The 115,343-nt window shown below is 68.0% G+C and carries 96 protein-coding genes and 3 tRNA genes (1 of these 99 running past the window's edge); 44 read left to right on the forward strand and 55 right to left on the reverse strand.

Annotated features, from left to right (window positions below; translation table 11 throughout):
• Positions 1-17: 17 nt before the first annotated feature.
• The 8 genes from DAT37_RS06795 to DAT37_RS06830 all read left to right on the forward strand — a co-directional run bounded on the left by DAT37_RS06795 (position 18) and on the right by DAT37_RS06830 (position 9,734).
• Positions 18-2,183, forward strand: a complete 2,166-nt coding sequence (locus tag DAT37_RS06795; protein ID WP_109523821.1) for a RecQ family ATP-dependent DNA helicase — start codon at positions 18-20, stop codon at positions 2,181-2,183.
• Between the two features lie 94 nt (positions 2,184-2,277).
• On the forward strand, positions 2,278-3,237 hold the full coding sequence (gene ligD / locus DAT37_RS06800) for a non-homologous end-joining DNA ligase (protein WP_109523822.1): 960 nt from the start codon (positions 2,278-2,280) through the stop codon (positions 3,235-3,237).
• 179 nt (positions 3,238-3,416) lie between these two features.
• Entirely contained in the window at positions 3,417-4,364 is a 948-nt protein-coding gene (locus tag DAT37_RS06805; protein ID WP_109523823.1) for a D-isomer specific 2-hydroxyacid dehydrogenase family protein, read from the forward strand.
• 55 nt (positions 4,365-4,419) lie between these two features.
• The gene (locus tag DAT37_RS06810; RefSeq protein WP_109523824.1) at positions 4,420-5,406 is read left to right on the forward strand and encodes an alpha/beta hydrolase; all 987 of its coding nucleotides are present in this window, start codon (positions 4,420-4,422) and stop codon (positions 5,404-5,406) included.
• A gap of 34 nt (positions 5,407-5,440) precedes the next feature.
• The gene (locus DAT37_RS06815; protein ID WP_109523983.1) at positions 5,441-6,358 is read left to right on the forward strand and encodes an SDR family NAD(P)-dependent oxidoreductase; all 918 of its coding nucleotides are present in this window, start codon (positions 5,441-5,443) and stop codon (positions 6,356-6,358) included.
• Positions 6,339-7,259: a reductase gene (locus tag DAT37_RS06820; protein WP_109523984.1), complete on the forward strand. Its 921-nt coding sequence runs from the start codon at positions 6,339-6,341 to the stop codon at positions 7,257-7,259. The genes DAT37_RS06815 and DAT37_RS06820 overlap by 20 nt, the downstream gene beginning before the upstream one ends.
• The gene (locus tag DAT37_RS06825) at positions 7,256-8,824 is read left to right on the forward strand and encodes a flavin-containing monooxygenase (RefSeq protein ID WP_109523825.1); all 1,569 of its coding nucleotides are present in this window, start codon (positions 7,256-7,258) and stop codon (positions 8,822-8,824) included. Before DAT37_RS06820 ends, DAT37_RS06825 begins: the two co-directional genes overlap by 4 nt.
• 127 nt (positions 8,825-8,951) lie before the next feature.
• Complete coding sequence (locus tag DAT37_RS06830) at positions 8,952-9,734, forward strand: MerR family transcriptional regulator (RefSeq protein ID WP_232839546.1); 783 nt, start codon at positions 8,952-8,954, stop codon at positions 9,732-9,734.
• 52 nt (positions 9,735-9,786) lie between these two features.
• Here the strand turns inward: DAT37_RS06830 and DAT37_RS06835 are convergent, their stop codons facing one another.
• The 3 genes from DAT37_RS06835 to DAT37_RS43925 all read right to left on the reverse strand — a co-directional run bounded on the left by DAT37_RS06835 (position 9,787) and on the right by DAT37_RS43925 (position 11,792).
• The gene (locus DAT37_RS06835; protein ID WP_408637375.1) at positions 9,787-10,629 is read right to left on the reverse strand and encodes a ParA family protein; all 843 of its coding nucleotides are present in this window, start codon (positions 10,627-10,629) and stop codon (positions 9,787-9,789) included.
• Between the two features lie 539 nt (positions 10,630-11,168).
• Entirely contained in the window at positions 11,169-11,387 is a 219-nt protein-coding gene (locus tag DAT37_RS06840; protein WP_109523828.1) for a hypothetical protein, read from the reverse strand.
• A 237-nt stretch (positions 11,388-11,624) separates the two neighbouring features.
• Entirely contained in the window at positions 11,625-11,792 is a 168-nt protein-coding gene (locus DAT37_RS43925) for a hypothetical protein (RefSeq protein WP_157978344.1), read from the reverse strand.
• 230 nt (positions 11,793-12,022) lie between these two features.
• On the opposite strand from DAT37_RS43925, the gene DAT37_RS06845 reads away from it, so the two are divergent.
• A complete protein-coding gene (locus DAT37_RS06845; protein WP_109523829.1) occupies positions 12,023-13,111 on the forward strand; it encodes a methyltransferase in 1,089 nt (362 codons plus the stop codon).
• Here DAT37_RS06845 and DAT37_RS06850 read toward each other — a convergent pair.
• From DAT37_RS06850 to DAT37_RS06885, 8 genes are read right to left on the reverse strand one after another with little or no spacing between them, the layout of a single operon-like run.
• Positions 13,108-14,067, reverse strand: coding sequence for a UbiA prenyltransferase family protein (locus DAT37_RS06850; RefSeq protein WP_109523830.1), 960 nt, complete (start codon positions 14,065-14,067; stop codon positions 13,108-13,110). The genes DAT37_RS06845 and DAT37_RS06850 overlap by 4 nt on opposite strands.
• Positions 14,055-14,243, reverse strand: coding sequence for a hypothetical protein (locus tag DAT37_RS06855; RefSeq protein WP_232839547.1), 189 nt, complete (start codon positions 14,241-14,243; stop codon positions 14,055-14,057). The genes DAT37_RS06850 and DAT37_RS06855 overlap by 13 nt, the downstream gene beginning before the upstream one ends.
• Entirely contained in the window at positions 14,240-15,214 is a 975-nt protein-coding gene (locus DAT37_RS06860; protein WP_109523831.1) for a ScbA/BarX family gamma-butyrolactone biosynthesis protein, read from the reverse strand. Before DAT37_RS06860 ends, DAT37_RS06855 begins: the two co-directional genes overlap by 4 nt.
• Positions 15,211-16,110 carry a nucleoside-diphosphate kinase gene (locus tag DAT37_RS06865; protein ID WP_232839548.1) on the reverse strand — a complete coding sequence of 300 codons (900 nt, stop codon included), beginning with the start codon at positions 16,108-16,110 and terminating at the stop codon, positions 15,211-15,213. Before DAT37_RS06865 ends, DAT37_RS06860 begins: the two co-directional genes overlap by 4 nt.
• A complete protein-coding gene (locus DAT37_RS06870; RefSeq protein WP_109523832.1) occupies positions 16,107-17,195 on the reverse strand; it encodes an SDR family oxidoreductase in 1,089 nt (362 codons plus the stop codon). Before DAT37_RS06870 ends, DAT37_RS06865 begins: the two co-directional genes overlap by 4 nt.
• Positions 17,192-17,467, reverse strand: a complete 276-nt coding sequence (locus tag DAT37_RS06875; RefSeq protein WP_109523833.1) for an acyl carrier protein — start codon at positions 17,465-17,467, stop codon at positions 17,192-17,194. The genes DAT37_RS06870 and DAT37_RS06875 overlap by 4 nt, the downstream gene beginning before the upstream one ends.
• On the reverse strand, positions 17,464-20,802 hold the full coding sequence (locus DAT37_RS06880) for an AMP-binding protein (protein WP_232839549.1): 3,339 nt from the start codon (positions 20,800-20,802) through the stop codon (positions 17,464-17,466). The genes DAT37_RS06875 and DAT37_RS06880 overlap by 4 nt, the downstream gene beginning before the upstream one ends.
• A 31-nt stretch (positions 20,803-20,833) precedes the next feature.
• Positions 20,834-23,587 carry a phosphoenolpyruvate synthase gene (locus DAT37_RS06885; protein ID WP_232839550.1) on the reverse strand — a complete coding sequence of 918 codons (2,754 nt, stop codon included), beginning with the start codon at positions 23,585-23,587 and terminating at the stop codon, positions 20,834-20,836.
• 185 nt (positions 23,588-23,772) lie between these two features.
• Between DAT37_RS06885 and DAT37_RS06890 the strand changes: the two genes are divergently transcribed.
• The 5 genes from DAT37_RS06890 to DAT37_RS06910 all read left to right on the forward strand — a co-directional run bounded on the left by DAT37_RS06890 (position 23,773) and on the right by DAT37_RS06910 (position 27,912).
• The gene (locus DAT37_RS06890; protein ID WP_109523835.1) at positions 23,773-24,483 is read left to right on the forward strand and encodes an ESX secretion-associated protein EspG; all 711 of its coding nucleotides are present in this window, start codon (positions 23,773-23,775) and stop codon (positions 24,481-24,483) included.
• 86 nt (positions 24,484-24,569) lie between these two features.
• On the forward strand, positions 24,570-24,944 hold the full coding sequence (locus tag DAT37_RS06895) for a hypothetical protein (protein WP_109523836.1): 375 nt from the start codon (positions 24,570-24,572) through the stop codon (positions 24,942-24,944).
• A gap of 31 nt (positions 24,945-24,975) precedes the next feature.
• Positions 24,976-26,421 carry a hypothetical protein gene (locus tag DAT37_RS06900; RefSeq protein WP_109523837.1) on the forward strand — a complete coding sequence of 482 codons (1,446 nt, stop codon included), beginning with the start codon at positions 24,976-24,978 and terminating at the stop codon, positions 26,419-26,421.
• A gap of 188 nt (positions 26,422-26,609) precedes the next feature.
• Positions 26,610-26,846 (forward strand): hypothetical protein, encoded by a 237-nt coding sequence (locus tag DAT37_RS06905; protein ID WP_232839551.1) that lies wholly within the window; start codon positions 26,610-26,612, stop codon positions 26,844-26,846.
• A 190-nt stretch (positions 26,847-27,036) separates the two neighbouring features.
• Positions 27,037-27,912: an LLM class F420-dependent oxidoreductase gene (locus DAT37_RS06910; protein ID WP_109523838.1), complete on the forward strand. Its 876-nt coding sequence runs from the start codon at positions 27,037-27,039 to the stop codon at positions 27,910-27,912.
• Positions 27,913-28,141: 229 nt separating this feature from the next.
• On the opposite strand, the gene DAT37_RS06915 is transcribed toward DAT37_RS06910, so the two are convergent.
• From DAT37_RS06915 to DAT37_RS06960, 10 genes are all read right to left on the reverse strand, one after another.
• Entirely contained in the window at positions 28,142-29,482 is a 1,341-nt protein-coding gene (locus DAT37_RS06915; protein WP_232839552.1) for a PLP-dependent cysteine synthase family protein, read from the reverse strand.
• Between the two features lie 184 nt (positions 29,483-29,666).
• Positions 29,667-30,812: a glutamate 5-kinase gene (proB, locus tag DAT37_RS06920; protein WP_109523839.1), complete on the reverse strand. Its 1,146-nt coding sequence runs from the start codon at positions 30,810-30,812 to the stop codon at positions 29,667-29,669.
• Between the two features lie 88 nt (positions 30,813-30,900).
• Positions 30,901-32,355 carry a GTPase ObgE gene (gene obgE / locus DAT37_RS06925; protein WP_109523987.1) on the reverse strand — a complete coding sequence of 485 codons (1,455 nt, stop codon included), beginning with the start codon at positions 32,353-32,355 and terminating at the stop codon, positions 30,901-30,903.
• 164 nt (positions 32,356-32,519) lie between these two features.
• Positions 32,520-32,786 carry a 50S ribosomal protein L27 gene (gene rpmA, locus DAT37_RS06930; protein ID WP_109523840.1) on the reverse strand — a complete coding sequence of 89 codons (267 nt, stop codon included), beginning with the start codon at positions 32,784-32,786 and terminating at the stop codon, positions 32,520-32,522.
• A gap of 21 nt (positions 32,787-32,807) precedes the next feature.
• Positions 32,808-33,119 (reverse strand): 50S ribosomal protein L21, encoded by a 312-nt coding sequence (gene rplU / locus DAT37_RS06935; RefSeq protein WP_109523841.1) that lies wholly within the window; start codon positions 33,117-33,119, stop codon positions 32,808-32,810.
• A 423-nt stretch (positions 33,120-33,542) separates the two neighbouring features.
• A complete protein-coding gene (locus DAT37_RS06940) occupies positions 33,543-36,644 on the reverse strand; it encodes a translation initiation factor IF-2 N-terminal domain-containing protein (protein WP_232839553.1) in 3,102 nt (1,033 codons plus the stop codon).
• A 518-nt stretch (positions 36,645-37,162) separates the two neighbouring features.
• Positions 37,163-37,579 (reverse strand): nucleoside-diphosphate kinase, encoded by a 417-nt coding sequence (ndk, locus tag DAT37_RS06945; RefSeq protein WP_109523843.1) that lies wholly within the window; start codon positions 37,577-37,579, stop codon positions 37,163-37,165.
• A 57-nt stretch (positions 37,580-37,636) separates the two neighbouring features.
• Positions 37,637-38,089, reverse strand: coding sequence for a DUF4233 domain-containing protein (locus DAT37_RS06950; protein WP_198654128.1), 453 nt, complete (start codon positions 38,087-38,089; stop codon positions 37,637-37,639).
• Positions 38,086-39,471: a bifunctional tetrahydrofolate synthase/dihydrofolate synthase gene (folC, locus tag DAT37_RS06955; RefSeq protein WP_408637376.1), complete on the reverse strand. Its 1,386-nt coding sequence runs from the start codon at positions 39,469-39,471 to the stop codon at positions 38,086-38,088. Before folC ends, DAT37_RS06950 begins: the two co-directional genes overlap by 4 nt.
• 68 nt (positions 39,472-39,539) lie before the next feature.
• Entirely contained in the window at positions 39,540-42,221 is a 2,682-nt protein-coding gene (locus tag DAT37_RS06960; RefSeq protein WP_109523844.1) for a valine--tRNA ligase, read from the reverse strand.
• A gap of 528 nt (positions 42,222-42,749) precedes the next feature.
• Between DAT37_RS06960 and DAT37_RS06965 the strand changes: the two genes are divergently transcribed.
• On the forward strand, positions 42,750-43,439 hold the full coding sequence (locus DAT37_RS06965; RefSeq protein ID WP_232839554.1) for a hypothetical protein: 690 nt from the start codon (positions 42,750-42,752) through the stop codon (positions 43,437-43,439).
• Positions 43,440-43,451: 12 nt separating this feature from the next.
• Here DAT37_RS06965 and DAT37_RS06970 read toward each other — a convergent pair whose 3' ends face one another.
• On the reverse strand, positions 43,452-44,417 hold the full coding sequence (locus DAT37_RS06970) for a YegS/Rv2252/BmrU family lipid kinase (protein WP_109523845.1): 966 nt from the start codon (positions 44,415-44,417) through the stop codon (positions 43,452-43,454).
• Entirely contained in the window at positions 44,414-46,066 is a 1,653-nt protein-coding gene (locus tag DAT37_RS06975) for an FAD-binding oxidoreductase (protein ID WP_109523846.1), read from the reverse strand. The genes DAT37_RS06970 and DAT37_RS06975 overlap by 4 nt, the downstream gene beginning before the upstream one ends.
• An 87-nt stretch (positions 46,067-46,153) precedes the next feature.
• Between DAT37_RS06975 and DAT37_RS06980 the strand changes: the two genes are divergently transcribed.
• Both DAT37_RS06980 and DAT37_RS06985 read left to right on the forward strand, forming a co-directional pair.
• Positions 46,154-46,768, forward strand: a complete 615-nt coding sequence (locus DAT37_RS06980; protein WP_109523991.1) for a TetR/AcrR family transcriptional regulator — start codon at positions 46,154-46,156, stop codon at positions 46,766-46,768.
• A gap of 40 nt (positions 46,769-46,808) precedes the next feature.
• Positions 46,809-48,392 (forward strand): glycerol-3-phosphate dehydrogenase/oxidase, encoded by a 1,584-nt coding sequence (locus DAT37_RS06985; RefSeq protein ID WP_109523992.1) that lies wholly within the window; start codon positions 46,809-46,811, stop codon positions 48,390-48,392.
• Here DAT37_RS06985 and DAT37_RS06990 read toward each other — a convergent pair whose 3' ends face one another.
• On the reverse strand, positions 48,393-48,914 hold the full coding sequence (locus DAT37_RS06990; RefSeq protein WP_232839555.1) for a GNAT family N-acetyltransferase: 522 nt from the start codon (positions 48,912-48,914) through the stop codon (positions 48,393-48,395).
• Between the two features lie 18 nt (positions 48,915-48,932).
• The gene (locus tag DAT37_RS06995; RefSeq protein WP_232839556.1) at positions 48,933-49,607 is read right to left on the reverse strand and encodes a TetR/AcrR family transcriptional regulator; all 675 of its coding nucleotides are present in this window, start codon (positions 49,605-49,607) and stop codon (positions 48,933-48,935) included.
• Between the two features lie 283 nt (positions 49,608-49,890).
• Between DAT37_RS06995 and DAT37_RS07000 the strand changes: the two genes are divergently transcribed.
• The 4 genes from DAT37_RS07000 (at position 49,891) to DAT37_RS07015 (ending at position 55,141) form a co-directional block, all read left to right on the forward strand.
• Positions 49,891-51,177, forward strand: a complete 1,287-nt coding sequence (locus tag DAT37_RS07000) for an FHA domain-containing protein (RefSeq protein WP_157978345.1) — start codon at positions 49,891-49,893, stop codon at positions 51,175-51,177.
• 124 nt (positions 51,178-51,301) lie between these two features.
• Entirely contained in the window at positions 51,302-53,611 is a 2,310-nt protein-coding gene (locus DAT37_RS07005) for an FdhF/YdeP family oxidoreductase (RefSeq protein ID WP_109523848.1), read from the forward strand.
• Between the two features lie 70 nt (positions 53,612-53,681).
• Positions 53,682-54,521, forward strand: a complete 840-nt coding sequence (fdhD, locus tag DAT37_RS07010) for a formate dehydrogenase accessory sulfurtransferase FdhD (RefSeq protein ID WP_109523849.1) — start codon at positions 53,682-53,684, stop codon at positions 54,519-54,521.
• Positions 54,522-54,613: 92 nt separating this feature from the next.
• On the forward strand, positions 54,614-55,141 hold the full coding sequence (locus DAT37_RS07015) for a hypothetical protein (protein WP_109523850.1): 528 nt from the start codon (positions 54,614-54,616) through the stop codon (positions 55,139-55,141).
• A gap of 5 nt (positions 55,142-55,146) precedes the next feature.
• Here DAT37_RS07015 and DAT37_RS07020 read toward each other — a convergent pair whose 3' ends face one another.
• Together DAT37_RS07020 and mihF are read right to left on the reverse strand one after the other, a co-directional pair.
• Entirely contained in the window at positions 55,147-55,551 is a 405-nt protein-coding gene (locus DAT37_RS07020; protein ID WP_109523851.1) for an NUDIX hydrolase, read from the reverse strand.
• A gap of 23 nt (positions 55,552-55,574) precedes the next feature.
• Positions 55,575-55,889, reverse strand: coding sequence for an integration host factor, actinobacterial type (gene mihF, locus DAT37_RS07025; RefSeq protein WP_109523852.1), 315 nt, complete (start codon positions 55,887-55,889; stop codon positions 55,575-55,577).
• 535 nt (positions 55,890-56,424) lie between these two features.
• Between mihF and DAT37_RS07030 the strand changes: the two genes are divergently transcribed.
• Positions 56,425-56,802: a nuclear transport factor 2 family protein gene (locus DAT37_RS07030; RefSeq protein ID WP_109523853.1), complete on the forward strand. Its 378-nt coding sequence runs from the start codon at positions 56,425-56,427 to the stop codon at positions 56,800-56,802.
• Positions 56,803-56,811: 9 nt separating this feature from the next.
• Here DAT37_RS07030 and DAT37_RS07035 read toward each other — a convergent pair whose 3' ends face one another.
• The 6 genes from DAT37_RS07035 to DAT37_RS07060 all read right to left on the reverse strand — a co-directional run bounded on the left by DAT37_RS07035 (position 56,812) and on the right by DAT37_RS07060 (position 63,020).
• The gene (locus DAT37_RS07035) at positions 56,812-57,138 is read right to left on the reverse strand and encodes an STAS domain-containing protein (RefSeq protein ID WP_232839558.1); all 327 of its coding nucleotides are present in this window, start codon (positions 57,136-57,138) and stop codon (positions 56,812-56,814) included.
• A gap of 299 nt (positions 57,139-57,437) precedes the next feature.
• Complete coding sequence (gene clpX, locus DAT37_RS07040; RefSeq protein WP_109523855.1) at positions 57,438-58,718, reverse strand: ATP-dependent Clp protease ATP-binding subunit ClpX; 1,281 nt, start codon at positions 58,716-58,718, stop codon at positions 57,438-57,440.
• Positions 58,719-59,167: 449 nt separating this feature from the next.
• Complete coding sequence (locus DAT37_RS07045; RefSeq protein ID WP_109523856.1) at positions 59,168-59,836, reverse strand: ATP-dependent Clp protease proteolytic subunit; 669 nt, start codon at positions 59,834-59,836, stop codon at positions 59,168-59,170.
• 84 nt (positions 59,837-59,920) lie between these two features.
• Entirely contained in the window at positions 59,921-60,508 is a 588-nt protein-coding gene (locus tag DAT37_RS07050) for an ATP-dependent Clp protease proteolytic subunit (RefSeq protein ID WP_109523995.1), read from the reverse strand.
• Positions 60,509-60,726: 218 nt separating this feature from the next.
• On the reverse strand, positions 60,727-62,121 hold the full coding sequence (gene tig, locus DAT37_RS07055) for a trigger factor (protein WP_109523996.1): 1,395 nt from the start codon (positions 62,119-62,121) through the stop codon (positions 60,727-60,729).
• A 326-nt stretch (positions 62,122-62,447) separates the two neighbouring features.
• The gene (locus tag DAT37_RS07060) at positions 62,448-63,020 is read right to left on the reverse strand and encodes an FKBP-type peptidyl-prolyl cis-trans isomerase (RefSeq protein ID WP_109523997.1); all 573 of its coding nucleotides are present in this window, start codon (positions 63,018-63,020) and stop codon (positions 62,448-62,450) included.
• A gap of 206 nt (positions 63,021-63,226) precedes the next feature.
• On the opposite strand from DAT37_RS07060, the gene DAT37_RS07065 reads away from it, so the two are divergent.
• The 9 genes from DAT37_RS07065 (at position 63,227) to DAT37_RS07105 (ending at position 76,676) form a co-directional block, all read left to right on the forward strand.
• Positions 63,227-65,692 carry a phosphoketolase family protein gene (locus DAT37_RS07065; RefSeq protein WP_109523857.1) on the forward strand — a complete coding sequence of 822 codons (2,466 nt, stop codon included), beginning with the start codon at positions 63,227-63,229 and terminating at the stop codon, positions 65,690-65,692.
• A 112-nt stretch (positions 65,693-65,804) separates the two neighbouring features.
• On the forward strand, positions 65,805-67,400 hold the full coding sequence (locus tag DAT37_RS07070; RefSeq protein WP_109523858.1) for a 3' terminal RNA ribose 2'-O-methyltransferase Hen1: 1,596 nt from the start codon (positions 65,805-65,807) through the stop codon (positions 67,398-67,400).
• Positions 67,397-70,009 carry a polynucleotide kinase-phosphatase gene (locus DAT37_RS07075; protein WP_109523859.1) on the forward strand — a complete coding sequence of 871 codons (2,613 nt, stop codon included), beginning with the start codon at positions 67,397-67,399 and terminating at the stop codon, positions 70,007-70,009. Before DAT37_RS07070 ends, DAT37_RS07075 begins: the two co-directional genes overlap by 4 nt.
• Before the next feature lie 241 nt (positions 70,010-70,250).
• Positions 70,251-71,504, forward strand: a complete 1,254-nt coding sequence (locus DAT37_RS07080; protein WP_109523860.1) for a serine hydrolase domain-containing protein — start codon at positions 70,251-70,253, stop codon at positions 71,502-71,504.
• A gap of 161 nt (positions 71,505-71,665) precedes the next feature.
• Positions 71,666-72,043: a hypothetical protein gene (locus tag DAT37_RS07085; protein WP_109523861.1), complete on the forward strand. Its 378-nt coding sequence runs from the start codon at positions 71,666-71,668 to the stop codon at positions 72,041-72,043.
• A 38-nt stretch (positions 72,044-72,081) separates the two neighbouring features.
• Positions 72,082-72,615, forward strand: a complete 534-nt coding sequence (locus DAT37_RS07090) for a hypothetical protein (RefSeq protein ID WP_232839559.1) — start codon at positions 72,082-72,084, stop codon at positions 72,613-72,615.
• Positions 72,612-73,328, forward strand: a complete 717-nt coding sequence (locus DAT37_RS07095) for an ESX secretion-associated protein EspG (RefSeq protein WP_109523863.1) — start codon at positions 72,612-72,614, stop codon at positions 73,326-73,328. Before DAT37_RS07090 ends, DAT37_RS07095 begins: the two co-directional genes overlap by 4 nt.
• 387 nt (positions 73,329-73,715) lie before the next feature.
• Positions 73,716-75,368: a hypothetical protein gene (locus DAT37_RS07100; RefSeq protein WP_109523864.1), complete on the forward strand. Its 1,653-nt coding sequence runs from the start codon at positions 73,716-73,718 to the stop codon at positions 75,366-75,368.
• An 18-nt stretch (positions 75,369-75,386) separates the two neighbouring features.
• Complete coding sequence (locus DAT37_RS07105; RefSeq protein WP_269814735.1) at positions 75,387-76,676, forward strand: APC family permease; 1,290 nt, start codon at positions 75,387-75,389, stop codon at positions 76,674-76,676.
• Between the two features lie 280 nt (positions 76,677-76,956).
• Here DAT37_RS07105 and DAT37_RS07110 read toward each other — a convergent pair whose 3' ends face one another.
• Entirely contained in the window at positions 76,957-77,478 is a 522-nt protein-coding gene (locus DAT37_RS07110) for an ArsI/CadI family heavy metal resistance metalloenzyme (protein WP_109523865.1), read from the reverse strand.
• Between the two features lie 99 nt (positions 77,479-77,577).
• On the opposite strand from DAT37_RS07110, the gene DAT37_RS07115 reads away from it, so the two are divergent.
• Together DAT37_RS07115 and DAT37_RS07120 are read left to right on the forward strand one after the other, a co-directional pair.
• The gene (locus DAT37_RS07115) at positions 77,578-77,937 is read left to right on the forward strand and encodes an Rv2640c family ArsR-like transcriptional regulator (protein ID WP_109523866.1); all 360 of its coding nucleotides are present in this window, start codon (positions 77,578-77,580) and stop codon (positions 77,935-77,937) included.
• 248 nt (positions 77,938-78,185) lie between these two features.
• Positions 78,186-79,490: a cytochrome P450 gene (locus tag DAT37_RS07120; protein ID WP_109523867.1), complete on the forward strand. Its 1,305-nt coding sequence runs from the start codon at positions 78,186-78,188 to the stop codon at positions 79,488-79,490.
• A 670-nt stretch (positions 79,491-80,160) separates the two neighbouring features.
• On the opposite strand, the gene DAT37_RS07125 is transcribed toward DAT37_RS07120, so the two are convergent.
• Together DAT37_RS07125 and DAT37_RS07130 are read right to left on the reverse strand one after the other, a co-directional pair.
• Positions 80,161-80,234, reverse strand: a tRNA-Pro gene (locus DAT37_RS07125).
• Between the two features lie 44 nt (positions 80,235-80,278).
• Positions 80,279-80,352 (reverse strand) — tRNA-Gly (locus tag DAT37_RS07130).
• A 548-nt stretch (positions 80,353-80,900) separates the two neighbouring features.
• Here DAT37_RS07130 and DAT37_RS07135 point away from each other — a divergent pair.
• Complete coding sequence (locus DAT37_RS07135) at positions 80,901-81,854, forward strand: GGDEF domain-containing protein (RefSeq protein ID WP_109523868.1); 954 nt, start codon at positions 80,901-80,903, stop codon at positions 81,852-81,854.
• 227 nt (positions 81,855-82,081) lie between these two features.
• Here the strand turns inward: DAT37_RS07135 and DAT37_RS07140 are convergent, their stop codons facing one another.
• Positions 82,082-82,897, reverse strand: coding sequence for an Fpg/Nei family DNA glycosylase (locus DAT37_RS07140; protein ID WP_109523869.1), 816 nt, complete (start codon positions 82,895-82,897; stop codon positions 82,082-82,084).
• Between the two features lie 5 nt (positions 82,898-82,902).
• On the reverse strand, positions 82,903-83,370 hold the full coding sequence (locus tag DAT37_RS07145) for a ribose-5-phosphate isomerase (protein WP_109523870.1): 468 nt from the start codon (positions 83,368-83,370) through the stop codon (positions 82,903-82,905).
• 267 nt (positions 83,371-83,637) lie between these two features.
• On the opposite strand from DAT37_RS07145, the gene DAT37_RS07150 reads away from it, so the two are divergent.
• A complete protein-coding gene (locus DAT37_RS07150; protein WP_109523999.1) occupies positions 83,638-84,582 on the forward strand; it encodes a M48 family metalloprotease in 945 nt (314 codons plus the stop codon).
• 119 nt (positions 84,583-84,701) lie between these two features.
• Here the strand turns inward: DAT37_RS07150 and DAT37_RS07155 are convergent, their stop codons facing one another.
• Entirely contained in the window at positions 84,702-85,346 is a 645-nt protein-coding gene (locus tag DAT37_RS07155) for a mycothiol-dependent nitroreductase Rv2466c family protein (protein ID WP_109523871.1), read from the reverse strand.
• A 211-nt stretch (positions 85,347-85,557) separates the two neighbouring features.
• Between DAT37_RS07155 and DAT37_RS07160 the strand changes: the two genes are divergently transcribed.
• The 4 genes from DAT37_RS07160 to DAT37_RS07175 all read left to right on the forward strand — a co-directional run bounded on the left by DAT37_RS07160 (position 85,558) and on the right by DAT37_RS07175 (position 89,072).
• Entirely contained in the window at positions 85,558-86,790 is a 1,233-nt protein-coding gene (locus DAT37_RS07160) for an NAD(P)/FAD-dependent oxidoreductase (RefSeq protein ID WP_109523872.1), read from the forward strand.
• A 106-nt stretch (positions 86,791-86,896) separates the two neighbouring features.
• The gene (locus DAT37_RS07165) at positions 86,897-87,295 is read left to right on the forward strand and encodes a YciI family protein (protein ID WP_198654130.1); all 399 of its coding nucleotides are present in this window, start codon (positions 86,897-86,899) and stop codon (positions 87,293-87,295) included.
• A gap of 23 nt (positions 87,296-87,318) precedes the next feature.
• The gene (locus DAT37_RS07170; RefSeq protein ID WP_109524001.1) at positions 87,319-88,539 is read left to right on the forward strand and encodes an RNA polymerase sigma factor; all 1,221 of its coding nucleotides are present in this window, start codon (positions 87,319-87,321) and stop codon (positions 88,537-88,539) included.
• Between the two features lie 50 nt (positions 88,540-88,589).
• Positions 88,590-89,072 (forward strand): NUDIX domain-containing protein, encoded by a 483-nt coding sequence (locus tag DAT37_RS07175; RefSeq protein WP_109523873.1) that lies wholly within the window; start codon positions 88,590-88,592, stop codon positions 89,070-89,072.
• A 4-nt stretch (positions 89,073-89,076) separates the two neighbouring features.
• Here DAT37_RS07175 and DAT37_RS07180 read toward each other — a convergent pair whose 3' ends face one another.
• The gene (locus DAT37_RS07180) at positions 89,077-89,901 is read right to left on the reverse strand and encodes a phosphoribosylaminoimidazolesuccinocarboxamide synthase (RefSeq protein WP_109524002.1); all 825 of its coding nucleotides are present in this window, start codon (positions 89,899-89,901) and stop codon (positions 89,077-89,079) included.
• A gap of 191 nt (positions 89,902-90,092) precedes the next feature.
• Between DAT37_RS07180 and pepN the strand changes: the two genes are divergently transcribed.
• A complete protein-coding gene (pepN, locus tag DAT37_RS07185; protein ID WP_109523874.1) occupies positions 90,093-92,681 on the forward strand; it encodes an aminopeptidase N in 2,589 nt (862 codons plus the stop codon).
• 79 nt (positions 92,682-92,760) lie between these two features.
• Here the strand turns inward: pepN and DAT37_RS07190 are convergent, their stop codons facing one another.
• From DAT37_RS07190 to DAT37_RS07205, 4 genes are all read right to left on the reverse strand, one after another.
• Positions 92,761-93,225, reverse strand: coding sequence for a DUF5130 family protein (locus DAT37_RS07190; RefSeq protein ID WP_232839561.1), 465 nt, complete (start codon positions 93,223-93,225; stop codon positions 92,761-92,763).
• Complete coding sequence (gene ctaJ / locus DAT37_RS07195) at positions 93,212-93,487, reverse strand: aa3-type cytochrome oxidase subunit CtaJ (RefSeq protein WP_109523876.1); 276 nt, start codon at positions 93,485-93,487, stop codon at positions 93,212-93,214. The genes DAT37_RS07190 and ctaJ overlap by 14 nt, the downstream gene beginning before the upstream one ends.
• Before the next feature lie 68 nt (positions 93,488-93,555).
• Positions 93,556-95,178 carry a glycoside hydrolase family 13 protein gene (locus DAT37_RS07200; RefSeq protein WP_408637370.1) on the reverse strand — a complete coding sequence of 541 codons (1,623 nt, stop codon included), beginning with the start codon at positions 95,176-95,178 and terminating at the stop codon, positions 93,556-93,558.
• Between the two features lie 237 nt (positions 95,179-95,415).
• Positions 95,416-95,820 (reverse strand): globin, encoded by a 405-nt coding sequence (locus tag DAT37_RS07205; protein ID WP_109524004.1) that lies wholly within the window; start codon positions 95,818-95,820, stop codon positions 95,416-95,418.
• A 404-nt stretch (positions 95,821-96,224) separates the two neighbouring features.
• Between DAT37_RS07205 and DAT37_RS07210 the strand changes: the two genes are divergently transcribed.
• Positions 96,225-96,761: an HNH endonuclease gene (locus DAT37_RS07210; RefSeq protein WP_198654142.1), complete on the forward strand. Its 537-nt coding sequence runs from the start codon at positions 96,225-96,227 to the stop codon at positions 96,759-96,761.
• A gap of 3 nt (positions 96,762-96,764) precedes the next feature.
• Here the strand turns inward: DAT37_RS07210 and DAT37_RS07215 are convergent, their stop codons facing one another.
• Complete coding sequence (locus DAT37_RS07215) at positions 96,765-97,331, reverse strand: helix-turn-helix domain-containing protein (RefSeq protein WP_109523877.1); 567 nt, start codon at positions 97,329-97,331, stop codon at positions 96,765-96,767.
• 79 nt (positions 97,332-97,410) lie between these two features.
• On the opposite strand from DAT37_RS07215, the gene DAT37_RS07220 reads away from it, so the two are divergent.
• Positions 97,411-98,172, forward strand: coding sequence for an AzlC family ABC transporter permease (locus DAT37_RS07220; protein ID WP_109524006.1), 762 nt, complete (start codon positions 97,411-97,413; stop codon positions 98,170-98,172).
• The gene (locus DAT37_RS07225; protein WP_109523878.1) at positions 98,169-98,480 is read left to right on the forward strand and encodes an AzlD domain-containing protein; all 312 of its coding nucleotides are present in this window, start codon (positions 98,169-98,171) and stop codon (positions 98,478-98,480) included. Before DAT37_RS07220 ends, DAT37_RS07225 begins: the two co-directional genes overlap by 4 nt.
• Positions 98,481-98,508: 28 nt before the next feature.
• Here the strand turns inward: DAT37_RS07225 and DAT37_RS07230 are convergent, their stop codons facing one another.
• The 8 genes from DAT37_RS07230 to DAT37_RS07265 all read right to left on the reverse strand — a co-directional run bounded on the left by DAT37_RS07230 (position 98,509) and on the right by DAT37_RS07265 (position 113,733).
• Positions 98,509-99,177: a hypothetical protein gene (locus tag DAT37_RS07230; RefSeq protein ID WP_109523879.1), complete on the reverse strand. Its 669-nt coding sequence runs from the start codon at positions 99,175-99,177 to the stop codon at positions 98,509-98,511.
• A gap of 69 nt (positions 99,178-99,246) precedes the next feature.
• Positions 99,247-99,705, reverse strand: a complete 459-nt coding sequence (locus DAT37_RS07235; RefSeq protein ID WP_408637377.1) for an acyl-CoA thioesterase — start codon at positions 99,703-99,705, stop codon at positions 99,247-99,249.
• 324 nt (positions 99,706-100,029) lie between these two features.
• Entirely contained in the window at positions 100,030-104,961 is a 4,932-nt protein-coding gene (locus DAT37_RS07240; RefSeq protein ID WP_109523881.1) for an NAD-glutamate dehydrogenase, read from the reverse strand.
• Between the two features lie 397 nt (positions 104,962-105,358).
• Positions 105,359-107,035, reverse strand: a complete 1,677-nt coding sequence (ettA, locus tag DAT37_RS07245; protein ID WP_109524007.1) for an energy-dependent translational throttle protein EttA — start codon at positions 107,033-107,035, stop codon at positions 105,359-105,361.
• 133 nt (positions 107,036-107,168) lie between these two features.
• Entirely contained in the window at positions 107,169-107,690 is a 522-nt protein-coding gene (locus DAT37_RS07250) for a single-stranded DNA-binding protein (RefSeq protein ID WP_109523882.1), read from the reverse strand.
• Between the two features lie 158 nt (positions 107,691-107,848).
• On the reverse strand, positions 107,849-110,323 hold the full coding sequence (locus DAT37_RS07255) for a beta-glucosidase family protein (protein ID WP_109523883.1): 2,475 nt from the start codon (positions 110,321-110,323) through the stop codon (positions 107,849-107,851).
• Between the two features lie 234 nt (positions 110,324-110,557).
• Entirely contained in the window at positions 110,558-111,559 is a 1,002-nt protein-coding gene (locus DAT37_RS07260; protein WP_232839562.1) for a serine/threonine dehydratase, read from the reverse strand.
• A gap of 131 nt (positions 111,560-111,690) precedes the next feature.
• The gene (locus DAT37_RS07265) at positions 111,691-113,733 is read right to left on the reverse strand and encodes a cytochrome c oxidase assembly protein (protein WP_109523885.1); all 2,043 of its coding nucleotides are present in this window, start codon (positions 113,731-113,733) and stop codon (positions 111,691-111,693) included.
• Positions 113,734-113,942: 209 nt separating this feature from the next.
• Here DAT37_RS07265 and DAT37_RS07270 point away from each other — a divergent pair.
• Positions 113,943-114,016, forward strand: a tRNA-Arg gene (locus DAT37_RS07270).
• A gap of 59 nt (positions 114,017-114,075) precedes the next feature.
• Here DAT37_RS07270 and DAT37_RS07275 read toward each other — a convergent pair.
• Both DAT37_RS07275 and DAT37_RS07280 read right to left on the reverse strand, forming a co-directional pair.
• Positions 114,076-115,194 (reverse strand): site-specific integrase, encoded by a 1,119-nt coding sequence (locus tag DAT37_RS07275; RefSeq protein ID WP_232839563.1) that lies wholly within the window; start codon positions 115,192-115,194, stop codon positions 114,076-114,078.
• Between the two features lie 64 nt (positions 115,195-115,258).
• Positions 115,259-115,343 carry the 3' portion of a helix-turn-helix domain-containing protein gene (locus tag DAT37_RS07280; protein ID WP_109523887.1) on the reverse strand. 587 nt of this gene lie beyond the right edge of the window, so only the last 85 of its 672 coding nucleotides appear in the window; its start codon lies off the right edge, out of view; its stop codon occupies positions 115,259-115,261.

Consider the following 115,343-nt stretch of genomic DNA (forward strand, 5'->3'; position numbering starts at 1 on the left):
GGGGCACGATGGGGGCCATGACTTCGGCGAGCGAGACAACCGTGATCGACACCGCCGCGCCCGACCTGCGGGAACGGGCGGAAGAACTGCTGCGCGAACTGGCCGGGCCGGGCGCTCGGCTGCGTGAGGATCAGTGGACCGCGATCGAGGCGCTGGTGGTGCAGCGGCGGCGGGCACTTGTCGTGCAGCGGACCGGGTGGGGTAAATCGGCGGTGTACTTCATCGCGGCCAAGTTGCTGCGCGGTGCGGGTCGCGGACCGACGGTGATCGTCTCCCCGCTGTTGGCGCTGATGCGCAACCAGGTGGCGGCGGCCGAACGGGCCGGTGTCGTCGCGGCGACGATCAATTCGGGCAATGTCACCGAATGGGACGATATTCACGCGCGGGTCGCGAGCGGCGAGATCGACGTACTGCTGGTCAGCGCGGAACGGCTCAACAACCCCGATTTCCGGGATCAGGTGCTGCCGAGGCTGGCCGCCGACGCCGGGCTCGTCGTCATCGACGAGGCGCACTGCGTGTCGGACTGGGGCCACGATTTCCGTCCCGACTACCGCAGGATCCGCACCCTCATCGCCGACCTCGGCTCGGATGTGCCGGTGCTTGCCACCACCGCGACCGCCAACGACCGGGTCGTCACCGATGTCGCCACCCAGATCGGCGCGGAATTCGATCCGACCTACGCCGGGTCCACCGGGCCGAGCGACCGGACGCTGGTCCTGCGCGGCACGCTCGACCGGGAATCGCTGCACCTGTCGGTGGTCCGTTTCGGCGACGCGGTGGAGCGCACCGCCTGGCTCGCGGGTCACCTGCGCACTCTCGACGGTTCCGGCATCGTCTACACCCTCACCGTCGCCGCCGCGCACGATCTGGCCGACGTGCTGAACGAGCACGGTCACACGGTCGCCGCCTACACGGGGCAGACCGATCCGGCCGAACGCGAGGCGCTGGAATCGGCCCTGTTGAACAACGAGGTCAAAGCGCTCATCGCGACCTCGGCGCTCGGCATGGGCTTCGACAAACCCGACCTGGGATTCGTGGTGCACGTCGGTGCGCCGTCCTCGCCGATCGCCTACTACCAGCAGGTGGGACGCGCCGGACGCGGTACCGACCGGGCCGAGGTGGTGCTGCTGCCCGGCCCCGAGGACGCGCGGATCTGGAGTTATTTCGCCTCGGTCGCCTTCCCGCGCGAGCACATCGTGCGCTCGGTGCTCGACGCCCTCGAATTCGATCGCCCGCTGTCGACCGCCGCGCTGGAACCCCTGGTCGAATTGAACCGCTCCCGCCTGGAGATGGTGCTCAAGGTGCTCGACGTGGACGGCGCGGTGCGCCGGGTGCGCGGCGGCTGGATCTCGACCGGGCAGCAGTGGACCTACGACGCCGACCGCTACGAACGCCTGGCGGCCGCCCGCGAGGTCGAGCAGCAGGCGATGATCGACTACCAGGCCACCACCGGCTGCCGGATGAACTTTCTGCGCCGCCAACTCGACGATCCCGGGCTGCCCGCCCTCGACGCCGAGACGCCGGGCTGCGGACGGTGCGACAACTGCACCGGTACCCGCCCCGACGCCACGGTCGACGCCGCCTCGCTCGCCTCGACCCGGGCCCGGCTGGATCGTCCCGGCCTCGACCTCGCACCGCGCAAGCAGTGGCCGACCGGTCTCGGCAAACTCGGTATCCCCCTGTCGGGCAAGATCACCGGCGGCGCCGACACCGGCCGCGCCCTGGGCAGACTCACCGATCTCGGCTGGGGCCAGCGGCTGCGCGCCCTGCTCGACGCGCCGGACGACCCGATACCCGATTCCGTCTTCGACGCCTGCGTCACGGTGCTGCGCGAATGGAAATGGGCCGCCCGACCGATCGCCGTCCTCGCCCTGGAGTCCTCCACCCATCCGGTGCTCACCGCCACGCTGGCCGCGCGCCTGGCCGAGGTCGGCCGCCTGCGTGACCTCGGCACCCTCCCGACCCGTCCCGGCCGCCCGCCGGTGTCGGCCGCCAACTCCGCCCACCGCGTCGCCGCGCTGCACGACTCGTGGGAGGTCCCCGACCTGTCCGCGATCGAGGGACCGATCCTGCTGGTCGACGCCCTCACCGACACCGGCTGGACCCTGACCCTCGCCGCGCACGCCCTGCGCGCCGCGGGCGCCGACGCCGTACTCCCCTTCGCCCTCGCCACCGTGACATAGCCTGCGGCGATTCAGCCGCGGTGACACCGCCGGCAGTGACACAGCCCGCGGTGATATCCGGCTCGGCGGGGCCGGAACGACTATCGTCGGTCCGGTGGCAGGGAAGTCGGCGACGCCCGCGATCGAGTTGGATATCGGCGATCGGACGGTGCGGATCTCGAATCCGGATCGGGTGTATTTCCCCGAGAGCGGGGCGACCAAACTCGACCTGGTGCAGTACTACCTGAGCGTGGGCGACGGGATCGTCAACGCGCTGCGGGAGCGGCCGTGCATGCTGCACCGGTTCCCCAAGGGGCTGGCCGGTGCGAAGGTGCATCAGAAGCGGCTGCCCGCCGGTGCGCCGGAATGGGTTCCGACCGTGCGCGTGTACTTTCCGCGCTACGGCAGGCACGCCGACGAACTGTGCGTCGGCGGACTGGCCGAGGTGATCTGGGCCGTGCAGATGTCGACGGTGGAGTTCCATCCGTGGAATTCACGCCGCGCCGATACCGAGCGACCCGACGAGTGGCGTATCGATCTGGACCCGATGCCCGACTGCCCGTGGTCGCGGGTGCGGCGGGTGGCCGGTGTCGCCCACGAGGTGCTCGACGATCTCGGCGCGGTCGGCTGGCCGAAGACCTCCGGCGGCAAAGGCCTGCATATCTACGTCCGGATCGCCCCGGAGTGGGGTTTCGCCGAAGTACGAAGGGCCGCTCTGGCTTTCGCGCACGAGGTGGAGCGGCGCGCTCCCGATGACGTCACCACGACCTGGTGGCGCAAGGATCGTGATCCGAAACTGCTGTTCGTCGACTACAACCAGAACGCGCGTGATCACACCATCGCCGCCGCCTATTCGGTGCGCGGTGTCCCCGAGGCGACGGTCTCGACCCCCGTGACCTGGGACGAGATCCCGAATATTGATCCGCGTGATTTCACGATGAAAACCGTTCCGGCGCGCTACGCGGAGCTGGGTGATCTGCACGCGGGCATGGACGACGCGGTATTCGCGATCGACCCACTGCTGGCCTGGGCCGATCGTGATCGTCTGGAGGATCCGCCCGACGATCAGGAGTGATCGATCACCGGTTCGAGCTCCCCGCGCACGGCGGCGACCGACCCCGCGGACGGGCGACGTGACCGCGTTCGCACGTCCGGTTGGTGCTAGATTTTCGATGGCGGGTATCGGCCCGTCCAGGCCGGCCCGGGGGTGCGCTGACCGGCCGCGATCGGTGTTCGGCGAGGAGGTCCGCAAGTATGAGCGAGCCAGTTGTCCCGGTGGCGATCGGCCCCGACCGACCCGCGCCGACCCTGGTGGAGAAGGCCGTGGTCGAGGGGGGTGCCGTCGTCTCCGATCTCGACGAGGCCAGGGGACTGATCTGGGTGGGCAAACCGGCCGATTTCCCGCCGCTGCCCGAATCGGTCGAATGGGTGCAACTTCCGGCGGCCGGGGTCGAGGACTGGTTCACCGCCGGTGTCTTCGACCGCTACCCGAAGGTTCGATTCACCTCCGCCGCAGGCGCTTTCGCGGCGAGTGTCGCCGAGCACGCGTTGATGCTGCTTCTCGCCGGAGTGCGGTACCTGCCCGAGCACCTGCGGGCGGACAGCTGGCGGCAACAAGATTTCTTCCCGCATGTCGGATCGCTGCGCGGCAAGACCGTCACCATCGTCGGCGCGGGCGGTATCGGCCGCGCGCTCATCCCCATGCTGACACCGCTGGGTGCGCACGTCATCGCGGTGACCCGTTCCGGACATCCGATCACCGGTCCCGATATCCCCGACTCCGTCGAGACGGTTTCCACGGACCAATTGGGCAAGGTCTGGTCCCGCACCGATCACGTCGTGGTCGCCGCGCCCGCCACACCCGAGACCAGGCATCTGATCGACGCCGACGCGCTGTCACGGCTCAAGCCGTCGTCCTGGGTGATCAATATCGCGCGCGGTCCGCTGATCGACACCGACGCGCTGGTGGCCGCGCTGTCCTCGGGCGTCATCGGCGGCGCGGGTCTCGACGTCACCGACCCCGAACCGCTGCCCGACGGTCACCCGCTCTGGACATTGCCGAATGTGATCATCACGCCCCATGATTCGAATCCGCCGCAGCTGCGCCTCGCCGCTTTCGCCGACCATGTCGCCGCGAACGTGAGCCGTTTCGTCGCGGGGCGGGAATTGCTGGCTCCGATCGATCCGAGGCGCGGCTACTAGACCTCTTTCTAATGTGCCATTGACAACTGGCACATTCATCGCTGATTCTTGAGGCATGACAAGGTCAACGAGGACCTCGGTCCCCGCCATCCCCGCGGCGCCCTCGCTGCGCGCCGTCGTCGCGGCCAGGGCGGCCGAGTACGGGCTGCGGCCGCTGAACTGCGCGATTCCGCTCAATACCCCCGGAATCTGGTTCGCTCGCACCCTGATCGCCACCATCATGGCCGCCGCGGGCCCGACCCTGCCGGGAACCACGGTCACCCGGGTCAGGGCCGGAGCGGTGCGCGGCGAATGGGTTCGGGCGCCCGGCGTGCCATTCGGCACGAAAGTCGTCTACTACATCCACGGCAGCGGTTACGTGCTCTGCTCGGCCCGCACCCACCGCGGACTCGCCGCGCGGCTGTCGAAGCGGACGGGTCTGCCGGTATTCCTCACCGACTACCGACTCGCGCCGGAACACCCCTTCCCCGCCGCGGCCGATGACGTCGAAGCGGGCTACCGATGGCTGCTCGACCGCGGCACCGACGCGAAAGATATCGTCATCGCCTGCGATTCGGCGGGCGGACATCTCGCGCTCGACCTGCTCATCGAGAACGGACGCCGTCGCGGCCCACAGCCTGCCGCCGTCACGATGTTCTCACCGCTACTCGATCTCACCCTCGGACTCGCCGCGGAGCAGGAGCGGCGGCAACGAGATCCGGTCATCTCGGCGACCGCGGCGGCGCGGCTGCCCCGGCGCTACACCAGTGGCCTGGCCGACGACGCGCCCCGACTGCGGCTGACCATCCCCGACGGGATCGAACTGCCGCCGATCCTCGTCCAGGCGGGCGGCGCGGAAATGCTCAGCGCCGACGCCCGAGCGCTGCACGCGATGGTCCGCGCCGCGGGCGGGGTGTGCGAACTCGAGATCTGGCCCGGTCAGGTGCACGTCTTCCAGGCGCTGCCGCTGCTGACCCCGGAGGCGGACCAGGCCCTGGCCCGTGCCGCCGACTTCCTGCGCGCCGCCCTCGTCGCGCCGACCGTTTCGGAAAAGGTGAGCTGACGTGTTCGGAGTCGAGAAATTCCTGCCACCGGGACTGCTGCCGTTCGGCATAGGCTCGGCGCGGCGCAGCCATCGGGCGCGCGCCGTGGTGACCGGTGCGGGCAGCGGGATCGGACGCGCCTTCGCCCGGGAGATCGCGGCCCGCGGCGGACAGGTGATCTGCGCGGATATCGACGAGGCGCGCGCCGACGCCACCGTCGCGCTCATCGAACGCGAGCATCCCGGCCGCGCCCACGCCCTGCGCTGCGATGTGGCGCGCCGCGAGGACGTGGTGGGACTCGCGAAATTCGCCGAAGCCGTCTTCGACGGTCCGGTCACCCTCGTCGTCAACAACGCGGGGGTCGGCATCGGCGGAAAGCCGGTGGGCGAGATCGGATTCGCGGACTGGGAGTGGGCGCTGGGCATCAACCTGTGGGGCGTGGTGCACGGATGCGAGGTTTTCGCGCCGGCGCTGCGGGCCGCGGGGAAGGGCGGAATCATCAATGTCGCCTCGGCCGCCGGGTTCGCCGCCGCGCCGTCGATGGCCGTCTACAACACCTCCAAGGCGGCGGTGATGTCGCTGTCGGAGACCATGGCCGCCGAACTCTCCGGAACCGGCGTCGCGGTGACGGTCCTGTGCCCGACCTTCGTCAAGACCAACGTCACCCGCGACGGCCGGATCACCGACGGATCCCAGCGACTCGCGGACGCGCTGATGCGCTGGACCGGTTTCACCCCGGAATACATCGCGAGGACCACGCTCGACGCCAACGACCACGGCAGGCTCTACGTCCTGCCGCAGCTGGACGCGCAGGTGGTGTGGCGACTCAAGCGCTACTTCCCGGCCCAGTACACCTACGCCCTCGGACTCCTCGAACGGTTGCTGCCGCACGACGATTCCACCGAAGACGACCGCGCGACGGTCACCGAGCAGACAGGAGCCCGACATGGCCATCGCGATGGACTTCGATGACATGCTGCGCAAGATCAAGGACCGGCAGTGGGCACTGGCCGATATCGAGTGGGACGCCCCCGGCGTGGAGACCATCTCGCCGGAACTGCACGCCAAACTCAAGCCGTTCATGGCCGATCTGATGTGGATCGAGAATGTCGGCGCGCGCGGATTCGCCGCCATGGCCAAGAAGGCCCCGACCGAGACCCTCCGCGAGATCTATCGCTATTTCCACGCCGAGGAGCAGAAGCACGCCAATGCCGAACTGGCCCTGATGCGCCGGTGGGGCATGCTCGACGGTGACGAGATCCCGCAGCCGAATGTGAACGTCAAACTGGTCATCGACTTCCTCGACAAGTACTCCGACGACATGTCGCTGTCGTTCCTGGGCACCGTGATTCCGATGCTGGAGGTGACCCTGGACGGCGCGCTGGTCAAATTCATCATGGACGAGATCGAGGATCCGGTCTGCCAGGAGGTGTTCAAACGCATCAACGCCGACGAATCCCGGCATCTGGCCGTCGATTTCGCGGTGATGGATGTGCTCGGCCACGCGCAGATGCGCAAACTGCTCGTCGACCTCGTCGGCGGCTGGGTCAAACCGACGTTCCTGATCGGCGTGCTCAGCTACGTGCCGCTGCTGAACAAGATGCGCGACAACATCGTCGCCATGGGCGTCGACGAGGAGAAGCTCTACACCGCGCTCAAGCGCTACGGCAATGTCGGCGAGCGCAGCGAATTCGCCCGCAGGCTGCCGATGTATCAGATCGTGAAGTTGCACGGCAGCTGGGTCATCGATCGCGACCACCCGTACCACCTGCTGGCCGACGCGCTGGTCAAGATCACCGCGCGGGTGCCGAAAGCGCTGCTGCGCAAGGACCCGACCTGGTCCAAGGAACTCACCTACGAGCCCGCGGCATGACGCGCCGCACACCGAAGGAGACCACCGTGGCGAGCGCGGCGGCAGTTCCCCAACCGGCAGTTCCCCCAGCGGAGGCACTCGATGTCGCCGTCATCGGCGGCGGATTCGCGGGGATCGGCACCGCGATCAGGTTGAAGCAGCGCGGCATCGAGAATTTCGCGATCTTCGAACGCGGCACCGCGATCGGCGGAACCTGGCGCGACAACACCTATCCCGGAGCGGCCTGCGATATCCCCTCGCGGCTGTACTCCTACAGTTTCGCGCCCAATCCCGACTGGTCGCACACCTATTCGGGCAGCGAGGAGATCCTCGGCTATATCGAGTCGATGGCCGCGGAATTCGGGCTGCACCGTCATTTCCGGTTCGCGCACAATGTCACCGGGATCGTGTTCGACGAATCGGCCGGGCTGTGGGAGGTCGGCGTCGAAGGTGGCGTCGATCCGGTGCGGGCGCGGACCGTGGTCCTCGCGTCGGGGCCGCTCGCCAACGCGAGTCTGCCGCCGATCCGCGGGATCGAGACGTTCACCGGACACAAGATCCACAGCGCCCGCTGGGATCACGACTACGACTTCACCGGCAAACGCGTCGCCGTCGTCGGCACCGGGGCCAGCGCGGTGCAGATCATCCCGGAACTGGTGAAGAAGGCCGCGTCGGTCACGGTGTTCCAGCGGACGCCGGGTTGGGTGCTGCCTCGGGTCAATCGGCGGACAACTCCGCTTACCAAACAGCTGTACCGGCATGTGCCCGGGGCCGAAACGCTGTCCAGGCAGCTGTGGTTCTACGGGCACGAATCGGTGGCACTGGGCGTGGTGTGGAACACCCCGCTGACCCGGGTCGTCGAAATGGTCGGCAAGGCGCAATTGCGCAGGCAGGTGAAGGACCCGTGGCTGCGCCGACAGCTCACCCCGGATTTCCGGGCGGGCTGTAAACGTCTGCTGATGACCGACGACTACTACCCCGCGCTGCAACGCGACAACTGCAAGTTGATCACCTGGCCCATCGCCCGCATCAGCGAACAGGGCATCCGCACCGCCGAAGGCATCGAACACCGCGCCGACTGCCTGGTCTTCGCCACCGGATTCGACGTGTCCAAGACCGGGACGCCGATTCCGGTGGTCGGGCGCGACGGGCGGGTACTGGCCGATGAATGGTCCGGCGGCGCCTACGCGTACAAGAGCGTCGCGGTCTCGGGCTACCCGAATCTGTATTTCACCTTCGGCCCGAATTCGGGTCCGGGCCACAATTCGGCGCTGGTGTACATGGAAGCCCAGATCGACTACCTGGTCGGTGCGATCGGCACCATCCTCGACCGGAATCTCCGCCTGCTCGACGTGCGCCGCGAGCGTCAGGACCGCTACAACGCCGCGATCCAGCGCAGGCTCACCGGCACCACCTGGAATTCCGGCTGCCGCAGTTGGTATCTCACCGAGGACGGTTTCAACGCGACCATGTACCCGGGTTTCGCGACCCAGTACGTCGGCCAGTTGCGCGCGCTGAACCTGGACGACTACCACGTGGTGCCGTCCGAGACGAGACCGCGGCGACCGATCGCCGCGGTCTCCTGAGCGGCCGTCGTTTCGTGAACGACCACGATTCGCCGTATGCCGGAGGCCCGCGGCCGGGACGATAGACTCGGTTCTTCGAGGATCGAGTCACCCGGCCGCGGGACCGGAGCCGGACAGGTGCGAGGAGGTGAATGCGCCGGTGGAGTACCGGATCGATGATCTGGCTCGTGCCGCGGGTACCACCACGCGCAACGTGCGCGCCTACCAGGAGCGCGGGTTGTTGCCGCCCCCGGTGGGCAAGGACGGTCGCGCGAGCATCTACGGCGACGTCCATCTCGAACGATTGCGGCTGATCGACGCCCTGTTGCAGCGCGGCTTCACCACCGCGCATATCGGCGACTTCATCACCAGCTGGGAGACCGGCAAGGATCTCAGCGAAATCCTCGGCCTCCAGCACGCCGTGACCGCGCCGTGGGCGCCGGAGGAGACCTTCGAGGTCTCCCGCGAACTGATCGGCACCATCCTCGGCACCGATTCCGACGAGTTGGTCCAGCGCCTGTGCGAGATGAAACTGGTTCGGATCGACGGCGACACGGTCACCTTCACCGACACCCAACTACTGGCCTCGTTCGCCGAACTGCACGAATACGGCCTGGAACTGCGCACCCTCATCGAGATCTACGCCAAGGTGGCCGACCGCATCGATGACATCACCGGCATCCTGATCACGGCCGCCAAGGAACATATCGTCGACGAGCACGGTCCTGGCTGGCTCCCCGAGACCAGCACCGAGATCGCCGACACCACGACGATGCTGGAGAAGATGCGCGAACTCGCCGTCGCCTCGGTCCACAGCACCCTGGCCAGATCGCTCGACGTCACGTTGCGGCGCGAACTCGGCGACTACCTCGCCACGGCGGCCGAACGTGAACGTGCCAGGGCGAACGATTCGGTCCGCCCGGGCGAATAGTTCTACGGCACAACGACTCCACGAATGATCGCGGTCCCGGAAAACGCGCCGCTCAGCTGGATTGATCGACCTCGGCCGATTGTCGGATGACCTCGCGTGCCAGCGCCCGATACTGTTCGGCGCCTCGGGATGTGGGGGCCCACGCGGTGATGGGCTCGCCCGCGATGCTGGCGTCGGGGAAGCGAACGGTCCGCGAGATCATCGTGTCGTAGACCCGGTCACCGAAGACCTCGGCGATACGCGCCAGCACCTGACGTGCGTGCAGCAGGCGCGGATCGTACATCGTGATCACGATGCCGAACAGGCTCAGTTGCGGGTTCAGCCGGTCGCGAACCTTGCCCATGGTGTCCGTGAGCAACGCGAGTCCGCGAAGCGCGAAGAACTCGCACTCCGTCGGGATGATCACACCGTCCGCGCAGGCAAGCGCGTTCACGGTGAGCAAACTCAATGCGGGCTGGCAATCGATGAGGATGTAGTCGTAGCGTTCCCGAAGCGGCTCGAGCACCCGCCCCAGCGTCTGCTCCCGCGCAACCTCGTTGACCAGCTGAATCTCCGCCGCGGATAGATCGATATTGCTCGGTAGTAGATCCACATTGTCGACGCAAGTCTTCATCAACACCTCGTCCACCAGTGTCGTCGGCCCGACGAGCAGGTCGTACACTGTCGAAGTCAAAGCATGGTGAACCACACCGAGACCGGCGGACAGCGCGCCTTGCGGATCCAGATCGACCAGCAATACCCGCCAGCCCTGTTCCGCCAGCGCGGCACCGAGATTGACGGTAGAGGTGGTCTTCCCCACGCCGCCTTTCTGATTACACAGAGCAATGATCTGCGCTGCACCGGTTGGCAACTCGGCCATCTCCAGAGGTTTGTCCGCACTGACTACTGTCACGATCTGCCGACTCTCCTGTTCGTCTGTTCCACCGCCGCTGCGACTGCAAGGCAAAACACCAAACTACGGGGAGATTGCTGAAAAGTCGCCAGAACAATCGAGTGTCGGCCGGAAAGATTGCCGACAACGACGAATCCCTGGTGACCGCCAACCACTATGCCGCTTCCTGCGGATCGTCTCCACGGCGAGGTCCAGTCGACCCCCGCCTGACAGTGAACTCCTCGAACTCTCGCCGCCACTGCTCAACGGCTACGCTATCGAGCACGCCCCCGCCAATTCAGTTGTGTCCCACACAAACACAACATGATCACGCGGCGGTCGCTCGCTCCCCAGCGGTCCGACCAGCAGAATCATCCACCACGAAGTACGGCTGGAATATCAGCGTGAACGATGTCGTCGCCGCGATCCCGAACCAGCGCACATGCTGTTGCCCGCCACTCCGAGGCAGACTCCCACCAGGGCTATGAACACGACGATCCTGCTCGCCCGATAACCCTGCTGTCCGATAAGGACCGCGCTTCTCTCGAGTGCTCGTTTCCGGCTCAGGATTCGAGCACCCCGAAATGATCGCTGTCGCGCCGATATTGTTTCCAATCAGCCGGAACAGCTGGTTCGAGCCGATCGAGTCTCGATTCTCGCTTGAACCGTGAGCAATCCATCGGTAAGAGGATCGGCCAGTGGCGGACCGTGTCTTGATTCTCCTGAATTTCCGACAGTGCCGACAACCGCAGATCCGACGTGAATTCCGCGAGACCGGCCATGCCGACTTCGGCCTCCGCGCACTCCGGACAGAACTGCCCGCCACCGCATCCACTCGGAGGCCGGGCCGAACTACCGAGCAGACAGCGACAACCGACGCGCGACAACAGCGCCCGTGGCCCCCGACGGACAGCACCGGGGCGGGCCGTCGTGTTCGTGCTGTCGATCAGCGGAGAACTCTCGACCCGGACTCGATCTCGCCCGCCACCCGGCAGACGACGATCGAGTCCGGTGACAAGCTACGCCGCCGACCTCCCTATTCCCGGATGGCCCAGCAGTTCTGCCTGTAATGCCACGTGTTCGGCACACAGGTATCGGTATCCCGGCCGGATGAATGCCGGGTCCAATCGCTGCTTGAAGGTCAGATTCTCCTGTCGCCAGCAATCGCCGCACACCAACGTGTTCATGGGGCACCTCATTCCGCTCGCATGGCGCGATATCTCTACTTTCCCAATCTTCTGCTCTCCCATCCCGATAGCGGCCCAACCGTTATGTACTTCGTCGTGTGGGCGCGAGCTCGCCGGGTATCGGATCGGGGTGGGCGCGGCTCGCCGACCCGGGTAAAAGCCCTGACCACGGGCTCGGGCGACGTACGCTGCCCGGTGACCGCTGTCTCCGTAGGACGGATGGAGTCACCATGATCCGAATCGGACAACCACCCATGCCGCTCGTGCGCGCCGTCGATTTCGTTCGCCACACGTTGACGGTTCTGCATCGCAAACTCGTGCCGGGCCCGATCGCGCTCATGGAGGTGATCGCGGCGGGCTGGCTCACCCAGGCCCTCTACGCGGCCGCGAATCTGGGGATCGCCGACGCGCTGGCCGACGGCCCGCGCACCGGCAGGCAATTGGCGCGCGCGGTGGGCGCGCACGAGGACGCGCTGCACCGGCTGATGCGGTTGCTGATCAGCCACGGCATCTTCACCAGGGATACGCGCGGCCGCTACGCGTTGACCGCGCTGGCCCGTCCGCTGTGCGCCGACAGCGAGGTCTCGCTGCGGGACGCGGTGCTGTTCTTCGGTTCCGAGTTGCACCGCAGGCACTGGACCCACATCACCGAAGCGGTGCGCACCGGCGAGGCGGTCGGCGCGAAGATCGACGGCAAACCGTTCTTCGAATACGTCGCCGACGATCGCGAAACCGGCGAGATCTTCGATCGTGCGATGACCAGCATCAGCACCCTGACCATGGGACCGTTGCTCGCCTCCTACGATTTCGGTCGTTTCGGCACCGTGGTCGACGTGGGCGGCGGCGAGGGCCTGCTGCTCGGTGAGATCCTGCGTGGCGCACCGCGATCCCGCGGCATCCTGTTCGATCTGCCCGAGGTGGTCGCGAAGGCCCCCGCCACGCTCGCGGAATTGGGTGTGGCCGATCGGTGCGTCGTCGAGAGCGGCTCGTTCTTCGACCGGGTGCCCCCGGGCGGAGACGCCTACCTGCTCAAACACATAGTGCACGACTGGGACGAGGACCGGATCGGCCAGATCCTGCGGGTACTGCGCACGGCAATGACCCGGGATTCCCGGCTGTTGCTCGTCGAACTCGTCCTGCCCGAGAACACCAGGCCGCACCCCGGCAAATACATCGACCTCGAGATGCTCATCAACACCGGCGGCCGCGAACGCACCGAATCCGAATACCGGGATCTGCTCGCCCGCGCGGGTTTCACCCTCGAGCGCTGCGTCCCGACGATCTCCCCCGACAACATCCTCGAGGCCCGCCTGACCTAGTTTCCGGTCAGGACGAGGGCTTGGGCGATCAGGGTGAGGTAGAGGGTGAGGATGAACAAGACGGCGGGGACGACCGGGTGGTCCTGATCGTCCGAGCGGAGGAATTTCGCCGCGGCGACGGTGGGAATCAGTAAGAGCGCGGCGGGGATCCAGGCGAGCGCGGCTTCGGCCGGGGCGTGGTCCCAGGGGCGCACCAGTGCGATGTCGGTGGCCACGGCGACGGCGGCGAACAGTATCGACGCGGCGGTACTGCCCCGTGCGCCGAGGGGGTTGGAATAGAAGAGTTCGTCGGGCCGCTCGGTTCGGGAGGTCTTGCGGGCGAATTCGAATTGCAGGAACGCGCCCGCGAAGATCACGGCGACGGCGGCGGATTGCCAGCGGGCCGCGACCTCGCCGGTGTCGATAGCCGACAGCACGATGTACGCGGTGACGAGTAGTTGGACCGGGTAGGTGACGACGAGGTTCAGCAGGATATTCGTGCGCACCGGGTCCGAAAGCCGTTCCAGCGCCCACAGCAACAGCCCGTAGGCCAGCACGGCGGCGATCATGAGCGCGGACAGCGCCGACAGCGCGGCGCAGGCGGTGACGGAGACGACGGCGATCACGGCCATCCCCGCCCGCAGTTCACCGGCGCTGACGGCCCCGGTGACCAGCGGTCGGTCCGGATTGTGGACGCGGTCGTATTCGAGATCCTTCTGCTCGTCGACCATGCGCAGGTAGAGCAGGACGACGGCGACGATCGCGATACGCAGGACCGTCGCGCCGGTGGGATGCCAGGACCGCTCGGGGCGCGACATCAGCGCCGCGGTACCTTCCAGCGCCAGCACCCACAGGATGCCGTACAGCAGGTAGTGCGGCTTGTACATCACCTTCGTGAACCGGGCCAGGCGCAGCACGGATTCCCAGGGTCCACGGGACGGGGCTGTTCCGGTCGCGGACGGTGTCACAGGGTCCATGTGTCCCAGCTGGTGAGTTCGGCGGCCGAGCCAGGGCGTAGATGGGCGACCGGGAGCATCGCGACCTGGGCGACCTCGTCGAAAGGGATGGCGAGCAGGTCGCCGTTCTCGCGTACGTAGGCCAGATGCGCGGTGGTCATCGTCGCGCCGAGGCCGCGTGCGCGCTGACCGTTCATCCGCCGACCTCGTCGGGCACCAGTTCTTCCTCGGCGAATTCGAGATCGATGCGGGCCGCCACCGTCGCGGCTTGGCGGATCTCGCACCGCACCACGGTCGCTTCCACCCCGGAGTCGGTGACCTCGGCGTGGCAGTGCACGGGCCGGTCCAGTTCGACGAACTGGTCGAACGCGCTCGCCACGCAGACCAGCTTCGGCGTTTCCTCGAGCACCACGCTGAGCGCGGTCTGTCTCGCGGCCTCGATCAGCAGGCTGCCTGGCACGTGGTCGAGCTGGTGGTCGAACAGGAACGGATGGGCGAGGTCGGCGACCACCTGGGCGATCGCCCTGTCACCGTCGATCTCCGGCGGGCCGATGACGACATTGCGCCAGTTCTCGCGGCCCACCAGGGCGGCGGGCGCGCGTTCCCCCAGCGCCGACGCGCCGACGAACGGTCCCAGGCCGAGACTGTCGCGGAAACCGGTGCGCAGGGCCGCCCAGTGGTTCGCAGTGGTCCAGGAGAAGGAACCGTCGACGGTCGCCATCGGTGTGTCACCGCAGGCGATATCGAGCACCATGTCGAGGCCGTGCAGTACCTCGCCGCGACGGTGTTTGCGCGGCACCCGCACCGTCATCACCAGGTCGGCGGGCGCGATGCCGACCTCCCACGCCGCGGTGTCGGAGCCGGTCGCGTTGAAGGTGCGCACCAGGAACGCCGCCTCGGTCGGCACACCGTAGTACTCGTGCGTGAGCGCGATGGCGGCCTGCCTCGCCGCCTCCATCACCAGCAGCGGATCGTGACGCAGGGCGAGCGCGCCGGAATGATCGCCGTAATAGGCGTGCATTCTGGGTAGCTGGGCTCCCACCACGAATTCGTCGTCGGCGACGGCGTGCATCGAGGTGACGAACACCTCGGCGACCGCGCAGCGGTGCGCGAGCACCCGCGAGATGGTGCGGTCATGGGTTGCCGCGACGGCAGCGGTGTACGTCATGGTCGAGCCTCCAACCAGTCGTTCGCGGCCACCGGCCGCAGGGTCTGCGACTGCGCTCCCGAGCGCATGGGCAGTACGTAGGAGCCGAGTACGATCACCGACCACGGATCGAGGTCGGCGCCCGCGTCCCACGCGGAATAGAGCAGCCGCGCGCAGTCCTCGTCGGCGCTCGGCTCCTCGACGCCGAGATCGCGTGCGATCCGCGCCAGCGCCGACGACCGGTCGAAACTTCCCGAGGGGGTGGACGCGTACAGCTCGGCCGCGATCCGTCTCGCCTCGGCGTGGGTGTCGCCGTCGGTGCCGAGTCGTGCCAGCAGTTCGGCGCGGGTGGGCTCGTCGAAGTAGATGGCGAGTTCGCGCAGGACGTCGGCGGGATCGTCGGGGGAATGCACCAGGTTCAGCAGGTAGTTGTGCAGTCCGAGCAGGTGCCGGAGTTCACCGGGGCGACGTTTGCGCGGATCGGTGGCGCCCTTGGCCTCGGTGAGTCGCACCGGCAGCGGCAGTTCGCCGTCGGCGCCGGATACGACGAGTACCAGCGCGTCGGAGATGTCGACCAGCAGGTCGGCCAGACGGCGGCGTTCCGGTGACGCGATATTCCACGCGAAGTACCACAGGGCGCGGGCCAGATGCCGGTCGACCGGAACACGATAGGCCGCGACGACCCCGAAGCCGTTGGCGCTCAACCATTCCAGCGTCGGTTCGACGGCACGGGCGACGATCGCGTCGGGTTTGAGCAGCAGCAGCGAATGTCGTCGGGAGAAGGTCGCGGGGTCGATGCCGAGTCGGCTCAGATGCTCGACCGATTCCAGGACATAGGTGTCGCCGATATAGGCCTCGACCTTGTCCGGCGACGGCGTGAGCTGTGCCAGCTCCGCCCGCAACGATCCCGGCGTCACGCGGCACCGCCGAAGTCGTTGGCTGCCAGCACATCTTCGATGGTAGGCAGCGGCATCCCCAGATAGCCGGTTTCCAGGCAGTAGTCGAGTAGCAGCCGCAGGTATTCCTTGCCGGTGGGCGGTGACGGCCTGCCGAGCATGATTCGCGCGCGGGAGGTGTCGAAGTTCAGGCGCCGCGTGAAATAGCTGGTGTAGAGCGAGCCGATGCGCCGGTAGTACTCGCGTTCGATCTGGTCGAGGTCGGCCTCGTCGAAGGTCGCCGACGGGACGAAGGTCGCCACGTCGAAGGAGGGGTATTCCGCGAGTACGTCGGAGATTTCGCGCAGTGAGAGCGTGTCCGCGCCGACGGCGTGCATGGTGCGACCGACCGCGGATTCGAAATCCAGTACCGCGGCGGCGATCACATCGGCGACGTGATCGACCGGCGCCAACGACAGGGTCGCGTCGTAGCGGCCGGGCAACGTCCGCAATTTGCCTTCGACCATGAGTTTCACGACGGTGTAGAGATTCTTGTATTCGCGGATGGCGCCCGTGGTGGCGTCACCGGTGACGATGCCCGGTCGCACGATCGCCCAGTCGAGGCCCCGTTCGCCCGCCGCGCGCACCAACTCCTCGGCGCGGAACTTGCTCTCCTCGTACCGGTTTCCGAAGGACCCGCCCGCCTCGGGCGCCTCCTCGGTGACGGTGCCGCCGCGCATTCCGCAGACATAGGCGGTGCTGACATGGACGAGCGGCACGTCCCACGCGGCGGCCAGTTCGATGGCATGCGCGGTGCCGCGCACGTTGAGTTCCTCGTAGGCGCCCGGCGGCGCGTCGAACGCGGTGGTCGCGGCCGAGTGCACGATGACGCCGACTCGTTCGGCGAGATCCTCGGTGTCGCGCGACGACATCCCGAATCCGGGGGCGCGGATGTCACCGGCCACCGCGGTGCCCGCCTCCAGGATGGTGCCGTCGTTGCGGACGATCTCGGAATTGCTGTGCAGCACCGCCGCGACCGGACGGCCCGCGGCGGCCAGGCGAGCGACCACCTCGGCGCCGACCAGACCGGTCGCGCCCGTGACGAGGACGGTATCGCGCCTGCTCACGGCCGCACCCGTGCGGAGAGGCTGTCGGTCACCAGGGTGACGACCTCGCCGACCCGCCTGACGCCGATCAATTCCTCGGGCCGGTACCGCGGCAGGCCGAAGGTGCGCTCCAGCACCACGGTCAGTTCCATCAGCCGCAGCGATTCGTACCCGAGATCCTCGATCAGGCGCTGGTCGTCGGCGAGATCGGGCCGCGGCTCCGGGGCCATCGCCCCGACGATGCGGCGGACCTGCGCCGCGGTCGTGGTGGCCGGGGTTCCGGGCACGGTCATATGGCCTCGCCTTCCCTGAGATGCGGCTGCTGCCCGCCCGTGGTGAGCAGGTCGCGGGCTTCGTCCAACGGTAGATCGGTATTCAGGTAACCGGCGACGCGCAGCCAGTCGTAGCCGATGGCGAGGGTGCGCTGCCACTGCTCGCGCGAATCGAAGGAGGCCGGGAATCCGGCGTCGGGGTCCGAGCCGCCCGCGATCCGGCGCACCCCGGCGACGAAATCGTCGAGGATCGCCAGACCGGCGACGGTGTCGTCACCGACGTCGATGAGTTCGGAGAAACGCACCCCGCGCGCGGCGTCGAGCCCGGCCAGGATCTCCTCGCGACGCAGGTCGTGGGCGGGCAGCATCGCGCGCACCGTCTCGACCGGCGCCACATCGGCGGGCAGCGGGTGGATACCGTAGGCGGACAACAGCACTCGCACGCCCATGGCGACGAGCCGATGGGCCGCGATATCGGCGACCGCGCCCTGCGCGTCCTTCACCGCACCGGCCAGATCCTCGCGCGCGTTCTCCAGGACCACGTTGGACCACACCAGGTTCAGCGCGCATTCGGTGAATCGCGGGGCGGGCAGCGGCGCGAGGGTGGCGATCACGCCGTCATCGCGGGCCGCGCCGGTGAGTCCGAGTATCGGGGCGTGCGCGGTCGGCACGGGGGTGTAGGGCCGTGTGGTCTTGCACATCGCCAGGGCGGGCTCGACGGGGCCACCGCGTCGCCATTCGAGACCGACGAATCCGAGTCGCACGAATTCGGCCAGTTCCGCGCCGATCGCGGGGTGGCGGGCGAGGATGTCGCGCACCGAATGCCGGAACACCACCGAACGCCAGGCCCGTGCGGCGGCGTCGGAGAGCGCGAAGACCTCGTGATCGTCACGCAGGACGTGCACGCGGCCGCCGATCGACCACGTGGTCACCCCGGGCCTGCGGGCGAAGATCACCCGGTGCGGGTCGTCGGCGACGCCTTCCACGCCGAGATCGGTCGCGAGTTCCCACACCTGATCCCAGTCGCGCGCCGGGTCGACGAGCGCGCGGTAGCGATCGATGAGTGGATGCGCGCCGATCCGATCGAGTTGCCGCGGCAGCCATTTGGTCTCGAGATAGGTCTCGCCCCGGCCCGCCGCCCAGCCCTTGACGGCCTGGGTCAGGCCGTCGCGCGCCCATTCGGCCGCCTCGGCCTCCGCCCCGAACGCGCGCAGCGCCACCGCGTAACGCAGCGCCTGCACGGCACGCGCGAACCACCAGTCCGCGATCAGGGTGGTGAATTCCGGGTAGGGGGTGATCGCGCGCAGCGCGTCCAGATCCACCGTGCCGGGTCGGATCACCGTGGCGCGCAGGAATCGCTGGCATCGGTTGAGCAGATCTTCGTCGGGGCGTCGCGCCACCTGCTCGAATTGGCGCCGCAGTTGCGCCTGCGAACGGGTGCGCACCTCCACCCGGCGACCATCGATGAACAGCACCGTCGGCAACGTCGGCATCTCCTCGTCGCCGGGGACGACGGCGAGGAAATCCACGTCGGAGCCCTCGTTGCCGAATCCCTCGGCGAGCGATCCCTCGAACACCACGGCCGAATCCGACGGGACGGCGACGCTTTCCAGCGCCTTGTCGAGTAGTCGCGCGACGCGGTCGACGGGCAGCGCCGGTCGCGGCGCGGCGTCGGTGCGGTCGAGTGTGTGGCCGTCGGGGCGGTGCACGACCACGCCGTCGAGACCGCCGTCGCGATACACCTGCCACATATGACGTCGGCGCGGTTTGCCGCTGGAGGTCCGCCGGATGGTGCCGCGAGGTCCGGTGATGATCTCGACGGTCTGCGCGGGTCCGAGTTCGCCGCGAATCACCTGGCGGGCCTCGGCGATCCAGTCACCGGCGGCGGCCTCCGCGAACAGCGCGACACCCCGGGCCCCGGCATCGGTGATGGCGACGGCGGCGAGTTTGCCCTTGGTGATTCCGGTTTCCTGGGCGACGCGGGATTCGATGTCCTCCATGAAGACCGAACGGCCGCGCACCTTGAGACTCGACCCCATCCGGCCGAGTACGAAAACCTCGCCGCGATAGAGGAATCCGGCGTCACCGGAGAAGAGGGAGCCTTCGGAGATACGGGTGGACGACCCCGCGCTCGGCGCTCCGGAATAGCCGAGTGCCACGGATTCGCCGGTCACGACCAGTTCACCGAGGGTGCCGTCCGGCAGCAGCCGGCCTTCCTCGTCGACGACGGTCACCGTCGATTCCGCGGTCGAGTAGCCCAGTCCGGTGATCCAGCCCGCGCCTTCCACCCGGTGCACGTCATCGAGCGGGGCGTGTTCGAGGACCGGGACCGGACGCCCGAAACGCAGATTGGGGTTGTCGATGCGCAGCGCGGTGATCGGGCGACCGCGCTCGGAGGAGGTCACCATGAGCGTCGCCTCCGCCAATCCGTAGGCGAGGGTGTAGGCGGAGGTGGAGAAGCCGAGCGGGCGCGTCAGTTCGGCGAAGGATTGCAGATCGGCCACCTCGACCGGTTCCGAGCCGACCGCGAGGGTGCGCCACCCGGACAGGTCGAGGTCCGCGATCTCCTCCGGCCGCACCCGGTGCGCCACGTAGCCGAGGGCGAACGACGGCGAGGGCGAATGCTGGGCGCGCGACATGGCTCGCAGCCAGCGGGCCGGATCGCGGACGAACTGGTCGGGGCGCATCAGGTAGAGGTCGCCCTGGTTGGTCACCGTGGTGAGGAACGCGCCGACCAGGCCCATATCGTGATACAGCGGCAGCCACGACACCATGGCCTCGCCGGGCCGCCAGTCGATCAGGCCCGAGATCATCGCGATATTGTTCGCCAGATTCCGCCAGCTCACCCGAACACCGCGCGGCGTTCCGGTGGATCCGGAGGTGAACTGCAACAGCGCGCATTCGTCGGGTTCGCCGAATTCACGGTGTTCCGGCGCGGGCGGCAGTGTCCTCGCGTCGATCACCAGCGGTTCGTCGGTGCGCCCGGCCTGCGTGACGGCCTCGCGTACGAACGATTCGAATTCCGGCGAGGTCACCACCAGTCGCGGCTGGGCCGAGGTGATGATGCCCGCGATATGCGCGATGATCTGCGCGAGGTCGCCGAACATCGGCGGCGCGACGGGAGTGAACACGCCACCGCACGCCCACACCGCGTAGAAGGCCGCGAGACACGGGAACCCCGTCGGCATGATGACGCAGGCTCCGTCACCGCTGCCGAGTCCGGCCGAGCGCATGAGCGCGGCGACGGACCAGGTCTGATCCGCGAGTTCGGCATAGGTGCGCAACTCCCACCCGTCCGCCTCGTCGGCCAAGTGGATACCCGCGTCGTGTGCGGGGTTCGATAGCCAATCCCGCACTACCGCAATATCTTCAGCGGAAAAATCGCTGTCAGGAATCATCGCGCCGGTCTCCTTCGGACAGCACAGTAACCGTTCCGTTGGTCCCGTCGACCCGAATTCGCATACTGGTCCGTATCTTTTTCGTGACATCCTTGATCTGCACCACCGTCGGCACTCCGAGCTCACGCGCCACGATCGCCACGTGCGTGAGTGGGCTGCCCCGCTCGATCACCAGGGCCGACGCCGAGGGCAGCGCCGCCACCCACCCGGGATCGGTCCGGTAGGCCACCAGGATTCCGCCCGCGACGTCACGCGGCTCGTCGACGATCACCGCCTCGCCCTCGACCACCCCCGACGCCGACGGGGTTCCGGCGAGCACCGTGCCGACGGTCGCGGCCGGGGTGTCGGTGACGGGCACCCAACCCTGTTCGGCCATCGCCGCGCGGCCGAAGTCGACGCCGACGGTCCGGAAACGCGGTGGCGCGACCAGATCGGCGTCGCGGGCGCGCTGCGCTCTGCGCGCGCCGACCAGATCGCGCAGCGCCTCGGAATCCGCTCCGTCGTAGCAGCCGCGCAGCTCGCTGTTGGTCAGGTAGAACACATCGGCGAAATCATCGATGACGCCGCGCGCGACCAGATCGCGGCCCATCACCCGGATCATCCGTTTGACCATGCCGAACGCCCTGGTACGGCAGAAACGCAACCGCTCGCGATGCGCGGCGCACCGGGATGTCTTGGCGCGCAGGCGTTCGTAGATCCTGCGCCGCACCCCGCCCAGGTGCGCGTCGAGGTAGACGTCCGCCTCCTCTTCACGATTCGCGGGCGCGGCGGCCTCGGCAACCCGCCCCAGCGCGCTGCGCAACATGACGAACAGGCTCGACGGATCCTCGCGGAGATCGGGAGTCTCCAGTTTCAGTTCGTCCAGACTGCGATATCCGTACCGATCCAGGTAGTCCTCGATCGCGGCGAGCAGATCCGCCCGGCCCGACTCCCGCAGTGCCGGATAGACGAGATCGGCCGGGGTGGTGTTCACCAGCGCGGTCGCCTCGGGATCGGATCGCACCAGGCGTGCCAGCTCGGTCATCGCGCGCGCCGGTTCGGCCGATTCGACATCGGCGCCCGGTCCGACGACCGAGTACAGGAACCATTCCGGGGCCTTGGGCATGAACAGTTTGGTCAGCAGATACACCAACCCGGTGCAGGTGAGCAGGATGGCGTCGAGCACCATCAACGGACCCCAGCGTTCGACCAGGTCGCGGTCCACCGCGCGATAGGCGGTGTAGGCCTGCTCGCCGGTCAGCGTTCGGTAGTCCATGGCGTCGTACTCGTCGTAGACGCGGTAGAACTCGTCGGTGAACTCCTCGACCATGGCGTCGATGCCGAAGAGCTGTCGCACGTAGGTCACCGTGGTCACCGCGCGCGAGCGTAGTCGCGCGAGCGGATTGCCGAAGGTGAAGGGGCGCAGCGTTTTCGCGATATCGTCTGCCAGCGGCTCGTCGACGCCGAGCGCGGCCTCCAGCACCTTGCGGTTGAGGGGATAACCGGGTGCGATGCCGACCATCCGATACCAGTGCAGCAGGTTGTAGTAGACGCGCCCGTGGAAGTAGCCGAGCAGCACCGGGGTCCACGTGTCGGTCTGGCGCAGTTGCCCGGGCGGCACCCGCAGCGATTTCGCGTAGCCGCGGTAGACGCGGCCGTAGATATCGGCCGCGGTGGTGTAGGTGAGCGGCGAGGTGATGCCGCTGAAACTCTCGATGATGTTGGAGTTGTCCCAGATTCGCGTCTCGCCGTCGGGGACGGCTTCGCCCGCCCCGCGCAGTTCGGCCGCGCGCGCCGACCCTGATTCGACGCCGACGGTGGTGATCGGGCGGGCCTGTAGCAGCCAGATCCCGGTGTCGTCGATCGCCCATTCGATGTCCTGCGGTGTGCCGCGCTCCTTCTCCACCGTGCGACCGAGTGCGGTCAATTCGGCGATCTCGTCGGCCGAGAGCACCGCGCGTTCGCGATCGCCTGCGTCGACCTCGCGTATCTCGCACCCCTGCTCGCCCGCGGGGGCGTAACGGCGGTCCTTGTCCCCCAGCACGGTGTCGAGCACGACTCCGGTGGCTTTGTCCACGACGATCGAATCCGCGTCGACCGCGCCCGACACCAGCCCCTCACCGAGACCGTAGACCGCGCTGATCACCAGTTCGCCGAGCGCGCCCGTCGTCGGATTGGCGGTGAACACCACCCCGCTCGCCCGCGCTGTCACCAGCCGTTGCAGCACTACCGCCGGGCCGCTCGCGGGCGGCAGACCGCGCGCGAAGGCGTAGCGGATCGCCCGCTCGGAGAAGGCCGAGGCCCAACAGTCGCGGACCCGGTCGACGATGGCGTCGGGGCCGCGCACGTTCAGGTACGAATCGAACTGGCCCGCGTAGGAGTGATCGGCCCCGTCCTCGGCGCGCACCGAGGACCGGACCGCGAGCGGGCCGTCGAACCGCGCGCCCGCGTCGAGGATCAGGGTCAGGACCGGATCCTGGAGCGGCGCGGCGGCGATACCGGCGCGAACGGTCTCGCCGAGGGCGAGGGCGGCCTCGGCATCCTCGGCGGCGGCGAAGGCGGCCACCTGCTCGGACAGTCCGGCGTCGGCGGCGAATCGCTCGAAGACATCGGTGCCGAGCGCGACCCATTCGGGGACTCGGATCCCGCCGTCGCGCACACCGCGCAGCCCGCGGGCCTTACCGCCCGCGAGCGCGTCGATCGACGCCGCTTCGGACCATGGACCGAGTACCTGCACGGCGTAGCTCCCATCATCCCCGATCACGGGCCGGACACGGCGTCCTGGCCCGTTCCGGTCCGAACGGGAACCGGGGGTCGTTGGATATATCCGAAATTCGACCGTGGCGTTAGCCCCGATCCCCGCAGCGCGTTCACAACTTTCACCGAGCACCCCGCGAGACCCGATATGCTCGTGCCGTCTCGGTGGGCACGGTGAGGATGTGATCTGACGTGGGTTGGACGTTCACTCCGGACGAGTTCGCCCATGTCTGGCGCGAAACCGAGTTGGATCGACATCCGTACCCACTTCGCATTCTAGAGTCACCGCGCACCGAAGACGCGGCCGAGAAGTTGCGCATCCGGCTCGCCGAACGACTACCCCGCGGCGGAGATCCCGATCTCACCGCGTGCTTGCGCATCCTCACTGCCCCGCAGACCCGGATCGTCGCCATCGGCGGCGCGCACACACCGGGCAGTGAGATCCGCCTGCTCGCCTGCGCCGTGTTCGACCGCGCGGTGCTCGCCGTCCAGGAGCCGGGCTCCCGGCCGGATTTCGGTGGCACCGTGCGCATATCGATCGGGCACAGCAACAAACTCGGCGCGCGCATCGCGACCCTGCTGCCCAAGGCGCCCGCGGGCAGGCAGCCCGCACGCACCGCCGAGACCGCGGCGGTACGCGACAGCGAGGCCGTCGCGCCCAGGCCCGCCGTCACGCCCATCCGCCGGTTACTGCTGAAACCCCATACCGCAGAGGGACATATCCGCATCGAGGCCCGGCTCGACCACACCGACCCTGCACCGCCGATCCACTACACCTGGATCGATGTGGCCGGCGACGGACGCTATCTGATCAAAGCGGGCGATATGGTGCACGTCGTGCCCGCCTCGAGCGAGCAGATCGGCGCGCAATTGCAGAAACGCATTCCCGCACAAGCACGCTGACCACCACCGGAGCGGCGCTATTGCTGACCGCGCGTACGCCTTCCGGTTAGTCTGGGTCGGACCGACCGATCCCCGGGGGTGTGCGCATGACGATCGAGACAAGCCGTGCCGATATCGCACGGTTCAAACAGAACGCGCAAGCGGGCACGGTCGCCTTCGATCCGGACGCCGCGCGCCGCTGCGCCGAGATGTACGAACATCAGGCCGACCGGCTGATCCAACTGCGGCAGCGCCTGGAATCGGTCGCCGACACCACCGGCTTCGGCGGCTTCGTCTCGGCCCGGGAGCTACAGGCCGGATTCGGGAACAAGGCCCGCGACGCGGCGGCACTGCTCGACCACTACATCGAGGCCGCCTACCGCATGAAAGAGGCCTTCCTGATCAGCGCGGGGCTCTACGAGGAGGCCGACGCCGCGAACGCCGCCGCCCTGCGGGCCGTCGGCGCACAGGTGTCGCGGTGAACGCGCGGGCGAAGACACGGGAGGCCCGGTCATGAGCGGGAACGACCCCACCTACATCAACTCGATGGAACATTTCGAGTCCATGCCGCACGAGCAGATATACGCCGCGACCCGCGAGATCGACGCCGCCGCGATCCTGCGCGCCTCGGGCACCTGGCTGGAGGCGGCGGGCACGCTCGCCACCTCCTTCCCACTCACCCGCGGCAGCGCCGACCGGGTGATGAACGCGATGGCGTGGGAAGGCGCTGCCGCCGAGGCCGCCTACGCGAGCACCCGCAGTTTCGCCGCGTCGGTCGACGAGCTGACCGCCGTCATGGGCCAGGTCGGCGCCAGGCTCGGCGCGGTCGCGGCGGCGGCCGAAGCCGTGAAACTCGCCGTGGTTCCGCCCGGCGGCAGCGGGCCGATCGGCGCCATCGCCCGCCTGCTGGAAGCCGCGCACGTCATCGACGCGCAGGCCGCCCAGGAGGCCTTGCGGCAAGAAGCCGTCATGGCGATGAACATGATCTACAAACCCGCCTACAGCACCGCGGGGACCGGTGTGCCCGCACTGCCCGCCGCGCCGTTGTTACCGGGCGAGCAGGCGCAATCGCCGGGCACGCCGCAGTATCGGGCAGATCCGCCGCAAGTGCCGGTCGACCCCGATGATGTTCCACCGCAGAAGGTTCCGGGCGGGGAGGGGCCCGCGACGCCGGGGGATCCCGCTCCGGAGTCCGGGCCGGAGTCCCGATCGCCGGAAACCACTCCGACGCCCGATCCGGGTACGGAGACCGCGCCCGGTCCGGAGCCGACGACACCGCCGACGGGTGCGCCCCCGACCTCGGAGGTTCCACCGACGTCGGAAGCACCACCCACGACCGACGTTCCGCCGACGACGACGCAAGCGCCTGCCCCGGAGACTCCGCCGGTCGCTCCGCCTACACAGGAAACGCCGTCGCCGACGCAGGAAGCCCCCTCGGCACCGTCACCCACGCAGGAACCACCGGTCGTGCCGCCCACGCAGGAAGCGCCTCCGTCACAGGGTCCAACTGTCGCCCCGCCGACACAGGACCCGCCCGTCGCACCGCCGACGCAGGAAGCGCCACCCACGCAAGAACCACCCGTCACACCACCCACGCAGGAAGCGCCACCACCGCAGCCCACACCAGAACCACCCGTCGCTCCGCCGACACAAGAGGCGCCCGCACCTACCCAGCAGGAGCCGCCTCCACCACCACCCGCGCCGCCGACACAGCAAGCGCCTCCACCCACACAGGAGGCCCCCGCTCCACCCCCCGCACAGGAAGCGCCGCCGCAACCCGCACCCGCACCCGCACCCGCACCCGCACCCGCACCCGCACCCGACGGTTCCACGCCCCTGCCCGACCCCGGTGGGCAACCGGGAGTCACCGGACCGATTCCGGAGAATCACGGGCAGACGCCGCCCGCCGAGTCCACCAGCAATCAACCGGGCGTCATGCCCACCGAACCCGGAAGGTAGTCGCCGCCCGGCAACACCCGGCTCGCCACGTCGGCGATATCACTCAGACGTTGCCGTGGTGTGCCGGAACGACCGGAGTGGATCGTTCGAAAACCGCGAGACTCCAGGGCGGTTTTCCCGAGGCCGTTCCGGCTGCCCGTCTCGTGTACGCGCCGTAGCCGGTCGCGGGCGCTGAGCCGGGCACCGACGTGTCCGTCGCCATCGACTCCTTCCCCGAGGTGTTCGCGGCCGGACTCGCCCCGGAGAAGGCCCGCGTACCGGCGGTATCGCAGCGGCCGCTGTCGGCGATCGCGTTCAGTGAGCCCGCCACCACGGCGGCATGGAAGACCACACCGGGCCGGGGCATCGTCCCGAGCGCCGACCGCACCCTCGATCCCGAAGGGTCGAGTGGTTCGGATACAAGCGCGCGCTGCGATCGGTCGTGAAGATCGATGCGCCGCACCTGGTGATGCAGACCCGCTCGGCAGAAGTCGCCGCAGTCATCACCGCTGCCGTCGCCGAACCGGTCCGATCGAATTCGCCGTCGGCGGCTCTCGCGGCCCGGGCCTTGACTTGGAGTGCACTCCAGGTCATAGCGTAGGCAGCGGAGTTGTCGACAGCGAAGGAGATCATCCGATGGAACTCGGCATTCACGTCCCCATCTTCGATATCGACGGCGGCACCGCCGCCATCGCGGGCGAACTGGCCAGGGTCGGTGTCGCGGCGGAAGCGGCGGGAGCGACCTGGCTGTCGTTCATGGACCATTTCTTCCAGATCGAGCCGACCGGGCTCCCGGCCGAGGCCAACATGCTGGAGGGCTACACCACCCTGGGCTTCCTGGCCGCGCACACCTCGACCATCGAACTCGGACTGCTCGTCACCGGGGTCACCTACCGGCATCCCGGATTGCTCGCGAAAACCGTCACCACCCTCGACGTGCTCTCCGGCGGGCGGGCCGCCCTCGGCATCGGCGCGGCGTGGTTCGAACGCGAACACCTCGGGCTCGGCGTGCCGTATCCGCCGATCTCCGAACGATTCGAACGACTGGAGGAGGCGCTGCGCATCTGCGCGCAGATGTGGGATCCGCAGAACAACGGACCGTTCGAGGGCACGCATTACCAACTGGCCGAAACCCTCTGCGCGCCACAGCCGTTACACCGTCCGACGGTGCTCATCGGCGGCAGCGGGGAACGCAAGACCCTGCGCCTGGTCGCGCGATACGGTGACGCCTGCAACCTGTTCGGCTCCTCCCCCGCCGAAGTCGAGCACAAGCTCGACGTCCTGCGCCGTCACTGCGACGATGTCGGCCGCGACTACGAGACCATCCGCAAGACCATCCTCGCCAACAACCCCCGTCCCACCCCCGAGACCCGGGACGAATTCGTCCGCGCCATGGCCGATTACGCGAAACTCGGTATCCACAGCGCCATCGTCACCCCCACCACCGGCGCGCCCGCCGCGTGGATCGACGACATGGCCCCCGCGGTGACCCAATTGGCCGAACTCGGCTGAACGACGTTCGCCGACCCGGAGTGCTTGATGCCTTCACCGTCGGGACGCAGCGGGTCGGCGTGCGGCGTGCTGCCCGCCGTGGCGCTCGAGGTGGCATGGACCCGACAGCGCCGTGCAGCGCGGCGAGCGGCCCGACTAGGCCGATCCCGTTGCAGCCGTGTTGATTCGCGCCGCGTCGACGAGGGCGACCGCAAGTCCGATGTGCGCGACCAGCACGGAGCCCGAGTGGTCACCGATGCGCGCGACCGCGCGCTCGACGGAATCGGTCGTGCCGATCACCGGCAGCGGCGGGTCCAGGTAGTCCGTGATCGGATCGTCGTCTGATGCGTCGGCGAGCCGCGCACCGGTGACGGAGCCCAGGATTTCGGCGACCACGGTCGGGCCGGGTAATTCGCGCGCCAACGTCACCGGTAGCGGCGGGCCGTGCGCCGAGCAATGCCCTCGCCTGGGCGACGGACGCGTCGGAAGGCACGACCGGCGGCGGGTCACCGGCGAACTCCGCGATGTCGCCGCCGGAATCGGGCGCGCCGATCACCTCGGCGACCGTGGGGCCGGAAACCGGTGTGATCACAGGGAATCCCAGTCGGCCGAGCCAGTCGTCGTCGAAATACTTCGACAGATACGACCGCCCGGAATCCGGTGCGATCACCACGACCACGTCGTCGGGACCGAGCGTGCGCGCGACCCGGAGCGCGGCGGCGATCGACGTGCCGGAGGAACCGCCGAGCAACAGACCTTCCGTGCGCGCCAGCCGGTGCAGCAGGGTCAACGCCTCGAGATCGGGGACCCGCTCGATCCGGTCGACGACCTCCGGGTGATACGAGGTCGGCCACAGGTCTTCCTCGGTCTCCGGATGCAGGTAGTGACCGACGGATTCGACATACCAGGCCCGGCCGTCGCCGCCGCCGTAGACCGACGACTCGGGGTCCGCGCCGATGACCCGCACCGCACCCCCGGAGACTTCCTTCAGGAACTCCCCCGCCCCGGTGACGGTGCCGCCCGTGCCGATCCCGGCCACATAGTGCGTCACACGTCCGCCGGTCTGCGCCCAGATCTCGGGACCGGTCGTCGCGTAGTGCGCACCGGGATTGGCCGGATTGTCGTACTGTCCGGCGAACCACGCGCCGGGAATCTCCGCGGCCAGCCGCAGCGCGACACTGCGCAGATGCTCCGGATGACCGACCGGGCGCCCACCCGCCGTCACGATCACCTCGGCGCCGTACGCGCGCAGCAGCGCGATCTTCTCACCGCTGGACTTGTCAGGCACCACCACGATCGTCCGATAGCCCCTGGCGACGGCGACCGCGGCCAGCCCGATCCCGGTATTGCCCGATGTCGCTTCGACGACGGTGCCGCCCGCCCGGAGTTCCCCCGACGCCTCGGCCGCCTCCAGCATCGACAGCGCGGCCCGATCCTTCACGCTGCCACCGGGATTGAGATATTCCAGCTTCACGTAGACGGCGGCGGCGATCCCCTCGGTCACTCGGTTCAGACGAACCAGCGGGGTATTGCCGATCACGCCCGCGATGGAGTCGAAGACCCCGGCGGCGCGCGGTTGGGTGGCGGTCATGCGGCAGCCTTCCTGTGTCACCGGGCAGTCGCGGCCCGCGACCCTGCCTTCGTCCAGGCCCTCGCCGGAAGTGATTCCGGCCGGGGCGCCACGGTGAGTCCACCTTCTCGCGCGCGCGACGCGCGCGACAGCGTTGCGGTCAGCGCGATCCGATTCGAACCGGGGGCCGTCGGGCGCGAGGGCGCTACCGGCGCGCGCTCTCCTCCACGCTGACCAGGTCGTCGGCGTGAATCACCGGTCGACGCATGGTTTCCGGGAGTTCGGCGCTGGAGCGGCCGAAGATGCCGGACAGTTCGGTGCTGTCGTATTCGATGACACCGCGGGCGACGACACGATCGTCGGGCGATACCAGGTCGACCACGTCACCGCCGTGGAACCGCCCGCGCACGCCGACGATGCCCGCCGCGAGCAGCGAATGGCGACGATGGGCGACGGCCAGAACCGCGCCCTCGTCGATGAGTACCGCGCCGCGACTGTCGGCGGCGTGCCTGACCCAGAACTTCCTGGCGGACAGGCGAACCGGGCGGGCGGCGAAGGCCGTGCCGACCGACCCGGAGGCAAGGGCGGTGGCCGCGTCGGCGGCCGCGGCGAGCAGCACGGGGACTCCGGCGTCGGCGGCGAGGCGGGCGGCGGACAGTTTGGACGCCATCCCGCCGGTGCCGAGCGCGCCACCGCTCCCGGCGATCACGCCGTCCAGGTCGGCGCTGCTACGCACCTCGGGGATGAAGGTGGCCGCGCCCTTGCGCGGATCGCCGTCGTAGAGTCCGTCGACATCGGAGAGCAGGATCAGGGCATCGGCTCCGACCAGGTGCGCCACCAGGGCCGCCAACCGGTCGTTGTCGCCGAAACGGATCTCCTCGGTGGCGACCGTGTCGTTCTCGTTCACCACGGCGACCGCGCCGAGCGAGCGCAAGCGGTCCAGGGTGCGCTGGGCATTGCGGTGGTGCTCGCGACGGGAGAAGTCGTCGGCGCTCAACAGCACCTGTCCGACGGTGCGGCCGTAGCGGGCGAACGAGGTGCCCCACGCGTGCGCGAGGGCCAACTGTCCGACGCTGGCCGCCGCCTGCTTGGTCGCCAGATCCCTGGGCCGAGTGGACAATCCGAGCGGCGCGAGGCCCGCGCCGATCGCGCCCGACGACACGACGACCACGTCGGATCCGGCGCGCATGCGCGCCTCCACGGCGTCGGCGAGCCGATCCAGCCGCTCGGTGTCGAGCCCGCTCTTCATGCTGGTCAACGCCGACGACCCGATCTTCACCACGACACTGCGCGCGGTCGCTATCGCCTCGCGCGCCGCACCGACGCCGGATTCCGAATTAACCTGTGTCACCTTCGAACTCCCTGCACCCCGAGAGAATTCACCGTCGCGCCGGACTCCGGCAGACCCGTGGCCCACCGGAACACCGCGGCAGGCACGGCTACTCCTCGTCCTCTTTCACCAGACCGCGACGCACCCGCGACGCGTGTTTGCGCTCGGCCGCGCCGATGCGGTCGGACTGTTCCAGACGGATATCGGTACCGCGACCGGTGGGCACCATATCGATACCCGCGGAAATCTGCGGCTCCCACTCGAAGGTGACGTGGCCGATGGTGACCGGAGCGCCGGGGACAGCGCCCTGCTTGACCAGTTCGTCCTCGACACCGAGCCGTGCCAGCCGGTCGGCCAGGAAGCCGACGGCCTCGGCGTTGTCGAACTGGGTCTGTCGCACCCAGCGCTCGGGCCGGGTGCCGCGCACGATGAAACCGCCGGGCTCCTGCGGATCGGCGATGACGCTGAAACCGGTCTCGTCCACCGCGATCGGACGGATGATCGGCCGTTTGGGCGCCGCCTTCGGATGGTCTTCGCGATATCGCAGCACCATCTCGGCGAGTGCGAAGGTCAGTGGCCGCAGCCCCGCCCGGCTCACGGCCGAGATCACGAACACCGGCCAGCCGCGCGCGGTGAATTCCGGGGTGACCATTTCGGCCAGCTCCGCCGCGTCGGGCACATCGGCCTTGTTGAGGATGACCACGCGCGGACGATCGGCCAGATCACCCAGGTCGGCGTCGGCGCTCAGCGCGGGTTTGTAGGCCGCGAGTTCGGCTTCCAGCGCGTCGACGTCGGAGACCGGATCCCGGCCCGGTTCCAGCGTCGCGCAATCGACGACGTGGGCGAGTACCGCGCAACGCTCCAGGTGGCGCAGGAAGTCGAGCCCGAGACCGCGGCCTTCGCTGGCACCGGGAATCAGTCCGGGTACGTCGGCGACGGTGAAGGTGGTGTCACCGCTGGCCACGACGCCGAGATTGGGGACGAGGGTGGTGAAGGGGTAGTCCGCGATCTTCGGTTTGGCGGCCGACAGCACCGAGACCAGCGAGGATTTACCCGCGGAAGGGAAACCGACGAGACCGACGTCGGCGACCGACTTCAGTTCGAGGACGAGTTCGCGTTCGTCGCCGTCCTCGCCGAGCAGCGCGAAGCCGGGCGCCTTGCGCGCCTTCGAGGCCAGCGAGGCATTGCCGAGGCCGCCTCGACCCCCACGCGCGGCGATGTACTGGTTGCCCACACCGACCAGGTCGGCGACGATCGTGCCGTCCTTGTCCACGACGACGGTGCCGTCCGGCACCTTCAGCAGCAGGGGTTCGCCCTGTTTACCGTCGCGGTTGCTGCCCTCGCCCGGTTTGCCGTTACCCGCTTTGGCGTGCGGATGGAAGTGGAAGTCGAGCAGCGTGTGCACGTTCGGGTCGACCTCGAGGATCACATCCCCGCCGTTACCACCGTTACCACCGTTGGGCCCGCCCAGCGGCTTGAACTTCTCCCTGAGCACCGACGCGCAGCCGTGGCCGCCCTTACCCGCGCGCACGTGAAGCACGACGCGGTCGATGAATTTGGACATACGCCGAATCATCCTCCTTCTTGGCTCGGTGCTGCGCGAGGCAGGGTCGATCGAATACTCGATGGTCTGGTGCGATGTCCACCGCATACCGCGGTGGAAACGCGAAAGCGGGCCAGGGTTCTGCGACCCTGACCCGCTCTACGCTGTCGAAGTGGTTTAGGCGGTCAGGCCTGAACCGGCTCCGGTACGACGATGTTGACGGTCTTGCGCCCACGCTTGGTGCCGAACTGGACCGCGCCCGCCGCGAGGGCGAACAGGGTGTCGTCACCGCCACGGCCGACGTTGACGCCGGGGTGGAAGTGGGTGCCGCGCTGGCGAACCAGGATCTCGCCCGCGTTGACGGCTTGACCGCCGAAGCGCTTGACGCCGAGTCGCTGGGCGTTGGAATCGCGACCGTTCCGCGAGCTGGACGCGCCCTTCTTGTGTGCCATAGCTGTTTCTCCTCGGAAGTCTTACTTGATGCCGGTGACCTTGATGACCGTCAGCGGCTGACGGTGACCCTGGCGCTTGTGGTAGCCGGTCTTGTTCTTGAACTTGTGGATGCGGATCTTCGGGCCCTTGGTCTGCTCGACGACCTCGGCCGCCACGGAGACCTTGGCCAGCGCGGCCGCATCCGTGGTCAGCTCGGCGCCGTCGACGAGGAGAACCGGGGACAGCGCCACGGACGAACCGGGAGCCCCCTCGATCTTCTCGACCTTCACCAGGTCACCGACCGCGACCTTGTACTGCTTTCCGCCGGTCTTGACGATTGCGTACGTTGCCATCGGTCGGCTTCCTCCACTCGATGTTCACTCGTGCTTAGTCACGTCGCAGGAGGCGACGTGACCGTGTCTTGGCTGGTTGCTGCACAGGGGGCGTGACGGAACTCCACCACGTAATGCCCATCGCCAGGCAGCGACCGTCCAAGGCTACCAGACCCATGTCCTACAACCAATTCGGCCTCTGGCAACCGTAGAGCGACCGCGGGGCGAACCCCGCAGACCCTCGAGAACCCCGCGAAATCCGAAGGGACCACGGTCGGCTCGGCGTTCACCGGAGATCCGGCGAGCGCCGCGCCCTGCGAGACGGGTTAATTCGTGAGATCCGCCACTACATGGCAAACAGCCACGGAGAGACCGGAAATCGTCACCCACCGTCCCGCGCGTTACGGTCGGCCGCCGATCGGCGGTCGGCCGTAACGCCGGTGCTCACGCGTCGACGGGAGGCCCCGCCGGACGTCCGACGGCCCGGCGACGCGGTTTACGCGCCACCACTTCCTCGGGAACGTCCTCGGCGAAATCGATGACGGGAGCGGCGGGCTGGTCGTTGCCCGACACCACGAACACCGCGCCACTGCTGTCGGCGGCGGGCGCCGCGGCGGACCGCGCGACCCGCCTGCGACGCGCGGGACGCGCCGCCGGTTCGTGCGAACCGTTGGTCTCGGCGGGAGCGGTGGCCCGCGCCGCCTCGACCGGTTCCGGCTGTTCGATCACGACCGCGTCCGCGCCGTCGCGCAACGCGTTCGCCGCCACCTCTGCCACTTCCGCGGCCTCGGTCTGGGCCGCGGTTTCCACCACGGCGATCACCTCGGGCTGCTCGACCTCGGCGACCTCGGCGGCCGCGTCGACCGCTTCGACGACCTCGGCCGGGGACTCGACGGTTTCGGCCACCTCGGCCCTAGAGGCCGCGGACTCGACGCCGCCGGTCGACGACTCGGCGAATTCGGCCGACTCGTCGTCCTCGTCCTCACCGTGATGGGCCGCCATCGCCAGGGCGACCGGATGCGCCCGCTTGACGGCGGCGTCCTCCTCGACCGGTTCGGCGGTGGTATCGGCGGGGGTTGCGGGCGCCGGAGCGCTCTTGTCCCGACCCCGACGCCTACGGGAACCCGTTTCCTTACGACCCGCGTTGTCCTCGGCCGTCGACGGCTCCACCGGATAGGTGTGCACGAGGATGCCGCGCCCGTGGCAGTGCTCGCAGGTCGTCGAGAAGGCTTCGACCAGTCCGGTGCCCAGTTTCTTTCTGGTCATCTGGACCAGGCCGAGCGAGGTCACTTCGGAGACCTGGTGCCTGGTGCGGTCACGGCCGAGCGCCTCGGTGAGACGGCGCAGCACGAGATCCCGGTTGGATTCGAGCACCATGTCGATGAAGTCGACGACGATCATGCCGCCGATATCGCGCAGCCGCATCTGGCGCACGATCTCCTCGGCCGCCTCCAGGTTGTTCCTGGTGACCGTCTCCTCCAGATTGCTGCCGCCGGAACCGGTGAATTTGCCGGTGTTGACGTCGATGACCGTCATCGCCTCGGTGCGGTCGATCACCAGCGTGCCGCCCGAGGGCAGCCACACCTTGCGATCGAGCCCCTTGGCCAACTGCTCATCGATGCGGTAGGTCTCGAAGACGTCGAGGTTGCCGCCGTCGTGGCGCGACACCCGCGCGAGCAGATCCGGCGCGACGGTGCCGATGTACTTCTCGACCGTGCTCCAGGCGCGATCACCCTCGATGACCAGCCTGGAGAAATCCTCGTTGAACAGATCCCGGATGACCTTGACCAGGAGATCGGGCTCCTCGTACAGGGTCTTGGGCGCGCCGTTCTCCTTGGCCGCCTGCTCCTCGATGGTGCGCCAGGTGGCCTGCAACCGCTCGACGTCGCGGGCCAGTTCGGCCTCGGCGACGCCCTCGGAGGCGGTCCTGATGATCACGCCCGCGTCGGAGGGCACGATATCGCGCAGGATCTCCTTGAGACGTTTGCGCTCGGTGTCGGGCAGTTTGCGGCTGATACCGGTGGACGTGCCGCCCGGCACGTAGACCAGGAAACGTCCGGCGAGGCTGATCTGGGTGGTAAGGCGCGCGCCCTTGTGGCCGACCGGGTCCTTGGAGACCTGGACGAGCACCTGATCGCCGGGCCGAAGCGCCTGCTCGATCTTGCGTTCCTTACCGCCGAGCCCGGCGGCCTCCCAGTTGACCTCACCGGCGTAGAGGACGCCGTTGCGGCCGCGGCCGATGTCGACGAACGCCGCTTCCATGCTCGGCAGCACGTTCTGCACCTTGCCGAGATAGACATTGCCCGCCATCGAGGCGGACCCGGTGCTGGTGACGAAATGCTCGACCAGGATGTTGTCCTCGAGCACGGCGACCTGCGTGGCGGTCGGGTGGTCGGGGAACGCCTTCTCGCGCACCACCATCACCCGGTCGACCGCTTCGCGGCGAGCGAGGAATTCCGATTCGGTCAGGATCGGCGGGCGACGGCGACCGGCCTCGCGACCGTCACGCCGACGCTGACGCTTGGCCTCGAGCCGGGTGGACCCGGTGATGCCCTGTACCTCGTCGGAGGAAGCCGCCGCCGCGGCGGCGCGGCCACGGCTCTTGTTCCTCGGTTCGCGCTCGTGCACGACGGTGTTGGGGGGATCGTCCTCGGAGACCGGTTCGCTCTCCGCGCCCTCGCCACCGACCTTGCGGCGGCGCCTGCGACGACGGCGCCGGCTCGAACCCTCGGGGGCGTTCTCGTCGTCGTCGGTGTCGGCGTCGTCGGAACCCTGTTCGGTGACGGCGTCGGTGTGCTCGGCGGCCGACGCGTCGTCCTCGGAATCGGTGTCGGCGTTGTCCTCGTCGTCACCGTCGGCGTCGGAATGCTGTTCGCCCCGACCGCGGCCGCGGCCACGACGGCCACGACGCCTGCGGCGCGGCTGACCGTCGGCGTCACCGGACTGATCGGCGTTGTCACCGTCGTCCTCGGTGGTGTCCGCCTCGTCCTCGGCTTCGACGACGGGAGGCTCGTCGGTCCGACGGACCTCCCGCTCGGCACGGCGCTGCTTGCGCACCTGCTCGACCGCCGTGGCATCCGGCGGTAGGAACAGCGGCGCTGCCACCGACGCGGATTCGAAGACCGGAGGCGCGGTGACGTGCGGCTCCTCGGTGACGGCATGGGTGAACAGCTGCACCGACGGTTGATGCGCCGGTGTCTGATCAGCCTCGGTATCGGAGGCCTGCCCGGCGTGCACCGGATCGGGTCGGGAGAACATGAGGCCACGCGCGGTGGCGGCTGCCGCCTGGCGTGTCTCGGTCTCCTCAGCCGTCTCGGGAGCGGGCGCCTCGGTCTCCGGGGACTCGAGACTGTCGCGCACCGACTCCGCGACGGCTCGATCCACGTTCGACTGCGCGCTACGCGCGTCGGCACCCAACTCGGCGAGCTTGGCCAGGATTCGTTTGCTCGTCACTCCCAGCCGCTTGGCAAGCGCGTGAACTCGGATTCGCTCCGGCAATTGATCGGCATCCTGTGATGTTGTTTCCAGCGGCTCTTGATCGGCCACGAAGTCTCCTCGAGGCCCCCGGGCGCGTCCCTCCCGGTACGGAGTGACGCGGCCGACGCGGGGGCGCTGTCCGTTCACCTCGCGCCGGCGGCGCAAGGTCGTATGGTCTCGCCCCGCGTACCCGGTCAACACCATATTTCTCGTCTGTCGGGCTGACTGGTCACGCGGCGCCTGGCTTGGCTGAACTCCGCGGATCGAGCGTTCATCCAGCGTGCCGACGCGAACAGCCGCACCACTCGAGCAGGTGTGGATATCCGTAGCAGCGATGATCGGCATCGAAACCGCGGTGTCATCCGGTTGCCTCGGTCACCGATAGTCCGCGTACCTGCGCGAACAGTCGGAACCGTTGGTAACCGCTTCCAGTATCCCACATCGTGCGCAGACGGTTTGCCATCGGCGCACGACTGCGTCCGGGACAACCCCGCCCGTACTCGGTCCGGTGGCGGGGCGGGAAGGGCGATGACCCCGTCTTCTCCGGCGCGTTCAGCGGTGGCCGGGATCGGGGGACGGGCGGTGGATCAGACCGGGAACTGCGGGAACCAGAGGGTGATCTCGCGCTTGGCGGATTCCGGCGAATCGGAGCCGTGGACCAGGTTGTACTGCGTTTCGAGGCCGAAGTCCCCGCGGATGCTGCCGGGGACGGCCTTCTCGACCGGATCGGTGCCGCCCGCGATCTGACGGAACGCCGCGATCGCGCGGGGGCCTTCGAGGACGGCCGCGACGACCGGACCGGAGGTGATGAACTCGATCAAGGAACCGAAGAACGGCTTCTCGGCATGCTCGGCGTAGTGCGCCCCCGCCAACTCCTCGGATACCTGCTTCAGCTCGAGGGCGGCGATCTTGAGGCCCTTGCGCTCGATTCGGGCCAGCACCTCGCCGACCAGGCCACGGGCCACGCCGTCCGGCTTGATGAGTACCAACGTCTGCTCAGTCACGGCGCACAGCCTAACCGGCGACCGTACGGTGTACCGAACCAGCGCACTCCCCGGCCGCTAGCCCGGCGGGCGGACGCGCTGACTCGGCAGCAGTCCCGCCTCCATCCGGCGCTTCACATCGTGGCGCAGGACCAGGATGAAACCCCAGACGACGGCGAACACGATCCCGATGACACCGATGGACAGGTGGAAGATCGCACCGGCGATGAGCAGCACCTGCAACCCGAGATCGTAGGCGAGCGCCCACGGTCTGCCCTGCAATCCGGCCCCGAGGAACATCAGCACCGCGAGCACGACGATGTAGACACCCGAAGCCCAGGTGACGCCGCCACCGACGTCGGCGACCACCGGCAGCGCCAGCAGCACCACGATGGCCTCCAGCACCAGGGTTCCCGCCATCACACCGCGGAAACCCTTCCACGGATCGGTGGTCGGCGGCGCGACCGGTGGCGCGCCGTCATCGCCCTCGGGCTCGCCGGTCGCGCCGGATTCGCCGCCTGCTGGACTCATATCGGGTCCTTTCCGAACAGGGCGCGGGCCGCACCGGCGGTGACCACCGATCCGGTCACCACCACGCCCGCGCCGGAGACCATCTCGCCCGCCTCGCCGACCTCTTCGGCGATGGCGATCGCGGTCTCGACCGCGTCCGGGAGGGTTTCGGCGGTCACCACGCGCTCGTCACCGAAGCGCTGGACCGCGAGATTGGCCAGGCTGTCGACATCCATCGCGCGGGGGGACCCGTTGTCGGTGACCACGATCTCGTCGAAGACCGGTTCCAGTGCCTCCAGAATGCCCGCCGCGTCCTTGTCCGCGAGCACACCGACGACGCCGACCAGTTTGCGGAAGTCGAATTCCGAGGTCAGCGTGGCGGCCAGGGCGCGCGCGCCCGCCGGATTGTGGGCCGCGTCGATGAAGATGGTCGGGGCGCTGCGCATCCGTTCCATCCGGCCCGGACTCGCCACATTCGCGAAACCGGCGCGCACCGCCTCGATATCGAGCTGACGGGACGCGCCAGCCCCGAAGAACGCCTCCACTGCGGCCAGCGCGAGCGCGGCGTTGCGGGCCTGGTGCTCACCGTGCAGCGGCAGGAAGATCTCGTCGTAGACCCCGCCCAGCCCCTGCAATTCGATCTGCTGACCGCCCACCGCGATCCGCCGGGCCAGTACCCGGAATTCCGCGCCCTCGCGGGCGACCGCGGCATCGACCTCGACGGCGCGGCGCAGCAGCACGTCCATCGCCTCCGGCTCCTGCTGGGCGATCACCGCGACCGTGTCGCGCGGTACCAGGCTCTCCGGCGCGCGTTTGATGATCCCGGCCTTCTCCCCCGCGATGGTAGCGAGATCGTTGCCGAGGAAGTCGGTGTGGTCGAGCCCGATCGGTGTGATCACCGCGACCTGGCCGTCGACCACATTGGTCGCGTCCCAGGTCCCGCCGAGGCCGGTCTCCACGATCGCGACGTCGACCGGGGCCTCCGCGAACGCCGCGAAGCCCATCGCGGTCAGCACTTCGAATTTGCTCATGGCCGGACCGTCGGCCTCGGCGGACTGCCGGTCGATCAACTCGACGTAGGGCTGGAGTTCGCGATAGGTCTCGACGTAGGCGGCCGGGGTGATCGGATGGTTGTCGATACTGATCCGCTCGGTCGCCAATTGCAGATGCGGGCTGGTGATCCGGCCGGTGCGCCGGTGCAGCGCGGTGAGCAGCGCGTCGATCATCCTGGTCACCGAGGTCTTGCCGTTGGTGCCCGCGATATGGATCGACGGATAGTTCTGCTGCGGGGAGCCGAGCAGATCCATCAGCGCCGCGATCCTGGCCAGCGACGGCTCGATCTTGGTCTCCGGCCAGCGTTTGTCGAGTTCGGCCTCGACCAGCGCCATTTCGGCGAGATCCACCGGAGACGGGCCGGTGCCGAGCCAGGTCGACCCGTTGTCGTCGTGGTACCGGCGCTCCGGCTCGTTGTTCACTTCGAGGCCAATTCCGCGAGCCTCGCTCCGATACGGGCCACCTCGGCGGAGGCGACGTCGCGGCGGGATCGGATCTTGTCGACCACCGGTTCCGGTGCCTTGGCCAGGAACGCCTCGTTGCCGAGTTTGGCGTCGGTGCCCGCCAGTTCCTTCTCCGCGGCGGCGAGATCCTTCTCCAGGCGACGGCGCTCGGCCTCCAGGTCGACCGCGCCCTCGGTGTTGAGTCCGACCACCACGGTGGTCCGGCTGAGCCTGACCTCGACCGAGGCGCTCGTCTCCTGGTCGTCCTCCAGGTCGGTCAGCCGTGCCAGGGAGGTGACCGCCTCGCGCAGTTCGGTGAGTCCGGCCTCGTCGAGACCGGTCAGCCTGGCGCGCACCTTCTGTTTGTCGGCCAGACCCTGATCGCTGCGGAACCGGCGGACCTCGGTGATCAACTCCTGCGCGTCGGCGACGCGCTGGGCGGCGACCGTGTCGGCGGGCACCCCGGAGGGCTGCGGCCACGCCGCGATCACGATGGATTCGCCGCCGGTCAGCGCCTGCCAGAGCGATTCGGTGACGAACGGGATCACCGGATGCAGCAGGCGCAGCACCGAGTCGAGCACCGTGCCGAGCACCACGCTGGTCGATTCGGCGCGCGCGTCGCCCGCCGCGAACTGGACCTTCGCGAGTTCCAGGTACCAGTCGCACAATTCGTCCCAGGCGAAGTGGAACAGCGCCTCGCACGCCTTGCCGAACTCGTAGGAGTCGAAGGCCGAGTCCACCTCGGCGAGCACTTCCTCGAACCGGTCGAGGATCCACCGGTCGGCGTCGGTCAGGGTGGCACGCTCGGGCAGATCGCCGGGGCGCGCGCCGTTCATCAGCGCGAATTTGGTCGCGTTGAACAGTTTCGTCACGAAGTTGCGCGAGGCGAGCGCGTGCGATTCGCCGACCGAGAGGTCACCGCCGGGCTGTGCGCCACGGGCCAGGGTGAAGCGCAGGGCGTCCGCGCCGAAGGACCGGATCCAGTCGAGCGGGTCGATGCCGTTGCCGCGCGACTTGGACATCTTCTTGCCGTGCTCGTCCCGGATCAGCCCGTGCAGGAACACGTCGCGGAACGGCACCTGCACCGCGTCGGCGGGTTTGCCCGCGGTGATCGCGGAATCCTCGGAGACGAACGTCCCGAACATCATCATCCTGGCCACCCAGAAGAACAGGATGTCGTAACCGGTGACGAGAACGCTTGTCGGATAGAACTTCTCCAGCTCGGCGCTGTTGGCGGGCCAGCCCATGGTGGAGAACGGCCACAGACCCGAGGAGAACCAGGTGTCGAGCACGTCCGGGTCCTGCACCCAGCCCTCGGGCGCGGTCTCGTCCGGCCCGACGCACATCACTTCGCCCTCGGGGCCGTACCAGATCGGGATGCGGTGACCCCACCACAGCTGGCGCGAGATGGTCCAGTCGTGCATGTTGTCGACCCAGTCGAACCAGCGCGGTTCCTGGCTCGGCGGGTGGATCACGGTGTCGCCGTTGCGCACCGCGTCACCCGCCGCCTTGGCCAGCGATTCGACCTTGACCCACCACTGCATGGAAAGGCGCGGCTCGATCGGCTCGCCGCTGCGCTCGGAATGACCGACGCTGTGCAGGTAGGGCCGCTTCTCCGCGGCCACGCGGCCGAGTCCGGCGAGTTCCTCACGCACCGCGACCCTGGCCTCGAAGCGGTCCATGCCGTCGAATCTGGTTCCGGTGTCGACAATTCGGCCGCTCTCGTCCATGATGCTCGGCATCGGCAGGTTGTGCCGCAGCCCCATCTCGAAGTCGTTCGGATCGTGGGCGGGGGTGATCTTCACCGCGCCGGTGCCGAATTCCGGGTCGACGTAATCGTCGCCGATGATCGGGATCTGCCGACCGGTGATCGGATGTTCGATGGTGGTGCCGATCAGGGCCTTGTATCGGGGGTCCTCCGGGTGCACCGCGACCGCGGTGTCGCCGAGCATGGTCTCCACCCGGGTGGTCGCCACGATCACGTGCGGTTCGGCGTCGTCGAGCGAGCCGTAGCGCAGGGAGACGAGTTCACCCTCGACGTCCTCGAACTTCACCTCGATATCGGAGATCGCGGTCCTCAGTTCGGGCGACCAGTTGACCAGCCGCTCGGCGCGATAGATCAGGCCCGCGTCGTAGAGACGCTTGAAGATCGTCTGCACCGCGCGCGACAGTCCGTCGTCCATGGTGAACCGGTCGCGGCTCCAGTCGACGCCGTCGCCGAGCGCGCGCATCTGCCACTGGATCTGTCCGCCGGATTCGCGCTTCCAGTCCCAGACCTTGTCGATGAACAGTTCGCGGCCGAAATCCTCTTTCGTCTTCCCGTCCACGGCGAGCTGTTTCTCGACGATGGTCTGGGTGGCGATTCCGGCGTGGTCCATACCCGGCAGCCACAGCACCTCGTAACCCTGCATGCGCTTGCGGCGGGACAGGGTGTCCATCAGTGTGTGGTCGAGGGCGTGGCCCATGTGCAGACTGCCGGTGACGTTCGGCGGCGGGAGCACGATGGAATACCCGGGCTTGGCGCTGCCCGGATCGGCGACGAAGTACCCCGCGGCTACCCAGCGCTCGTACATCTCGGCCTCCACCTCGCCGGGGTTCCAGCTCTTGGGGAGGGCATCGGCACGATTACGCGAGTTGTCAGGGGCTGCGCTGGTCACCCCGGCATTCTAGTTGCCGTGGTCCTGAGCTCATAAAAGGCCCTCGCACGGGTTAGGCGGAGTCTTCGGTGGATGAGGGACACCGAAGACTCCGCCTACACCCCTGAGCTTACCGGCGATAGAGATGTAAGCATCGAATCCACAAGCAATTCTCAGCTTCTGGTGAATCTCACAATACCGACGCCCACCATGGCCCATCGGTTGCGCGACGGTCGAGCCGGCCGCCCGATCAGCGTCGATCCGGTTCGCCACGGCGGGCATGTCGGCCGTGGTGCGATTTCGGCCACATTCGACGCCGGATCCGCGAGCCGGGGGACGGTCCGACCTGGTAGCGCGGGCCCTGTCCGCCGGAGCCGATCCGATCCGCTCGGTACCCCCGCGGTCGGATCCGGGTGCGCGCTCGCCGAATCCGCGACGGGCGTGCGCGCACCCGCCGAGTTCGGCACGCGGCCTGCGTGTCCGAATCATCCCGATAATTCAGGGGTTTCCCTGTTGCCGAATCGGAAGGGACCGGTGACCCTGGGAAATATGAGCCCCCCGCTTGACGCCATGCCCGCCTATTCTCCGGAACCGCGACTGCCCGTCGCGCCCGCGCGGATCCTCGCTCCGGATTCGGTCCACGATCTGCGTGGCGACCCGGTCGAGGAACTGCGCTACCCGAACGCCGCCGCGCTGGTCTTCGCGGGTGTGCCGGGGGCGGGCAAGAGTACGGCGCTGCGCCTGTTCTTCGGGGCCACCGCCGAGGCCGAGACGGCGCCGCACGGGCCGGGCGGCGCGCTCGTCCTGGATTCGCATCACGCGCGAAATCGCTGGCGGCGCAAGCTCGGCTGGCTGCCCTACCCGCTGTGGCGACCCGTCGTGCACGTCGCGCACTACGCGGGCATCAGGGCCGCCCTGCGTGACGCGCCGGGCCCCGTGGTGATCCACGACTGCGCCACCTTCGGCTGGGCGCGCGCGATGATCCGTCGCTGGACGGTCGGGTTCGAGCGCGAACTGCACCTGGTGATGGTCGATGTGCCGCCGCTCGACGCCATGGCCGGTCAGCGCGCACGCGGGCGGAGGGTGAACGGGGTGTCCTTCCGCCTGCACGTACGTCGCTGGCAGCGTCTGATCGATTCCGTGACGGCCATGGACCCCGACGCGGTGCGGTCCGCGTCGGTGGTGGTCGTCGACCGGTCGGCCGTGAACGCCATCCGGCGCATCACTTTCGGCGGATGAGCCGACCCGTGCTCACCGGACCAGGACGGTGAGCGCGCCGGGAACCGCGCGCAGGGTCGCGGGCAGCATTCCCGCCGGTTCACCGTCGGCGGTCGCGGGGGCCGACGGCGCGGACAGCGTGACCTGCGCGACCCGGTACCGCTTGGTGGCCGGGTGGTCGATCCGCTTACCCGCCGACAGCGCGGGCAGCAGTTTGAGCATCTCCAGCCGCGACACCTTGCCGACCACGGTCAGGTCGAGCAACCCGTCGTCCATCTCGGCGTCCGGGCAGATCAGCATGCCGCCGCCGTAGGTCCTGGAGTTGCCGACCGCGACCATGACGGCCTCGGTCTCGAGGACGGTGTCGCCCGCCGGATTGTCCAACGCACCCGGCGCGACACCGGACAGTTCGATCCGATACGGCACCGCGAGTCCGCCCGCGAGTTCGGCGAGGGCGGCGAAACTGTAGCGGGACGGCCCCTTCGGCCAGCGCATCTCGTTGGCGCGCAACGTGACCCGGGCGTCGAAACCGGTACCGGTGACCGTGGCGAACCACATCGGCGCGATCCCCGTCGACTCGATACGTCCCAGGTCGACCACCCTGGTCCGGCCCGCGAGAACCAGATCCGCCGCGGCCACCGGATCATCGGTCGGCACCCCGAGCGCACGGGCCAGATCGTTGCCGGTGCCGCTCGGTATCAGGCCGAGCGGCACCCCGGTCTCGGCGATGGCCTCCAGGATCACACAGACCAGTCCGTCACCGCCGACGCAGATCACCGCGTCCGGGGCTCCGGCCGGGTCGGTCAGCGAATCACGTACCAGGCGTACGGATTCGGCGGCCGACGGGGCACGGATCTCGGTGATCTCGACGCCGCGTTCGGCGAGCCTGGCCACGGCGGCGGTGGCGGTGTCGTGCCCTTTGCCCAGTCCGGAAAGCCGATTGGTCACGACCAGGGCGCGGCGCAGGGCACGTGGCGACTCCGAATAGACCTCCGTCATCGGATCAGCTTCCCAGGATTGAGGATGCCCGCGGGGTCCAATTCCCGTTTCACCGCGCGCAGCACCCGGACACCGAGTTCGCCGATCTCGTCGGACATCCACGGCCGGTGATCGGTGCCGACCGCGTGGTGGTGGGTGATGGTGCCCCCGCCCGCCACGATCGCGTCACCGACCGCCCGCTTGGCGACCGCCCACTGCGCGATCGGATCGTCGGTCTGCGCGGCGACGATCGTGAAGTACAGCGAGGCGCCGGTCGGGTAGGTATGCGAGATATGGCACATCACCAGCGGCGGCGTGCCCTGCGCGGTCAGCGAATCCGTCAGCGCCGCCGTCACTTTCGCCTTCAGGTCGGCCAGGTTGGACCACGTGGTCGCGGTCTCGAGCGTCTCGCACAGCACCGCGAGGTCCAGCAGCGCGTCGCGCGTGTAGGGGGCGGCGAAGCGACCGTGCTCCCACTGCCGCGCCGGGGTCTCTCCGAGCGCGGTGCCACCCGCCGCGCTGAGCAGCGCCTCAGCCTCGGCCTGCCGCGCCGCCACGTGCGCGGCGGTGCCCTCGTAGGTGGTGACCGCCAGACATCCCGAAACCGCGTCGCCGCCGATATCGCCGGATCGGGCCAGGTTCAGGCCGGTCTCGGCCTCGTCGGACAGGCGCAGCACCGTCGGCGCCGCGCCAGCCTGCACCACGGCGCGCAGGGCGGCGGCCCCGGTCGCGAAATCCGGGAACGACCAGGCCTGATATCCGACGGTCTCGGGTCGGGGATGCACCCGCACGGTGACCTCGGTGATGACGCCGAGCACCCCTTCGGAACCGAGGAACAGTTCACGGAGGTCGGGGCCCGCGGCGGAGGCGGGCGCTCGGCCCAGTACCAGGGTGCCGCTCGGCGTGGCGACCGTCAGCCGCTGCACCATGTCGTCGAAGCGTCCGTACCCCGCCGATGCCTGCCCGGACGAGCGGGTGGCCGCGAAGCCGCCGATGGTGGCGAATTCGAAACTCTGCGGGAAATGCCCGAGCGAAAGCCCTTGCGCGGCGAGCAATTCCTCCGTTCGCGGGCCGGTGAGCCCGGCTCCCAGGGTTGCGGTGCCACTGACGGGATCGACGTGGGCGATCGAGTCCAGGCGTCGTAGGTCGAGTGCGATCACGGTGTCGAAACGGCCGCGCACCGGGTCGACGCCACCCACCACGCTGGTCCCGCCGCCGAAGGGCACCACAGCGACGGCCTGTTCGGCGCAATAGGCGAGCACCGCGACCACCTGCTCGTGATCGGCGGGCGCGACGATGGCGTCGGGAGCGTCCTGGGGACCGTGGGCGCGGCGTCGCAGCAGGTCGGGGGTGCTCTTACCGCCCGCGTGCAAGAGGCGGTCGCGGTGATCGGTCGACACATTGCCCGCACCGACCACCGCGACCAGCCCGTCTCGTTGCGCCGGTGTGAGCACCGACTCGCGGAGCGGCACGTCGCCCTCATCGCGGCGCGCCACCGGGTCGCCGGACACCCCGAAAACCTGCGAGAGCAGGCCGCGGATCTGCGCCGGAAGTGGCTGATGTCCGGCCTGAATTCCCCAGGCGTCCCACACCATACTCGCTGACGGCGGCGCCGCACCCTGGTTTGCCACGGGAACCGAATCCGCGCCGGTGCGCTTCGTCTCGACCATGCGTTACAGTTTGACATAGAACGTCAAGCAGTAATGATTCGACACGTACACGCGGCACCGAGGTGCCGCCGATATCCGGCGGTGAACATGCCAACCCCCGACGCGGCCGAGAACGAAACCCCGCTCTCCGCCGTCGATCTCGCGATATTCGACGCGGCGCGCGCCTGCGTCGAGGAATTCGGCGTCCGCAGGACCACCCTGACCGAGGTGGCCCGGCGCGCCGGGGTGAGCAGGCCCACCGTCTACCGGCGGTGGCCCGATACCGGTTCACTGGTGGCCGAACTCCTGGTCCGTGAGCTGCGCGCGATCATCGCCGAGACCATGCCATCGGGCGGAGCGGCCCGCGCCCGACTGGTGCGTGGCATCGTCGCGGGCGCGGCGGCGATCCGGTCGAATCCGCTGTTCGGCAAGATCTTCCGCACCGACACCGATCTCATGCTCACCTACGTGTTCGGGCGGCTCGGACGCAATCAGCGCACCCTGGTCGAATTGTTCGCCGCGGTGATCGGCGAGGGACAGTCCGACGGCTCGATCCGCGCGGGCGATCCGACCCGGCTGGCCACCATGCTGCTGCTGATCACCCAGTCCGCGGTCCAGTCGGCCGCGACCGTCGCGACTCTACTGCCCGGCCCCGAACTCGACGCCGAACTGGGCCACGCGATCGAAGGCTATCTGCGCCCGGAAACCACCCGCCGTCGATGACGGCGACACCACCGATGACCTGCACCGGAAGGGAATGGCGATGACCGCGAAGCCGACGACCGACAAGGCTCGGACCCGGGGGAATTCGGCCCCTGGGAATTCCGCGCTGAACGCCGACCGGCGAGCCCGCGAGCTGCGGCGGCTCGGCGACGACGCCGATATCGATCTGCTCGTCATCGGCGGCGGGGTCACCGGTGTGGGCGCGACGCTCGACGCCGCCGCGCGCGGACTGCGGACCGTACTGGTCGAGCGGCACGATCTCGCGTTCGGCACGAGTCGCTGGAGTTCCAAACTCGTGCACGGCGGATTGCGCTATCTCGCGGGCGGTCACGTCGGCATCGCGCACGAGAGCGCGGTGGAGCGAGCGATCCTGATCGGTTCCACCGCACCGCATCTGGTGCGTCCGCTGCCCCAGATCGTGCCGCTGCTGCCCGGCCTGGGACGCGCGAGCCAGGCGCTGATCCGGACCGGTTTCCTCGCGGGCGACGTCCTGCGTCGCGGCGCGGGCACCCCGGCGGCGATCCTGCCGCGATCACGCCGGGTCGCCGCCGCCGAGACCTTGCGGCTGGCCCCCACCGTGCGCCGCGCCGGTCTGCGCGGCGGCCTCCAGGCATGGGACGGCCAACTCGTCGACGACGCCAGACTCGTGGTCGCGCTCGCCCGCACCGCCGCGAGCCGGGGCGCGACAATCCTCACCCGCGTCGAAGCCCTCGACGTGAAAGGCGATTCGGCCACCCTGCGCGACACGCTCACCGGCGAAACCCTGCTGGTCCGGGCCCGCGCCGTGGTGAACGCCACCGGCGTTTGGGCCGACCAGGTCGATCCGAGTATCGAATTGCGGCCCTCGCGCGGCACCCACCTGGTGTTCGACGCCGCCGCGTTCGGCGGTCTCTGCGCCTCGCTCACGGTCCCGGTGCCCGGCAGTACCAGCCGATTCGTCTTCGCCTTCCCCGCGGCGCACGGCCGGGTGTACCTCGGCCTGACCGACGAGGACGCGCCGGGCCCGGTCCCCGACGAGCCGCGCCCGACCGAGTCCGAGATCGACTTCCTGCTCGACACCGTCAACACGGTATTGCGAGAGCCATTGAGCCGCAACGATATTCGTGGCAGCTACGCGGGCCTGCGGCCACTGTTGAAGACCGGCGACGGCAGTACCTCCGACATCTCCCGCGAACACGCGGTACTGACCTCGCCCACCGGGGTGATCACGATCGTCGGCGGCAAACTCACCACCTACCGCAGAATGGCCGAGGACGTCGTGGACGCGGCCGTCGACGCGGCCGGATTGATCGCCGAGCCGTGCCGAACGGCGCGTCTACCCCTGATCGGCGCGGTCTCCGGAGCCGCGCGTGACCGCGTCGACGCCCCGCCGACGCTGATCGAGCGCTACGGCGGCGAGGCGACGACCATTCTGGCCGCCATCGCGGACAATCCGTCGCTCGGTGAACCGGTCGCGCCCGGAATCGATGTCAGTGCAGCCGAATTCGCGTTCGGAATCAGCCACGAGGGCGCGCTCGACGTCGCCGATCTGCTCGACCGCCGCACCCGCATCGGCCTGATCGCGAGCGACAGAGACGCTGCACTCGCCGCGGCCGAGGCGGCTTTCGCCGCCCATTCCGGGTGATCAGCTCCAGTTGGTCAATTCGGCGAGCATCGCGGTGCGCGGCCAGCGTTCCAGCCCGTGTTCGGCCTCGGCGGCCCTGACCGCCCGCATCTCGGGGGCTTCGGCCGACACCGGGATGTAGTGGAAACCGAGGCGCTCGTAGTACGGACCGTTCCACGGCACTTCGGTGAAGGTGGTCAGGGTGATGGCGCGCATCCCCTGCGCCTTTGCCCAGCGCGCGGCGGATTCGATCAGCTGTTTGCCGATGCGCTTTCCCGCGTGGTCGGGGTGGACCGAGACCTGTTCGATGTGGGCGTTGCCGTCGACGATGCCCAAGACGAGGTAGCCGATCGGCAGATCGGCATCGTCGGCCCAGACCCACGCGCGCCCGGCGTCGAGGAATTCACGCAGGCGTTCCAGGGTGGGCGGGTCGTCGTCGGCGACCGCCGTCATCCCGATGGTCGCGAACGGCTGCCCGGCGGCGCGCTCGATCTCCTGCAAGGCGGGCAGATCGGCCTCGGTGGCCGGTCGAATCATCTGCATGCGGGAAGTATTCTCCCTTCACCGCACCGGTGTCGCCAGGATTCCGTCGATCAGTGCCCGCACCGCCCAGCTCGCGCGGGTGTCACCGTCGCCCGAGCGGCGCGCGGGCGCCGTCATCGCTGTGCGGCCCGCGACCGGTTCGGCCTGCCCGAGGCGGCGCGTTCCGGATGCGCGCGCGGCGTGACCGGCGCTCTGTTCGGCCGCGGCCGCGGTGATGTGCAGATACAGCAGTTCCACCGCCCAGTCGAGGGTCCGCTCGTCCACCCCGGCGTCGGCCAGCAGTCCCCGCATCCGGTCGATGAGCCGCAGCGCGTTGGCGCCGGTGGGGGCCGAGGCGAGGGCGACGAAGGCCAGTCCCTCGTGTCTGCTCATGACGGCGACCGTCGATTCGATGATCGCGATCAGCCGCTCGCGCCATATACCGTCGTCGGGTTCGGCGACCGAGCCGAGTACGTGATCGAGCATGGCGGCCATGAGATCGTCGCGATTGGCGACATAGACGTAGAGCGAGGCCGCACCGGTGTCCAACTCCTGGGCCACCCGCCGCATGGTGAGTGCTGCCAGCCCCTCGGCGTCCAGGACGCGCAACCCGGTGTCGATGATCACCTCGCGGCTGAGCGGGGCCTTCGACGGCCGGGCCCTCCGGCTGACCGGCGCGGGCCTCACGCGGCGGCCCGGCATAGGTTCGGCCATCCGATGACATCGACGGCTTCGGGGTTCTCGATCGGGTCGGTCCACTTCGCCATGGGCCGAAGCCTACGCCCGGGCGAACACTGTTTGACACGAACGTTGTTCGGAATGTCGCGGGGGTCGCTGTCGTCTCGCTGCATGTCGCAGTGGTTATTGCCCCACCGGAGCGTCGCCCAAACCTCGCGCTCGCCGCGCCGACCGCCCGGCCACCCGATCCGCAAGCCCGGATGGGATGGCACCCCCGCCACTATGCTGGACGCGACAAGTGCGCGGGAAGGAGGCACGGGTGCGCAAGAACCCGTCGACCGTCGGTATCGCGCCGGGTGACGGCCTGATCGCACGTTTCGGCTCGGTCGTCGTCTACCTCGCGGGTGAAACGGCTTCCACCGATCGGATTCTCGGGGCGATCGAAGCCGTCTCCGACGCGGAACATCCCGGCGCGGCTATCGCCCAGCGACTGGCCGCGGTGGTATTCGGCAGCGGCTCGGAGCCGCCGCCTTTCGGCGTCGTCGCCCCCACCTCCGACGGCACCGTGATCCTGCTGCGCGGTCCCGTGATCGCCGAGATCCACGGCGCCGAGGGAGTGCGAAGGATCTCGGGGGCACGGGCGTTCACCTGGGTTGACGAAATCGTGCGCGAACCGGTGCGCCGCATCACCGTCGGCATCGATGCCGACGGCCCGCCGTCGGCGCTCCCGCGCACGGATCTGCGCGCGGGCGTGGTCCCCGGCGGCGGCTTCGAACTGCGCGTCGGCCTGCGCCGCGCGAACCAACCCTCCGGCTCCGGGTCCGCGTCGGAGGCGGACGAGCCGGGGCGCGAAGCGGCCCAACCGGGGCCGGGACGGCGCACCGAGGAACCGGCAGGCACCGCACCCGCGGGTTTCGACACCGTGGACGACACCCCCGGTGCGGATCGCACCGCACGCACGGGCGAACGCACCAGGGCCCACCACACATCGGCCGCGAACCACCCGTCGCCCGCCGCCGAACCCGCCCGGACCGGGACGAATTCGACCGCGCAGCCCGTACATCCACGCCGCGTCGGCGAAGTCGCCGCCGCACCGAAAACCCCCGCGCGCACCGCCCCCGAGGACATCGGCACCCAGGCCATGCCCGCAGGCTGGTCTGGCACACACCATTCGGCCGCGACACCGCACACCGGCCACGACGTACCGCCCGACGATTCGCTGACCCGCCCCGCGCGGCCGGGCACCGGGGCCTCGGTGGGCGCGCTGGTCTACGACGACACGGCCTATCCGCTGGACCGCCCGTACGTGATCGGACGCAGCCCCATGTCCGACGATTCGGTACGCAACGCCATCGCCTCGCCGCTGGCCGTCCCCCGCGACCGGCACGTCTCGCGCATCCACGCCTACGTGACCCTCGATCGCGGCAAGGTCTTCGTGCGCGACGCAGGCACACCGGCGGGCACCTTCATCGCCGCCCCCGGCGCCGAGACATGGACCCGCATCGGAACCGCGACGACCGAACTCGCCCCCGGCTGGAGTATCCGCATCGGGGAGAAGATCCTGACCTACCGCGCCGACGAGCAGCGGGTACGACTGCTGAAGTAGACCGCGCCGTCCCGGGCACAGGTGACCCACACCACCCGTCCGAGCGGGTCGCCGGGTTCTACGATGCCGAGGCGAACACCGATGCCCGCGGCGGCACAGCGGGTATGGAGAGGACGATGGGACTATGCACCGACACGGGCCGACCGAGGATATCGATGAATCCGCGCTGACCGTCACGCCGCCGAAGACACAGGCCGCTGGCGTCACGGCGGTGGCCGTCTCGCTGACCCGCGCGGTGCGGGAGATGGGTGTCGTGCGGACCGCGCGGACGCTGGCCCGGGTCAATCAGGTGCACGGATTCGACTGCCCCGGCTGCGCGTGGCCGGAACCCACCGGGCATCGTCGTCCCGCCGAATTCTGCGAGAACGGCGCGAAGGCCGTGGCGGAGGAGGCGACGCTGCGCACCGTCACCCCGGAATTCTTCGCGCGGCATTCGGTCGATGAGCTGTCGCGCAAATCCGGGTACTGGCTCGGACAGCAGGGACGGCTCACCCACCCGATGGTGCTGCGTCCGGGTGACACCCACTACTCGCCGATCGACTGGGACGACGCCTACCGGCTGATCGCCGACGTCCTGCGCGGGCTCGACTCGCCCGACCGCGCCCTGTTCTACACCTCGGGACGCACCGCGAACGAGACGGCCTTCCTCTACCAACTGCTCGTCCGCAGCTACGGCACCAACAATCTTCCCGACTGTTCCAACATGTGCCACGAATCCTCGGGCACGGCCCTTGTCGGTTCGATCGGCATCGGCAAGGGTTCGGTGACGATCGACGATTTCGACGCCGCGGATCTGATCATCGTCGCCGGTCAGAACCCGGGCACCAACCATCCGCGCATGCTCAGCGCCCTCGCGAGCGCCAAGGCCGCCGGCGCGAAGATCGTCGCGGTGAATCCGCTGCCGGAAACCGGACTGCTCGGGTTCCGCGATCCGCAGACCGTCCGGGGCGTCACCTCCGGTGTCCCCATCGCCGACGATTTCCTACAGATCCGGCTCGGCGGTGACATGGCGCTGTTCCGCGGCCTCGGCCGCCTGCTGTTCGAGGCCGAGGATCGCGCGCCGGGCACGGTCGTCGACCGCGCCTTCGTGGACGAGCACTGCGCCGGTTTCGACGAGTACGAGAAGCAGTCGCGCGCGGTCGATCTGGACACCGTGGTGGCCGCGACCGGCCTGCCCCTGGCCGATATCGAACGCACGGCGCGGCTGTTCGCCGCGTCGAAGAACATCATCATCTGCTGGGCGATGGGCCTGACCCAGCAGCACCACGGTGTGGCCACCATCGAGGAGGCCACCAACCTGCTCCTGCTGCGCGGCATGATCGGCAGGCCGGGCGCGGGCGTCTGCCCGGTGCGCGGGCATTCCAATGTGCAGGGCGATCGCACCATGGGCATCTGGGAACGGATGCCCGACAGCTTCCTCGACGCGCTCGACCGCGAATTCGGCATCACCAGCCCGCGCGCCCACGGTTACGACACCGTCGACGGTATCCGCGCCATGCGGGCGGGCGAGGCGTCGGTATTCGTCGGCATGGGCGGCAATTTCGTCTCCGCCACCCCCGATACCGAGGTGACCGAGGCGGCGTTGCGCGGCTGCGATCTCACCGTGCAGGTCTCGACCAAACTCAACCGCAGCCACCTGGTGCACGGGCGGACCGCGCTCATCCTGCCGACACTCGGACGCACCGACAAAGATGTGCGCGCCGGCGTGAGACAGCAGGTGTCGGTGGAGGATTCGATGTCGATGGTGCACCTGTCCACCGGCAGGCTCGATCCGGTCAGCGATCAGTTGCGCAGCGAAGTCGCCATCGTGTGCGATCTCGCGCTGGCGTTGCTCGGCCCGGACCATCCGGTTCCGTGGGCCCGATGCCGCGACGACTACGACGAGATCCGCGACGCCATCGCGCGGGTGGTGCCCGGCTGCGACGACTACAACAGGCGGGTACGCGATCGCAACGGCTTCGTGCTGCCGCATCCACCGCGCGATTCCCGCGAATTCCGAACCGGCACGGGCAGAGCGAATTTCGGGATCAACGAGTTGAGCTGGGTGCCGGTGCCGCCCGGGCGGTTGATCCTGCAGACGATGCGCAGCCACGACCAGTACAACACCACCATCTACGGTCTCGACGACCGCTATCGCGGCGTGCGCGGTGGTCGCCGAGTGGTCCTGGTCAATGTCGACGACATCGCCGAAATGGGTTATGCCGAAGGCGATCTGGTCGATCTGATCTCGGAGTGGACCGATGGTGTCGAACGCCGGGTGGAGGGTTTCCGCATCGTCGGTTACCCGACACCGCGCGGTAACGCCGCCGCCTACTATCCCGAGGCGAATCCGCTGGTTCCACTCGATCATGTAGCGGCACGGTCGAATACGCCGGTTTCCAAGGCCGTGACGATCCGGCTCGAACCCCATGTCCACCCGGAGGCGCGGTCATGACCGTGGACCGATACCCGGCGACCACGGCCGAGGGTCCATCGCGAGTCCCGCGCTCCACCGGGGTCCGGTCATGAGCAGGGTGACCGCGCGCCGTCCGACGTTGCGGATCTCGCCGAACGGTGAAGTACGCAGGCCCGACACTCTCGCCGTGGAGGAACCGCTCGAGATCCGCATCGCCGGACAGTCGCTGACGGTCACCATGCGCACACCCGGCGCGGATATCGACCTGGTGCACGGTTTCCTGTTGAGCGAGAACATCATCGGCTCCATGGACGACGTCGTGAGCGCGCGCTACTGCGCGGGCACGGACGCGGACGGCCACAACACCTACAACGTCCTCGATGTCGAACTGCGCGGGCCCGCGACGGTGCGGCCACGCAATTTCCTCACCACGGGGGCCTGCGGTGTCTGCGGCAAGACCGCGCTCGACGAGGTCCGCTCGCACACCAGATATCCGATCCGCGCGCACGCCGGCGCCATCGACACCGCGGTGCTGGCGGGTATGCCGGAGAGCCTGCGCGCCCGCCAGTCGGTCTTCGACGCCACCGGCGGACTGCACGCCGCCGGACTCTTCACCGTGGGCGGCGAGGCGCTGGCGGTGCGTGAGGATATCGGCAGGCACAACGCCGTCGACAAGGTGATCGGGTGGGCGATGCGCGAAAATCGAATCCCCGCACACGATCTCGTGCTCATCGTCAGCGGGCGTGCCTCGTTCGAACTGGTCCAGAAGGCGGTCATGGCGGGAATTCCCACGCTCGGCGCGGTCTCGGCGCCGAGTTCGCTCGCGGTCGACCTCGCGGTCGAATCCGGGTTGACCCTGGTCGGATTCCTCCGGGGCGACACCATGAACGTCTACAGCGGCGCCGACCGTCTGGTGATCCCGGGAACCGCCGCGGTACCGAGCGCCTGACCGGTGAAATACCGCCGGTCGTTGCCCGGAGGGCGCTGTCGGAATACGGTGAACGCACCGATCCACCCCGGTGCCGAGGAACGGAGCGATCGATGCGGATCTCGCTGGAGGGCAAGTCGGGGGGCGTACGCGTGCGCATGCGCTTCGAACAGAATCGCGGGCGTTGGCTGGCCGTACGAATCATCCTGGGCGTGTTGGCATTCCAGGGGATCGTGATCGGCTTGTGGGCCGTTCTCGCGCCGCACTCGTGGTACACGAGTTTCCCCGGTTTCGGTATGCACTGGGTCGCGGTGGACGGGCCCTACAACCACCATCTCGCCGCCGATGTCGGCGCGTTCTTCCTGGCGCTGGGCGCGGTATCGCTGTACGCGCTGATCCGCACCGGGGTGGAGAGCGCGAGGGCCGCGGGCATCGGATGGACGGTGATGGCACTGCCGCACCTGATCTATCACGCCTTCCACAAACCCGTCGAGATGGGGACCGCGAGTTTCACCCTGAGCGTCATCGCGGCCGCCGCGCTGCTGGCGCTCGGCGTAGCACTGCTGGTGGTGGTGCCGCGCGGCCCCAGGGTCGCCGATCCCGATCCGATCGACGTCCGTTTCCCGCGCCGCAAGGAATAAGGGGGTCAGCGCCACCCGTCGATGGAGGTGAGGTGGCGCAGTGTGCGCACCACTGCCGGGGCGCACAGATGATCGTCCCGCGGCCCGAGCCACGCCATTTCGGCGATTTCCGCGGCCGGGGCCGGAACACCCCGGCCGGGCGCACGGAAACAATGCATTTCTACGAGGGTGCCCGGGCGACCGTGGGCCGGAGCCGTGATGGTCACCTCGGGCGTGATGCGCTGTTCATCGATCTCGACGCCGAGTTCCTCGCGGACCTCGCGGACGAGCGCTCGCGCCAGGGTCTCCCCCGGCTCGGGTTTGCCGCCGGGCAGGTAGAAGGCGTCACGACCCTCGGTACGGACTGCCAGCAACCTGCCGTTTTCGACGCATAACCAAGCAACCGACGTGAGCGTTCGTTCCGCGGTCATGATCTGCAGACGCTACCCGGAAATCAGGCTTCGAGCGCCTCGAGCAACGCCGCCCGCTGACGGGCGCCCAGACCACCGATGCGGCGATCCTCCGGAATCTCGGCCTGATCCATCAGCTTGGCCGCTTTGACCGGTCCGACGCCGGGCAGGGCCTTGATCACCGCCGCGACCTTGGTCTTCTTGACCAGATCGTCGGACTCGGACTTCTTGAGCAGGTCCGCGACCGAAACCTTGCCCTCTTTCACCTGACCGATCAATTCGGAGCGCGCCTTGCGCACCGCGGCCGCTTTGGCCAACGCCTCGGTGCGTTGCTCGGCGGTCATTGTGGGCAGTGCCATGTCTCCTCCGCTTTCACTCGTCACTCGAACATCTGGTTGACCGGGTCGAGTAAACAGCACCATGTCGACTGCACCCCGCCGACACACCGGGTGAATGTTGCGATGAGTTTTCCGAGTCGAGACCGTCGTAATCGATGAAGCAGCTGCCGACTACGGGCGAATCGGACGAAAGGAATGCAGGCCGTGGCGCTGTCACTCACCCAATTCCCCACCATAGACGCCGCGAACAAGGGCCGGGACGGCAGCCCGCGACAGGCTCGCGGCGACATCATCATCGACCCGGCGTAACGCCCGGACCTCGGAGAACGACAGGATCATCGAGAGTACTTCGCTATTGGACGACCGGTTCAACGGAGAGCCGGAGGGATCAACGAAGATCCCGGCGCGGGGCACGACCTCCGGGTCGTCACGCAGTCCACGGCGATATTTTCGAAGAGACACGCGACGGTCCCCCTCCGGGCGGGATCGGATCCATCGAGCACGGGACACTGCTAATCTCGGAACTAGAACAGGTTCCAATTCAGTGGGAGTTCCGATGGCACAACAGATCCGCGACGTGGTCGAGCAGTATGTGAAACTGGTCGGCTCGGGCCCGACCGAGGATATCGTCGAGCTGTACGCGCCCGACGCTGTCATCGAGGACCCGATCGGCACCGAGCCCAAACGCGGGCACGCGGCGATCCGTGAGTTCTACGACGTCCTCGCCCAACTCGACCGTGAGACCGAATTGCACGCCGACACCCTGCGCGTCGCCGGAAATCACGCGGCGTTCCTGTTCACGCTCGTCACCAGATTCGGCGATCAGCGCCTGACGCTGAGCCCGATCGACGTCATGGAATTCGACGACGACGGCAAGATCACCCGAATGCGCGCCTACTGGGGCCAGGACGACATGAGCAGCGAAACCGTCTGATCACGACGATCACGCCGGATCGAGGACCGCGCAGGCCAGATCCGGCATCAGGTCGAACGCGTCCGCCTCGCCCGCTGCCGCGAGCAGGCGGTCGACACAACTCGCGCCCACCACCAGACGCAATCGACGCCCGGTGTGCCCCGCCGTAGCGCGGGCCTCGATGAGCACGCGCAGACCGGCGACGCCGAAGAAACTCACCCTCGACAGGTCGACGGCCACGATCGGCGCGGCGTTGTTCACCGCTGCGATCAGCGAGGTCCGCAATACGTCCACGGTGTAGTGGTCGACCTCCCCCGCGACCGCGCAGAGACTCACGGTATCGCCAGGTGTGGTCACCGAAACATGGAGCCGGTCGGCGGGACCGGACGGCCGCGATGTCGTCGCGGAAATTCTGGTGGTGATGACGGTCGACATACGGACCCCGGTCCGGTCGCGCGCGGCAACAGAGAGATGTGCCCGCGTAGGCGGTGCGTCCCGGCGTCACAACACCCGAGACCGGGCTGGTTGCTCAACCCTCATCAGGGGTACCCCATTCCGCGCCGCCGCACACCTTTCTCCCCAGACATATCCCCCGATCGACGCGAACGGCCCGGATATCCGTGCGGATATCCGGGCCGTTCGGTACGGAACAACGATCAGGCGGACTTCTCGCGACGCTCCGCCCGCTGCGCCTTGCGAGGCACGATGGTCGGGAGCACGTTCTCGGTCACCGTATCGGCGTTGACGACCACCTTGGCGACATCGTCACGGCTGGGGATGTCGTACATCACCGGCAGCAGGACTTCCTCCATGATGGCGCGCAGACCGCGAGCGCCGGTGCCGCGCAGGATCGCCTGATCGGCGATGGCCTCCAGGGCGTCCTGGGTGAACTCGAGTTCGACGCCGTCCATCTCGAAAAGCCTGATGTACTGCTTCACGAGGGCGTTCTTCGGTTCGGACAGGATCTTGACCAGCGATTCCTTGTCCAGGTTCGTCACCGAGGCGACGACGGGCAGACGACCGATGAACTCGGGAATCAGACCGAACTTGATCAGATCCTCCGGCATGACCTCGGAGAAGTGATCGGTGGTGTCGATCTCCGCCTTGGACCTGACCTCGGCGCCGAAACCGATACCGCGATGGCCGATGCGGTCGGAGATGATCTTCTCCAGGCCGGCGAACGCGCCCGCCACGATGAACAGCACGTTGGTCGTGTCGATCTGGATGAACTCCTGGTGCGGGTGCTTGCGCCCGCCCTGGGGCGGCACACTCGCCTGGGTGCCCTCGAGGATTTTCAGCAGCGCCTGCTGCACGCCCTCACCGGAGACGTCACGGGTGATGGACGGGTTCTCGCTCTTGCGGGCGATCTTGTCGACCTCATCGATGTAGATGATGCCGGTCTCGGCCCGCTTGACATCGTAGTCCGCGGCCTGGATCAGCTTGAGCAGGATGTTCTCGACATCCTCGCCGACATAACCCGCCTCGGTCAGCGCGGTCGCGTCCGCGATGGCGAACGGCACGTTCAGCATCTTCGCCAGGGTCTGCGCCAGATAGGTCTTACCGCAGCCGGTGGGGCCGAGCATCAGGATGTTCGATTTCGTCAGTTCGACGATCTCGCCCCGGCTGTCGCGGCCCTTGTCACCCGCTTGGATGCGCTTGTAGTGGTTGTAGACGGCCACCGCGAGCGTGCGCTTGGCGGTGTCCTGCCCGATGACATAGTTTTCCAGGAAATCCCGGATCTCCGCGGGCTTGGGCAGTTCATCGAGTTTGACCTCGCTGGACTCCGCCAGCTCCTCCTCGATGATCTCGTTGCATAGATCGATGCACTCGTCGCAGATGTACACCCCTGGTCCCGCAATGAGCTTCTTGACCTGCTTCTGGCTCTTTCCACAGAACGAGCACTTGAGCAGATCGCCGCCATCTCCGATGCGCGCCATCTCGTGGGTCCCTACTTCCTTGTCCGCGTGCAACCGTCCGTCCAGGTTGCCAGCAATCCGCCGAACTCGGGTGCAATCACGAACACTTCGAGCGTGTAGGGCGGGTCGAGCGATGCCGTCAACCGGGAGCAAAGGTCCCTAGGTCGACCGTACCCGGTGTGGTGGAAGGAGGTCGACAACTCGAGCATGTTTCTCGCCGGTGTTGTGCCAGTTCTCACGGCATTGGAACACGTTCCACCGTGGAAGGGCCGGATCCGACATCCGGCCACCCGCTTCGCGACCCATTCCCATCGGAGTTGTTCCGATCGGTCGGTTTCTCTCGAAGCGCACCGGCCGAACAGTCTGCCACCTGGCGTCCTGCCCGGCCGGATTTACCTGCAACATAGCAACTTACGAGCACTCCCGCTCATCGGGCGAGACACTTCCCACCCTACGGGAACGTTCGCGGGCTATTTCTGCGCGCTCAGCTTGCGGTAGCCGAACACCTGATCGACGATCCCGTATTCCTTGGCATCCTCTGCCGTCAGGATCTTGTCGCGGTCGGTGTCCTTGCGGATGGTGTCCGCGTCCTTGCCGGTGTGGTTGGCCAGCGTGGTCTCCATGAGCCTGCGCATGCGCTCGATCTCGGCCGCCTGGATCTCCAGGTCCGACACCTGCCCCTGGATGCCGCCCTCCAGCGCGGGCTGATGGATCAGCACGCGGGCGTTGGGCAGGCAGGCCCGCTTACCGGGCGCGCCCGCCGCGAGCAGCACGGCGGCGGCGGAGGCCGCCTGGCCGAGGCAGACGGTGACGACGTCGGCGCGGACGTACTGCATGGTGTCGTAGATCGCCATCAGCGCGGTGAACGAACCACCGGGCGAGTTGATGTACATGGTGATGTCGCGATCGGGATCCTGCGACTCCAGCACCAGCAGCTGCGCCATGATGTCGTTGGCCGAGACATCGTCTACCTGCGCGCCCAGGAAGATGATGCGCTCCTCGAACAGCTTGTTGTACGGGTCCGAGGTCTTCACACCGTAGGTGGTCTGCTCGGTGAACTGCGGCAGGATATACCGCGAATGCGGGCCCTGCGGGGCCATGCCGGAAACGCCGGCGCGTGGGTCGATCGAATTGGCCATCTTCGTCTCCAAAGTCTATGTGGGTGAGCGGGTTTGCGCGGTCATCCGGCGACTGCCCGTCGGCAGTTCACGCGAACCGACCGGCTAGTTGCCCACGCCGTTCGCCTGATTCGCGTGGCTGATCACGTGGTCGATGAAGCCGTACTCCAGCGCCTGCGCGGCGGTGAACCAGCGGTCGCGATCGGCGTCGGCGGTGACCTGCTCGACGGATTTGCCGGTGTGCAGCGCCTGCAACTCGTTCAGCTCACGCTTGGTGTGCACGAACTGCTCGGCCATGATCGCGATATCGGCGGCCGAACCACCGATACCCGCCGACGGCTGGTGCATCATGATCCGCGCGTGCGGCAGCGCGTAGCGCTTGCCCGCGGTACCGGCCGTGAGCAGGAACTGCCCCATCGACGCGGCCAGCCCCATGCCGTAGGTGGCGATATCGCATTCGGCGAACTGCATGGTGTCGTAGATGGCCATACCCGCGGTCACCGAACCGCCGGGCGAGTTGATGTAGAGCGAAATGTCCTTGACCGGATCCTCCGCCGAAAGCAGCAGGATCTGCGCGCACAGTTTGTTCGCGATGTCGTCGTCGACCTGGGTACCGAGGAAGATGATCCGCTCACGCAGCAGGCGCTCGTATACCGAATCACTGAGGTTGAGTCCAGCAGTGGGGGAACTCATGACGACCCCTGCCTTGTTCATTGTCACGGATACCTGCCTTCTCTTCTCACCGGCTTGTCATTGAAAGCTACACAGCGCTCGTTTGCCACACAGCCATCTCTTCGCTGTCACAAACACTAACGAAGCAGGGCGGCGCCGAACTCCCGGCACCGCCCTACTTCGCTCACAGCGCAACTTCGCCGGCGCTCGATCGGCGCTCAGCCGCGCTGCGTCGCGAACTATTCGGCGGTCGCGGCTTCGGTCTCGGTGTCGTCCGAGGAAGTCACGGCGTCGATGATGTCGTCGGAATCCTCGGGCGCGCCGAACATCTCGGCGGTGTCGACCGCGTTGCCCTCGGAGTCGGTGACCTTGACCCGGCCGACGACACCGGCCAGCGCCTTACCGCGACGGACGTCGGCGAAGATCGCGCCGAGCTGGCCCGCCTGCTGCACCTGCTGGATGAACTGCTCGGGCGACAGGCCGTAGCGCTGCGACTGGAACAGGATCCGCTCGGTCAGCTCTTCCTGGCCGACCTGGGTGTCCTCGGCCTCGGCGATGGCGTCGAGCAGCAGCTGGGTCTTGACCGACTTCTCCGCCGCTTCCTTGGTGTCCTTGTCGAACTCCTCGCGGCTGCTGCCCTGGGCCTCGAGCGCCTCGGCGAGGCGAGCCTCGTCGTGGTCGAAGCCGTGCACGGCGTCGTGGGTGACCGCGTCGATCTCGGCCTGCACGACGGCCTCGGGCAGCGGCACCTCGACCTTGTCGAGCAGGGTCTCGAGCACCTTGTCGCGGATCTCGCCCGCCTGCTCGACCTTCTTGGTCCGCTCGACGCGGCCCTTCAGGTCGTCCTTCAGCTCGTCGAGGGTGTCGAATTCGGAAGCGAGCTGGGCGAATTCGTCGTCGGCCTCGGGCAGTTCGCGCTCCTTGACGCTCTGCACGGTGACCTTGATGACCGATTCCTTGCCCGCGTGCTCACCGGCGACCAGGTTCGAGGTGAATTCGGCGGACTCGCCCGCCGACAGGCCGATGACGGCCTCGTCCAGGCCCTCGATGAGCTGGCCGGAGCCGACCTCGTGCGACAGGCCGGAGGTGGCCGCGTCGGCCACTTCCTCGCCGTCGACGGTGGCCGAGAGATCGATGGAGATGAAGTCGCCGTTCTGCACGGCGCGCTCGACACCGGTCAGGGTGCCGAAACGCTGACGCAGCGACTGGAGCTGCTCGTCGATGTCGGAATCCTCGACGGTGAACGCGTCGACGGTGACCTCGATGTCGTCGTAGGACGGCAGCGAGATCTCCGGACGAACGTCGACCTCGGCGCTGAAGGCGAGTTCCTGGCCGTCCTCGATCTTGGTGATCTCGATCTCGGGCTGGCCGATGACCTTGATCTCGGAGGTGGTGACGGCCTCGCTGTAGCGGCCGGGCAGGACGTCGTTGACGACCTGCTCCAGAATGGCGCCGCGGCCGAGACGGGCCTCGAGGAGCTTGGCCGGGGCCTTGCCCGGACGGAAGCCGGGAATACGGACCTGCTTGGCGAGAGCCTTGTAGGCACGATCGAAGTCCGGCTTCAGTTCCTCGAAGGGCACCTCGACATTGATCCGGACCCGGGTCGGGCTCAGCTGCTCGACGGTGCTCTTCACGGACATGCTCCTTGTTCGTTGTTCGGTTCGGTGTTCGTGCTTGTCGTCATGCTGGTCAACGACGGCGGTACATGAGCCCCGTCCCCACCGTGCACCCCGGGATCCGGAATGAAGGGCGGAGCGACGCCACGTGCTGACCGGGTCGCGGACGTTCCTGGTCCGCGCACCCTGATGTACGCATCCCGACCAGGGTAGTTGACCGGTCGCGAGGGCCTGCAATCGGTCACGGCATGGACGGCGACGCCACCGACCGGGCCGGTTTAGACGCCACCGACCGGGCCGGTCCAGACGCCACCGACCCGCCCGGGTTCACGCGGGCGCGAGGATCAGTTCCCGACCTTGACCGCGTCGGTCACGAAGACCAGCGTCTCGTTGGGCTTGACGCCGTTGCCGCCCTTGCCGTAGCCGAGTTCGGGGGGAATGATCATCAGCCTGCGCGCGCCCTGCTGCACACCCTCCAGCCCCTGCTCCCAGCCGGGGATGACCTGTCCGGAGCCGAGTGTCAGCGGGAAGGGCTTGCCGCGATCGAACGAGCTGTCCAGCTTCTTCTTGTCCGACCAGGTGATCAGCGAGTAGTTCATGGTGAGCTGCTGGCCGGTGGCGGCGCCGGGCCCGCTGCCCGCGACGAGATCCTTCACCAGGAGCTGCGTGGGCGGATCGCAGTCGTCGGGGAGCGTGATCTTCGGATTCTCGCCGTAGCCGCCCTCCACCTTCACATCGTCGGCGGTGCATTCGCGGCCGAAGGTGGTGGCTGCCGCGGCGGCGGTCGAGGAGCCGCGCGCCGAGGTCGTGGCCGAGGTCGCCGCCGCACCCGTGTCGTCGTCCGACCCGCACGCGGTGAGCGCGACCGCGGCCGCGGCGACGACGCCGACTCCGATGATCCTGCCGAGTTTTCGCATGCGGCGGACCTTAGGCCACCGGGCCGCGCCGCGCCCATCCGCCCTCACCGATTCGCCACGCTGCCCGACCTCGCCCGGCTCGGTAGAGTTGCCGTGAATCTCCATCCGGTGTCGTCGCTCTGACCATCGAAGTTCGCGATCGGCACGACGTCCGACCGTCGACGGCGAGTCGCGCCGACGACGTCCGCAGTGAGGAGAGTCCGTAGATGACCCGAGTGACCGACGCGGAGAAAGACACCTCGGCCGACAATGTCGACAACGGTGGCGGACGGACCATCCCACCGCGCCCCTATGTACTGGGCGATATCCCGGGCCCGCTGGACCGGGCCGAACTCACGTCCATGGACGCGTGGTGGCGTGCCGCGAACTACCTGGCGGTCGGCCAGATCTATCTGATGAGGAATCCGCTGCTGCGTGAACCGCTGCGGCCCGAGCACATCAAGCCGCGCTTGCTCGGACATTTCGGCACCGTGCCCGGTTTGAATCTGGTGTGGGTACACGCCAATCGGGTGATCCGGCAGCGCGGGTTGAACGCGGTCTTCGTCGCCGGGCCGGGCCACGGCGGCCCCGGCCCCAACGCGTGCGCGTGGCTGGAGGGGACCTATTCCGAGCTCTACGGCCATATCTCACGCGACGCCGTCGGGATGGGCGCGCTGTTCGCCCAGTTCTCCTTCCCCGGCGGGGTGCCGAGCCACTGCGCGCCGGAGACTCCCGGCTCCTTCCACGAAGGCGGCGAACTGGGGTACTCGCTACTGCACGCGTTCGGCGCGGCACTGGACAATCCGGATCTGACCGTCTTCTGCGTGATCGGCGACGGCGAGGCGGAAACCGGTCCGCTCGCGGGCAGCTGGCATGCCGCCAAATTCATCAGCCCGGGGCGCGACGGCGCGGTGGTGCCGATCCTGGCGCTCAACCAGTACAAGATCGCCAATCCGACCCTGCTCGCCCGCATCCCCGAATCCGAACTGCTCACGCTCATGCGCGGATACGGATACGACCCGATCATCGTGGCCGGCGACGATCCCGCCCGAGTCCACCAGGACATGGCGAGCGCGATGGACAGCTGTCTGGATCGGATCGAGAGGATCAAGGCCGCCACGCGGGCGAATCCGGACGAGCGCGCGTACTGGCCGATGATCGTGCTGCGCACGCCGAAGGGCTGGACCTGTCCCCCCGTCGTGGACGGCGAGCAGGTGGAGGGCACTTTCCGCGCGCACCAGGTCCCGCTGCCCGCCGCCCGGACCGACGACGCGCACCGCGTGGTGCTCGAAGAATGGTTGCGGTCCTATCGGCCCGAGGAACTCTTCGACGAGAACGGCCGACCCGTCGGTGAACTACTCGATCTCGTCCCCGTGGGCGCGCGCCGAATGAGCGCCAACCCGGTCGCCAACGGCGGCACGCTGGTCCGCGATCTGCGGCTACCGGATTGGCGCGACTACGGCGTCGAGATCGACGCGCCAGGAGCGGCCGACCACGAGGCCACCCGGGTGCTCGGCTCCTGGCTGCGTGATGTCACGCGCGACAACCCGGACAATTTCCTGACTTTCGCGCCCGACGAGCTGGCGAGCAACCGCCTCCAGGACATCCTCGAAGTCACCGGCCGCGACTGGCAGGCCGAGATCGACCCGAACGACGTGAAACTCGACCGTCGGGGCCGGGTCATCGAAGTGCTCTCCGAGCACATGTGCCAGGGGTTGCTGGAGGGATATCTGCTCACCGGCAGGCACGGGGTCTTCACCTGCTACGAGGCGTTCATCCACATCGTCGACGCCATGTTCAATCAGCACGCCAAATGGCTCGACGCGAGCGCGGCGGTGCCGTGGCGACGTCCGGTGCCGAGCCTGAACTACCTGCTCTCGTCGCACGTGTGGCGCCAGGATCACAACGGATTCACCCATCAGGACCCGGGTTTCCTCGACGTGGTGCTCAACAAGAAACCCGAGATCGTGCGCGTGTACCTGCCGCCGGACGCGAATACGCTGCTGTCGACCTACGACCACTGCCTGCGGTCGCGCCACTACGTCAACGTGGTGGTCGCGGGCAAACAGCCGCAACCGGATTGGCTCGGCGTCCAGGACGCGGCCGCGCACTGCGCGCGCGGAGTCGGTATCTGGGAGTGGGCGGGCAACAACGACGACCTCGGCACCAGCCCCGATGTCGTGCTCGCCTGTGCGGGCGATGTGCCGACGCTGGAAACGCTCGCGGCCGCCGCGATCCTGCGGGATCGCCTGCCCGATCTGCGTGTTCGGATAGTCAATGTGGTCGATCTGATGCGGCTGCTGCCTGCCGACGAACATCCGCACGGTCTGCCCGACAGCGAATTCGACACGCTCTTCACCACGAATCGCCCGGTGATCTTCGCGTTCCACGGGTACCCCTGGCTGATCCACCGGCTCACCTACCGCCGTACCAACCACTCCGAGATGCATGTGCGCGGATACAAGGAAAAGGGTACGACCACAACGCCTTTCGATATGGTGATGCTCAACGACCTGGATCGCTACCACCTGGTGATGGATGTCGTCGATCGCGTTCCCGGCCTGCGGGAGAAGGCGGCGGGACTGCGTCAGGAAATGGTCGACGCGCGATGGAAGGCCAGGGCGTGGACTCGCGAACACGGCGCTGACATCCCGGTGGTCTCGCAATGGCGCTGGCCCGATCCCGCGTTGTGAACGCGTAGGTACGGGCCGCGTTATCCGGTCCGTCTGCGAGAACTCGATCGGCGCGAGCCCACCCGACGAAATCTGCTTGCCGCGGAGGTCTCGCAACGGCGACCATCGCAGGATGCTCTTGACGATCACCTGTACCCGACCGGAGGACGCGACGTGGCCCGCGACCGATCTGGGGTTCCTGCTGCACAAGAACCCCGACCGGGTGCAGGCGTTCGAGCAGTCCTACGGCACCGCGCACGTGCTGTATCCGGAGGCGACCGAGTCCCGGTGCACAGCGGCGCTCGTCCTCGAGATCGATCCCATCCGGTTGGTGCGCGGGCGTGAGCGCAACACACCGGATTTCAGTCTCGGCCAGTATGTGAACGACCGCCCGTACGCGGCGTCGTCACTGCTTTCGGTCGCGGTGGGCCAGGTCTTCCGCACGGCGCTGCGCGGCCGTTGCGCACATCGCGAGGAACTGGCAGGCACCGCGCTGCCGTTGCGGCTGGAGTTGCCCTCCGTGCCGTGCAAGGGTGGCGCGGATATCGCACATCGGGTGTTCGCGCCGCTGGGCTGGACCGTCCACGCGACCCCGCTCCCCCTGGATCCGGCCTTTCCCGACTGGGGCGACTCGCACTACCTGCGACTGGAACTCACGGGCACGATGCGGCTCGCCGACGCGCTGTCGCACCTCTACGTCCTGCTGCCGGTGCTCGACGGCGCGAAACACTACTGGGTGGCCGCCGACGAGGTCGACAAATTGATCCGCGCGGGCGCGAGCTGGCTCGGCGACCATCCCGAACGCACCTGGATCACCCGGCGCTACCTGGCCCGCCGCCATTCCCTGGTCAGGACCGCCCTGGCCCGGCTCGCCGACATCGACGAGGTGGAGCCGGAAAGTATGGACGCGGTGGACGAGGTCGACACCGCGGAAAGAGTGGACCACGTCGACGAACTCGGCACTGTCGACCGGGCTGACCGGCAGGTGCGATCCGAGACCGGCGACGCGGGCAGCGGTGTCGACCCGACCGAGGTCGCCGGTGATACCGGCACCAGTCGCGACAACCGGACGACGGAGGTACCCGCCCCCTCACTCGCGGTGATGCGCAGGACCACCGTGCTCGACACGTTGCGCGCCGCCGGTGCCCACCGGGTGCTCGATCTCGGCTGCGGTGAGGGCTCACTGCTGCGGGAACTGCTCGCGGACAGGACATTCACCGAGATCGTCGGCGTGGACGTGTCGACACGCGCGTTGAATATCGCCGCTCGCCGACTGCGGCTGGATCGGCTGCCCGAGGCCGTCTCGCGGCGGCTGACACTGATCCAGGGATCACTCACCTACACCGATGCCAGGCTGCGCGGATACGACGCGGCGGTGCTCATGGAGGTGATCGAACACCTCGATCCGCCCCGGCTCGGCGCGCTCGAGCACGCGGTCTTCGTGACGGCGGCACCGGCGACGATCCTGGTCACGACGCCGAACGCGGAGATCAACGTCCGATTCGACGGTCTGGCCCCCGGCGAGTTCCGCCACCACGATCACCGATTCGAGTGGACACGTGCCGAATTCGAGGAGTGGGCGACGTCCGTCGCGTCCCGCACGGGCTACACCGTGCGCTTCGTCGCCATCGGGGTTCCCGATCCGGAATTCGGATCCGCCACGCAGATGGCGGTTTTCACCGCGGCGAGCCGCGCCGACACCGACAACGCCCGAGGAGGTCACCGATGACCGAACTGTCCGTCCCGGAACTGTCCCTGGTCGTCCTCGTCGGCTCGACCGGTTCCGGTAAATCGACGTTCGCGCACAAGCACTTCCGTGCCACGGCCATCGTCTCCTCCGACACCTGTCGCGGCATCGTGAGCGACGACGAGAACGATCAGAGCGCGACTCCCGAGGCCTTCGCGCTCCTGCATCACATCGTCGCCGTCCGGCTGCGGCGCGGACTGCGCACGGTGGTCGACGCCACCAATGTGCAGCCGAAGGCACGCCAGGAACTCGTCGCGCTGGCGCGGGCGCACGATGTGCTTCCGGTGGCGATCGTCCTGGACGTCCCGGACGCGGTGTGCGTGGAACGCAACGCCGGGCGCGCCGAGCGGTCGCATCTGAGCCCGCACGTGGTGGCACGCCAGCAGCGCGAACTGCGCCGCGGGCTGCGTGGGCTGGATCGCGAGGGATTCCGGAAGGTCCACGTGCTGCGCGGAATCGACGCCATCGCCGCCGCGACGATCGTCGACGAGAAATCATGGAACGACAAACGGCACCTCACCGGGCCGTTCGACGTCATCGGTGATGTGCACGGCTGCCTGGCCGAATTGCAGACCCTGCTCGGCGAACTCGGGTACGACGTCGCGCGCGACTCCGAGGGCAGGGCGGTCGACGCCGCGCACCCGGACGGACGCACCGTGGTCTTCGTCGGCGACCTGGTCGACCGCGGCCCCGACACCCCCGGCGTGCTGCGGTTGGCGATGGGCATGGTGGCGTCGGGAACGGCGCTGTGCGTCACGGGTAATCACGAGAACAAGCTGGTCCGGGCGCTGGACGGCAAGAAGGTCCGCGTGGCGCACGGTCTGGCCGAATCCCTCGCGCAACTGGAGTCCGAGGACGACGATTTCCGCAAAGCCGCGCGCGAATTCTGCCGCGGCCTGATCAGTCACTACGTACTCGACGGCGGCAGACTCGTGGTCGCGCACGCCGGGTTGAAGCAGGAGTACCACGGTCGCGCGTCGGGCCGGGTGCGCGCCTTCGCGATGTACGGGGAGTCCACCGGTGAGACCGACGAATACGGCCTTCCGGTGCGTTATCCGTGGGCGGAGGAGTACCGCGGCCGCGCCACGGTCCTGTACGGCCACACCCCCGTCACCGAATTGCGGTGGGTGAACAACACGCTGTGTCTCGACACCGGTGTCGTGTTCGGCGGAACGCTCTCGGCGCTGCGGTACCCGGAACGGGAATCGGTGTCGGTGCCCGCCGAACAGGTCTGGTACGAACCGGTGCGGCCCCTGGCGGCCACGACGATCGCGACACCCGACGGCGTCGTCCACCGTGATCCCGGCGTGCTCGACCTCGAGGACGTGCTCGGCAGGCGCGTGGTCGAAACGCGCCACCACGGCCGGGTCGGCGTTCGGGAGGAGAACGCGGGCGCGGCGCTCGAGATCATGAGCCGATTCGCCATCGATCCGCGCTGGCTGATCTACCTGCCGCCGACCATGGCCCCGTGTGCGACGTCGACGCTGGACGGATTCCTCGAACATCCGGCGGAAGCGTTCTCGTATTTCCGCACCCAGGACGTCCGGCAGGTGGTGTGCGAGGAGAAGCACATGGGCTCGCGCGCCGTCGTCGTCGTGACGCGATCGGCCGGTACGGCTCGCGATCGATTCGGCATCGAGGACGGCGGCACCGGCGCGCTCTACACGCGGACCGGTCGACCGTTCTTCGACGACGCCGCGTTCACCGAGACGATCCTGAGTCGCGTCCGCGACGCGGCGGAGAAGGCGGGTCTGTTCGAGGAGACGAAGTCGGAATGGCTGCTGTTGGACGCCGAGCTCATGCCGTGGTCGGCCAAAGCCGTGGGATTGCTGCGCGGTCAGTACGCGGCGGTCGGTGCCGCCGCGCGCGGTTCCCTCGACGCGACCGCGCGGGTGCTCGCGGCCGCGACCGCGCGTGGCATGGACGTCGCGGGTCTGGCGGCGCGGACCGACGAGCGCGCCGCCGACGCGCGCGCGTTCACCACCGCCTACGGCCGCTACTGCTGGCCGGTGGACGGTCTGGCCGGATTGCGCCTCGCGCCGTTCCAGATCCTGGCGGGCGGTGGTCCGGCGGGCGGCGGTGAGGTGTACGCGCGCCGCGATCACCGCTGGCATCTCACGCGGATCGATCGCCTGGTCGAGGCCGACCCGGAGCTGTTCGCCGGAACCGGCCGCGTTTTCGTCGACCTGTCCTCGCCGGACAGCGAGGCGGCGGCCGTCGACTGGTGGACCACCCTCACCGATGCCGGTGGCGAGGGAATGGTGGTGAAACCGTTCGACTCCATGGTCGACGGCGCGCCGGGGCGGGAAGCGGAGGGCGCGCACCCGGGACGGCTGGTCCAGCCCGGCGTGAAATGCCGAGGTCGGGAGTACCTGCGGATCATCTACGGCCCGGAATATCCGCGCGAGCCCAACCTGGAACACCTGCGCCACCGCGGCCTCGGACGCAAGCGGTCGATGGCGCTGCGCGAGTACGCCCTCGGTCTGGAAGCACTGGACCGGTTCGTCGCGGGCGAACCCCTGTGGCGGGTGCACGAAGCCGTGTTCGCGGTGCTCGCGATGGAATCCGAACCGGTCGATCCACGTCTGTAGGACGGGAGTAGAAAGGTCGTCCCGGTGAACGACCGCACCGGGCGTTCGCCGGGACGCGCCACCTCGACGGAGCGGAGTGCTGGCGGATAACCGGTGGTCGTCGCCGTATTTCCCGGATTCCGGCATCCGGACAGCAGATTGCCGACGCACGGTGGCGAAGGTTACAGTGGCGTTAGCAGAGCCGCTTGCAACTGTTAGCTCGATGGCTCTGCCCGCGTTGGAACAGACAAAGGAGTCTGCCATGTCGGCTGCGAGCACCGACGGCCCTGTGTTCGGCGGCGATCTGCGCCGACCGGCCCATATGCTGATCGATGACCGGTTCACCACGGTCGCCACCAAATTCTTCTCGATGTTCCGCCGCAGGTCCCAGGGCGGCGGCGCGCTCGCGGTCTACCTGCACGGCGAACCGGTTCTCGACATCTGGTCAGGCTGGGCCGACACCGATCGTCCGTGGCGCTCCGACACCATGGCGCTGTCGTATTCGACGGGCAAGGGCGTCGCGGCGACCATCGCCAATCGCCTGATCGAACGCGGCGTGCTGGAACTCGACGCGCCCGTCGCCACGTACTGGCCCGAATTCGCCGCGAACGGCAAGGGCGACATCACCGTGCACGAGGTGCTCAATCACCGGGCCGGATTGCAGCGCACCCGCGGACTGCTCGGCGACCCGGACGCTCTGCTCGACCACGACCGGGTCGCCGAGGCCATGGCCGCCTCCGCTCCCGACCCGATGCGGCTGCGCGCGTCGGGCTATCACGGATTGACCTTCGGCACTCTGATCGCCGAGATCGCCCAGCGGGCGACCGGGCGAGATTTCCTCGACGTGGTGCGGACCGAACTCACCGAACCGCTCGGTGACGACGACTTCTGGTTCGGCGTGCCCCACGATCAGCGTCATCGGATCGCCCGTCTGGGCCCGCGCCTCGGTATCGCCGGAGTGCCGTTCGACGTGCTGATCGCCCCGTTCGCGGCACTGGGTCCGGTGCGCTCGGCACGGGGCGCGGTCTACAACGGCTGGGCGGACATGAGCCTGGGCCTGCGCCCCTACGACGCCATGATGCCCGGCTGGAACGGCACTTTCACCGCCCGCGCGCTGGGCAAGATGTACGGCGCCATCGCCAACGACGGCCTCGTCGGGCACCGTCGGCTGCTGCGGCCGGAGACGACGCGACTCCTCGCCCACATGCCCGCCAACAGCCATTACGACTATGTCCTCGGCGCGGCGCCGCAATTCGCGCGCGGGTATCACCGCGCGATCGTCGGCCCGAGGCTCACCCGGCGCGCCTTCGGGCATTTCGGGATCGGCGGGTCGGGCGGTATCGCCATCCCCGGCGCCGGGCTGTCGGTCGGCTTCGTCACCAATCGCCTCGGCACCGTGGCCATGTCCCTCGGCGATGCCCGCCTGCCCATGTTGGCGGCCGCGGCCGAACAGGCGGCACGCGGCGCGGGTGACGCGGCGGTGGTGCACGACATCGCGGAGCAGGTCGCGGGTTGACCGCAGGCCGGACACGGTCGTGTCCGGCCACAATCGATCCGCCGGTCCTTCGGTCCGCGCACACACCTGCGGCACATCCCGCTCCGGGACGATCCCGGCACTGATAAACTGCCGTGCTTCAAGGACTTTGGTGTCGACCGAGATCGAGGGGGCCGAACCCAGTGCGACCGGACGAGGCGCGCGGTGCGGGAGCCGGGGTGTACGACGCGGCGGCGGCGGGTGAGTTCGGAATGCCGGAAGGTTCGGCGCGACGACTCGAAGCGGCATGCGACGCGTTGATCGAAGGATTGCGGCAGGCCAGGGCCGCCGGGGTCGAACTGACCGAGGTTTCGGGATTTTCGGAGCTGCCTTCGGGAAAAGCGCTGGCACGGGGATTCGAGGACAAGGGCGCGAGGTATCGCGAGGTTCTCGCCGGATTGCAGGAGGCGGCATTGCGTTTGAAGGCGGGATATCTCGCTGCGGCGAATCTGTTCGACGAGGCCGACGCGGCCAATCGGGCCGCGCTGCGGATCGCGGCCGATGAACTGGACGAGCTATGACGCCGCCGGGCTGGCGTGAGGGCACGGACCCGCCGTACGTGCCTGACCGCGAAGCGTTCGACGCGTACACCCACGCGGAGATCTGGCAATTGGTGCGCGAGGCCCTGGATCCGGCGGCGCTCGGGCGGACCGCCGAGAGTTGGCAGACCGGAGCGAACACCCTCGAGTACCTGTTCGAGGCGTTCGCCGCCGCGGTGCGGCAGGAATTCGCGGACTGGAGCGGGCAGGCGGCGACGGCCGCGCGGGAATCCACCGAGGCCTTCGTCCGCGCCGGGGCGGCCGCGCAGGAGGTGTGCGTCGCCGTGCACCGACTGATGGAACTGAATTCCTCTGCGGCCCAAACGGTCCGGGACGCGATCCCCGCGCCCGCCGCGCCCTACGCGCCCGACCCGGACCCGGTCCGCGAGGCCATCGACGGCGGTCCGCGCAAGATGGCCCACGATATCGCCGCGGCGAGCGCGCTGGCCGACGCGCAGGACACGCTGACCTTCCTGTACAACTCGACCCTGGTGGCATCCGGTGATGCCGTTCCCGCTTTCGATACGCCCGTTCGTGGAGAGATCGCGCGGTGAGGTGGGTTTTCACCCCGGACGAGTTCACCTATGTCTGGTCGGTAGAAACGGGGCTCGACCGTCGGCCCTACCCGATCGATATGGCGCATCGAGGCACCGTCCGCAGTGAGAACGACTGGGAGAAGCTCAAACTCGCCGAGCGTTTCCGACGCAACAGCGATCCCGATCTGACCGGCGCGCTCACATTGTGCGCGCGCAACGATGTCACCACACTGACCGTCTCCGGCGATCGTTACGGCCCCGAGGGCCGGGCCGAGGAACCGATACTCGCCTTCGGCGCCACCCACCTGAACTGGGGCACGGTCCTGGTCGCCGGCCCGTGCGATGTCACGGTCATCGCCTGTCACGCCCGTCGGGTGCCGCACCATCTGGTCGCCGCGATGGGAGCCGCCCCCGCCGGTCGGCTCGCCCCCATGCGCGAACCGCGTGCGGCCGTGCTCTACGACGATCCCAACAACTGGGGACAGTCCGACGACGCCGAACGCGCCGCCGTGTTCCGCAAGACGCTGCACCGTCCGATCGATGCGCGCGGCTTCATCACCGTGACGGTCGCGCCGGAGGAGCCGATGTCCCCGCCGACCCGGCACCGCACCTGGCTCGACTTCACCGACGACGGCCGGTATCTGCTGACCACGACCGCCGATCTGAGTCTCACCCCGGTCACCGACACCGGGCTGCACACCCAACTCGCACGCCTGGCCGTCATCCGCTGACGCGGTGTCGATCGGCCCGATACATCGTTACCGGTCGGTTTCAAGATCGAATGGGGACGACCGGGTTTCGGAATCGAATTCGGACCGCAATTCCCGGTGAAGGCCAGGGCCGCACGCTGTCGCCACCCGCGCGGACTACCACGTCCGGGGGCGCTGAGCTGGCAGGAACGCGTGTCCGGCGAGCCGTCGAGGTCCGGTCGGCGTGAACACGAAATGACCGTGAATCGAATTCATTCGGGGCGTGTCGCTCGCGGCACGCCGAGTTCTCTCGAGATCACGGCTAATCCACAGTTTCGCTGGCGCCGGTGTATCGACTATTAATGGGCATGTGCCGTTCCCACGTGTGATCACTTGCCAAGCCTCGAATCTCCCCCGGCGGGAGTCGAGGTGACGATAGAGCATCCCATCGAGGACGAAGTCGGTCAGCTGGCGAGGCGGGTCGAGAAAGCCAGAGGCCGACTGGCATACCAGTTCGACCCCGCGCTGACCCAGGCGCTCTCCGAAGACGAACTGCACGCCGAACGTGATCTCGCCGAGAAGATTCGCGGCCAGGATCGCGCACAGCGCTGGAAACAGGCGCAAGCCGCCGCAGGCGCCGCCGACCGCGCCCGACAGACCACCGAGGAAATCGAGAAGGCCGACATCAGAGATCTACTGGTCGCCCGCAAGGCGATAGCCGCACAACGACGGGAATCGAGTCCGCACGCCAAACTCGCGTCGCTGTACCGGCATCGGGCATGGTCACTGCGCGCGCTGGCGGGCGTGGTCGGCGCGGGCATGCTCTGGTCGGCCGTCAACGTGCAGCACAACATCGCACCCGGTGGCCCGAGTGATCCGCTGTACTGGTTCAGCTACCTGATCGAGGCGATGATCAGCGTCTGCTTGATCATCATCATGATCGGCACCAACAAGGTGTCCGAATGGGGTGTCGTCGACAACCGCGGCCAGGTCGTCGCGGCCGAGGTCGCGCTGCTCGCGCTGACCGTCGGCCTCAACACCTATCCCTACATCCGGGGTGAGCGTTGGTTCGACGCGGGCGTGCACGCGGTCGCGCCGGTGATGATCGGTGTCGCACTGCTGATCCACGACGCCGCCAGCGCGCGCTACGGGCTCGCCATCGCGCGCGCCACCGATCAGGTCCGCGATCTGCCCGATCCGGCCGAGGTCATCCGCAACAGACTGCCCGATCTGGCCACCTACCGTCCGATGGCCATGGAGCTGGGCGTTCCGCGTCCCGTCGTGATCGAAGCCGAACCCGAAGCCGATCCCGAGCCCGCGGTCGAAACGGCCGAGATGGACGAATTCGACGAGGTGGACCAGGAACAGTCCGCCGAGCAGTTCGCCACCGAAGAGGACGACGCGCCGACCGAGGCGATCGCCGTCGAGCCCGCGCCCGCCGAACCGGTCGAACCCGCTGCGGCACCGGCGGCCGAGAAACCGGCGCCGCAGCCCGAGAAGCGCCGCGCCCCCGCCGCTTCCGAGAAGGTACCGGCGCGCGAGATCAACGGCGCGGTCCCCAAGATCCTCGACGGGCGTCCGTTCGCCACGACCAAGCCCGAGGTGCCGGAACCACCCAAACGGCCGTCGACGACGCCGCCACCGGCCCCGAAGCCCGCTGTCGCGACGGTCGCCGAGACCAAGCCGGTCAAGGCCGTTCCGCCGCCTGCCGCGAAACTCGCCGAGAAGCCTGTCGAAAAGCCCGCGGAGAAACCCGCCGAGAAGCCCGCCGTCAAGGCGGCCGCCGCTCCCGCGCCGGCCCCCGCCCCTGCCCCCGCCACCCCGGCGCGGAGCGGCCTGCGCAAGGTGGCGCCGGCGAAATCCCGCGCCAACGGCAGCTCGGGCGATTCCCGGTCCACCGCGGCGTCGGCCAAGAACGGCAAGGAAACCCCCGCCGTCCCCGCCAAACCGGATCTCCAGGTCGTCCCGGCACCGGACCCGATCCACGACACCGGCCAGTTCCGCATCGCCGAACTGCTCGAACAGGAACTCGCCGAACTCCAGGCCGAACGCCGTCGCGCCCGCACCAGCAGGCAGCGCTGACCGGTTCGACCAACGCCGGTGAGCGGCAAGGACCATGGGCGGGGCGACGACGCACCGGATGAGCTGCGTCGCAGCCTGGGGCTGATCGACGCGGTGATGGTCGGGCTCGGCTCGATGATCGGGGCGGGGATATTCACGGCGCTGGGCCCCGCCGCCCGAGCGGCCGGGTCGGGGCTGCTGCTCGGCTTGGCGGTGGCGGCCGTCGTGGCGTACTGCAATGCCACCTCCTCGGCGCGCTTGGCCGCGAGGTACCCGTCCTCGGGCGGAACGTACGTGTACGGACGCGAGCGGCTCGGGGAATTCTGGGGATACCTGGCCGGATGGTGTTTCGTGGTCGGTAAGACCGCGTCGTGCGCCGCGATGGCGCTGACCGTCGGCGTCTACCTGTGGCCGGAACACGCGCACGCCGTCGCGGTGGCGGCGGTCGTCGCCGTGACCGCGATCAATTATCGCGGCGTGCAGAAGTCGGCCATGATCACCCGGGTGATCGTGGCGATCGTGCTCGCCGTGCTGGCCTCGGTGCTCGTCGCGGCGTTCACCAGCGCGAACGCGGACACCGCGCGACTGGAATTCGCCTCCGACATGACCGTTTTCGGGGTCATGCAGGCGGCGGGTCTGCTGTTCTTCGCCTTCGCCGGGTACGCGCGGATCGCCACACTCGGCGAAGAGGTGCGCGACCCGGTGCGCACGATTCGCCGCGCGATCCCGCTCGCACTCGGCATCGCCCTGCTCGTGTACGCGGCCGTGGTGATCGCGGCGTTGCTGATACTCGGCCCCGAGGGGTTGTCACAGGCGACCGCACCGCTGACGGAGGTGGTGCGGGCGGCCGATGCCGACCGGCTGCGACCGATCGTGCGATTCGGCGCCGTGGTGGCCGCGCTGGGATCACTGCTCGCGTTGATCCTCGGCGTCTCGCGCACCGTTCTGGCGATGGCTCGCGACCGGCATCTGCCCCACGCGTTGGCGGCGGTGCACCCGAGGTTCACCGTCCCGCACCGTGCCGAAGTCGCGGTCGGCGCGGTGGTGGCGGTCGTGGCCGCGACCGCCGATGTCCGTGCCGTGATCGGGTTCTCGTCCTTCGGTGTACTGCTCTATTACGCCGTCGCCAACGCGTCCGCGTGGACACTGACCGCCGTCGAGGGACGTCCGGCGCGGGTGATACCGGCGTTCGGGTTGCTGGGCTGTCTGGCCCTCGCCTTCACGCTGCCGCTGCCGTCGGTGCTGACAGGCGCGACGGTCGTCGCTCTCGGCGCGGTGATCTACTCCGCTCGCAAGCGAATCTCACGTTCGCGTGCGGCGACCCCCTAGCCGGTCGGCTGGTCGCTCGGCGCCACGGGCAGGAGTTCGGCGAGTTCTCCGGCAATTCGCAGCCCGCATCACCGGGCGACAGGCGCGGTCCCGGAACCGGTCACGACCGAGCCGCCGCGGTGGCCACCCGGGGTCGCATGCTCCCCGATCAGGGGTGTGACCTCACACGCGGGTGAGGTCACACCGGTCGACGGCAAGAGATGAGACACTCATCGATATTGATGAATATCGAATCCGACGACAAATGAACGCCCGACGAACAAACCCCCGCCTGGCTCGATCAGCGACAGCAGGTTGCGCCCGAGGCCACGGCGTCGCTCTTGGCGTCGGCGCCGCAGCACGCACCCTCCGAAGCAGCCTCCTCGGCGGTGCCGCAGCACACGGCGACGGCCTGCGCGTCGTCGACGGAGGCGAGTTCCGGGGCGGTGCCGAAGGATTCGGAATCGGCGAGCACCGTGTACACCTCCCACCGCTCGGCATCGGGGCCGGTGACCCACACTTTGTCCTGGGTGGCGAAACAACAGGTGGTCGCGATCTGCTCCTCGGTGAACAATCCCGCCTCCGACAGCCTGGCGATCTCGCCGTGGACCTCCCCCGAGGTCTCGACCTCGACGCCGAGATGGTTCAGGGTGCCGCCCCGACCCGTGTTCTCGAGCAGGACCAGTTTCATCGGTGGCTGCGCGACAACGAAGTTCGCGTAGCCGGGCTTGCGCTTGGCCGGTGCGACGTCGAACAGCGTCGAATAGAAGGCCACGGCCTGATCGAGATCGTCGACATTGAGGGCGAGCTGGATGCGAGACATGACGATACCTCCACTTGTGAGACATATATCGAAGAACTGACAGCTCCGAGTCTGGCCACTTCTTCGACATATGTCAATAAGGTTGGTAATATCGATGTCATGCCCAAGGCGTTGCCCGTGATCGACATGTCCGCCCCCGTCTGCTGCGCCCCCGTCGCCGCGGGCCCGATCGATGACGCCGCCGCCCTCGAGGTCGCACTGCGCCTCAAGGCGATCGCCGATCCCGTCCGGGTCAAACTCATGTCCCTGCTGCTGACGAGCGCGCTCGGCGAGGAGAACAGCGGCGACCTCGCCGCGGCCGTCGCGGTATCGGAATCCACCGCTTCCCACCACCTGAGGGTGTTGCGCGAGGCCGGACTCGTGGAATCGGAACGACGCGGCATGAACACCTTCCACCGGGCCCGCCGCGACGCGCTGTCCGCACTCTGCGTGGTCCTCGACCCGAACTGCTGCCGCTGACACGGCTACCCGGGCCTACGCGGGCGTGAGACGACGAATCGTCCCGATATCGCCCCGACGCGACCGACCAATTCCGGTCCCGCACTGCGGGATCGAGACGTGGCGACCGCACGGGCGATCCACACACCGTACGGGCCGGTCTCTTTACCACGAATAGCTGCCTGGATCCCACCCCTGGAGTTCCGCGCGACCTGTGATATTCGTAACCTCCGAAGGGGTTGCGACGGTTCGGCGATGGAAGGGGCTCGATGAAACCGCAGTACGCGTACCGGTGGGTCAACAATCACGGGGTGATCCGCCTGTTCAAGAAGGCGCTGCTCCGTCGTGGCGACGTGTTCGCGCGGTTGAACTGCAGCGCGGAGGGCATCGAGAATCCGTACGCGCTGATCGAGGAGATGCGCGGCACGGGCGGATTACCGCGGACGTTCCCGGTGTGGACCGCCTTCGATCACGAGATCGTCCGGGATATCCTGCGCGACAATCGCTTCGGTGCCGGGGTGCCGACCGTGCTCGGCATGCCGAGACTCGTGCGACGCCTGCTCGCGCGCAGGCCGGTACCACCGAACCCGGTGGACGCACCGTCGATGCTGGTGATCGACCAGCCCGAACACACCCGGATGCGAAAACCGGTCACCGCCGCCTTCACCCCGCGCGCCGTCGCCCGACTCAGCGATCGGATCGAGACGGTCACCGACGAACTGCTCGCCGCGCTGCCCGACGACGGCCCGGCCGATCTGATGGCGCAGTACGCGGCCCAGGTGCCCATCGCCATCATCTCCGAAATGCTCGGCTTCCCCGATTCCGACCGCGAGATGTTCCTGCGCTGGGGCGACGAGATCAGTCCGCTGTTCGACATCGGGATCTCCTGGCAGACCCATCAGCGGGCGATGGAATCCTCGGAGCGGCTGCACCGCTATCTCCTCGAACATGTCGAGCGCCTGCGCGTCGAACCCGGCGACGACATCCTGAGCAGTCTGGTCACCGCGGGAGATCTGTCCACCTACGAACTGTGCGCGTCGGCGACGCTGCTGATGGCCGCTGGCTTCGAGACCACCGTCAACCTGATCGGCAAGGGCGTCATCTGGCTGCTCCGTCACCCCGATCAACTGGACCGGCTGCGCGTCGAGCCGGAGCTGTGGCCCAACGCGGTGGAGGAGATCCTGCGGATCGATCCCCCGGTGCAGACCACCGGCCGCACCACCCGCACCACGCTGGAGATCGGCGGCACCCGGTTGCACAAGGGCTCGATCGTGATGCTGTCGCTGGCGGGCGCCAACCGCGACCCCGCCGTATTCACCGACCCGGACCGCTTCGACATCACCAGGGAGAACGCCAAGAATCACCTGTCGTTCAGCAGCGGTATCCACGTCTGCCTCGGCGCCGGTCTGGCCCGCATGGAAGCCGTACACGCCCTGCGCGCCCTCTTCGAGGCGTTCCCCGACCTGCGACTGACCGATCCGCCCACCCGTCGCCCCCTGTTCACCCTGCACGGCTACAAACACCTCCCCGTGCACACCGGTCCGCGTGTACGGGGCCACCAGCCCATCGGCTGACCCACACCCGCGGCGGGGCCCGGCGCCCGGATTCCTCGGAGCCGACCGCGCTTTCGTGGCACTGCCCGGCGCTCGGTCGGCCATCCCCGGCGTACGTTGCCCACCGAATCCGCCTGCGCTCACTCGCCTGGTCGGGTTGTCCTCCGTCGCGGGAGTCGCGAACCCAGCTCACCGGCACGAAGGAATCGCGGATCACAATCCGGCAAGCATCGGTAATGGACACCGTCGCACCGCGATATGACCGGTGAGCGTTCTGGTGATGGAGGTGGGGCATGGCCGCCGAGACCGTAACGCCGAAACGCCGTTCGTATCACGTGCGCTGGAGAACGATCGGCCACGTGATTCTCACAGCGACCACGCTGTTCCTGGCGGTGTGGTTCTGTGTAGTCGGCACGGTCCTCCTGAACCTCAACGAACCGACTTCCAACGAAATACCCCCGCGAGTCCGTACCCCTACCGGCGTGCATCTACTGCCGCTGATCAAGCAGGTCCCACCATCCCCCACCACGATCACGCCACCCCCACGGCCATCCCGCTGAACGAAACTCGTCGATGCACAGCCGCGCGCGACACCGAGACGACGAAAGCCGGTCGTTCCCGATATCGGGCGAAGACTCATCGATGGCTTCAGGCACGGCCGCTGATCAGGGCCGGAAGAATCGAAACTGTGTCGGGGTGACAGGATTTGAACCTGCGACCCTCCGCTCCCAAAGCGGATGCGCTACCAAGCTGCGCTACACCCCGTGACCTCGTCGCGGATCGGCCGACGTCGAGGATGAATTACTGCGTGGAGCGGGTGACGGGAATCGAACCCGCACCATCAGCTTGGAAGGCTGAGGTTCTACCATTGAACTACACCCGCAGGCATACGACACCGATGGGATCGCCACGATGTCGTGTGCGCACCGACTGTACCGAATCACCCCGGCAAAATGCCAATCGCCTCCTTTCCCGGCGCCCGTGTGGCAGATCATCGAGATGTCCGATGGCGTAGATAGGTCACAAGCCCCCGGATCGGGCCCGGGTGTGTCACGCTGATCGACACGGGGATCACGGGGTGCACGCCGGACACCGGGCCGAGAACAACGGTGTTCTCAGCACACGATCGGCGTGTCACGGCGCGACTCTCCAGCGAACCGGAATTGATGTGTAACAACCGGGCGCCCGAAACGATCACACATCCGATCGCCGCTCGCCAAGGACCGAAAACTCGTTGTTAAACGCCGTTTTTCAGGCCCGAGTGGCTTGCTAGGATCCTTTTTGCCGGACGGGGGTATCTGGAAAGGGGGCGGTGAACGTGCACCGAGCTCGGTGGGCCCAACCGCATAGCAGTAGTGATCGGGGTGAGGCCGGCACCTGTGCTCGCACAGGGCACCCGGGTACCGACGTCACCCACGCCGGGTGAGTGCGATGCCAGCGGACATCGAACCACCCGTCGGCGCGATGGCGCGCGCCTGGGCACGTGCGGTCTGCGCGGAGCCCGGCTCCCACACGTCACCGCAGCACTTGGAACCCGTCCTGATCCAGATCGTCGGCCGCCTACTCGAGCTGGCCAAATCCGAACCTTTCCCCGTGCCCGAGGCGAGGCAGCTCGGCGCGCTGCTCGCGGAACCGCCCTTCGAGCGGACCAGGATGCTGGCCCAGGCCAGCCGTTGGCTCCTCGGTTTCCCCTCCGGCAGACCGGGATCGCTGGTCGCCACCCGCTGGCCGTTCATCGCCAGCCAGGCCATCGACAGCTATGCCCAGGCCCTCCAGGAACGCGCGCTCGACCAGCAGAAGCACCAGATCTCCGCGCAGGTGTCCCAGCGCGTCCAGGAGATCGCCGCGCTCCAGCATCGGCTGCGGCACGAGGCGACTCACGACGCGCTCACCGACCTCGCCAACCGCACCCTGCTCCAGGACAAGGTGGCGCGCATGGCGGCGGACCCGAACAGCGATGTCGGGCTGCTGCTCATCGATCTGGACCGGTTCAAGCAGATCAACGACGGATACGGGCACGCGGTCGGCGACGAGGTGCTCGTCGAGCTGGCCAACCGGCTGCGCGAGACCTGTCCGCCCGACACGGTGATCTGCCGTTACGGCGGTGACGAATTCGTGCTCGCGGTCAACCGCGATTACCACACGGTGGCCGAGATCGCGCACCGAATCGTGCTGGCACTGCGCGATCCGGTGTGGTCGACCGCGGGGCCGGTCCCGGTATCGGCCAGTGTCGGCACCGCCCACAATCCGCCCGGAACCCGGTGCGATTTCACGGATCTGCTTCGTCGCGCCGATCGCGCGATGTACTCGGCCAAAACAGCGGGTGGCCGCCGCTTCGCCTTCTCGGACTCCGACGACCCGGAGATCGACGCCGTCGCAGGCTGATCTCCGGTACGAAGGCCATCGATGCCCACGGGCGCGCTGCCGCCGCCGCACCGGCCGGGAGTAATCGACTACCGCACGGGCTGTTTCGTCCCGCAGGGGCACGCTGAGCCCCGTTCACCGCCCGCCCGACGGGCAGCACGACCTCTTCGATCCGCGCACACCGACCGCTCGCGTTCGACCACTCAGGGACATCATCCGCCGACGCGCGGCCAGTTCTCCGACCGCCGTCACCCTGGCTGACAGTTCGGACACCAGAACAGATTTCGACCTTCCAGTACCGCGTGCACCACCGTCGCACCGCAGACCCGGCAGGCGGCGCCCGCGCGTCGGTAGACGTAGGTTCTCGGCCGGTCCGGCGCGTAGGACGGCTCGCCGTGATCGTGTTCGGGCCGCACCACGTGCATGAGACCGGTCGCCACGCCCACCGGCATCAACTCCACCAGATCGGCCCAGATCGCGCCCCACTCCTCGGCGCTCACCCCGCTGCCCGGCCGGTACGGCGAGATGCCGTGCCGGAAAAGCACTTCGGCCCGGTAGACGTTGCCGACACCGGCGATCACCGCCTGGTCCATCAGCAGCGCGCCGATCGGCCTGCGCGAACGACGGATCCTTCGCAGGGGTTGCTCCGGATCGGCGTCGGCGCGCAGCGGATCGGCGCCGAGCCGATCGGCCAGCGCCTCCACCTCGGGCGGGGTGAGGATCTCGCAGGCGTTGGGGCCGCGCAGATCGGTCCCGAAACCGGATTCGCCGCGCTCACCCGCGCCGATCATCCGCATCCTGACCTGACCGACCGGCGCGGCCATCGGGAGGGCCGAGTCGTAGAACTTCCCGTAGAGACCGAGGTGGATATGCACCGTCACACCGGACTCGTAGTGGTGCAGCAGATGTTTTCCGTGCGCCTCGGACCCGGTCAGCACCCGTCCGTCGATCAGCGCCGCGCCCTCGGCGAATCTGCCCTGCGGGCTGGACACCCGCACCGCCGCCCCGACGAACCGCTCGCGGTGCAGCAGCGCCAGCCGATGCAGGGTGTGCCCTTCCGGCATGCGGATCAGCCGATGGCGGGCGGAACGCCGGTCTTCTCGTATTCGGCCAGGATGTCGATGCGGCGCTGATGACGTTCCTCGTCCGACCACGAGGCCGACAGGAACGCGTCGACGATGGCGAGGGCTTCCTCGGTGCTGTGCATCCGGCCACCGACACCGATCAACTGGGCGTTGTTGTGCTGACGCGCCAGCTGGGCGGTCTCCACACTCCAGGCAAGCGCGCAGCGAGCGCCCGGCACCTTGTTGGCGGCGATCTGCTCACCGTTGCCGCTGCCGCCGAACACCAGGCCGAGGCTGCCGGGATCGGCCACCGTGCGCCGGGCCGCCTCGATGCAGAAGGCGGGATAGTCGTCGAGTGCGTCGTACTCGAGGGCGCCGCAGTCGACGACCTCGTGGCCCGCCTGCTCCAGATGGGCCTTGACGTGATTCTTCAGTTCGAAACCGGCGTGATCGGCACCCAGGTATACGCGCATGGAGGCGATTCTCTCAGGCCCGTTAACGGCGACGACGTGAGGGGATGAATACAGTGCATGACCATGCAGTCCGATGACCTTCCACTGTCGAAACCGCACCCGGAACCCGATGGCGAACAGGGCGGTTCGAATCCGGTGACGGGTCTGGCCGGTTGGAACCCGGCGGTCGGACCGCCGGGATGGGCGCCGGGATACCAGACACCCGCGCCGACCAGCGGTCCCCCGGCCGGACCGACCCAGCACACTCGGGGCCTCTCGCCGTTCGGCATGCCCGCCCGCCACATTCTCGAGATACCGCTGCTGACGGTCGTGGTGGTGCTCACGGCGCTGTTCTTCGTGCTCGGGGTGCTGCTGACCGTGCTCGGCTCGATCCCGTTCCAACTCTCGGCCCCGCTGCTCCTCGCGCCGCTGATCCTGTGGTTACAGCGCGGCATGCTCTTCGCGAGCCTGCGCACGAGCGGGGTGAAGATCACGCCGACCCAGTTCCCCGACGCGCACCGGATGGTGACCGAGGCGGCGGCCCGGTTCGGTATGACGACGGTCCCCGACGCGTACGTGGTGCTCGGCAACGGCGCGATCAACGCCTTCGCCTCGGGGCACGGATTCCGGCGTTTCGTCGCGGTCAACAGCGATCTGTTCGAAATCGGCGGCGCCGCACGCGATCCCGACGCGCTGGCGTTCATCATCGGGCACGAGGTGGGACATATCGCGGCGGGCCACGTCTCCTATTGGCGCTGGCTCGGCATGTACACGGTGCCGTATCTGCCCATCCTCGGCGGATCGTTGCAGCGCGCGCAGGAGTACACCGCCGACAATCACGGTTACTGCTACCGCCACCAGGGCGCCTCGGGCGCGATGCGCACCCTCGCCGGGGGCAAGTACCTCAACGCGCTGGTCGGGTACGACGAGATGGCCGATCGCGCGCCCGTGGAACGCGGATTCTTCGTGTGGCTCTACAACGGTCTGGTCAGCCATCCGGTGCTGACCTGGCGCATGTGGGCGTTGCGCGACCGGAGCAGGCACGGGAACCTGCTGTGGCGGCCGAATCGTAAACCCGCGCTGCCACCGAACGCCGGGTTCCTGCCGCCCGCGGACGCTTTCCCGCCGGGCCGTAATTACCCTCCGCACAGCGGGATTCCACAGCCGGGCGGCTATCCCCCGCAGGGCGGTTATCCGCCGCAGGGGACCTACCCACCGCCGAATCAGTACTAGCGATCGGGTTCGCCCAGTTGGGAGCAGTCCGATTCCGAGCCGCGGGGGCAATCAGCGGCCCGGGGCGCTCCCGCACACCGTCCGTGGTGTGGCGACACCGCCGCCACACCACTACCCGGTCAGTGGAATTCCGGGTTCTCGGTCCTGGTCCGCTTCAATTCGAAGAAGTGCGGGTAGGACGCCAGCGCGACCACGCCGTCCCACACCTTGCCCGCGTCCTCGCCGCGCGGAATGCGCGAGAGCACCGGACCGAAGAAGGCGATCCCGTTGACGTGGATGGTCGGCGTGCCGACATCGGGGCCGACCTTGTCCATACCGGCGTGATGACTCACCCGCAGCGCCTCGTCGTACTCGGTACTCTCGGCGGCCTTCGCCAGATCGGCGGGCAAGCCGACCTCGGCCAGCGAGTCGGCGATGACGGCGGCCAGCGATTCGGCGCGCGTCGGACGCTCGTACTCGTCCTTGCGCTCGTGGATGCGGGTACCCAACGCGGTGTAGAGCGGGGACAGCACCTTGTCGCCGTGCTGTTGCGCGGCGGCGATCGCCACGCGCACCGGACCCCAGCCGGTCGCCAGCAGTTCCTTGTACTGGTCGGGCAGGCCCTCGCGATCCTCGTTGAGCACCGACAGGCTCATGACGTGGAAGTTCGCATCGATATCGCGGACCTTCTCGACCTCGAGGATCCAGCGGGAGGTGATCCAGCACCACGGGCACAGTGGGTCGAACCAGAAGTCGGCAACATCTCTCTTCGCCGTGTCGGTCACGGGTGGTCCTCTCGATTCGCGTGCTAGGAGGCGGCGATCACAGCGCCGCTATGTGGAGCAACCATGTCGTCCCACGATTCGTTCCCATGCCACGGATTTCTCGCCGATGTCCGGATCCGCGATCGGGCGCGAACGATGTCAGTAAGCTCGATGGGCAGGAAGCCGGTTCCCACGAGTCCCGCACGCGGGAGTCCGAGACAAGGAGTCCGCAATGACCTCGCAACGTCGTTTCGTCATCGTCGGCGGTGGCCTCGCAGCGGCCAAACTCGCCGAAGCCCTGCGGGACAACGATTTCGACGGCACGGTGACCGTCTTGTCCGCCGAGGAGCATCTGCCGTACGAACGGCCACCGTTGTCCAAGGAACACCTGCTCGGCAAGAAATCCCTCGACGAGTTCACCGTCGATCCGGCCCAGTGGTACCGCGACCACCACATCGATCTCCGGCTCGGCACCACCGTCACCGCGATCGACCGGACCGCGAAAACCGTCACGCTGCCGGACGGGTCGACCCTCGACTACGACAAACTGGCGCTCGCGACCGGTTCGACACCGCGTAAGCCGCCGCTGACCGGCATCGACGCGCCCAATGTGTACACCTTGCGCACGATCGCCGATTCCGACACCCTCATCGAGCTGTTCAACCAGAGCAACAGCCTCGCCATCGTCGGCGCGGGCTGGATCGGCCTCGAGGTGGCCGCGGCGGCACGCGGCGCCGGTCTCGACGTCACCATCGTCGAATCCGCGGAGCAGCCGCTGCTCGGCGCGCTGGGAGCGGAGATGGGCGCGGTCTTCGCCGACCTGCACACCTCCCACGGTGTCGATCTGCGGCTGGGCACCCAGGTCACCGAGATCACCACCCACGACACCGGTGAGGCCCAGCTGGCCGACGGTTTGCGGCTCGGCGACGGCAGCACCGTCAGCGCGGACGCGATCCTGGTCGCGGTGGGCGCGCGGCCGAATATCGAACTCGCGGCCGATGCCGGTCTCGCGGTCGACGGCGGCGTACTCGTGGACGCGAATCTGCTGACCAGTGATCCCGATATCGTCGCCGTCGGCGATATCGCCGAACAATCCCATCCGCTGCTGAATCGCCGAATCAGAGTGGAGCATTGGGCCAACGCGCTCAACCAGCCCGCCGTGGCCGCCGCGACCATGCTCGGCAAATCGGCGTCCTACGACCGGCTGCCCTACTTCTTCACCGACCAGTACGACCTGGGCATGGAATACACCGGATACGCCGCGCCGGGCGATTACGACCGGGTGGTGGTGCGTGGCGACACGTCGAAGCGGGAATTCGTCGCGTTCTGGCTCGACTCGGATAACAGGGTGCTGGCCGGGATGAACGTCAACGTGTGGGATGTGACCGACCGGATCAAGGAACTCGTCACCGCCGGTGATCCCGTCGATCCGGACGAACTGGCCGATACTTCCACTCCCCTGTGATCCATATCACTCCATGCGATCGGCGGGTACGTCGAGAGCGCGGGGGCGGTTCCGACCTACCGTCGAGAGCGTCTCGAGGACGCGCCGACCGGCAAGGAGCCGAACCGTGAAATACATGCTGCTGAAGACCTACAGCGAAGCCGCGAACTGCGACATCCCGATCAACGAATGGGCGCCGGAGGACATCGTGGCGCATATGGAATTCCAGAAGGCGCTCGGCGAACAACTCACCCGCTCCGGCGAACTGGTCGACGCCCAGGGGCTCGCGGGCCCCGACGAGGCGCGCGTGGTGAATTCCGACGGACGTTCGGCGCCGGTGGTCACCGACGGTCCGTTTCCCGAGACCAAGGAATTCCTGGCCGGATATTGGATTGTCGATGTAGACAGCCCGGAGCGCGCGATCGAGATCGCCGCGCAGGCGTCGGCGGCGCCCGGTCCCGGCGGTGCGCCGATCGGGGAACGCATCGAGGTGCGGGCGGTCATGAGCGCGCCCGCCGGACAGTAACCGGCCCCGCACCGGTGACCGAGATCGTTTCGCGGGCGTCGGAGGACCTGCTGCGCGAGCTCGCGCCGCAGGTCCTCGGCACCCTGGTCCGGCGTTTCGGTGATTTCGACACCGCCGAGGACGCGTTGCAGGAGGCACTGCTGGCCGCGGCGACGCAGTGGCCGGGCGACGGCGTGCCGGAGAATCCGCGCGGCTGGTTGATCCAGGTGGCGCAGCGGCGCATGGCCGACGCGATTCGGGCGGAGGTGGCGCGCAGGCGCAGGGAGAGCGCCGTCGCCGATCGCGAGGTGACCGATCAGGAGACGATCGACCGAGACGACACCCTGGCTACCTATTTCCTGTGCTGCCACCCCGCGCTGAGCTCGGCCAGTTCGATCGCGCTGACACTGCGCGCGGTCGGCGGGCTCACCACCGCCGAGATCGCGCACGCCTTCCTGCTGCCCGAAGCGACCATGGCGCAGCGGATCTCGCGCGCGAAGAAGCGCTTGTCGACGCTGGACCGCCCCTTCGCCCGTCCCGGCGACGCGGCGTGGCGGGAACGTCTCGGCCCGGTCCTGCACGTGCTTTACCTGATCTTCACCGAGGGGCACACCCGCAGCGCCGGACCCGATCTGCATCGCACCGATCTGTCCGGCGAGGCGATCCGGCTGACCCGTGCCATCCACCGGCTGCTGCCGGACGACACCGAGGTGACCGGCCTGCTGGCCCTGATGCTGCTCACCGACGCCAGGCGCGCGGCCCGCACCGGGCGTTACGGGGAGCTGATTCCGCTCGCCGAGCAGAACAGGGCGCTGTGGAATCGGGCCGATATCGGCGAGGGTATCCGGCTGACCACGGGCACACTCGCCCACGGCCTGTCCGGTCCCTACCAGGTACAGGCGGCGATCGCGGTCCTGCACGCCAAGGCATTACGGGCCGGCGACACCGACTGGCCGCGCATCCTCGATCTGTACACCCTGTTCGAGCACCTGGCTCCCAACCCGATGGTGACGCTCAATCGCGCCGTCGCGGTCGCGATGGTGCACGGCCCGGCCGCCGGACTCGCCGTCACCGACACCCTGGACAAATCGCTGGCCGACAACCACCGGCTCGACGCGGTGCGTGGTCACCTGCACGAGATGGCGGGCGACCGCACGGCCGCCGTCGCCGCGTACACCGCCGCCGCGGGACGCACCACCAGCACCCCGGAACGTGATTACCTGACCCTGCGGGCCGCGCGGCTGCACGAGCGACACCCCGGCTGACGGCACAGGGCGGCTGCGCGACGCGCGACGCGAACGGGCAGACTGCTCGCGTGGCAGACAAAACCAGTGCGGGAGTACTTCTGTTCCGTCGCGGCGCGGACGGCACCGAAGTCCTCATCGGACATATGGGCGGGCCGTACTTCGCCCGCAAGGACGACGGCGCGTGGTCGATCCCGAAGGGCGAGTACGTGGCGGGCGAAGAGGACGCCCGCGCCGCCGCGAGCCGCGAATTCACCGAGGAGCTGGGACTTCCCGTGCCCGAGGGCGAATGGATCCCGCTCGGCGACGTCCGCTACGGCAGCGGCGCCCACAGCAAGACCGTCACGGTGTGGGCGGTCGAGGGCGATCTCGATCCGAGTCTGGTGGTGCCGGGCATGTTCGAGATGGAGTGGCCGCCGCGAAGCGGGCGAATGGCCGAATTTCCCGAGATCGATCGCGCCGACTGGTTCGATCTGACCACCGCCAACGACAAACTGGGCAAGGGCCAGCGTCCGTACCTGGACCGCCTCGCGCGGATACTGCGCGGCGAGTAGTCCGTCAGTTCCAGGTGCGGCCGGTGATGAGTTCGTAGGCCTCGGCGTACTTGCGGCGCGTCACCTCGACGATATCGGCCGGGATCTCGGGGCCGGGCGGTTCCTTGTCCCAGCCGGTCGAGGTCGCCCAGTCGCGGACGAACTGCTTGTCGAAGGAGGGCTGGGTGCGGCCCGGCTCCCACTGATCGGCGGGCCAGAAACGCGACGAATCCGAGGTCAGCACCTCGTCACCGAGGGTGAAAACGTCACCGTCCCAGCCGAATTCGAATTTGGTGTCGGCGATGACAACCCCCGCCGCCGCCGCGTGCGCGGCGCCGCGCAGGTAGATGTCGAGGGTGGTGTCGCGCAATTTCTCCGCGACCTCGCGCCCCTCCTGATTCACCACGTCGGCGAAGGTGATGGGTTCGTCGTGCCCCACCGAGGCCTTGCTCGTCGGCGTGAAGATCGGTTCGGGCAGTTTGTCGCCGTCGCGCAGACCGGGCGGCAGCGCGATCCCGGACACGGTCCCGGTGCTCAGGTACTCCTTCAAGCCGCCGCCGGTCAGGTAGCCCCGGGCGATGCATTCGACCTGGATCATCTTCAGCGGTTTCACCCGGATGCCGCGGCCCGCGAATTCCGCCGGCACGTCGGTGGCCGAGACCACGTGATTGGGCACATCGGAGAAATAGTCGAACCACCAGTTCGACAGCTGGGTCAGCAGCGTGCCCTTGCCGGGGATCGGCGTCGGCAGGACCACGTCGTACACCGAGACCCGATCGGAAGCGACGAGCAGCAGGGTGTCGCCGTCCTCGTACAGGTCGCGCACCTTCCCGGCGTGCACATGCTTCAACGTCGAGCCTCCGAATCCGTTGCTGATGAACCTGCGCTGCACACGAACAATACCGCCGTGGCGGCAACGGCTGAGCGACGCGGCCCCCGTTCGGACCGATAGTGTTGGCGGAGAAAGTCCCGCGCGAGCGGCCACGCAGTGGTGGCATTGTGGGTGCTGCCCGTGCCGTTCTTCGACCACGAAGGAGACTCATGTCCGCACCCAACCTGACTCGCGAACAGGCGATCGAACGCGCAGCGACAGTGCAGGTCGAGAACTACCGCATCGAACTCGATCTGACCGACGGGTCGGGCAAACCGGGCGAACATACCTTCTCCTCGCGCACCACCGTCACCTTCACCGCGACGCCGGGCGCGAGCACATTCATCGATATCGTCGCTCGCCAGGTGCGTGGCGCGGTGCTCAACGGCGACCCGGTCGACGTGTCGGGTTACGACGAGTCGACCGGACTCACGCTCACCGGCCTCGCCGAACGCAACGAACTGGTCGTCGAGGCCGACTGCGAGTACTCCCACACCGGTGAGGGCCTGCACCGTTTCGTCGACCCGACCGACGACGCGGTCTATCTCTACTCGCAGTTCGAGACCGCCGACGCCAAGCGCATGTTCGCCTGCTTCGACCAGCCCGATCTGAAGGCCACCTTCGATATCTCGGTGACCGCCGCTGCGGATTGGAAGGTCATCTCCAACGGCGCGACCGTCGAGCCCGCCGAAACCACCGCCGCCGAACCCGGCCACCACCGGTTCCGCACCACACCGCGTCTGAGCACCTACCTGGTCGCTCTCATCGCGGGCCCGTACGCGGAATGGACCGACGTCTACACCGACGATCACGGCACCATCCCGCTCGGCATCTACTGCCGCGCGTCGCTGGCCGGACACATGGACGCCGAGCGCCTGTTCACCGAGACCAAACAGGGTTTCGGCTTCTACCACGCCAATTTCGGCGTGCCCTACGCCTTCGGCAAATACGACCAGCTCTTCGTCCCCGAGTTCAACGCGGGCGCGATGGAGAACGCGGGCGCGGTGACCTTCCTGGAGGATTACGTCTTCCGGTCCAAGGTGACCAGGGCCTCCTACGAACGTCGCGCCGAAACCGTGCTGCACGAGATGGCGCACATGTGGTTCGGCGATCTGGTCACCATGAAGTGGTGGGACGATCTGTGGCTCAACGAGTCCTTCGCCACCTTCGCCTCGGTGCTGTGCCAGTCCGAGGCGACCGAATACACCAATGCCTGGACCACCTTCGCGAATGTGGAGAAGTCCTGGGCCTACCGCCAGGATCAGCTGCCCTCGACCCATCCCATCGCCGCCGATATCCCCGACTTGGCGGCCGTCGAGGTCAACTTCGACGGAATCACCTACGCCAAGGGCGCTTCGGTACTGAAACAACTCGTCGCCTACGTCGGCCTCGAACCGTTCCTCGCCGGTCTGCGCGCGTATTTCGCCGACCACGCCTACGGCAACGCGACCTTCGACGACCTGCTCGCGGCGCTGGAGAAATCCTCGGGCCGCGACCTGTCGACCTGGGGCGCGCAATGGCTCAAGACCACCGGGCTCAACATTCTCCGTCCCGATTTCGACGTCGACGCCGACGGACGCTTCACCCGCTTCTCCGTCGTCCAGGAAGGCGCGCATCCCGGCGCCGGTGAGCAGCGCGTCCACCGGCTCGCCATCGGTGTCTACGGCGAGCGGGACGGAAAACTGGTGCGCACCAACCGGGTCGAACTCGATCTGGAGGCGGCCGAGCGCACCGACGTGCCCGAACTCGTCGGTGTGGAGCGCGGACAGTTCGTCCTCGTCAACGACGACGACCTCACCTACTGCTCGGTGCGGCTCGACCCGGATTCGCTCGACGTCGTCCTGCATCGCATCCACGAGATCGTCGAACCGCTGCCGCGCACGCTGGCCTGGTCGGCGGCGTGGGAGATGACCCGGCAGGCCGAGATGCGGGCGCGCGATTTCGTCGCCCTGGTCCAGCGCGGCGTCGGCGCCGAATCGGAAATCGGTGTGGTGCAACGCCTCCTGATGCAGGCCAACACCGCGATCGGCAGCTACGCCGATCCGGGCTGGGCGGCCGACAAGGGCTGGTCCGAATTCGCCGACACCCTGCTGGCGGCGGCCCGAGCGGCCGAACCCGGTTCGGATCACCAACTGGCGTTCGTCAACTCGCTGACCGCTGCGAAACTCGATCCACGCCACACCGAGGTGCTGCGCGCACTGCTCGACACCGATCCAGCGGCGGCGGGGCTGAACGGTCTCGACATCGATACCGACCTGCGCTGGCGCATCGTGACCGCGCTGGCCGCCGCGGGCGATATCGACGGCGACGGCACCGAAACCCCGGTCATCGACCAGGAACTCGCCAACGATCCCACCGCGGCGGGTAAGCGGCAGGCCGCGGCGGCGGCCACCGCGCGCCCGATCGCCGAGGTCAAGGAACAGGCGTGGGCCACGGTGATGGGCGACGACGCCGTCCCCAACATCACCGCCCGTTCCATCGTCGGCGGGTTCGCCCCCGCGGGCCAGGGTGAGTTGCTCGAGTCCTATGTCGAGCGGTACTTCGCCGATGTGCCCGGTGTCTGGGAACGTCGCTCGAGCGAGGTGGCGCAGACGGTCGTCATCGGGCTGTACCCGTCGTGGGCCATCAGCGACGAGGCGGTCGCCATCGCCGACAAATTCCTGTCGGGCGACCACCCGCCCGCCCTGCGTCGCCTGGTCAGCGAAGGTAAGGCCGGTATCGAGCGGTCGCTGCGCGCCCGGGCCGCGGACGCCGAATAGGCACGAGGACGCGAAACGGGGTGAACCGGAAACGGTTCACCCCGATGAGCACACGAACGTGTACGGGTAGGAGCGGGTCTCAGCGCCTGAATTCGCCGACCATGACCTCGATCGCCGAGCGCAGACCGTCGATCAGGTCGCCACGCTTGAACGAGTCCCGCGCGGCGGTGGCGCCGAGCTGGCACATGCGGTCCTTGGCGCGGACCGGCACGTCGATGCCCGCACGGACCTCGATGGCCTTGTCGTTCGGGGAGACGGCGATCAGTACCGAACGCGCCGCGTCGGGCGTCGCGGGGAAGATCGCGTCCGCGCCCGCGGCCGAGTCCGACCCCAGATCGCCGATGTAGACGTTGAAACGCGTGTTGGTCGCCCTGGTCGCCTTGGTGAGCGCGTTATCGATGGCGAGCCGTTCGTCGTCGCTGAACGGCACCTCCTTGAACACGTCACCGGCCTCGTGCACACCCGAGACCCGGCCACTGCTGGTGAGGGCGTATCCGTGCGGCAGGTCGGATTCGACCACCGCGGGCCACTTAGAATTTGCCACTTGCCCGGCCTCCGATCAGATTCGCCCCGGCGGCTTCGATAGCCGCGTGACCGCCATGCGGCGCTTCGCCGTGGTGGCCGTGTCCGGTCACCTCGTCGGTGGCACTCCACAACACCGGCGGCTGGGTCCACTTCTGACCGAGGTCGAAATGGGCCGGTTTATCACCAGCGAGTGGCTTGCCGAGATACGACAATCCGGCGATCGCGCCATAGATCACCAGCGGGATCGCGCCGAAGATCAGCACTGTCTCGAGAATGCTCACGGATCAACGGTATCCGATCGCCTGTAGTAGATCATCCACTGGTCGTACCGCGACGCGATCGTGTTGGTTCAGACCAGCCACGCGGCGGCATCCGGAGGCAGCTGACCGTTCTTCAGCGTCGCGCTGGCCAGCAGCAATTCACCGGGCGGTAGCGGGATCGGGGCCGCAGTGGCGTTGAGCACGCAGACCAGCCCGCCGGGTCGCCGGAAGGCGAGACAACCCTTCGGGCTGCCATACCACTCGATGCGCTCACCGGCGAACTCCGGGCGTGTCCCGCGCATCTCGATCGCCATCCGGTACAGCGACACCGTCGACCCGAGTTCCTCGAGTTGGGCCTCCACCGTCAGCCGCGCCCACTCCGCGGGTTCGGGCAGCCAGGACTGCGCCGCGGCGGTGAAACCGAACGGCGGGGTGTCGCCCTCCCACGGCAGCGGCACCCGGCAGCCGTCGCGCCCGCGCTCGGTATGCCCCGAGCGCTCCCAGACCGGATCCTGCAAGACGTCCTCGGGCAGGTCGTCCACATTCGGCAGACCCAGTTCCGAGCCGTTGTAGAGGAAGACCGAGCCGGGCAGGGCGAGTTCGACCATCATCATCGCCTTGGCCCGCTCGACCCCGTCGACACCGCCGCCGTACCGGGTGACCTCGCGTTCGATGTCGTGATTGGACAGCGTCCAGGTCGGCGTCGCGCCCACCGGGGCCACCGCGGCGAGCGAATGGTCGATGGCGGCGCGCACCGATTCGGCGTTGAACGCGGTTTCGGCGAGGCGGAAGTTGAAGGCCAGATGTAGCTCGTCGGGGCGTACGTACTCGCCGAAGCGGACGTTGTCGTCGACCCACACCTCACCGATGGAGACCGCGTGCGGATACTCGTCGAGCACCTTGCGGAAACGGCGGTGGATCTCGTGCACGCCCGGGTTGTTGAAACGCGGATCGTCGTCGTCGTGCACCAGCATCTTGGTCGAGACGTTCGCCATATCGGGCAGTCCAGGCGGTTTGGCCATTCCGTGCGCCACATCGATGCGGAATCCGTCGATCCCGCGGTCCAGCCAGAACCGCAGTGTCTGCTCGAAGTCGGCGACGACCTCGGGGTTCTCCCAGTTCAGATCGGGCTGTTCGGGCGCGAAGATGTGCAGGTACCACTGGCCGGGCGTGCCGTCGGGTTCGGTGACCCTGGTCCATGCCGGTCCGCCGAAGATACTCGGCCAGTTGTTCGGCGGCTCGGAGCCGTCGGGCCCGCGACCGTCGCGGAAGATGTAGCGGGCGCGTTCTCCGCTGCCCGGTGCGGCCGTGCGCGCCGCGACGAACCACGGGTGCTGATCACTGGTGTGATTGGGCACCAGGTCCATGGTGATCTTGATACGTCGCTCGTGCGCCTCGGCGATCAGGGCGTCCATCGCCGCCATCCCACCGAACAGCGGATCGATATCGCGCGGATCGGCGACGTCGTAGCCTCCATCGGCCATCGGTGAGCGCATGACCGGGCAGATCCACAGCGCGTCGACTCCGAGTAGTTCCAGGTAGCCGAGCTTTTCGCGGATACCGCCGAGATCACCGACGCCGTCGCCGTCGGAATCGGCGAAGGATCGCGGGTAGACCTGATAGAACACGGCCGAGCGCCACCACGGTTGCGCGTCTCCGTCGGCCGGTTCGGTGCGATCCACCGGCGCCGGCACGGCTGGTGTCTGTGTCACATCCGTAATAGTGCCAAAGAATTTCGGCGAATTCCCTCAGGCAACGCCATGTTCACAGCATCCCGGCAAACCGTCAGCGTGTGCGTCGCCCTTTCGAAAAGCCTGCTACAGCCCAGCAATCGAACCGGACGGTCGAATCCGCACTGGTGGACCAGCGAATTCACCGCCACCGGCTCGACGCGACCCACGTCACTTTCGGTGACGGATGTCGCGTGCGCCACTCTTGCGCACGGCGTCTCAGAAGGGCGAGTTCACCAGAGAATTCGCGGCCATCTCCATGTAATCGAGCATCGCCTTGCGATGTTCGTCGTCGAGCACATCGGGCTCGATCTCGGCGATACCGATACGCATACACCGCAGCCAGGCGTCACGCTCGATCGGACCGACCTTGAACGGCATGTGCCGCATCCGCAGCCGGGGATGGCCGCGTTCGTCGGAGTAGGTGCGCGGGCCGCCCCAATACTGTTCCAGGAACATGCGCAGCCGCCGTTCGGCCGGGCCGAGATCCTCCTCCGGATAGAGCGGACGCAGCACCTCGTCGGCGGCCACCTCGCGGTAGAAGGCCGCGACGATGCGCTGGAAGGTATCCGCACCGCCGACCGCGTCGTAGAATGACGTCGCCGTCTGCTCGCCCGTGCTCATCTGGTCCTCTCGATAGCCGGATGCACCGCCGTCCATTGTGCCCGCACGGCTGGTCGGGGCCACGCGGGCCGCCTCACACGGCTGCCCGAGGCCATTTCAGCGGCAGTTAACCGAACATTGTGCGAAATCACCGTGCAATCGGCCTCTTTCCATGGTCAACTGATTGCAGGTTCAGCGGAATATCACATGATCTTGTCGATGACGAAATCGGGGTCCCCATGAAGCAGCGGCACGGCCGATCACACGAGGCCAGGGCGCACCGACAACTCCAGCCCGCCGACGTCCACAATCGTGGGTCGGGGGCTACTCCGCTGCATATCCTGTCCGACCATCATCCGGGCTCCCATCGCCCCGGTGAGACCGTCCATCACGGTCCACATCTGACTTCGGTCTCCTCCGAGACCATGAACGCCCAGACCATTCACTGGTTGAAGCGCCGGGTGCTGCTTCTCAACGCCACCTACGAGCCGCTCACCGCCCTGTCCGCACGCCGCGCCGTCGTCCTGCTCATCTGCGACAAGGCCGACGCCGTGCACCACAACGAGGAGAATCCGGTCGTGCATTCGGCCGAGGCGGCCGTCCCCGTCCCCTCGGTGATCCGACTGCGCAACTACGTCCACGTCCCCTACCGGGCCCGGGTGCCGATGACGCGGGCCGCCCTCATGCACCGCGATCGCTACCGCTGTGGCTATTGCGGCGCGAAGGCCGAGACCATCGATCACGTCATCCCGCGCAGTCGCGGCGGCGAGCATTCCTGGGAGAACTGCGTCGCCAGCTGCGCTCCCTGCAACCATCGCAAAGCCGACAAACTGCTCAGCGAGCTGGGCTGGACGCTGCGGTCGCCGCTCGTCTCCCCCAAAGGCCCGCACTGGCGGTTGCTGTCGACCACCACCGACCTCGACCCCGTGTGGTTGCAGTACCTGGGCGAGGGCGCGGCCTGAGTCTCACGGGTATTCGATCACCAGCGTCGCCCAGGTGCCCGCTTCCAGTGCCTCGAAGACGTGCGGGGCGTCACCCGGGTAGGAGATGTAGTCACCCGGCCGCAGTTCCACGGGGGCATCCGACGGGCCGGCCAGGGCACGGCCCGTGGCGAGCAGGATGTGTTCGACCACGCCCGGGGTGTGCGGGTCCGAGTCGCGGGCGTGGCCGGGTTCGGCGGTGATGCGGAACATGTCGCGGCGGGTGTTCGGCGGACCGGCCGCGAGCAGTGTGGCGCGATAGTCGGAACGCTCGGCCGCGACCACCGGCCCCTCCCCCGCACGAATCACCGACACGGCGGGCCGCGGCGGGTCCAGCAACCGTGAGAACGGCATGTCGAGCGCGACACACAGCGCCCACAGTGTCTCCAGACTCGGGTTGCCACTCCCCGATTCCAATTGGGACAGCGTGGATTTCGCGATACCGGCACGGTTGGCGACCTCGGTGAGCGACAGCCCGGCCCTGGTCCGTTCCCGGCGCAGCGACGCCGCGATCGCCGCCTGCGGCGTCGCCGTCGAGCCGTCCCGCGTCATTCCCCACTCCCGTCGTGTTCGGAATCCGGTACAGGAAACCACATTGACGAATCGTCCGCGTGCGTTCACCATAAGCTACATGCGTTCGATATGGCGAACACTCGGGCGGGACACGGTCTCGGGAATCGCGGCCGTGCTCGTGGCCGTCGCGATGATCGGCGTCTCCTACGGGGCGACGGCCGTCGGCGCGGGATTCCCCGTCTGGCTGCCCGTCGTGCTCGGCGTGGTCGTCCTCGCGGGTGGAGCGGAATTCCTGTTCATCGGGATCATCGCCGCGGGTGGCAGCCCGATCGCGGCCGTGCTGGCGGGACTGGTGGTCAATGCGAGGCATCTGCCCTACGGGCTGTCGCTGCCGGAGGTGACCGGCAGCGGGTGGCGTCGCCTGCTCGGGGTCCATGTGATGAACGACGAATCCGTCGCCGTGGCGCTGGCCCAATCCGATATCGAACGCAAACGCGCCGCGTACTGGCTCTGCGGGGTGGGAGTCCTGCTCGCCTGGCCCGGTGGCGCGGCCCTGGGCGCGCTGATCGGCAGTATCGTCCCCGACACCTCCGCCTTCGGTCTGGACGCGGTCTTTCCCGCGGTACTGCTCGCCCTGGTGATCCCCGCGCTGCGCGACCGGGACACCTTCGGCGCGGTCTGCGCGGGGGTGGTCGTGGCGCTCACGACCTCCGCATTCCTGCCGCCGGGTTTACCGGTGCTGTTCGCGCTCTCCGGTGTGGTCGTGGCGGCGTTCACGCTGCGGCGTGGGGAACGGAGCGAGGTGGTCGACGGTGGCGAATCGGACTCCGGATCGTGCGCCCCTCGCGAATGTTCCGCGCGACGCAGTGATACCGCATGATGCCGACCGCGGGGATCATCGCGCTCGCCGTCGGCACCTTCGCATTCCGCTGGGCCGGGCCCGCGTTGCGCAGCCGCATCCGGTTTCCCGAACGTGCCGAGCGACTACTGGAGATCGGGGCGGTGGTCCTGCTCGCGGCGTTGGTCGCGGTCACCACCCTGCCCTTCGGCACCGCGCAACCGGGAGTGGCGCTACCCGCCGGGGTGGTCGTCGGCGGTGTTCTCGCATGGCGGAGAGCGCCGCTGCTCGTGGTGATCGTGGCGGCGGCGGGGTGTACGGCGGCGCTACGACTGTCCGGAGTCGCTTGAGTCCGGCGAACCACCGACAACTCCCCGATCAGCTCGGGGTCAGCGGAATGGCTCCGCCGCGACGACGCGCGACCGAGCCGTAGCGCGCGTCGATCCGCAACCACGTGTTGGTGGCCCGGACGCGGACGATCTCGCTGGGCGGGATGCGTCGAGCCTCGGCCCTGTCTCCCGAATGCGGGATGAAATCCATTGCGGTCAGGGCGAAGACGACTCGCATCGGCACTTCGACCGAAACCGGGTCGGCCGACACCGTGAGCACAGTCTGGTCCAGCAGCGAGGCGGGCGGGCCGTGCGAGCTGCCGTGTTCCTTGGCGAGCTGGGCGCCGCGTTCCGCCAATTCGACCAGCGTGCGCGCGGGCACATCGTCGATATGGGCGAATCCGTCGCTCGGCGGCAGCGCACCACGCCAGGCCGAATCCATCGAATAGCCGAGGTCGATCGGACTGCCGGAGCCGAGTCCGGCCAGCACCAGATCGGCGCCGACGGTGACATCGTCGACCCCCAGTTCGGCCGACACCGTTCGCACGGCCAATGCCTCGAAACCGGTTGTCACCCACGCCGAGACAAACGTGTCGCCGCGCCTGCGCAAGCGCACCACCGCCGCGACATCCAGCCGGATCGCCCGGCTCAGGAAGGTGGCCAGATTCTCACGCTCGGCCGGATCACTGACATGCAGCACACGCTGCTGGGACCTCACGGCATCTCCGCCCGCACGGGCGTCGCCGCCCTCACAACACCACTGTCGTCACGAAACCCTGAGCTCAGCTCACCTGTCCATCCACTCGGACAGATAGTCCCGCTCACCGTCGGTGAGCCTGCGCAACCGCTGGGTCTCGATGTCGAACGCCGCGATCTGGGTCGAGGCGACCACCGCGGGCGGGGAATCGGGGGCCGCGCCGTTGGCGCGCACTTCGTATCCGACCGTGAAATCGACGGCGCGCAACTGCTCGATCCACATGGCGATATCGAGCGGGGTGTCCTCGTGCCGCAACTGGCCCCGGTAACGCACCCGCAGGTCGGCCAGCACGCAGCCCGCACGCAGCGATTCGGTGGGACGTCCGTCCTCGAACAGCCACGGAATCCTGGCCTCTTCCAGCAGGGTCACCATGCGCGCGTGGTTGACGTGCTGGAACACGTCCATATCCGACCACCTGACTTCCACCTTGGCGTGAAAGCGCTTGGGTAGCAGCAGAGCGCTACCGTTGGCCTTTCCTTTACCGTTCACCGAACTCGTCACGTGGTACCTCCGATAAGGCGCCGATCTCGCGCCACACCCTTCCGCGACGTTGCGGAACAGGTATCACGGCGAGATCCTTCGGCACCGAATTCGATCATTTCCGGTCGCGGTGACCTGGGCGTTCGCCCGGGTCCGGACCGATTCGCGGCACCCAGTATCGCAATCTTCGCCGCCGGTGATCGTCGCGGGGCGAAGGATACGTCGAGTGCGCCATCCGCGCGACATCGCGCTACCCGCAATTCTTGTTGCACCCTAACATCATTCGGCGTACTCGGCTGGGTGCGCCGCTCCGACGCACCCGATCGACGAGGTTCAGCGTTCCGACTGCGCGCCCACACCGCTGACCATGCTGCGCACCTGGCGCGCCGCGACGGACAGCGTCGCGAGATCGTGCGTTCCGGATTCGAACAATTCCGACAGCGCCGCCCGCGCGCGCCCCAGCCTCGACTGGTTCTTCGACTCCCAGTAGGCGATCTTCTCGTCGGCCGTCTCCTCCGGATCGCCCGCCGACAGCACATCGAGGGTGAGCGAACGCAGCGAGCCGTACATATCGTCGCGCAGCGCCAGCCTGGCCAGCGAGTGCCAGCGATCGCCGCGCTCGAGATGACTGACCGCCTCCAGCAGCCAATCGATCTTGAGGTGGTCGTTGAGGGCGTAATACAGCGACCCGACCTCGTCCCGGTCACGATCGGTGATATCGGCGATATCGAGCACGTCGAGCAACGGGAACAGGTTCAGCAGCCCGAAGACCTCGGTGGCGAGATCCGTCGGCGCGCCCTGCGCGATCAACTCGGCGGACTGGCCGGTGAGCGTCGCGACATGATGTCCGCGCAGCCAGCCCGGCACCTTCGGCGCGAGTTCACGCACACCACCGCTGTAGCGGTTGATCTCCGCACCGACCGGAATCGGCTGCGGACGGTTGCTCAGCAGCCACCGCGACGCCCGGTCGAGCGTTCGTTTGGTCTCCAACTCGAGCGCGTCGCGGACCGAGGTCGAGGTATCGGCCGCGCGAATGCGTGACCACATGGCGTGCAGATCGAAGATCTCGATGGCCGCGGCGAAAGCGCGCACCGCGTCCGTCGCGGTGGCTCCGGTCTCCTCGTTCAGCCGGTGCGCGTAGGTGATGCCGCCGTAGTCGACCATCTCGTTGGCAATCATCGTGGTGACGATCTCGCGGCGCAGACGATGCTTCTTGATGGCCGCGCCGAATCGTTCCCGCAGCGCGGAGGGAAAGTAGTCCGCCAGCCTGCCCGAGAAATAGTTGTTGTCGGGCAGATCGGAGTCGAGCAGGTCGGCCTTGAGCGAAAGCTTCACATGGGCCATGAGATTCGACAGCTCTGGGGACGCGAGGCCGACACCCTCCTCGCGCCTGCGCTTCAACTCCACCGTGGACGGCAGCGCCTCCAATTCGCGGTCGAGCCCGCGGCGTTCCTCCAGGTCCTCGATGAGCCGCTGGTGGACATTGAGCATCCCCGGCGCCTCGAATCGCGAGATCCCCATCAGGAAGTTCTGGGAGACGTTGTCCCGCAGCACCATACGCGCGACCTCGTCGGTCATCGAGGCGAGCAGCGGGTTGCGCTCGGGTTCGGGCAGCAGGCCCGCGCTGACCACACCGTCGAGCAGCACCTTGATATTGACCTCGTGGTCGGAGCAGTCGACACCGGCCGAATTGTCGAGGGCGTCGGTGTTCATCTTGCCGCCCGCGCGGCAGAACTCGATGCGCCCGAGCGCGGTCGCGCCGAGATTGCCGCCCTCGCCGATGACCTTGACCCGCAACTGGTTTCCGTTGACGCGGACCGGATCGTTGGACTTGTCGCCGACGTCGCCGTTCGATTCCGTCGACGCCTTGATGTAGGTGCCGATGCCGCCGTTCCAGAGCAGACCGACCGGGGCCAGCAGGATCGCGCGCACGAGTTCCGGCGGCGACAGCGAGGTGATGTCGTCGGCGAGACCGAGCGCGATACGGGCCTGCTGGCTGATGGGCACGGACTTGACCGTGCGATCCCACACCCCGCCGCCCTGGGAGATCGCCGAGGTGTCGTAGTCGGCCCACGACGACCGCGGCAGTGCGAACATGCGCGCCCGTTCCGCGTACGAACTCGCGGGGTCCGGGTCCGGGTCGAGGAATATGTGCCGGTGGTCGAAGGCGGCGACCAGGCGGATGTGCTCGGAAAGCAACATGCCGTTGCCGAAGACGTCACCGCTCATATCGCCGATGCCGACGACCGTGAAGTCCTGGGTCTGGGTATCGAGATCCATCTCGGCGAAATGCCGTTTCACGCTCTCCCACGCGCCCTTGGCGGTGATGCCCATCGCCTTGTGGTCGTAACCCGCCGAACCACCGGAGGCGAACGCGTCACCGAGCCAGAATCCGTAGCGCTGCGCGATGTCGTTGGCCGTGTCGGAGAACGTCGCGGTGCCCTTGTCCGCGGCGACCACCAGGTAGGTGTCGTCGCCATCACGACGGACCACCCGCGCGGGCGGCAGCACGGCGCCGGTCACCCGGTCGACATTGTCGGTGATGTCGAGCAGACCCGAGATGAAGGTGCGATAGCACGCCACCCCCTCGGCGCCGAGCTCTTGGCGGTCGGCCACGGGATCGCCGGTCGCCTGCGGCGGCTGTTTCACCACGAAGCCGCCCTTGGCGCCGACCGGCACGATCACCGCGTTCTTGACCGCCTGCGCCTTGACCAGGCCGAGGATTTCGGTACGGAAATCCTCCAGCCGATCCGACCAGCGCAATCCACCGCGCGCCACCGAACCGAATCGCAGGTGCACGCCCTCCACGCGCGGCGAATAGACGAAGATCTCGTACCGGGGCCGAGGTTTGGGCAGTTCGGCGATCTCGCGCGGTTCGACCTTCACCGAGATGAAGTCGCGCGACACCCCCTCGGCGTCGGTCACGTAGTAGTTGGTGCGCAGCGTGGCCTTGATCAGGCTGAGGATGGCACGCAGGATGCGGTCGGCATCCAAGCTCACGACCTCGTCGATCCGTTCCCGCAGCCGCACCTCCAGCTCCGCGGCGTGTTCGGCAGCCACGGTGTCGGGATCGAACCGCGCCGCGAACAGGTCGACGAACAGCCGAGCCGCGTCCGGGTAGGTGAGAAGTACCCGCGCGATATTGGTCTGGCTGTACGGAAAGTCGGCTTGCTGCAGGTATTTCGCGTAGGTGCGCAGGATGGCGACCGACCGCCACGGCAGCCGCGCCCGCAGCACGAGTTCGTTCAGGCCGTCCGCCTCGGCGCGGCCGTGCCAGACCGCTTCGAAAGCGTCGGTGAACCGCTCGCGCAGCCCGCGCACCTCCGCGTCGAGCACGTCGGCGCGGGCCGAGGATTCCAGCAGTTCGGCGTCCAGATCACGGTCGAGGGAGCTGCGCAGCAGTTCGGGACGCGCCAGCAGACCGAAATCGTAGATCCAGCGCTCGAGAATCCGGCCGCCGGGGGAGGTCTCGAGTTCGATCCGGTACGGGCGCTCGTCGACGACCTCGACGCCGAGGCTCTGCAATACCGGAAGTACCTGGCTCAAGGAGATCCCGGTGCCGCCGATGTAGAGGCTGAACCGCCACGACCCCGGCTCCGAATTCGGTCTGCGGTACAGGTTCTGGACGATCGACCCCTCGGTCAGCCGTTCGAGCCGCATGATGTCGCCGAGCGCTCGCGCCGGCGCGAAATCCTGTTTGTAGCCCTCGGGGAAGGCGTCCGCGTACCGCTTGACGACGGCGGGCGCGAGCACCGGCGCGGTATTCAGCTGGTCGTTGAGGTGATCGTCCCAGGTGTTGCTCGCCTCGGCCAGCAGGCGCTGGATCCGCAGCCGGTTCGGCTCGGAGGTGTCCGCCGCGGCGGTCTGCTCCGCACGTGGCGCGCCTTCCGCGTCGGGCAGCCGGACGGTGAAATAGACGCTGGCGAGTTCGCTTTCGCTCACCCGCGCCGAATAGTCGATCGAGTCGCCGCCCAGTTCACGGACGAGGATGTCCTGCATCTCCAAGCGCACGTGGGTGGTGTAGCGATCACGCGGCAGATACACCAGGCAGGCCACGAACCGGCCGTAACTGTCGGCGCGCATGAACAGTTTCACCTGCCTGCGCAGGCCGACGTTGAGCACCGCGGTGGCGGTGTGGCGCATGGTCTCGGTATCGGAGGAGAACAGTTCCGTGCGCGGGAACGACTGGATGACCTCCAGCATCGCCTGCCCGGAGAAGGAGTCCAGGTCGAAGCCGCTGTCCTCGATCACCGAACGCACCCGGCGCTCGATCACCGGGATGTCGAGAACGTTCTCGTGGACCGCGGTGACGGTGAAGACCCCGATGAAGAGATGGTCGCCGACGACCTTGCCCGATTCGTCGAAATCCGCGACGCCGATGAAATACGGATACACCGAGCGGTGCACGGTGGCGGGCACCAAACCCTGGGTGAGCATCAGCAGCGGCCGATCGCCGCCGTTGATCGGTACGCGGAAATCGGTGCCGACGTCGGGCCGCAGCACACCGAGGCAGGTGCCGGGCAGCGCATTGGAGATCATCTGCTCGTGGTCCTCGCCCAGCCGGTGACGGGCGTAACCGAGCACGGTGAAATTACCGCTGGCGAGCCAGCGCAACAGATTCGCGGTATCGATCAGATCGTCGGCGGGAAACGGCGCGCGCCCCGACGCGGCGGCCTCGGTCAGGGTGTCGGCGAGGGTGCTCTGCACCTGCTTCATGGCGTCGGTGTCGCTGTTGACCTGGCGCACGTCGGTGACGACCATCGGCAGCGCCTGCTCGATACGGTCCAACGTCTCCCTGGTGGTCGACGCGTGCAGTTGCAGGTGCATCCACGATTCGCGCACCCCGGGATCGCCGTTGCCGTCCACCTCGTGCGGCGCCGCGTGCAGCAGTCGCGCCTCGGCGTCGCGCTCGACCTCGAAGATCGGATGGATGACTTCGCTGACGCTGACGCCCATGCGACTCAGGGACGAGGTGATCGACTCGACGAGTAGCGCCATATCGTCGGTGACCAACTGGATTGCGGCGCCGAGGCCCGATCCGTCGTCCGGGTGATACACCCGGACCAGTACCCGGCCGGTGGGCCGGGTGATCGCCAACTCGAGATGCCGTCGGAAGATCTGGGTGATCCCGGTGATCGCACAGTCCACATCGCCCGCGTCGACGTGGCGGAAATACGCCTCCTCGAGGGTCGCGAGATCTCCGCGCAGTGACTGCGGCAGACCCGCGGACCACGCCGCACTGGACAATTCGGACGAGACCGTCATTTTTTCGCCAACTCCTCGGATTCGGTTCCGTAACAAAGTGACGCCGGTCCGAGAGTAGCTGCGCACCGGAGACAAGCGGGTGAAATCCCTTTGAATCCCGGGGTGTTCACCACGGTTGCGATATTCGCCGCGCGATTGCCGAGGTCGTCCACTCGGCTCAGCACTCGATAGGACCCGGCGACCGTCATATCGGCGCGTCGGGCATGGGAACTACCCAGATCTCGGACAGCACCGGCGCATGCACGTAACCCACACTATCGAGATTCGGCGGGTATGGCCGGGCGTCCGTATTTCCTTCGGCATCGGAGCCGATCGACGGCACTTCGCCGCAAATCCTTCGAAAAATGGCCGATCGACGGGGCGATGCGAACAGCACTCGCCCCGTCGGATCCCGATCTCAGTCGCGGGTCAGTTTGCGGTGTGTAACCCGATGCGGGCGAGCCGCTTCCGCACCGAGCCGCTCGACCTTGTTCGCCTCGTATGCCTCGAAGTTGCCCTCGAACCAGAACCACTTGGCGTCGTTGTCCGAATCGCCCTCCCACGCGAGGATGTGGGTGCAGGTGCGGTCGAGGAACCAGCGATCGTGCGAGATCACGACGGCGCAGCCGGGGAACTGCTCCAGCGCGTTCTCGAGCGAACCGAGGGTTTCCACGTCGAGGTCGTTGGTTGGCTCGTCGAGCAGGATCAGGTTGCCGCCCTGCTTGAGGGTCAGCGCCAGATTCAGGCGGTTGCGCTCACCACCGGAGAGCACCCCGGCCGGCTTCTGCTGATCCGGGCCCTTGAAACCGAACGCGCTCACATAGGCGCGCGACGGCATCTCCTGATTGCCGACCTGGATGAAGTCGAGCCCCTCGGAGACCACCTGCCAGACGTTCTTCTTGGGGTCGATACCCGCGCGATTCTGGTCGACGTAGCTCAGCTTGACCGTCTCGCCGACCTTCACCTCGCCGCTGTCGGGCGATTCGAGTCCGACGATCGTCTTGAACAGCGTGGTCTTACCGACACCGTTGGGGCCGATGACACCGACGATGCCGTTGCGGGGCAGGGTGAACGACAGATCCTTGATGAGCTGGCGATCGCCGAAACCCTTGTCCAGATGCGACACGTCGACGACGACGGTGCCCAGGCGCGGACCCGCGGGAATCTGGATCTCCTCGAAATCCAACTTCCTGTGCTTCTCGGCCTCGGCCGCCATCTCCTCGTACCTGCCGAGACGGGCCTTGTTCTTGGCCTGGCGTGCCTTGGCGCCCGAGCGCACCCAGGCGAGTTCTTCCTTGAGCCGCTTCTGCAGCTTCTGGTCCTTCTTGCCCTGCACCTCGAGGCGCTGAGCCTTCTTCTCCAGGTAGGTGGAGTAATTGCCCTCGTACGGGAACGCCCGGCCCCGGTCGAGCTCGAGAATCCACTCGGCCACATTGTCCAGGAAGTACCGGTCGTGGGTGACCGCGAGCACGGCGCCCTGGTACTGGGCCAGATGCTGCTCGAGCCAGTTCACCGACTCGGCGTCGAGGTGGTTGGTCGGCTCGTCGAGCAGCAGCAGATCGGGCTTGCTCAACAGCAGCTTGCACAGCGCGACACGACGACGCTCACCACCGGAAAGCTTGGTGACCGGCTCGTCCGGCGGCGGACAACGCAACGCGTCCATCGCCTGCTCCAGCTGGGAATCGATATCCCACGCGTCGGCGTGGTCCAGATCCTCCTGAAGTTTGCCCATCTCGTCCATGAGCTCGTCGGAGTAGTCGGTGGCCATCAATTCGGCGATCTCGTTGAAGCGGTCCAGCTTCACCTTGATCTCGCCGAGGCCCTCCTCGACATTGCCGCGAACCGTCTTCTCCTCGTTCAGCGGCGGCTCCTGCTGCAGGATGCCGACGGTGGCGCCCGGCGCCAGGAACGCCTCACCGTTGTTCGGCTGATCCAGTCCGGCCATGATCTTCAGCACGCTGGATTTACCGGCGCCGTTCGGGCCGACGACACCGATCTTGGCGCCGGGAAGGAAGTTCAAGGTCACATCGTCGAGTACGACTTTGTCGCCGTGCGCCTTGCGAACCTTCTTCATCTGGTAAATGAACTCAGCCATATACACAAGCCTATCGGTCTGGGGAACGGTGGAATCAAGCAGCGCCACCCACCGCGCCGTGGTCCATTCGGGCCGGGCGCCGGAGGGCCTCCGGATCGGATCGGCCGTGCTCACATGTATGCGTCATGCGAGGTCAGGCGTCGACCGGCTCCGGTTCGGCGCTCTGGGTAGATGCGGAAGGCACGGTCGCTGCGGTCTCCCCCAGTCCATGGCCGACGCGTGCATCCGGTTCAGCGCTCGATCCGTGACAAGTATTCCGTATCACGCCCTGGGGGTCGGACCCGGTCCCGCTCTCGGATCGACGGGCGATGCGGGCCGTGCAGCGACTCAGATCCGGGCCGACGGCACTCGCCCGCATCTCCAGATCGCGGCGTTCGACACCGTCGCGTGTGCGATATTCGTGTGAGCGCAGCTGTCCGTAGACGACGACCGGATCGCCGCGCCTGATGGACTCCTCCACCCCGGCCACCAGCCGTCGCCAGCAGCTCACGGTGAGGAACAGGGTTCCGTTGTCCACCCAGGTGCCGGTGGCCTGATCGAAACGGCGGGAATTGCTCGCCATCCGGAAGGTCAGCACCTGCTCTCCGGTGTTCAGATCACGTTTGGCCGGGTGTGTGACCACGGTGCCGATCACGGTAGCCATCGCTTCGTACATGATTACGCCCCTTCGCATCCGGACCGGGAGCCCTCTTCCCGGTTGTCCTCCCCCGTGTCACGGGGGCACCTTCAGCGTGGTCGAACGCCCGCCCTCGCGGCGGCGCGATCTCGAGAATGTGGACAACTTTCCGGATTGTGGACAACCGGCGCTTCGCCTCACACCGCGGCGAGCGCGGCGGTGTCGGCGGACAGCGGTAGGTCCGTCGAACTGGTCCCCACGTGCACGGTGAAGACACCGGGCTCGATATGCCAGTTCTCGTCCCAATGCGCGAAAGTCCTCGGCGACAGCGGGATACGGATCCGGACGGATCGTCCGGCCTCCACCTCGACGGGGGTGAACCCGGCCAGCCAGCGCACCGGGCGGTCGACGTCCGACTCCGCGCGCGACAGATAGACCTGAACGACCTGCTTACCGGCCCTGGCTCCGGTGTTGTGCACGGTGACCTCCATGTCGACCGAACCGTTCACGGTCGGGGCGGCGACGACCAGATCGGTCAGCGCCCAACTCGTGTAGCCGAGCCCGTGCCCGAACGGGTAGGCGGGCCGCGCACCGGCCTTCAACCAGGCTCGATAGCCGATATGAATGCCTTCGTCGTAGCGCAGCACGCCCCGCACCGGTGTCGTCGACAGCACCGGGACGTCGGATTCGGCCGCGGGCCAGGTCGTCGGCAATCGACCGCCCGGCTCCCGGTGACCGAGCAGGACATCGGCGAGTGCGTGCCCCAGTTGCTGTCCACCGAACCAGGCGAGCAGGACCGCGGCCACGTCGTCGCGCCACGGGAGCAGGACCGGACCACCGGAGTTGACGACGACCACCGTGCGCGGATTCGCGGCGGCCACCGCACGCACCAACTCGTCCTGTGCGCCGGGCAGTGCGAGGGTGGTGCGGTCGAAACCCTCGCTCTCGGTCCGCGAACCCGTGCCGACCACCACCACCGCGACATCGGACGCACGCGCCAGGGCCACCGCCTCGGCGATCGACTTCGCGGGGTTCGCCGTGCCGCCGGCTGTTCCGAGCGTGATCGCGACCAGGCCGGGCATCGCGGCACCGGCCTCGAGTTGTTGGCGGACACGCACCACGTGGGCGACGTCGGTGCTCACCGGGACCGTCGCGACACCCGGGGTGAACAACGCCGCGCCGAGAGCTTCGCCGCTGCCGGTGAGCACGGTGTCGAGAGCAGGCGCGCCGTCGATCTCCATCCGGGTCGCACCGATACCGGCGACGCCGAGCAGCACGGTTTCCGGATCGTCGGGTCCCGCGAGGTATTCGGTGGTGAGTTCCAGCGTCACAGCGCCTTTCGGGACCGTTCCGAGGTAGACGAGTTGACCGGCGCCCCGATGCTCGCTCAGCAATTCGGCGCCATCGCCGTCGAGGAATCGGGCGCGCAGGCCGGGCTCACCGGTGTACGGATCGGTCATGACCGTCAGCGGCAACGGATGGATTCCGGTCTGGACCGGGACTCCCGGGTGGGCGACGATCGTCGCGTCGGGTAGGGCCGTGCGCAGTCCCTGGACGGGGCCGATCACCTCGTCGGGTACCACGGTCGCACTTCCGCCACCCTGCGTGCGCGGCCACGAGCCCGCTTCGCCGATCACCGCGATCGTCCCGGGACCGGCACTCGGCCACGGTAGTTCACCCTCGTTGCGGACCAGAACCATCCCCGCCGCGGCCACCTCGCGTGCCACCCGCAGACCCGTGTCGGGCGTGTGGGACACGCGGCTACGACCCACGCCGTCGGCCGCGACCGGAGCATCGCGATCGGTCATGTCCAGCGCGCCGACCCGGGCCGCCAACCGGAGCAGGCGCGCCACCTTCGCGTCGACGGCCGCCTCCGGCACGGTTCCCGCGCGCACCGCCGCGACGAGTTCCTCGCCCCACGGTCCTTCCGGTCCCGGCATCACCAGATCCTGGTCCGCGTTCGCCGAGGCCACGGTGCTGCGGACGGCGGTCCAATCCGACACCACCACGCCGTCGAATTTCCATTCGGTGCGCAGCGGCGCCGTGAGCAGCCGGTTCTCGGTCATCGTCACGCCACGCACGGCGTTGTAGGCCGACATCACCAGCCACGCGCCCGCACGCACCGCGGCTTCGAACGGCGCGAGATACAGCTCGCGCAGCGCGCGGTCGCCGACCTCCACGTCGGCGGTGTAGCGGTCGGTCTCGAAATCGTTGGCCACGTAGTGTTTCGGGGTCGCGGCGATCCCGTGCTCCTGCACCGCACGCACGTACGCGGCGGCCAGCTGGCCGGTCAGCAGCGGGTCCTCCGAGAACGCCTCGAAATGTCTACCGCCCAGCGGGCTGCGCTGCAGATTGATCGTCGGCCCCAGGACGATGTCGACACCTTTGCGCCGCGCCTCGGCCGCCGAGGTCGCACCGTAGGCGCGGGCCATCTCGAGATCCCAGGTCGCGGCGAGCGCGGTCGCGGACGGCAGATTCAGGGAGGGATCGCGTTCGTCCCACACCGGACCGCGCACTCCGGACGGACCGTCCGACAGCGTCATCGACCGCAGGCCGATGGCCGGTTCCTCGGGCGTCGACCAGATATCGGCACCTGTCAGCAATCGCACCTTCTGTGCCAGATCCAGTTTGCCGACCAGCGCGTGCAGGGTGTCTTCGGTCAGCTCGGACATCAGCGATTCTCCCTCGGATCATGGGCCTGAACAGCCGAACCGCATGATTCGACCGCACCCGATCCGGCCCGACGACCACGCGGTTCACGTTGTGTCACCGAGTGCCAATCTACGCATCAGCTACCAACCAGCGACCTCCCGCGCCAGGGGATACCGACCTGTTATGCAATGTGGAACATCGGCATCCGCTCACGGTCCGGACACCGCCGGGACATCAGGCGCGATCGCGGCGGTTCACTGCACGACGTGCTCGGTATTCGCACTGCACAGGACGATCACCGGCCGCTCGCCCGGCGGCGGCACGTACACACCGCTGTGCACGGCGGCGAGCGCGGTGGCGCCGGTCGCCTCGACGACGATGCGGAATTCGCGCCACAGGTATTCCCTGGCCGCGACGACGGCGTCGTCGGCGACGAGCAACGAGCGGATGTCGTAGCGCCGCGCGATCCCCAGCGCGATCGCGCCGATGCGGTGCGCGTGCGCGGCATCGGGCGAGCAGGGCCCGACGGCGGGATCGGTCTCCAACGCGGTGTGCAGGGCGGGGTAACCGACGGGTTCGACGCCGATCACCTGTTGCCTGCGCCCGAGTACCGAGGCGACGCCCGCGACCAGCCCGCCGCCGCCGACCGAGATCAACACCGGTGGCCGCCCACGGACCTGTTCCTCGAGTTCCAGCCCGACGACCCCGGCGCCCGCGACGACCGCGGGCAGTTCGTCGGCGCGCAGCAGCAACGCCCCGCGCTCGGTCGCCAGATCCGCCGCGTGGCGACACGCCTCGCCGTAGGTGGTGCCGTGCCACACCACTTCGGCGCCGTGCGACCACATCGCCGCGACCTTCGTATGCGGCGCCGATTCCGGCACGACGACCGTGCACGCCTTACCCAGTTGCGCGGTCGCGACCGCCGTGGCGATACCCGCGTTGCCGTCGGAGGCGATCACGACCTCGCCCGCCGAGACCGGCGACTCGAGTAACGCGTTGAGACTGCCACGCACCTTGAATGTCCCGCCGTGCTGGAGATACTCGAGTTTCAGCGTGACCGGCACCGGACCGTCCGGACCGGCGATCGAGGTGTGCAGCACCGGCGTCTTGCGTATCCGCCCCGCCAGCCTCTTCCGCGCCTCGCGCGCGTCCGACCGGGAAACCCGTCGGGGCGGGCCCGCGTCATCGGGACCGGACCCGACCACACCACCGGGCACGGAGCCACCGAAACCGGCGCCGATGCCTGGTCCACTCACTGCCACATTGTGCTCACTCACGATCAACCGGCGCCCGAGCAACCCCGCGTCGAGGTCCATCGTGCACGAGTGTGACGGGTTCCGCTCACCTCACGCATGCCCGAGGTCCGCCGTCGCCGATTGCCCGCAATTCACTTGCGCACCTCGCGATCCCGTTTCGCCAGCTCCGCGTACATGGCGTTGTGGGCGGCGAGTTCGGCGCCGTGATCACGCTCCGCGGCGCGGTCGATGCGCTTGGCCAGCTTGGCGTCGCCACGAGACCACTGGATGAGCAGCGCGAGCATCACCACGACCAGCGGAACCTCGCCACTGGCCCACGCGAAACTGCCGCCCGTGCGCTGATCGCCGAGCAGATCGCTGTTCCAGTCCAGTCCGAGACTTCGGAAGAACCACCCGCCCATCACCGTCGTCATACTCATCAGCGCGATACCGAAGAAGGCGTGGAAGGGCAGCGAACCGAACACCATCCCGAGTTTGGTCAGTGGTTCCACCTGACGCGGTTTCGGGTCGATCCCGATGACCACCCAATAGAACAGGTATCCGGTCAGCAGGAAATGGATGTTCATCAGCAGGTGCGCCGCGTGCGAATCCGCGAACGAGTCGTAGATACCGCCCATGTAGAGGGCGTAGAACCCGCCGACGAAGATCACCGACGCGACGATCGGATGGGTCAGGAACCGTGAGACCGGGTTGTGCACCGCGGCGAGAATCCATTCGCGCGGTCCGGGCACCCCGCCGCGTCCGGCGGGCGGCAACGCGCGCAGCGCCAAGGTCACCGCGCCGCCGAGGGCGAACAGGATCGGCGCGAGCATCGACAGCGCCATGTGCTGGCCCATGTGCACGCTGAATACCGCGGGCGCGTACCGGCCGACGCCGGAGGAGGTCGCCAACAGCAGGACCGCGCACGCCGACAGCCAGGCGATCGTGCGACCCGCCGGCCACGCGTCACCGCGCGACCGCAGCCGCCACACCCCCAGCAGATACACCACCGCGAGCACGATGGCCAAGGTCCCGAAGATCAGATCGAAACGCCAATCGAACAGCAGTCGGCTCGCCGACGGCGGTCCCGCCAGGTCGTATCCGAGTTCCACCTCGGCGGGTGTCGGCACGCTGGTCGGCGGTGGCGGCGGGGTGCGTCCGAGTCCGACGGCCAACCCCATGGTCGCGGCGAAGATCACCGCCTCCACCCCACCGAAGCGGATCAGCGCGGCGCGGTCACGCGGGTCGGCGGCGAGCGCGGGCAGCGACGCGCGGCGCTGGAAGTAACCGAGGATCCCCAGCACGATCAGCGCTGCCGCTTTGGCGAGAACCAGCCTGCCGTAGGTGGTGGTGAACAGTTCGTCCAGCGGAACCCTGACCCAGGAGTTGATCACACCGCTGACGCCGATGACCACGAACGCGACGGTCGCCGTCAGCGAGAACCGGCGAGCCGCGATATCGGTGTGCGCGCCGCCGCGCATCGCGTGAGCGAGGACGGCGAACAGCCCGCCGACCCACACCGCGGCCGAGATCAGGTGCAGGATCAGGCTGTTGGTGGCCAGGTCGTGCGCGCCGCCGGAGGAGGAATGCCCCGTCAGCGCCAGCGGCATCATGGTCACGATCGCGCCGCCGAACAGCAGCGGCGTCCATCCCCATCGCAGCACGAGCTTGCAGCCCACCGCGACGATCACCGCGAACACCACCGTCGTGCGCCACGCCTCGGCCAGCGCGATCTGGTCGATCGCCCGCCACAACTGCTCGGGCCGCCATACCTGCCCGACCGGCTGACCTGTCGTATCGGAGACGGTCAACGGGACCAGCAGCGCCGCGCAACTCGCCCACGCGAGCGCGAACCAGGAGGCGCGCCGCACCGCCCGGTAGCCGCCCGCGTCGAGCAGCCCGTCCGCCTGCGGAGGTGTCAGGAAGGCCGCGAACAACAGCGAACCGACCGTCAGCGCGGCCGACAGATCGGCGAGCGCCCTGATCGCGGGCAGACCGTAGGTCGTCACCGGGCCGGGATCCGGTATGCCGAGCAGGCTCAGCGCGTGCGCCGCCGACAACCCGACCACCAGCGCCGCGACCACCGCGGCGACCGCACCGGCGAGCACCGCCAGCACTCCGAAATTCCCCGCCGCACCCGACCTGCCGACGTCCGAGACATCGGTTTCGACGGGCTGGTCCTGCGGCAACGACATACGACTGAGCGTAGTTCCAACAATATGGCGTGGCCCGTTCGGGCTCGGCCGGATAATCTGATCTCGGACCTGACCGCCCCGGTCAGTACGTCCTTCCGCGCGACCGAGGTGGCCGAAACGTTGCTGACACTGAGAACTTAGCCAGCTGGACGGTCGCTATACTTTCCGTGCTGGACAGCACGGTCGACGTCGACCGAGGTTGCCCCACTGCCTCCGTAGCTCAGTTGGATAGAGCAAGGGCCTTCTAATCCCTAGGTCGCAGGTTCGATTCCTGCCGGGGGCGCTGGTCAGGGACCATTTTCCGGAATGGTCCCTGACCGACATCCATCGAATATTCATCGCTTATGAGGACAATCGGCCGATTACGTCGGCTGCTTCCCTGTGTATCCGTCCACGCCCGAAATAAACATCCTGGGTCATCGAGACGTGCCGGTGGCCGAGCTGGTCGGCGCCGACCCGCGCGGACAGCGCGGCGTCATCGAGCAGCGTCGCCAGCGCCTTGCGGAAACTGTGGCTCGACACGGCCGGTACGCCGAGCCGTTCGCGCACCTTGGCCCATGCCTGGTTGAAGTTGTCCGGGTCGCGCAGCGTGCCGACCGAGCTCGGGAAGATCACGCCATCGGTGCTCGGGTGCGGTTCATCGCGACGCCGCTTCAGCATCTCCATGACGAACTTCGGTAGGACGATCGACCGGTTGCCCGCGTCGGTCTTGGCGAACGACTCACGGATGAGCCCCCCGCCACGCTTGCGCACGACCTTCCCACAGATCGTCGCGACCGAGGACGCTTCGTCGATGTCCTTCCACCGCAGCCCGAGCAGTTCGCCACGGCGCATCCCGGTACCGATGAGCATGGTGATCGGGTCGGCGAGATCGGCGGTGCGGCAGTAGTCGGCAACGGTCCGTTTGCCGATCCACTGCACCGCGCTGTTGCGCAGATCGCCGAGCAGCTGCGCGAGCTGTTCGGCCGTGATGGACGGCGCACCCTTGGGCGGTGCTTTGCGCTCGAGGCGCGAAGTGCTGTCGACCGGATTGACCGGGAGCACGTCAGCGATCACGGCCAGTTGCAGCGCACCGCGCAGCACCGTCCGGGCCTGCTTCGCCGTCGAGTACCCGTGTCGATCGCTGATCGCCTGGATTGCCCTGTTCATCCGACCGGCGGTCGCCTCCCGGGCGCGCACCGATCCTGCCCGCGGTTCGATCGCCTTGATGGCGTCGCGGTAGGTGTCGATGGTGCGGGTTGCCCGGCCCTTGTCGATGAGGTTCTGAAGGTGCTGCTCGCACAGCGTCGAGACGGTCGTCTCCCCCGTGACCTCTTCCCCTCCCCCGGTGCGACGCGCCTCGAGCGCGGCAACGAGCGCATCCTCGGCGAGCTGCCCGCGCTGGTCGTACTGTCCCTCGGGTGACTGCCGCTCGACGATGCGGGTTGCGCCATCGTCATCGCGGAATCGACAGCGCGCCAACCATATTCCGCTGCCGAGACTGATTCTCTTGATCTTCCCATGCGCTCCGATTCGGAGCGGTGGTCTACCTCTCGGCATCGCCGTCAGCCTCTCTCGATACCGCTGCAATGAACGCATCCATGCTGTCCTCGCCAACTTCCCGCGATGCC

This window comes from Nocardia aurea (genome assembly GCF_003123685.1).
Classification (GTDB): Bacteria; Actinomycetota; Actinomycetes; order Mycobacteriales; family Mycobacteriaceae; genus Nocardia; species Nocardia aurea.

Bases quoted from the DNA above. Each gene is read 5' to 3' on its own strand.
- DAT37_RS06795 (WP_109523821.1), top strand. From the start codon at position 18: ATGACTTCGGCGAGCGAGACAACCGTGATCGACACCGCCGCGCCCGAC.
- DAT37_RS06805 (WP_109523823.1), top strand. From the start codon at position 3,417: ATGAGCGAGCCAGTTGTCCCGGTGGCGATCGGCCCCGACCGACCCGCG.
- DAT37_RS06810 (WP_109523824.1), top strand. From the start codon at position 4,420: ATGACAAGGTCAACGAGGACCTCGGTCCCCGCCATCCCCGCGGCGCCC.
- DAT37_RS06825 (WP_109523825.1), top strand. From the start codon at position 7,256: ATGACGCGCCGCACACCGAAGGAGACCACCGTGGCGAGCGCGGCGGCA.
- DAT37_RS06840 (WP_109523828.1), bottom strand. From the start codon at position 11,387: ATGGCCGGTCTCGCGGAATTCACGTCGGATCTGCGGTTGTCGGCACTG.
- DAT37_RS43925 (WP_157978344.1), bottom strand. From the start codon at position 11,792: ATGAACACGTTGGTGTGCGGCGATTGCTGGCGACAGGAGAATCTGACC.
- DAT37_RS06845 (WP_109523829.1), top strand. From the start codon at position 12,023: ATGATCCGAATCGGACAACCACCCATGCCGCTCGTGCGCGCCGTCGAT.
- DAT37_RS06850 (WP_109523830.1), bottom strand. From the start codon at position 14,067: ATGGACCCTGTGACACCGTCCGCGACCGGAACAGCCCCGTCCCGTGGA.
- DAT37_RS06855 (WP_232839547.1), bottom strand. From the start codon at position 14,243: ATGAACGGTCAGCGCGCACGCGGCCTCGGCGCGACGATGACCACCGCG.
- DAT37_RS06860 (WP_109523831.1), bottom strand. From the start codon at position 15,214: ATGACGTACACCGCTGCCGTCGCGGCAACCCATGACCGCACCATCTCG.
- DAT37_RS06875 (WP_109523833.1), bottom strand. From the start codon at position 17,467: ATGACCGTGCCCGGAACCCCGGCCACCACGACCGCGGCGCAGGTCCGC.
- DAT37_RS06895 (WP_109523836.1), top strand. From the start codon at position 24,570: ATGACGATCGAGACAAGCCGTGCCGATATCGCACGGTTCAAACAGAAC.
- DAT37_RS06900 (WP_109523837.1), top strand. From the start codon at position 24,976: ATGAGCGGGAACGACCCCACCTACATCAACTCGATGGAACATTTCGAG.
- DAT37_RS06910 (WP_109523838.1), top strand. From the start codon at position 27,037: ATGGAACTCGGCATTCACGTCCCCATCTTCGATATCGACGGCGGCACC.
- DAT37_RS06915 (WP_232839552.1), bottom strand. From the start codon at position 29,482: ATGACCGCCACCCAACCGCGCGCCGCCGGGGTCTTCGACTCCATCGCG.
- obgE (WP_109523987.1), bottom strand. From the start codon at position 32,355: ATGTCCAAATTCATCGACCGCGTCGTGCTTCACGTGCGCGCGGGTAAG.
- rpmA (WP_109523840.1), bottom strand. From the start codon at position 32,786: ATGGCACACAAGAAGGGCGCGTCCAGCTCGCGGAACGGTCGCGATTCC.
- rplU (WP_109523841.1), bottom strand. From the start codon at position 33,119: ATGGCAACGTACGCAATCGTCAAGACCGGCGGAAAGCAGTACAAGGTC.
- DAT37_RS06950 (WP_198654128.1), bottom strand. From the start codon at position 38,089: ATGAGTCCAGCAGGCGGCGAATCCGGCGCGACCGGCGAGCCCGAGGGC.
- DAT37_RS06965 (WP_232839554.1), top strand. From the start codon at position 42,750: ATGAGCCCCCCGCTTGACGCCATGCCCGCCTATTCTCCGGAACCGCGA.
- DAT37_RS06970 (WP_109523845.1), bottom strand. From the start codon at position 44,417: ATGACGGAGGTCTATTCGGAGTCGCCACGTGCCCTGCGCCGCGCCCTG.
- DAT37_RS06975 (WP_109523846.1), bottom strand. From the start codon at position 46,066: ATGGTCGAGACGAAGCGCACCGGCGCGGATTCGGTTCCCGTGGCAAAC.
- DAT37_RS06980 (WP_109523991.1), top strand. From the start codon at position 46,154: ATGCCAACCCCCGACGCGGCCGAGAACGAAACCCCGCTCTCCGCCGTC.
- DAT37_RS06985 (WP_109523992.1), top strand. From the start codon at position 46,809: ATGACCGCGAAGCCGACGACCGACAAGGCTCGGACCCGGGGGAATTCG.
- DAT37_RS06990 (WP_232839555.1), bottom strand. From the start codon at position 48,914: ATGCAGATGATTCGACCGGCCACCGAGGCCGATCTGCCCGCCTTGCAG.
- DAT37_RS06995 (WP_232839556.1), bottom strand. From the start codon at position 49,607: ATGGCCGAACCTATGCCGGGCCGCCGCGTGAGGCCCGCGCCGGTCAGC.
- DAT37_RS07005 (WP_109523848.1), top strand. From the start codon at position 51,302: ATGCACCGACACGGGCCGACCGAGGATATCGATGAATCCGCGCTGACC.
- fdhD (WP_109523849.1), top strand. From the start codon at position 53,682: ATGAGCAGGGTGACCGCGCGCCGTCCGACGTTGCGGATCTCGCCGAAC.
- DAT37_RS07015 (WP_109523850.1), top strand. From the start codon at position 54,614: ATGCGGATCTCGCTGGAGGGCAAGTCGGGGGGCGTACGCGTGCGCATG.
- DAT37_RS07020 (WP_109523851.1), bottom strand. From the start codon at position 55,551: ATGACCGCGGAACGAACGCTCACGTCGGTTGCTTGGTTATGCGTCGAA.
- mihF (WP_109523852.1), bottom strand. From the start codon at position 55,889: ATGGCACTGCCCACAATGACCGCCGAGCAACGCACCGAGGCGTTGGCC.
- DAT37_RS07030 (WP_109523853.1), top strand. From the start codon at position 56,425: ATGGCACAACAGATCCGCGACGTGGTCGAGCAGTATGTGAAACTGGTC.
- clpX (WP_109523855.1), bottom strand. From the start codon at position 58,718: ATGGCGCGCATCGGAGATGGCGGCGATCTGCTCAAGTGCTCGTTCTGT.
- DAT37_RS07045 (WP_109523856.1), bottom strand. From the start codon at position 59,836: ATGGCCAATTCGATCGACCCACGCGCCGGCGTTTCCGGCATGGCCCCG.
- DAT37_RS07050 (WP_109523995.1), bottom strand. From the start codon at position 60,508: ATGAGTTCCCCCACTGCTGGACTCAACCTCAGTGATTCGGTATACGAG.
- DAT37_RS07060 (WP_109523997.1), bottom strand. From the start codon at position 63,020: ATGCGAAAACTCGGCAGGATCATCGGAGTCGGCGTCGTCGCCGCGGCC.
- DAT37_RS07065 (WP_109523857.1), top strand. From the start codon at position 63,227: ATGACCCGAGTGACCGACGCGGAGAAAGACACCTCGGCCGACAATGTC.
- DAT37_RS07070 (WP_109523858.1), top strand. From the start codon at position 65,805: ATGCTCTTGACGATCACCTGTACCCGACCGGAGGACGCGACGTGGCCC.
- DAT37_RS07075 (WP_109523859.1), top strand. From the start codon at position 67,397: ATGACCGAACTGTCCGTCCCGGAACTGTCCCTGGTCGTCCTCGTCGGC.
- DAT37_RS07080 (WP_109523860.1), top strand. From the start codon at position 70,251: ATGTCGGCTGCGAGCACCGACGGCCCTGTGTTCGGCGGCGATCTGCGC.
- DAT37_RS07110 (WP_109523865.1), bottom strand. From the start codon at position 77,478: ATGTCTCGCATCCAGCTCGCCCTCAATGTCGACGATCTCGATCAGGCC.
- DAT37_RS07115 (WP_109523866.1), top strand. From the start codon at position 77,578: ATGCCCAAGGCGTTGCCCGTGATCGACATGTCCGCCCCCGTCTGCTGC.
- DAT37_RS07120 (WP_109523867.1), top strand. From the start codon at position 78,186: ATGAAACCGCAGTACGCGTACCGGTGGGTCAACAATCACGGGGTGATC.
- DAT37_RS07135 (WP_109523868.1), top strand. From the start codon at position 80,901: ATGCCAGCGGACATCGAACCACCCGTCGGCGCGATGGCGCGCGCCTGG.
- DAT37_RS07140 (WP_109523869.1), bottom strand. From the start codon at position 82,897: ATGCCGGAAGGGCACACCCTGCATCGGCTGGCGCTGCTGCACCGCGAG.
- DAT37_RS07145 (WP_109523870.1), bottom strand. From the start codon at position 83,370: ATGCGCGTATACCTGGGTGCCGATCACGCCGGTTTCGAACTGAAGAAT.
- DAT37_RS07150 (WP_109523999.1), top strand. From the start codon at position 83,638: ATGCCCGCCCGCCACATTCTCGAGATACCGCTGCTGACGGTCGTGGTG.
- DAT37_RS07160 (WP_109523872.1), top strand. From the start codon at position 85,558: ATGACCTCGCAACGTCGTTTCGTCATCGTCGGCGGTGGCCTCGCAGCG.
- pepN (WP_109523874.1), top strand. From the start codon at position 90,093: ATGTCCGCACCCAACCTGACTCGCGAACAGGCGATCGAACGCGCAGCG.
- DAT37_RS07205 (WP_109524004.1), bottom strand. From the start codon at position 95,820: ATGAGCACGGGCGAGCAGACGGCGACGTCATTCTACGACGCGGTCGGC.
- DAT37_RS07210 (WP_198654142.1), top strand. From the start codon at position 96,225: ATGAACGCCCAGACCATTCACTGGTTGAAGCGCCGGGTGCTGCTTCTC.
- DAT37_RS07215 (WP_109523877.1), bottom strand. From the start codon at position 97,331: ATGACGCGGGACGGCTCGACGGCGACGCCGCAGGCGGCGATCGCGGCG.
- DAT37_RS07220 (WP_109524006.1), top strand. From the start codon at position 97,411: ATGCGTTCGATATGGCGAACACTCGGGCGGGACACGGTCTCGGGAATC.
- DAT37_RS07225 (WP_109523878.1), top strand. From the start codon at position 98,169: ATGATGCCGACCGCGGGGATCATCGCGCTCGCCGTCGGCACCTTCGCA.
- DAT37_RS07240 (WP_109523881.1), bottom strand. From the start codon at position 104,961: ATGACGGTCTCGTCCGAATTGTCCAGTGCGGCGTGGTCCGCGGGTCTG.
- ettA (WP_109524007.1), bottom strand. From the start codon at position 107,035: ATGGCTGAGTTCATTTACCAGATGAAGAAGGTTCGCAAGGCGCACGGC.
- DAT37_RS07250 (WP_109523882.1), bottom strand. From the start codon at position 107,690: ATGTACGAAGCGATGGCTACCGTGATCGGCACCGTGGTCACACACCCG.
- DAT37_RS07255 (WP_109523883.1), bottom strand. From the start codon at position 110,323: ATGTCCGAGCTGACCGAAGACACCCTGCACGCGCTGGTCGGCAAACTG.
- DAT37_RS07265 (WP_109523885.1), bottom strand. From the start codon at position 113,733: ATGTCGTTGCCGCAGGACCAGCCCGTCGAAACCGATGTCTCGGACGTC.